The organism is Thioalkalivibrio sp. ALMg11 (assembly GCF_000377905.1).
Classification (GTDB): domain Bacteria; phylum Pseudomonadota; class Gammaproteobacteria; order Ectothiorhodospirales; family Ectothiorhodospiraceae; genus Thioalkalivibrio.
Genome location: NZ_KB898874.1, coordinates 1 through 115,343, shown reverse-complemented (window position 1 = coordinate 115,343; position 115,343 = coordinate 1). Strand labels below are relative to the sequence as shown.

105 protein-coding genes, 2 tRNA genes and 1 riboswitch (1 of these 108 running past the window's edge) are annotated in these 115,343 nt (G+C 66.1%); of the genes, 37 read left to right on the top strand and 70 right to left on the bottom strand.

Annotated features, from left to right (window positions below):
• The 5 genes from D578_RS0108075 to D578_RS0108055 form a co-directional block, all read right to left on the bottom strand.
• On the bottom strand, positions 1-801 hold the start of the coding sequence (locus tag D578_RS0108075; RefSeq protein WP_018949466.1) for a diguanylate cyclase domain-containing protein. Its footprint begins 1,464 nt before the window's first position; 801 of the gene's 2,265 nt are visible here — the first part of the coding sequence; it begins with the start codon at positions 799-801; its stop codon lies off the left edge, out of view.
• Positions 802-894: 93 nt separating this feature from the next.
• Positions 895-1,203 (bottom strand): GIY-YIG nuclease family protein, encoded by a 309-nt coding sequence (locus tag D578_RS0108070; RefSeq protein WP_018949465.1) that lies wholly within the window; start codon positions 1,201-1,203, stop codon positions 895-897.
• A gap of 19 nt (positions 1,204-1,222) precedes the next feature.
• Positions 1,223-1,309: transfer RNA gene (locus D578_RS0108065), tRNA-Leu, on the bottom strand.
• A 73-nt stretch (positions 1,310-1,382) separates the two neighbouring features.
• Positions 1,383-3,350: a M48 family metallopeptidase gene (locus D578_RS0108060; protein WP_018949464.1), complete on the bottom strand. Its 1,968-nt coding sequence runs from the start codon at positions 3,348-3,350 to the stop codon at positions 1,383-1,385.
• Positions 3,351-3,363: 13 nt separating this feature from the next.
• The gene (locus tag D578_RS0108055) at positions 3,364-3,954 is read right to left on the bottom strand and encodes a LemA family protein (RefSeq protein ID WP_018949463.1); all 591 of its coding nucleotides are present in this window, start codon (positions 3,952-3,954) and stop codon (positions 3,364-3,366) included.
• Between the two features lie 121 nt (positions 3,955-4,075).
• Between D578_RS0108055 and D578_RS0108050 the strand changes: the two genes are divergently transcribed.
• The 7 genes from D578_RS0108050 (at position 4,076) to D578_RS0108020 (ending at position 11,015) form a co-directional block, all read left to right on the top strand.
• Positions 4,076-4,915, top strand: coding sequence for a motility protein A (locus tag D578_RS0108050; RefSeq protein WP_018949462.1), 840 nt, complete (start codon positions 4,076-4,078; stop codon positions 4,913-4,915).
• Positions 4,916-4,919: 4 nt separating this feature from the next.
• Positions 4,920-5,732 carry an OmpA family protein gene (locus D578_RS0108045; RefSeq protein ID WP_018949461.1) on the top strand — a complete coding sequence of 271 codons (813 nt, stop codon included), beginning with the start codon at positions 4,920-4,922 and terminating at the stop codon, positions 5,730-5,732.
• A gap of 225 nt (positions 5,733-5,957) precedes the next feature.
• Positions 5,958-6,821 (top strand): alpha/beta hydrolase, encoded by an 864-nt coding sequence (locus D578_RS0108040; protein WP_018949460.1) that lies wholly within the window; start codon positions 5,958-5,960, stop codon positions 6,819-6,821.
• A complete protein-coding gene (locus D578_RS0108035; RefSeq protein WP_018949459.1) occupies positions 6,818-9,073 on the top strand; it encodes a bifunctional diguanylate cyclase/phosphodiesterase in 2,256 nt (751 codons plus the stop codon). The genes D578_RS0108040 and D578_RS0108035 overlap by 4 nt, the downstream gene beginning before the upstream one ends.
• Positions 9,074-9,283: 210 nt before the next feature.
• The gene (locus tag D578_RS0108030; RefSeq protein ID WP_026289254.1) at positions 9,284-10,201 is read left to right on the top strand and encodes an HPP family protein; all 918 of its coding nucleotides are present in this window, start codon (positions 9,284-9,286) and stop codon (positions 10,199-10,201) included.
• A 345-nt stretch (positions 10,202-10,546) separates the two neighbouring features.
• A tRNA-Arg gene (locus D578_RS0108025) sits at positions 10,547-10,623 on the top strand.
• Between the two features lie 65 nt (positions 10,624-10,688).
• Positions 10,689-11,015: a hypothetical protein gene (locus D578_RS0108020; RefSeq protein WP_018949457.1), complete on the top strand. Its 327-nt coding sequence runs from the start codon at positions 10,689-10,691 to the stop codon at positions 11,013-11,015.
• A 4-nt stretch (positions 11,016-11,019) separates the two neighbouring features.
• On the opposite strand, the gene D578_RS0108015 is transcribed toward D578_RS0108020, so the two are convergent.
• Positions 11,020-11,706: an arylesterase gene (locus tag D578_RS0108015; protein ID WP_018949456.1), complete on the bottom strand. Its 687-nt coding sequence runs from the start codon at positions 11,704-11,706 to the stop codon at positions 11,020-11,022.
• Between D578_RS0108015 and D578_RS0108010 the strand changes: the two genes are divergently transcribed.
• Positions 11,705-12,415, top strand: coding sequence for an ABC transporter ATP-binding protein (locus tag D578_RS0108010; protein ID WP_018949455.1), 711 nt, complete (start codon positions 11,705-11,707; stop codon positions 12,413-12,415). The genes D578_RS0108015 and D578_RS0108010 overlap by 2 nt on opposite strands.
• Complete coding sequence (locus tag D578_RS0108005; RefSeq protein WP_018949454.1) at positions 12,412-14,934, top strand: ABC transporter permease; 2,523 nt, start codon at positions 12,412-12,414, stop codon at positions 14,932-14,934. The genes D578_RS0108010 and D578_RS0108005 overlap by 4 nt, the downstream gene beginning before the upstream one ends.
• Positions 14,935-14,944: 10 nt before the next feature.
• Here the strand turns inward: D578_RS0108005 and D578_RS0108000 are convergent, their stop codons facing one another.
• Positions 14,945-15,823 (bottom strand): undecaprenyl-diphosphate phosphatase, encoded by an 879-nt coding sequence (locus D578_RS0108000; RefSeq protein ID WP_018949453.1) that lies wholly within the window; start codon positions 15,821-15,823, stop codon positions 14,945-14,947.
• Positions 15,824-15,919: 96 nt separating this feature from the next.
• A complete protein-coding gene (locus D578_RS0107995; RefSeq protein ID WP_026289253.1) occupies positions 15,920-17,227 on the bottom strand; it encodes a methyl-accepting chemotaxis protein in 1,308 nt (435 codons plus the stop codon).
• A gap of 199 nt (positions 17,228-17,426) precedes the next feature.
• Between D578_RS0107995 and D578_RS0107990 the strand changes: the two genes are divergently transcribed.
• A complete protein-coding gene (locus D578_RS0107990) occupies positions 17,427-17,864 on the top strand; it encodes an Rrf2 family transcriptional regulator (RefSeq protein WP_018949451.1) in 438 nt (145 codons plus the stop codon).
• Positions 17,865-17,880: 16 nt separating this feature from the next.
• Complete coding sequence (locus tag D578_RS0107985) at positions 17,881-19,578, top strand: ExeM/NucH family extracellular endonuclease (RefSeq protein ID WP_018949450.1); 1,698 nt, start codon at positions 17,881-17,883, stop codon at positions 19,576-19,578.
• Between the two features lie 34 nt (positions 19,579-19,612).
• Here the strand turns inward: D578_RS0107985 and D578_RS0107980 are convergent, their stop codons facing one another.
• The 4 genes from D578_RS0107980 to D578_RS0107965 all read right to left on the bottom strand — a co-directional run bounded on the left by D578_RS0107980 (position 19,613) and on the right by D578_RS0107965 (position 22,893).
• Positions 19,613-20,503, bottom strand: coding sequence for a mechanosensitive ion channel family protein (locus D578_RS0107980; protein WP_018949449.1), 891 nt, complete (start codon positions 20,501-20,503; stop codon positions 19,613-19,615).
• Positions 20,504-20,518: 15 nt separating this feature from the next.
• Entirely contained in the window at positions 20,519-21,328 is an 810-nt protein-coding gene (locus D578_RS0107975; RefSeq protein WP_018949448.1) for a hypothetical protein, read from the bottom strand.
• A 105-nt stretch (positions 21,329-21,433) separates the two neighbouring features.
• Entirely contained in the window at positions 21,434-22,522 is a 1,089-nt protein-coding gene (locus D578_RS0107970; RefSeq protein WP_018949447.1) for a PA0069 family radical SAM protein, read from the bottom strand.
• A complete protein-coding gene (locus D578_RS0107965) occupies positions 22,519-22,893 on the bottom strand; it encodes a DUF1992 domain-containing protein (protein ID WP_018949446.1) in 375 nt (124 codons plus the stop codon). The genes D578_RS0107970 and D578_RS0107965 overlap by 4 nt, the downstream gene beginning before the upstream one ends.
• 101 nt (positions 22,894-22,994) lie before the next feature.
• Between D578_RS0107965 and D578_RS0107960 the strand changes: the two genes are divergently transcribed.
• A complete protein-coding gene (locus tag D578_RS0107960) occupies positions 22,995-24,962 on the top strand; it encodes a bifunctional diguanylate cyclase/phosphodiesterase (RefSeq protein ID WP_018949445.1) in 1,968 nt (655 codons plus the stop codon).
• A gap of 12 nt (positions 24,963-24,974) precedes the next feature.
• Here D578_RS0107960 and D578_RS0107955 read toward each other — a convergent pair whose 3' ends face one another.
• The 6 genes from D578_RS0107955 to D578_RS0107930 all read right to left on the bottom strand — a co-directional run bounded on the left by D578_RS0107955 (position 24,975) and on the right by D578_RS0107930 (position 29,700).
• Positions 24,975-25,454 carry a hypothetical protein gene (locus tag D578_RS0107955; RefSeq protein WP_018949444.1) on the bottom strand — a complete coding sequence of 160 codons (480 nt, stop codon included), beginning with the start codon at positions 25,452-25,454 and terminating at the stop codon, positions 24,975-24,977.
• Between the two features lie 92 nt (positions 25,455-25,546).
• Entirely contained in the window at positions 25,547-26,578 is a 1,032-nt protein-coding gene (pyrC, locus tag D578_RS0107950; protein WP_018949443.1) for a dihydroorotase, read from the bottom strand.
• Positions 26,579-26,634: 56 nt separating this feature from the next.
• Positions 26,635-26,895, bottom strand: a complete 261-nt coding sequence (locus D578_RS0107945) for a DUF167 domain-containing protein (protein WP_026289252.1) — start codon at positions 26,893-26,895, stop codon at positions 26,635-26,637.
• A 6-nt stretch (positions 26,896-26,901) separates the two neighbouring features.
• Positions 26,902-27,648, bottom strand: a complete 747-nt coding sequence (locus D578_RS0107940; RefSeq protein ID WP_018949441.1) for a class I SAM-dependent methyltransferase — start codon at positions 27,646-27,648, stop codon at positions 26,902-26,904.
• 64 nt (positions 27,649-27,712) lie between these two features.
• Positions 27,713-28,750, bottom strand: coding sequence for a hypothetical protein (locus D578_RS0107935; RefSeq protein ID WP_026289251.1), 1,038 nt, complete (start codon positions 28,748-28,750; stop codon positions 27,713-27,715).
• A 116-nt stretch (positions 28,751-28,866) separates the two neighbouring features.
• Positions 28,867-29,700 carry an alpha/beta hydrolase gene (locus tag D578_RS0107930; RefSeq protein WP_018949439.1) on the bottom strand — a complete coding sequence of 278 codons (834 nt, stop codon included), beginning with the start codon at positions 29,698-29,700 and terminating at the stop codon, positions 28,867-28,869.
• A gap of 99 nt (positions 29,701-29,799) precedes the next feature.
• Here D578_RS0107930 and D578_RS0107925 point away from each other — a divergent pair, with 99 nt between their 5' ends.
• Positions 29,800-31,992, top strand: a complete 2,193-nt coding sequence (locus tag D578_RS0107925) for a bifunctional (p)ppGpp synthetase/guanosine-3',5'-bis(diphosphate) 3'-pyrophosphohydrolase (protein ID WP_018949438.1) — start codon at positions 29,800-29,802, stop codon at positions 31,990-31,992.
• A gap of 853 nt (positions 31,993-32,845) precedes the next feature.
• Positions 32,846-33,136, top strand: coding sequence for a GIY-YIG nuclease family protein (locus D578_RS0107920; protein WP_018949437.1), 291 nt, complete (start codon positions 32,846-32,848; stop codon positions 33,134-33,136).
• A 257-nt stretch (positions 33,137-33,393) separates the two neighbouring features.
• Here the strand turns inward: D578_RS0107920 and D578_RS0107915 are convergent, their stop codons facing one another.
• From D578_RS0107915 to D578_RS0107885, 7 genes are all read right to left on the bottom strand, one after another.
• The gene (locus D578_RS0107915; protein WP_018949436.1) at positions 33,394-33,777 is read right to left on the bottom strand and encodes a flagellar protein FliT; all 384 of its coding nucleotides are present in this window, start codon (positions 33,775-33,777) and stop codon (positions 33,394-33,396) included.
• A 41-nt stretch (positions 33,778-33,818) separates the two neighbouring features.
• Positions 33,819-34,232, bottom strand: a complete 414-nt coding sequence (gene fliS / locus D578_RS0107910; protein WP_018949435.1) for a flagellar export chaperone FliS — start codon at positions 34,230-34,232, stop codon at positions 33,819-33,821.
• Between the two features lie 39 nt (positions 34,233-34,271).
• Entirely contained in the window at positions 34,272-35,633 is a 1,362-nt protein-coding gene (gene fliD, locus D578_RS0107905) for a flagellar filament capping protein FliD (RefSeq protein WP_018949434.1), read from the bottom strand.
• 476 nt (positions 35,634-36,109) lie between these two features.
• Positions 36,110-36,535 carry a flagellar protein FlaG gene (locus D578_RS16255; protein ID WP_255349549.1) on the bottom strand — a complete coding sequence of 142 codons (426 nt, stop codon included), beginning with the start codon at positions 36,533-36,535 and terminating at the stop codon, positions 36,110-36,112.
• A gap of 76 nt (positions 36,536-36,611) precedes the next feature.
• A complete protein-coding gene (locus D578_RS0107895) occupies positions 36,612-37,826 on the bottom strand; it encodes a flagellin (RefSeq protein WP_018949432.1) in 1,215 nt (404 codons plus the stop codon).
• Positions 37,827-37,947: 121 nt separating this feature from the next.
• A complete protein-coding gene (locus D578_RS0107890) occupies positions 37,948-39,942 on the bottom strand; it encodes a 6-hydroxymethylpterin diphosphokinase MptE-like protein (protein WP_018949431.1) in 1,995 nt (664 codons plus the stop codon).
• Positions 39,943-40,002: 60 nt separating this feature from the next.
• Positions 40,003-40,629 (bottom strand): YIP1 family protein, encoded by a 627-nt coding sequence (locus D578_RS0107885; protein WP_018949430.1) that lies wholly within the window; start codon positions 40,627-40,629, stop codon positions 40,003-40,005.
• A 115-nt stretch (positions 40,630-40,744) separates the two neighbouring features.
• On the opposite strand from D578_RS0107885, the gene D578_RS0107880 reads away from it, so the two are divergent.
• Positions 40,745-40,954, top strand: a complete 210-nt coding sequence (locus tag D578_RS0107880) for a hypothetical protein (protein ID WP_018949429.1) — start codon at positions 40,745-40,747, stop codon at positions 40,952-40,954.
• Positions 40,955-40,965: 11 nt separating this feature from the next.
• On the opposite strand, the gene cobS is transcribed toward D578_RS0107880, so the two are convergent.
• From cobS to bluB, 8 genes are all read right to left on the bottom strand, one after another.
• Complete coding sequence (gene cobS, locus D578_RS0107875) at positions 40,966-41,739, bottom strand: adenosylcobinamide-GDP ribazoletransferase (protein WP_018949428.1); 774 nt, start codon at positions 41,737-41,739, stop codon at positions 40,966-40,968.
• Positions 41,740-41,959: 220 nt separating this feature from the next.
• Positions 41,960-42,526 carry a histidine phosphatase family protein gene (locus tag D578_RS0107870; protein WP_018949427.1) on the bottom strand — a complete coding sequence of 189 codons (567 nt, stop codon included), beginning with the start codon at positions 42,524-42,526 and terminating at the stop codon, positions 41,960-41,962.
• Positions 42,523-43,584, bottom strand: coding sequence for a nicotinate-nucleotide--dimethylbenzimidazole phosphoribosyltransferase (gene cobT, locus D578_RS0107865; protein ID WP_018949426.1), 1,062 nt, complete (start codon positions 43,582-43,584; stop codon positions 42,523-42,525). Before cobT ends, D578_RS0107870 begins: the two co-directional genes overlap by 4 nt.
• A 793-nt stretch (positions 43,585-44,377) precedes the next feature.
• Complete coding sequence (cobU, locus tag D578_RS0107860; RefSeq protein WP_018949425.1) at positions 44,378-44,899, bottom strand: bifunctional adenosylcobinamide kinase/adenosylcobinamide-phosphate guanylyltransferase; 522 nt, start codon at positions 44,897-44,899, stop codon at positions 44,378-44,380.
• Positions 44,896-46,380, bottom strand: coding sequence for a cobyric acid synthase (locus D578_RS0107855; RefSeq protein WP_018949424.1), 1,485 nt, complete (start codon positions 46,378-46,380; stop codon positions 44,896-44,898). Before D578_RS0107855 ends, cobU begins: the two co-directional genes overlap by 4 nt.
• Positions 46,380-47,390 carry a threonine-phosphate decarboxylase CobD gene (gene cobD, locus D578_RS0107850; protein WP_018949423.1) on the bottom strand — a complete coding sequence of 337 codons (1,011 nt, stop codon included), beginning with the start codon at positions 47,388-47,390 and terminating at the stop codon, positions 46,380-46,382. The genes D578_RS0107855 and cobD overlap by 1 nt, the downstream gene beginning before the upstream one ends.
• 10 nt (positions 47,391-47,400) lie before the next feature.
• Positions 47,401-48,303, bottom strand: a complete 903-nt coding sequence (gene cbiB, locus D578_RS0107845) for an adenosylcobinamide-phosphate synthase CbiB (RefSeq protein ID WP_018949422.1) — start codon at positions 48,301-48,303, stop codon at positions 47,401-47,403.
• Positions 48,300-49,073: a 5,6-dimethylbenzimidazole synthase gene (gene bluB, locus D578_RS0107840; protein WP_018949421.1), complete on the bottom strand. Its 774-nt coding sequence runs from the start codon at positions 49,071-49,073 to the stop codon at positions 48,300-48,302. Before bluB ends, cbiB begins: the two co-directional genes overlap by 4 nt.
• A gap of 93 nt (positions 49,074-49,166) precedes the next feature.
• Positions 49,167-49,430: riboswitch (cobalamin riboswitch) on the bottom strand.
• 227 nt (positions 49,431-49,657) lie between these two features.
• Between bluB and D578_RS0107835 the strand changes: the two genes are divergently transcribed.
• From D578_RS0107835 to D578_RS0107815, 5 genes are all read left to right on the top strand, one after another.
• Positions 49,658-50,494 carry a cobalamin-binding protein gene (locus D578_RS0107835; protein ID WP_026289249.1) on the top strand — a complete coding sequence of 279 codons (837 nt, stop codon included), beginning with the start codon at positions 49,658-49,660 and terminating at the stop codon, positions 50,492-50,494.
• 136 nt (positions 50,495-50,630) lie between these two features.
• Positions 50,631-51,602 (top strand): iron ABC transporter permease, encoded by a 972-nt coding sequence (locus D578_RS0107830; protein WP_018949419.1) that lies wholly within the window; start codon positions 50,631-50,633, stop codon positions 51,600-51,602.
• Positions 51,602-52,468 (top strand): ABC transporter ATP-binding protein, encoded by an 867-nt coding sequence (locus D578_RS0107825; protein ID WP_018949418.1) that lies wholly within the window; start codon positions 51,602-51,604, stop codon positions 52,466-52,468. Before D578_RS0107830 ends, D578_RS0107825 begins: the two co-directional genes overlap by 1 nt.
• Before the next feature lie 5 nt (positions 52,469-52,473).
• The gene (locus D578_RS0107820; protein ID WP_018949417.1) at positions 52,474-52,839 is read left to right on the top strand and encodes a hypothetical protein; all 366 of its coding nucleotides are present in this window, start codon (positions 52,474-52,476) and stop codon (positions 52,837-52,839) included.
• Positions 52,840-52,924: 85 nt separating this feature from the next.
• Positions 52,925-53,773 carry a pirin family protein gene (locus D578_RS0107815; RefSeq protein ID WP_018949416.1) on the top strand — a complete coding sequence of 283 codons (849 nt, stop codon included), beginning with the start codon at positions 52,925-52,927 and terminating at the stop codon, positions 53,771-53,773.
• A gap of 529 nt (positions 53,774-54,302) precedes the next feature.
• On the opposite strand, the gene glpK is transcribed toward D578_RS0107815, so the two are convergent.
• The 17 genes from glpK to rnhB form a co-directional block, all read right to left on the bottom strand.
• Positions 54,303-55,823: a glycerol kinase GlpK gene (gene glpK, locus D578_RS0107805; RefSeq protein WP_018949414.1), complete on the bottom strand. Its 1,521-nt coding sequence runs from the start codon at positions 55,821-55,823 to the stop codon at positions 54,303-54,305.
• Positions 55,824-55,845: 22 nt separating this feature from the next.
• Complete coding sequence (locus D578_RS0107800; RefSeq protein WP_018949413.1) at positions 55,846-56,241, bottom strand: VOC family protein; 396 nt, start codon at positions 56,239-56,241, stop codon at positions 55,846-55,848.
• Positions 56,238-56,738 (bottom strand): 2-C-methyl-D-erythritol 2,4-cyclodiphosphate synthase, encoded by a 501-nt coding sequence (gene ispF, locus D578_RS0107795; RefSeq protein ID WP_018949412.1) that lies wholly within the window; start codon positions 56,736-56,738, stop codon positions 56,238-56,240. Before ispF ends, D578_RS0107800 begins: the two co-directional genes overlap by 4 nt.
• A complete protein-coding gene (ispD, locus tag D578_RS0107790) occupies positions 56,735-57,481 on the bottom strand; it encodes a 2-C-methyl-D-erythritol 4-phosphate cytidylyltransferase (protein ID WP_018949411.1) in 747 nt (248 codons plus the stop codon). Before ispD ends, ispF begins: the two co-directional genes overlap by 4 nt.
• Complete coding sequence (gene ftsB, locus D578_RS0107785; protein ID WP_018949410.1) at positions 57,474-57,881, bottom strand: cell division protein FtsB; 408 nt, start codon at positions 57,879-57,881, stop codon at positions 57,474-57,476. The genes ispD and ftsB overlap by 8 nt, the downstream gene beginning before the upstream one ends.
• Before the next feature lie 190 nt (positions 57,882-58,071).
• Positions 58,072-59,349 carry a phosphopyruvate hydratase gene (gene eno / locus D578_RS0107780; protein WP_018949409.1) on the bottom strand — a complete coding sequence of 426 codons (1,278 nt, stop codon included), beginning with the start codon at positions 59,347-59,349 and terminating at the stop codon, positions 58,072-58,074.
• 67 nt (positions 59,350-59,416) lie between these two features.
• A complete protein-coding gene (gene kdsA, locus D578_RS0107775) occupies positions 59,417-60,259 on the bottom strand; it encodes a 3-deoxy-8-phosphooctulonate synthase (RefSeq protein WP_018949408.1) in 843 nt (280 codons plus the stop codon).
• A gap of 64 nt (positions 60,260-60,323) precedes the next feature.
• Positions 60,324-61,991, bottom strand: a complete 1,668-nt coding sequence (locus D578_RS0107770; RefSeq protein ID WP_018949407.1) for a CTP synthase — start codon at positions 61,989-61,991, stop codon at positions 60,324-60,326.
• A gap of 105 nt (positions 61,992-62,096) precedes the next feature.
• Entirely contained in the window at positions 62,097-63,773 is a 1,677-nt protein-coding gene (locus D578_RS0107765; protein WP_018949406.1) for a PP2C family protein-serine/threonine phosphatase, read from the bottom strand.
• Positions 63,773-64,579: a GGDEF domain-containing protein gene (locus tag D578_RS0107760; protein ID WP_018949405.1), complete on the bottom strand. Its 807-nt coding sequence runs from the start codon at positions 64,577-64,579 to the stop codon at positions 63,773-63,775. Before D578_RS0107760 ends, D578_RS0107765 begins: the two co-directional genes overlap by 1 nt.
• 59 nt (positions 64,580-64,638) lie before the next feature.
• Positions 64,639-65,031: a DUF1987 domain-containing protein gene (locus tag D578_RS0107755; protein ID WP_018949404.1), complete on the bottom strand. Its 393-nt coding sequence runs from the start codon at positions 65,029-65,031 to the stop codon at positions 64,639-64,641.
• On the bottom strand, positions 65,031-65,621 hold the full coding sequence (locus D578_RS0107750; protein ID WP_018949403.1) for a SiaB family protein kinase: 591 nt from the start codon (positions 65,619-65,621) through the stop codon (positions 65,031-65,033). Before D578_RS0107750 ends, D578_RS0107755 begins: the two co-directional genes overlap by 1 nt.
• Positions 65,614-66,339 carry an ABC transporter substrate-binding protein gene (locus D578_RS0107745; RefSeq protein WP_018949402.1) on the bottom strand — a complete coding sequence of 242 codons (726 nt, stop codon included), beginning with the start codon at positions 66,337-66,339 and terminating at the stop codon, positions 65,614-65,616. Before D578_RS0107745 ends, D578_RS0107750 begins: the two co-directional genes overlap by 8 nt.
• A gap of 98 nt (positions 66,340-66,437) precedes the next feature.
• Entirely contained in the window at positions 66,438-67,640 is a 1,203-nt protein-coding gene (tilS, locus tag D578_RS0107740) for a tRNA lysidine(34) synthetase TilS (RefSeq protein WP_026289248.1), read from the bottom strand.
• Positions 67,641-67,716: 76 nt separating this feature from the next.
• Complete coding sequence (locus D578_RS0107735) at positions 67,717-68,682, bottom strand: acetyl-CoA carboxylase carboxyltransferase subunit alpha (RefSeq protein ID WP_018145590.1); 966 nt, start codon at positions 68,680-68,682, stop codon at positions 67,717-67,719.
• A gap of 105 nt (positions 68,683-68,787) precedes the next feature.
• Positions 68,788-72,261 (bottom strand): DNA polymerase III subunit alpha, encoded by a 3,474-nt coding sequence (dnaE, locus tag D578_RS0107730; RefSeq protein WP_018949400.1) that lies wholly within the window; start codon positions 72,259-72,261, stop codon positions 68,788-68,790.
• Positions 72,258-72,866: a ribonuclease HII gene (gene rnhB, locus D578_RS0107725; RefSeq protein ID WP_018949399.1), complete on the bottom strand. Its 609-nt coding sequence runs from the start codon at positions 72,864-72,866 to the stop codon at positions 72,258-72,260. Before rnhB ends, dnaE begins: the two co-directional genes overlap by 4 nt.
• A 119-nt stretch (positions 72,867-72,985) precedes the next feature.
• On the opposite strand from rnhB, the gene D578_RS0107720 reads away from it, so the two are divergent.
• The 3 genes from D578_RS0107720 to lpxB all read left to right on the top strand — a co-directional run bounded on the left by D578_RS0107720 (position 72,986) and on the right by lpxB (position 76,615).
• Complete coding sequence (locus tag D578_RS0107720; RefSeq protein WP_018949398.1) at positions 72,986-73,993, top strand: Gfo/Idh/MocA family protein; 1,008 nt, start codon at positions 72,986-72,988, stop codon at positions 73,991-73,993.
• 317 nt (positions 73,994-74,310) lie between these two features.
• Positions 74,311-75,408, top strand: a complete 1,098-nt coding sequence (locus D578_RS0107715; RefSeq protein WP_018949397.1) for a DegT/DnrJ/EryC1/StrS aminotransferase family protein — start codon at positions 74,311-74,313, stop codon at positions 75,406-75,408.
• Between the two features lie 40 nt (positions 75,409-75,448).
• Positions 75,449-76,615: a lipid-A-disaccharide synthase gene (lpxB, locus tag D578_RS0107710; RefSeq protein WP_018949396.1), complete on the top strand. Its 1,167-nt coding sequence runs from the start codon at positions 75,449-75,451 to the stop codon at positions 76,613-76,615.
• Positions 76,616-76,682: 67 nt separating this feature from the next.
• On the opposite strand, the gene lpxA is transcribed toward lpxB, so the two are convergent.
• The 13 genes from lpxA to rpsB all read right to left on the bottom strand — a co-directional run bounded on the left by lpxA (position 76,683) and on the right by rpsB (position 89,293).
• On the bottom strand, positions 76,683-77,465 hold the full coding sequence (lpxA, locus tag D578_RS0107705; protein WP_018949395.1) for an acyl-ACP--UDP-N-acetylglucosamine O-acyltransferase: 783 nt from the start codon (positions 77,463-77,465) through the stop codon (positions 76,683-76,685).
• The gene (gene fabZ / locus D578_RS0107700) at positions 77,462-77,956 is read right to left on the bottom strand and encodes a 3-hydroxyacyl-ACP dehydratase FabZ (RefSeq protein ID WP_018949394.1); all 495 of its coding nucleotides are present in this window, start codon (positions 77,954-77,956) and stop codon (positions 77,462-77,464) included. Before fabZ ends, lpxA begins: the two co-directional genes overlap by 4 nt.
• A 112-nt stretch (positions 77,957-78,068) precedes the next feature.
• Positions 78,069-79,082, bottom strand: coding sequence for a UDP-3-O-(3-hydroxymyristoyl)glucosamine N-acyltransferase (gene lpxD, locus D578_RS0107695; RefSeq protein ID WP_026289247.1), 1,014 nt, complete (start codon positions 79,080-79,082; stop codon positions 78,069-78,071).
• Positions 79,060-79,563, bottom strand: coding sequence for an OmpH family outer membrane protein (locus D578_RS0107690; RefSeq protein WP_018949391.1), 504 nt, complete (start codon positions 79,561-79,563; stop codon positions 79,060-79,062). Before D578_RS0107690 ends, lpxD begins: the two co-directional genes overlap by 23 nt.
• A 44-nt stretch (positions 79,564-79,607) precedes the next feature.
• Positions 79,608-81,944, bottom strand: a complete 2,337-nt coding sequence (bamA, locus tag D578_RS0107685; protein WP_369772757.1) for an outer membrane protein assembly factor BamA — start codon at positions 81,942-81,944, stop codon at positions 79,608-79,610.
• Between the two features lie 73 nt (positions 81,945-82,017).
• Positions 82,018-83,379 carry an RIP metalloprotease RseP gene (rseP, locus tag D578_RS0107680; RefSeq protein ID WP_018949389.1) on the bottom strand — a complete coding sequence of 454 codons (1,362 nt, stop codon included), beginning with the start codon at positions 83,377-83,379 and terminating at the stop codon, positions 82,018-82,020.
• On the bottom strand, positions 83,376-84,578 hold the full coding sequence (gene ispC / locus D578_RS0107675; protein ID WP_018949388.1) for a 1-deoxy-D-xylulose-5-phosphate reductoisomerase: 1,203 nt from the start codon (positions 84,576-84,578) through the stop codon (positions 83,376-83,378). The genes rseP and ispC overlap by 4 nt, the downstream gene beginning before the upstream one ends.
• A gap of 21 nt (positions 84,579-84,599) precedes the next feature.
• On the bottom strand, positions 84,600-85,436 hold the full coding sequence (locus tag D578_RS0107670) for a phosphatidate cytidylyltransferase (protein ID WP_026289246.1): 837 nt from the start codon (positions 85,434-85,436) through the stop codon (positions 84,600-84,602).
• The gene (gene uppS, locus D578_RS0107665) at positions 85,429-86,181 is read right to left on the bottom strand and encodes a polyprenyl diphosphate synthase (RefSeq protein WP_018949386.1); all 753 of its coding nucleotides are present in this window, start codon (positions 86,179-86,181) and stop codon (positions 85,429-85,431) included. The genes D578_RS0107670 and uppS overlap by 8 nt, the downstream gene beginning before the upstream one ends.
• Positions 86,182-86,193: 12 nt before the next feature.
• On the bottom strand, positions 86,194-86,751 hold the full coding sequence (gene frr / locus D578_RS0107660) for a ribosome recycling factor (RefSeq protein ID WP_018949385.1): 558 nt from the start codon (positions 86,749-86,751) through the stop codon (positions 86,194-86,196).
• On the bottom strand, positions 86,744-87,481 hold the full coding sequence (gene pyrH / locus D578_RS0107655) for a UMP kinase (protein WP_018949384.1): 738 nt from the start codon (positions 87,479-87,481) through the stop codon (positions 86,744-86,746). Before pyrH ends, frr begins: the two co-directional genes overlap by 8 nt.
• A gap of 105 nt (positions 87,482-87,586) precedes the next feature.
• Entirely contained in the window at positions 87,587-88,456 is an 870-nt protein-coding gene (tsf, locus tag D578_RS0107645; protein ID WP_026289245.1) for a translation elongation factor Ts, read from the bottom strand.
• 60 nt (positions 88,457-88,516) lie between these two features.
• Positions 88,517-89,293: a 30S ribosomal protein S2 gene (gene rpsB / locus D578_RS0107640; protein ID WP_018949381.1), complete on the bottom strand. Its 777-nt coding sequence runs from the start codon at positions 89,291-89,293 to the stop codon at positions 88,517-88,519.
• Between the two features lie 244 nt (positions 89,294-89,537).
• Between rpsB and map the strand changes: the two genes are divergently transcribed.
• Positions 89,538-90,323, top strand: coding sequence for a type I methionyl aminopeptidase (gene map, locus D578_RS0107635; protein ID WP_018949380.1), 786 nt, complete (start codon positions 89,538-89,540; stop codon positions 90,321-90,323).
• A 58-nt stretch (positions 90,324-90,381) separates the two neighbouring features.
• Positions 90,382-93,057, top strand: a complete 2,676-nt coding sequence (gene glnD / locus D578_RS0107630) for a [protein-PII] uridylyltransferase (protein ID WP_018949379.1) — start codon at positions 90,382-90,384, stop codon at positions 93,055-93,057.
• An 11-nt stretch (positions 93,058-93,068) separates the two neighbouring features.
• Here glnD and D578_RS0107625 read toward each other — a convergent pair whose 3' ends face one another.
• On the bottom strand, positions 93,069-93,836 hold the full coding sequence (locus tag D578_RS0107625) for an OmpA family protein (protein WP_026289244.1): 768 nt from the start codon (positions 93,834-93,836) through the stop codon (positions 93,069-93,071).
• Positions 93,836-94,891, bottom strand: coding sequence for a hypothetical protein (locus D578_RS0107620; protein WP_018949377.1), 1,056 nt, complete (start codon positions 94,889-94,891; stop codon positions 93,836-93,838). Before D578_RS0107620 ends, D578_RS0107625 begins: the two co-directional genes overlap by 1 nt.
• Positions 94,892-95,282: 391 nt before the next feature.
• Between D578_RS0107620 and D578_RS0107615 the strand changes: the two genes are divergently transcribed.
• The 8 genes from D578_RS0107615 to hpnC all read left to right on the top strand — a co-directional run bounded on the left by D578_RS0107615 (position 95,283) and on the right by hpnC (position 104,722).
• Positions 95,283-96,143: a PhnD/SsuA/transferrin family substrate-binding protein gene (locus tag D578_RS0107615; RefSeq protein ID WP_026289243.1), complete on the top strand. Its 861-nt coding sequence runs from the start codon at positions 95,283-95,285 to the stop codon at positions 96,141-96,143.
• A gap of 458 nt (positions 96,144-96,601) precedes the next feature.
• Positions 96,602-99,394, top strand: coding sequence for an EAL domain-containing protein (locus tag D578_RS0107610; RefSeq protein WP_018949375.1), 2,793 nt, complete (start codon positions 96,602-96,604; stop codon positions 99,392-99,394).
• A 108-nt stretch (positions 99,395-99,502) separates the two neighbouring features.
• Positions 99,503-100,123 (top strand): NAD(P)H:quinone oxidoreductase, encoded by a 621-nt coding sequence (gene wrbA / locus D578_RS0107605; RefSeq protein WP_018949374.1) that lies wholly within the window; start codon positions 99,503-99,505, stop codon positions 100,121-100,123.
• Between the two features lie 132 nt (positions 100,124-100,255).
• Entirely contained in the window at positions 100,256-100,648 is a 393-nt protein-coding gene (locus tag D578_RS0107600; protein WP_018949373.1) for a DoxX family protein, read from the top strand.
• 82 nt (positions 100,649-100,730) lie between these two features.
• Entirely contained in the window at positions 100,731-102,065 is a 1,335-nt protein-coding gene (locus tag D578_RS0107595; protein WP_018949372.1) for a TRZ/ATZ family hydrolase, read from the top strand.
• 299 nt (positions 102,066-102,364) lie between these two features.
• Positions 102,365-103,123 (top strand): bifunctional 2-polyprenyl-6-hydroxyphenol methylase/3-demethylubiquinol 3-O-methyltransferase UbiG, encoded by a 759-nt coding sequence (ubiG, locus tag D578_RS0107590; protein WP_018949371.1) that lies wholly within the window; start codon positions 102,365-102,367, stop codon positions 103,121-103,123.
• On the top strand, positions 103,120-103,809 hold the full coding sequence (locus D578_RS0107585; protein WP_018949370.1) for an HAD hydrolase-like protein: 690 nt from the start codon (positions 103,120-103,122) through the stop codon (positions 103,807-103,809). The genes ubiG and D578_RS0107585 overlap by 4 nt, the downstream gene beginning before the upstream one ends.
• A gap of 49 nt (positions 103,810-103,858) precedes the next feature.
• A complete protein-coding gene (hpnC, locus tag D578_RS0107580; protein WP_018949369.1) occupies positions 103,859-104,722 on the top strand; it encodes a squalene synthase HpnC in 864 nt (287 codons plus the stop codon).
• A gap of 48 nt (positions 104,723-104,770) precedes the next feature.
• Here the strand turns inward: hpnC and D578_RS0107575 are convergent, their stop codons facing one another.
• Both D578_RS0107575 and hemN read right to left on the bottom strand, forming a co-directional pair.
• Positions 104,771-104,968 carry a DUF2283 domain-containing protein gene (locus D578_RS0107575; RefSeq protein ID WP_018145559.1) on the bottom strand — a complete coding sequence of 66 codons (198 nt, stop codon included), beginning with the start codon at positions 104,966-104,968 and terminating at the stop codon, positions 104,771-104,773.
• A gap of 301 nt (positions 104,969-105,269) precedes the next feature.
• Positions 105,270-106,658: an oxygen-independent coproporphyrinogen III oxidase gene (gene hemN, locus D578_RS0107570; protein WP_018949368.1), complete on the bottom strand. Its 1,389-nt coding sequence runs from the start codon at positions 106,656-106,658 to the stop codon at positions 105,270-105,272.
• Between the two features lie 178 nt (positions 106,659-106,836).
• On the opposite strand from hemN, the gene hpnD reads away from it, so the two are divergent.
• Genes hpnD through D578_RS0107555 form a run of 3 tightly spaced genes read left to right on the top strand, consistent with a single transcriptional unit; the run spans position 106,837 to position 109,833 of the window.
• Positions 106,837-107,697, top strand: coding sequence for a presqualene diphosphate synthase HpnD (gene hpnD, locus D578_RS0107565; protein WP_018949367.1), 861 nt, complete (start codon positions 106,837-106,839; stop codon positions 107,695-107,697).
• 4 nt (positions 107,698-107,701) lie between these two features.
• On the top strand, positions 107,702-109,048 hold the full coding sequence (gene hpnE / locus D578_RS0107560) for a hydroxysqualene dehydroxylase HpnE (RefSeq protein WP_018949366.1): 1,347 nt from the start codon (positions 107,702-107,704) through the stop codon (positions 109,046-109,048).
• Entirely contained in the window at positions 109,045-109,833 is a 789-nt protein-coding gene (locus D578_RS0107555) for an SDR family NAD(P)-dependent oxidoreductase (protein ID WP_018949365.1), read from the top strand. The genes hpnE and D578_RS0107555 overlap by 4 nt, the downstream gene beginning before the upstream one ends.
• Positions 109,834-109,845: 12 nt before the next feature.
• On the opposite strand, the gene D578_RS0107550 is transcribed toward D578_RS0107555, so the two are convergent.
• The 3 genes from D578_RS0107550 to D578_RS0107540 all read right to left on the bottom strand — a co-directional run bounded on the left by D578_RS0107550 (position 109,846) and on the right by D578_RS0107540 (position 114,375).
• The gene (locus tag D578_RS0107550) at positions 109,846-112,155 is read right to left on the bottom strand and encodes a YgiQ family radical SAM protein (RefSeq protein WP_018949364.1); all 2,310 of its coding nucleotides are present in this window, start codon (positions 112,153-112,155) and stop codon (positions 109,846-109,848) included.
• Between the two features lie 139 nt (positions 112,156-112,294).
• On the bottom strand, positions 112,295-112,693 hold the full coding sequence (locus D578_RS0107545; RefSeq protein ID WP_018145553.1) for a globin: 399 nt from the start codon (positions 112,691-112,693) through the stop codon (positions 112,295-112,297).
• Between the two features lie 119 nt (positions 112,694-112,812).
• Positions 112,813-114,375: a glutamate synthase-related protein gene (locus tag D578_RS0107540; RefSeq protein WP_018949363.1), complete on the bottom strand. Its 1,563-nt coding sequence runs from the start codon at positions 114,373-114,375 to the stop codon at positions 112,813-112,815.
• A gap of 118 nt (positions 114,376-114,493) precedes the next feature.
• On the opposite strand from D578_RS0107540, the gene pdxH reads away from it, so the two are divergent.
• Positions 114,494-115,138: a pyridoxamine 5'-phosphate oxidase gene (pdxH, locus tag D578_RS0107535; RefSeq protein WP_018949362.1), complete on the top strand. Its 645-nt coding sequence runs from the start codon at positions 114,494-114,496 to the stop codon at positions 115,136-115,138.
• Positions 115,139-115,343 lie beyond the last annotated feature (205 nt).

The window sequence follows — 115,343 nt, the reverse complement described above, 5'->3', positions numbered from 1 at the left end:
GCCCCCGGCAAAGGTCACGTCGAGCGCGAGCGGCGCGCTGGCCACGTCGATCTGTTCGGGGTTGTAGAAGACCTCACCGTCGGCGCCGGTCCCGTCGAGGCCGCGCAGTGCCAGTTGCAGGCTGGGCGGGCGCGGTGCGACGCCCGCCTTGCTAAGAATCGTGTCGAAATCCAGCGCAATACTCGACAGTGTCCACGGATTGGCGCGCGCCGGCGGATTTTCCGGATCGGTCAGGACCGGGGCGCGCACCAGAAGGCCCCGACCTCCCTGCGTCAGGGTCCAGGGCCCGGCGACGACCGTTTGCCGGCTTTCCAGCACCCGATAATAGGAGGCGCCCTGCTCCGGGTGTTTCGCCAGGTTGAGGCCGATCGCGCCCTCGTTGCCATCGCGCGGGTAGACCAGTTCAAGGATCTCGCCGCGGGCCAGGGTCAGAGAGCGAATCAGTTCAGGCTGGCTGCGATAAAGACGGTCCGCTGCCCGGTCGAAGTCGTCCTCGGTCAGGTCCGGGTGGACATAGGCATAGGCAGCAAGCCCGATCGTCGCATGGACCGTACCGTTCAGCACGCTTTCCAGTCGGGTCCGAAGGCTGCTTGCCTCCGAGGCCACGGCTTGCTGATAGCGGTCGGCCATCTGCTGTTTCCAGCCCTGGTCGATGGCCACGAACAGCAGGGCGAACAGCAACCCGGCGACCAGCGCCGCTATCACCGGACCGCTGATATGCGGTTCGGTGGTGCGGGCGTCGGCCGGCTGGGCCGCTTGCCCCGATTCGGATCCTTCCGTCGTGTCCGTGGACTGGGTCATACCGGGTCCTTTCAGGGACGCACAGAGCCCTACTATGCGCCTTTCCTGGGCCCGGCTGAAACGCGTTGCTCGGATGTGGCGCTGACCCTCGCCTCACGCCTTGTGGTCGAGCGTGCCCTCGGGCACGTCGTTTTCCCTCTTCCAGGTATCCGCGAGACGTCGCTTCTCGGCGGGTGACAGGCGTTTGATGCGTTGTTCCTCGCGCAGTGCCTCGCCGTGGCCGGGAAAGGCCTTCGCACTCAGAAGCTGTTCCGGCGGGTACATACGGGTGAAACGCGCCCCACGCCCTGCACGATGCGCGGCCAGACGCGCCTGCAGTCGCGGTGTGACCCCGGTATAGATCCGGGCACCGCGGCACTCCAGGAGATAGACGTACCAGGGTTGGGGGCTGGCCACGATCACACACCCGGGTAGAAATGATTGGTGGGGACGGCCGGAATCGAACCGGCACGGGCTTGCGCCCAGCGGATTTTAAGTCCGATGCGTCTACCAGTTCCGCCACGCCCCCGGAGCGGTCGCATCATACCGCGCGGCCCCGGTCCTCGCACCCGTGGTCGTCGCACCCACGGGAGGGGGGCGCTCTATTCCGCTTCGGCGGCGGGCATCTCCGCAACCGGTAGCGGCACGTGAAGGGAAGCGGCGATCGCCCGCAACAGTTCCACCTCCGCAACCACCGTCTGGCCCCCATGAGTGATCGTGGCAAGCATCGCCGTGACGAGGGTCTGCTTGTCCGCCGGGCGCAGGGCATCCAGCGCCTCCAGCGCCGTATCCAGCCCCTCGGCCCAAGCGGCCGCATCGGCCGTCCGCTCCAGAGCCGAGGCAATGCCCTCGTCGGTGGGATCTTCGATCGCCAGGGCCAGAACGCCCGCGCGCAGGGCCGCCCGGGCCTTCTCGGGGTCGTCCGGGTGCCCGTGATGCGCGAGCACGGCCAGCGTGTCCTGCGCGTGGGCAGCGTGGCGAGCCAGCCGGTCGCGTCCGCCCGCGCGGGCACGTTCGGGCTGCTCCAGGTCGCGCAACTGGCGCCGCAACAGACGGCCGGTCGCGTATTCGAACGCCGATACCCGGCCGTCGGCGCGGATCAGTTCGTCGATGAGGCCTTCCAGTTGCCGGCGTTCCTCGCGTGGGCGATGGCGCAATACCGGAAAGCTCATCTCCAGCAGCGGAATGCGCAGGTCCGGGCGCAGCTCGGGTTCGGCATCCAGCAGCGTGCGGACGTGGGACTCGCTCTCCGCCCCCCGCGCGGCGGCAATCCGCAGGAGCTGGTGATCGCGTACTTCCGGGTCGTTGCTGATCAACAGGTACAACAAGACATCAACGCCCCAGGCATCGGAATGCGCCGCGCGCTCCAACGGTCCCGGCATCGCCGCCACCAGCAGCCCCGCCCCGAGGATCTGTGACAGCCCTGGATCGCCGATATTTTCCATTAGCCGCTCCGGGTTCAGGAGCAGGCCACCCGGGCGTTCCGTCGAACCGCGTTCGCGTTCCTCCGCCTCGGCCTGGGCCTCCTTTTCGACGCGCCGCGCCTGCGCATCTTGTTGCATCTGCTCGCGGATGGTCTCCAGTTCCTCCGGCTTGAACCCCGGCTCGATCGCCTGTATGCGCTGGACCAGCGGCGGATGGGTCGAAAACATCTGACTGACGGCCCCGGAGGCGAACAGCATGTGCCCGACCTCCTCGGTGTCGGCCCCCAGCTCGGTATGGGCCGCGCCGATCTTCTTGAGCGCCCCGGAAATGCCCTCTGGCTGCCGGGTGAACTGCACAGCCGAGGCGTCCGCCAGGTATTCCCGCTGGCGCGAAACGGATGCGCGGATCCAGCGCCCGAAGAACAGCCCGATATAGCCCACCACGATCAGCGCCACGCCCGCGGCGACGATGCCCCCGGCGTTGCGGTTGTTGCGCGACAGACTCATTGCGAGCAGCACACGCTGCCCGATCAGCGCCATCACCAGGATCCCGAACAGCATGCCCATCAGGCGAATGTTCAGGCGCATGTCGCCGTTGAGCACGTGCCCGAACTCGTGCGCGACCACACCCTGCAGCTCGTGACGGTCCAGCTGTTCCAGGGCCCCGCGGGTCACGGCGATGGCCGCGTCGTCCGGTGAATAGCCCGCGGCAAAGGCGTTGATGCCGGCCTCCTGCTCGAGCACATAGACCTCGGGCACCGGGACGCCGGAGGCGATGGCAACCTCCTCCACCACGTTCATCAGGCGCCGGCGCAGCGGGTCACGGGTATCGCCATCCACCCGCGTCCCGCCGAGTTCGCGGGCCACGGCCCCGCCACCGTCGCGCAGGCCGAGGGTGCGATAGAGACTGCCCAGGCCGATCAAGCCGACCGTGAGCACGGTCGTCCAGACCATCACGCCGACATTGCTGGCAAGGAACTCACGGGTCAGCCAGGGTTCGCCCGCGGCGGCAGGTTCTGCCTGACCGAACACGACCAGCACGATGGCATTCATTACCAGCACGATGGCGAGTACCGCCAGACCGAACAGAAACAGCAGCCAGCGGGTCCGGCGCTGCGCCCGGTCCTGTTGCTCGAAAAAATTCATGACGCCTCGGGGATCAGGAGAAGTTCACTTGCACGGGCTCGCGCTTCTGCGGGTCCTCGATCTCCAGCAGCTGCCCCGGACGGAAGCCCAGGTTGTTGGCGATCAGGCTGTTGGGGAACATCTCGCGCAGGATGTTGTACTGCATCACCGCGTCGTTGAAGGCCTGGCGGGCGTAGGCCACCCGATTCTCGGTACTGGTCAGCTCTTCGGACAGCTGCATCATGTTCTCGTTGGCCTTCAGGTCGGGATAGCTCTCGGACAGCGCGAACATCCGCCCCAGGGCCCCGGAAAGTCCCTGTTCAGAACTCGACAGCTTGCGCACAGCCTCGGTGTTGGTCGGGTCACCACCGACCTCCTGCAGGCTCTGCTTCGCATTGTTGCGGGCCTCGATGACCGCCTCCAGGGTGTCGCGCTCATGACTCATGTAGCGTTCCGCGACCTTGACCAGGTTGGGGATCAGGTCATAGCGGCGGGTCAGCTGCACATCGATCTGGGCGAAGGCGTTCTTGTACCGGTTGCGCGAGGTCACCAGGCGGTTGTACGTCCACACCCCCCAGATCACCAACAGAACCAGGATCCCCAGTACCACCCAAGTCATATCCATCCGGCCACACTCCTTAACCATTAACGTGCCGAGTGTACGCCGGAATGCGGGTGGCACCACAAGGCAGACGCTGCCGACGACGCTGTTTTATGCTGGCGCCGGTCTTTTCCCGGAAGCGCACATGAATCTCTCCACCCTCCTCGGTATTTTGGGCAGCCTGCTGGTCTTCGGCAGCGTCATCGCGTTCTCCTCGCAGAATGCCGACGCCTTCCTGAACCTGCCGGGCCTGGGCATCGTGGTGGGCGGCACCATCGCGGCCACGCTGATGAGCTACCCCTTTCACGAGGTGATGCGCGTGTTTCGCGCGGGGGCCAACGCGATCCGCGAGGAGCGTTACGACGTCACCCAGGATCTCGAGGAGATCGTCCAGGTCTCGCGCTACTGGTTCTCCCAGAACCTGCGGCGCATCCAGGATCGCCTGGACCAGATCCGTAACCCGTTCCTGCGCACCGGCATCCAGCTGGTCATCGACGACACGCCGATGGACGATGTCTCCGACCTGCTGAACTGGCGCATGGCGCGCCTGCGCGCCCGCGAACAGGCCGATGCGCAGATGTTCCGGACCATGGCCACCTATGCCCCGGCCTTCGGCATGCTCGGCACCCTAATCGGCCTGATCAACCTGCTGCTGACCACCGAAAACGACGATTTCACCGTCATCGCAGTGAACCTGGGCATCGCACTGATCACCACGTTCTACGGGATCCTGCTGGCGAACCTGGTCTTCCGACCCATCGCCATCAAGCTGGAGCGCCGGACCGAGGAGCGCGTGGTCCTGATGACCATGGTGCTGGAGGGCATCATGCTGATGCGCAAGGGACGCTCGCCCGGCTACATCCGCGAGACCCTGCGCTCCTTCATGGAGAATCACAGCGACGAGATCCGCCAGGCGACCCCGAATGGCGAGGAAGAGCCCGGGGCGGACGAACGTGCCAGCGGTGAACCCACGGAGCGGCGCTGAGCCCATGCCCGGACCCACCTACTCCACCACCGACCGCGCCGCGCTGCAGGCGGAGATGGATGCCCACGCCGCCACGCGCCCGGAGCAGGCCTTTCTCGGGTCCTACCCGGGCGAACGCCAGCGCGACGACGAGCATGCCTGGATCCTCACCTATCTGGACGTACTGACCCTGGTCATCGTGGTGTTCGTCATCATGCTCACCTTCATGGACCCGCGCGACGACGACCCGCGGGCGGTCTCCGCCAGCCCGATCGCACTGGCCCACCCGGACCGCAGCACCCTGATTGAACCCCTGGTTCATTCCTCTCCGCTGGGTGGGCCCGCCCTGGACGAGGCGCCGGTCGGTGAGCGCTCCGGCCCGGAGGTGGTCGCCGACCAGCCACCGGGCCACGCGGCCGACCGATTACGCGCGCGCGCCCCCGAGGGCGTCCACGTCGTCGAGCAACCCGGGCGGCTGGAGCTGCGCATCCGTGACGACATCCTGTTCCGCACCGCCGAGGCGAAGCTGAGCTCGGATGGCGAGGCGCTGCTGCAGGATCTGCTCCCCATCCTGGAAGATCATCGCGGCACCATCACCGTGGAAGGCCATACGGACAACCTTCCCATCGCGACCGAGCGGTTCCCGTCGAACTGGGAGCTATCCTCGGTGCGCGCCAGCGGCGTCGTACGCTACCTGGTGACCCGCGAGCTGGATGCTGCCCAGCTCCGAGCGGTCGGGCTGGCCGACACCCGTCCGGTTGCCGACAACGCCAGCCCGGAAGGCCGCGCCGCCAACCGCCGCGTGTCACTGATGCTGGAAACCGATGCCGCGCCCTGATCCCGGCTGTCAGACACCGTGGGCACCGCTCGCGCAAACGGGCTCGACCGCCACGCCGAAGCAGGTCTTCCCCACTACGGCGAGCGGGCGATGCTTGATCCAGATCATCACGCGTTCGGCCGGCGCATGCCGTCCCGGCTGGATACTGCTACATTGAAACTAGGGGTTTTTCCGTAAGGGGTTTGCGTGTCGGCTCAGGGGGATACAAGGATGTCTGGATGGTTCTTGCGAAGCGCGGCGGCGATCACGACCGTGATCCTGCTGAGCCTGAACACGGTGGCAACTGGCAAGGAAGCATCCGTGATCCTGGAAATGCCAACCGGTGATTCGGCTGAAGCGGCGTACTGGGCCGGCGAACCGGACATGCCCGCGGTCCTGATCCAGCACGGTTTCCTGCAGACTCACCACTTCCCCACCGTGCGCCGCCTCGCCCTGGCGCTAGCCGACTCGGGATTCACTGTCCTGACCCCCACACTGACACTGGGGATCGATCGGCGCACGGCCAGCCTGCCGTGCGAGGCCGTGCATACCCACACCATGGAACAGACCCGGCAAGAGATCGCGCTCTGGGTTGACTGGCTGCACACGAGAACCGGCCAGGAACCCGTGGTGATCGGACACAGCGCCGGCAGCATCAACCTGCTGGCGTACCTCACGGATTCCGCGCGCCATACCGTCGCCCACGCCATCTTTATCAGCGTGACCTATTTTGGGCACGGCGAGGCCGCGTTTGACTCCCCCGAACATGCCGCCCGTGCCCACGCGGCCCTCGCGCGCGGCGATATCGGGCTGGCGGAATATGCCCTGGATTTCTGTCGCCAATACGTCACCACGCCCGCGGCGTATCTCTCCTACTACGACTGGGACAAGCAACGAACCGACCGGGCCTTCCAGTCGAGTAGCGCGCCTTCCACCCTGATCGCGGGCAGCGCCGATGCCCGGATCGACCTGGAATGGATCAAGACCTTGCGACGGCATGGGGTGGAGGTCCACATCGTGGACGGTGCCAACCACTTCTTCGATCAGTTTCACGAATTCGACCTGCTGGACGAGATCGAGCAGGTCCTCCAGGAAGACCTCACGCAATGATCCCCTGGCGCACCCCTTCAATCACACTCTACGCCCTGCTGCTGGCGGCGGTCGCCCTTGTCACCCTCGCCAGCTTCGGTCTGTACACCTGGCACAAGGTCGACCAGCTACGCGACGAGGTTTACGTAAGTGGCTACGAGGCCGCGCGGCAGGAGCTCGCCAACGCCCTGGGGCATGTCCGTAAGGATGCGGCATTGCAAGCATCCCGATTCGCACGCTGGGAGGAAGTGCGTCAGCAACTGGGCACCCCACACTACTATGGCTACTGGAAGAATCACCGCATGCACCAGGCCGGGATTCTGGCCGACAGGGTCCTGGACACCCAGATCTATGATCACCAGGGAGTGGCCCTTCCCGATTCCCCCACCGTCTCCTTGCCCGCGAGACTCGAACTGCCACCCCCCGCTCCCCGTGCGGTACAAGGCGACGCCGAACCACTCCTGCTGATCATCGAGCCGATTCCCGCGCCCGACGCGGCCGAGCCCCCCCGCGGCTACGTCGCGCTGCAGAGCCGGTTTCTCGACGCGCTTCGCGAGGGCCACGTCTACCACTATATCGACCCCGAATCGATCCGATTCGACCTCGGTGAGCAGGAAACCATCCTGGCGGGAGAGCTCCTGCGCCATGCGCAGTTCGACCTGCGACCCAACCCTCTTGCCGATCAGGTGGAGGCCCTTCTGTGGGGCGCTGTGATCAATCTTGGGGGCATCCTGGGTCTGATCACACTCATTCTGTTCGCCACGCTGGTCTATCTGATCGTGCGCCCCCTGCGCGCCATCGCCGGCCACATCGACCGGCTTCGCGAGAGCGCCGGGAGCCTTGTGCTGGAACGCGCCGGGGGGCTGCTGCCCATTGCGGAGACGGAAAAGATCCGCGCATCCCTGAATTCCTACCAGGCCAGGCTCCAGGACGTCCATTCCAGCCTGGAGGCGAAGAACCGCGAATTCTGGCGCATCGCGCACCACGATGCCCTGACCGGCGTGCGCAACCGCCGGGCCTTCGATGAATACTGGGACACCCTTCCGCGACTGGCCGCCCGCCACACCTATCCAGTGTGCTTTGCCCTGTTCGACATCAATCACTTCAAGGCCATCAACGACAGCTACGGCCATCAGACGGGCGACGCGGTCCTGCAGAGTGTGGCACGCAGCATCGACGAGGTAATGCGGGAGGGGGAACACCTGTTTCGCATCGGCGGCGACGAATTCGCCGCAATCCTCCTCGACTGTGACGAATCGGGCGCCCAGCGCCTGGGCGAGCGTTGCCAGGAGCGGATCCGGGCCACCGACTTCACCCAGTACGGGGTGCGGGAACCAATCAAGATCAGCATCGGCCTGGCTGTCGCGCCCGGCAACGATGCACCGGCCATGCTGGCCCTGCAGTGGCAGGCCGACGTTGCCATGTACAAGGCCAAGCGCCCCGGATCCTCGCCGGTCGTGCTGTTCACCCCGGAACTGGAGAAGGATACCCAGAGCCTTTATTCCAATTGGATCAACAACGCCGTGTACGAGGCCATCACCCGGGGAACCGGGATCCGAATGGCCTACCAGCCGGTCGTTGCGCTCAACGAGCATCATTCCTCGTATGTCGAGGCCCTGCTGCGTATCGAACACCAGGGCGAGATCATCGGACCCGCGGATATCTTCCCCGTCGTCGAGGCGCGCCATCTGGAGGTCGACCTGGACCGGGCCGTACTGACCCGCATCCTCGGGGATCTGCGGGCCTCCCTCATCCCGCCAGGGGTCGGTATCTCGATCAATCTGTCGGGCCCCACCATCGTGAATGCCGGGCTTACCCAGTGGCTGGAGGCCTTCGTCCCCTTCCTGCAGGATCGGCCAATCATCCTCGAGGTCACGGAGACCGCCCTGATCACCGAGATCGGGCTGGCGACGGAAAATCTCCAGCGACTACGTCAGCAAGGGTTCCTGGTCGCCCTCGACGATTTCGGCAGCGGCTACTCTTCCATCCGCTATCTGGCTTCCATGCCCGTGGATACCGTCAAGTTCGATATCAGCCTGATACGCAGCCTGGATGTCCCGGACCAGCACCACATCGTCGAGGGCCTGGTCCAGATGATCCGCGATGTGGGCTACACCACCGTGGCGGAAGGGATCGAGACCGCCGAACAACTCAGCCGGGTATGCGCCCTGAAGTTCGACTTCGCACAGGGCTACCATCTCGGGCACCCTGCCCCGGTTTCACAAGGCCTCCCGCCGGTCCTGCAGGCTCATGCAGGCATTTCCCGGATGTAATTGTTCGCGAGCCGGCCTCGCAGACGAAACTGGATCGCCGAGTCTCCGGGGAAACATGCGATTAGCGGTTCCCGGAGGCGGCCGGGCGCAGCCGCGTTACAGACCTGCCCCCTGACATCCCCCGCCTGTCCGTGTCAAAGCAATGCGATTTGACCCGGAGACGCCGGACGCAGAACCTGTACCCCGTTTTCAACTTACGAGGAGGCCCGCTTGCGCTCTGGACGCGGATCCCTGTTGGGCGACTGGCTCGATACCACCAACCACAAGGACAAGCTGATTGCCCTGATTGGCGGCGTGATTGGCCTCTACCTGTCGCTGGAGGTCGCGGCATCGGTCACCGACAACGGGATCAACGGGCTGATCCTCGCGTCTCTGGGCGCCACGGCCGTGCTGCTCTTCGCTGCGCCCCACGCGGCGATGTCGCAGCCCCGGAACGTGCTCGGTGGCCATGCCGTCGCCGCCATCGTGGGGGTGCTGGTGCGCGACGTCCTGCCCCACCCGTTGCTGGCTGCAGCGGTTGCCGTCGGGCTCGCAATCTGGCTGATGCACTACCTGCGGTGCCTGCATCCCCCCGGCGGCGCCACCGCGCTCTATGCGGTTCTGGGAGGTGAGTCGGTGCACACCCTGGGCCCCTGGTTTCTCCTGCATCCCGTGCTGTCCAGCGTGGGCGTCATGCTTGTTGTCGCGGTGATCATCAACTACCCGTTCCCCTGGCGGCGCTATCCGGCCAGCCTGACGCCGACGCCCGAAGCCCCAGAGCAAGGTCCCCTGGCTGCCCTGGAGCGGGCGGGCCTGGGCCAGGACGACCTCGAGCACGCCATGCGCGAAATGAACCTGTATCTCGACCTCACCGAAGACGACCTCGCACGCCTGTACCTATTAGCCCGGCGCCATCACCAGCACCCCGACCCCATCACGCCGGCCGCGATCCAGCCGGATAACTGTTTCAGCAATGGCGGGAGCGACGCCGACTGGGCTGTGCGGCGCGTGTTAAACATCGACGACGGGCAAGTGACCTACCGCAACCTCGCAGGCCCGGAAACCCCGCGCCAGGACCGCGTCACGCTGGCGGAATTCACCGCCTGGGCCCATCACCAGCTCGACCCGAAATCCGCCCCGGGCGACTGAAGCGTTTGGGGCTGCCCCTACTCGGCGCTTATACTCTCGCGCTAGGGAAACACTGATCAATGTACACGCTCGCGTTGGCACCCCAGGTTTTTCGAGACAAGGCGCGTCGTGCAGCGGGTAGTGGTTCTACCCGCAAGCGGCGCAACGCAGGATCGGGGAACCTGGGGTGCCAACCCCACAAACCATTCAATGCAGGGGCTCAGCCGCCCGTTGTTGACGAAAACGGGCGCGCGCACGGCGTTGCGGTTCCCCTTGTGCAGAATGACTGCACGGCAGTCACCGCGCCTTGTTCGCACGCAAAAGCGACTCGAGCGCGAGCGTGTACATTGATCAGTGTTTCCCTAGGTCTCCGTAGCTCAGCTGGATAGAGCAGCCCCCTCCTAAGGGGCAGGTCGCAGGTTCGAATCCTGCCGGGGACACCACATTCATGAGGCCGCTGCCGATCTTCGATCTGGCGCCGTGCCCGCATCGGTCGTAAGGTAGGCAGATGGCCATGCTGACGACCGAACAGTCCACCCGCATGATCGATCTCCTCGCCCCGCTGATCGGCATTCAGGGCGAGGTGGATGGTTGTATGGTTGAACTGGTCGAGGTCCTCGACGAGGGGCCTCGGGGTCTACCCGGGGTCGCCCTGATGACAATGGGGGCCGAGCGCAGCATCCAGGCCAATCAGTACGGCAATCCCCTCTGTCGCCATTCGGAAACCCGCACCCTCTCGTTGCTGTCCGAGGTTGAACGCGACCTGCACCCGGTCCTGCGACAGCTGCTTCCGGAATCCGTCGTGGCCGAGCTGCGGGAGTTGCTGACGGAGTGAGGCTCTACCCGGCTCCGTTGCATGGGCGCGATCGGGCTTCGGCCTCCTCCACCATGGGCTCCAGCCGCGGCCATATGGCGTCCAGCAGATGGGGTTGAGCGGCCTCGCTGGGGTGGATGCCGTCGTCCATCAACATGCCGTCTTCCAACAGGATGCCCTCGAGGAAGAACGGCTCGAACGCGAGCCCCCGGTCCTCGGCGAGGTCGGCGAATACGGCCTCGAAACGCTCGGTGTAGCGGCGGCCGTAGTTCGGCGGGATGCGTATGCCCAGCAACAGGGTTTCGGCGTCGACCGCCTCGATCGCATCCACCATTGCCTGCAGGTTTTCGCGCATGGCCTGCGGGGGCAGGCCGCGCAGGCCATCGTTGCCGCCCAGGGCCAGGATGACGACTTCGAACGCTGCGCGTTCCAGCACTTCGGGCAGGCGAGTCCGTCCCCCGGCCGTGGTATCTCCGCTGATGGATACGTTGACCACCTCCCAGTCCTTCTCTCGCTCCACCAGGCGTTCGCCCAGCAGGGCCGGCCAGCCGGCGGAATCCGGCATGCCGTACGCGGCACTAAGCGAGTCCCCGAATACCAGGAGCCGGAGCGGCTCGGCCGAACGATTTTCGGCCGGCAGGGAATTTGCAGCCGCAACAGGACTCCATAGCAACGCGATCAAGCCCATCACGACCAACGGAATACGCAACATGGATGCATCCTCGTCATTTGTACTGGAGGCCCGCGACCTCGAGCAGCGAATCAACGGACCCAGTGGGCCGCTGGATATCCTGCGCGGCATCTCGCTGGCGGTCCAGGCCGGCGAGACGGTGGCCATTCTCGGCGCCTCGGGCTCCGGCAAATCCACCCTTCTCGGACTGCTTGCAGGTCTGGACGCCCCGAGTGCGGGAGAAGTTCGGCTGCTCGGACAAACAATTAGTGAACTGGACGAGGATGGCCGGGCGGCCCTGCGCGCCGGCCGGGTCGGATTCGTGTTCCAGTCCTTCCAGCTCCTGCCGGCACTAACCGCGATGGAGAACACCCTGCTCCCGCTGGAACTCAACCCGGCCCATGCGAAAGAGAGTCAGGAGACCCTGAACAACTGGGCCTCACAGGCCCTGGAACGCGTGGGCCTGGACGAACGTTCCGCCCACTATCCCCATCAACTATCGGGTGGCGAGCAGCAACGCGTGGCGATTGCCCGCGCCATTGTGGATCACCCGGCGGTACTGTTTGCCGACGAACCCACAGGGAACCTCGACGGGCGCACCGGCCACCGCATCATCGAACTGCTGTTCAGCCTCGCCCGGGATCCCGACAGTGATGGCCCGGCCACGGCCCTGGTGCTGGTGACACACGACCCGGAACTGGCCGGGCAATGCGACCGCATCATCTCGATCCAGGACGGTGTGCTCGAATGATCGCGGCCCGGGGAACCAACCGCAGCCATCTGCGCGCCCTGCTGCGCGGCACCTGGCGTGAATGGCGCTCGGCTGAACTGCGCGTCCTCGCCGCCGCCCTGGTGGTCGCCGTCGCAGCCGTCGCGGCGGTGGGCTTCTTCACCGATCGGGTGGATCGCGGCATGGCCCAGCAAGCCACTGCACTGCTCGGTGGTGACCTGGCGGTTGTCAGCGACAATCCGCTGCCGGAAGGCTGGCCCGCCGAAGCGGCGAGCTACGGACTGGAAACGGCGCGTACGGCCTCCCTCCCCAGCGTCGTCTTTACTGCGGACGACGAGTCGCGACTGGCGGCGCTGCGCGCGGTCGAGGCGGGCTGGCCGCTGAAAGGCGCGGCCCGTATTCGTCCGGGTCGCGAGGGAGAAGAACAGGTCCGCGACCGCGGGCCGGAACCGGGTACCGCCTGGCTGGAGCCGGCGCTGATCGAGGCCCTGCGACTGGAGGTCGGGGACCGGGTGGAGGTCGGCGACCTCGATCTAGAGGTCGGCGCGATCATCACTCACGAACCGGATCGCGGCAGCAACCTGCTGGATATTGCGCCGCGACTGATGCTGTCCTTCGAGGACCTGGACGCCAGTGGCCTGATCGGCCCCGGGAGCCGCGTACGCCACGAGTTCTTTGCCGCTGGACCCAGCGCCGGAGTCGCGGAGTTCCGGGACTGGCTGGAGGATGACCTGGAATCCGGCCAGCGCCTGCTGGGCCTGGAGGACGCCAACCCGGAACTGCGCACCGCGATCGAACGTGCGGAACGCTTCCTCGGGCTGGCGTCTTTGATGGCCGTGCTGCTGGCCGGGGCGGCGATCGCCGTCGCGGCCCATCACTTCGCCCAGCGGCGTGCCGACCCGGCCGCCGTGATGCGCGCGCTGGGTGCCAGCGGACGCCAGGTCCTGCTCACCTATTTCGGCCGGGTCGTGCTGGTCGCTGTGCTGGCCAGTGGCGTTGGCCTCGCGATCGGCTTTGCGGCGCAGTTTGTCCTGGCGGCACTGCTGGGTGACTGGCTGGCCGGGGACCTGCCTCCGCCGGGCTCGCGCCCGGTCATTGCCGGCCTCGGGGTGGGGCTGATCACCGCGGTGGGCTTTGCCCTGCCCGCTTTGTTGCGCATCGGCCAGGTCTCGCCGTTGCGCGTCCTCCGGCGCGACCTGGGTCTGCCGCCCACCTCGGTCTGGCTGTCCGGAGCACTGGCACTGCTGGCGTTCGGCGGCCTGCTGTACTGGCAGGCCGCCGATCCCCAACTAGCCGCCTGGGTGCTGGTAGGCACGGCCGTTGCGATCGCGCTGCTGGCGGTATTCGGGATGGCGCTGGTGCTGGCGCTGCGGCCGCTGCGCAACCGCGGCGGCATGGCCCTGCGCTTCGGCCTGGCCAATCTATCTCGCCGCGGTGGCCTGAGTGCCGTGCAGTTGGTGGCCTTCAGCGTCGGCATCCTCGCGTTGCTGCTGCTCGCCATCGTCCGGGTGGATCTGCTGGAGGCCTGGGATGCCAGCATCCCCGAGGACGCCCCGAACCAGTTCTTCATCAACATCCAGCCGGGACAGGAACAGGCCTTTGCCGACCGCGTCGAAGCCGCCGGTCTCGAGCGCCCGCAACTGGACCCGATGATCCGCGGCCGGCTGATCGAGATCAACGACGAGCGCGTGAGCCCGGATGATTTCGACGATGATCGCGACCGCAGGCTGGTGGATCGCGAGTTCAACCTGTCCTATGCCGAGACGCCCCCGGAGCATAACCCCATCGTCGCGGGGTACTGGTTTGGCGAGGAGGGGCAAGATCCCGATGCCGGGTGGTCCGTGGAGGCCGGGCTGATGGAGCGGTTCGACCTGGCACTCGGGGACCACCTGACGTTCCGTGTCGGCGGTCAAGCCATTCGCAGCCCGATCACCAGTGTCCGCGAGGTGAACTGGGACAGCTTCCAGGTGAACTTCTTCGTGATTGGGCCGCCAGGGCTGCTCGACGAGCAACCCCGGACCTTCATCACCGCCATGCACGTACCCGAGGAGCAGCGCTCCGCCCAGAACCAGTGGTTGCGGGAATTTCCTGCGGTATCGGCGATTGACGTCAGCGCGATCCTCGCGCAGGTGCGCGACGTCATGGATCAGGCCACCCGGGCAGTGGAGTACGTCTTCCTGTTCACGCTGATCGCGGGCCTGACCGTGCTGTATGCGGCGGTGCAGGCGACGCGCGACGTACGCCGGCGCGAGACCGCGCTGCTGCGCACCCTGGGCGCACGCCGCGACCAAATCCGCAACGGCTTGCTGGCCGAGTTCGGGGCCCTGGGGCTACTGGCCGGGCTGCTGGCGTCCGTCATCGCGACGGCGGTCGGTGCCCTGCTCGCCTGGCAGGTCTTCGAGTTCGACTACAGCGTGAACCCGCTGACCTTCGTCTACGGGATTGGCGGCGGGACGCTGGGGATTGCCCTGGCGGGCTGGCTGGGCACCCGGCGGGTACTGGATCAGGCGCCCCTGGCGGTCCTGCGCGGGCCGGAATAAACCGGCCCCGTCATTTCCCGTACATGATGTCCACGTCGAGGAATCCGAACAGGACCAGCAGCGCCAGTGCCCAGAGGTAGAACGAGAAGACCTTCAGGTTCGCGCGGTACAAGAAAAACAGGACCATCTTCAACGAAACGATCCCGACCAGGGCGGAAACCACAAAGCCGACGGCGAGCGCGGTCCAGTTGAGGTCCCCGAGGCCGTCGCCGTTGAACACATCCAGCGACTGCACGGCGGTGGCGGCGAGGATCGTCGGGATCGCGAGGAAGAAGCTGTACTCCGCCGCCCAGCGCCGCTTGAGCCCGGTGAACAGGGCGAAGGTGATGGTCATACCGCTGCGCGAGAGCCCCGGGATCAACGCAAAGCCCTGGGCCACACCGATGATGGTGGCAATCTTCGGGCTCAGCTGGCGCAGCCCCAGCGGGCGCCGCTGCAGCCGGTCCGTCCACCACAGCAATACCCCGGTCAGGCTCAGCGTGCCCGCGATCAGTGTCGGGTGGGCGAACACCTGCTCGAAGCCCGCCTTCAAGGTGAAGCCAACCACCGCGGTCGCGAACACCGAAAGCACCACCAGCAGTGCCAGGCGCAGGAACAGCATCTCGCGCCCGGCCGACCCGCGGGCCGATGCCCACTGCACGCTTTCGCGGGCAATGCCGCCGGTGAGCCGCGTCAGACTCTTGCGGAAGACGAAGACGATCGAGACCAGGGTGCCCACATGCACCACCAGATCGAACAGGATCATCTCCGCGCTTTCGGGCCGCGGCAGCGGCTCGCCCTGGGCGATCAGCCAGTGCTGGGTCAGGACAAGGTGGGCGGTCGAGCTGACCGGCAGAAACATGAAAATGCCCTGAACGATCCCGAGCAGGGCGGCGACCCAGATTGTCATTGCAGGTACAACTCCGTGTTCCCAAGGCGGGCCGCAGTATACGGAAAACGCCAGGGAGACGCCGGGACCCCGGTCGCACGCCCAGGGAGGCGCGGATCAGACCCGGAACTGGGTGGTCAGCCCGCGCAGGCGCTCGATGCGTCCGACCAGGGCATCCGTCTCGCTGGCGGTCGCCTCGGCATTGCCCGCCGTGATCTGGGCTCCCTGGCTTACCTCCGTGAGCGTGCCATCCACCTCGCGCGCAACCTCCGCCTGTTGCGACACGGCCCCGGAGATTTCGTTGTTGAGATCACGGATCCGTTCCACCGCGGAACGGATCGCCTGCAACGCCTCGCCGGCACCGGCGGCTTCGTTTACCCCGGCTTCACCCCGTGCGCGGCTGTTCTCCATCGCGCTGGCAGCGGATCGAGCACCCGCCTGCAGGCGCTCGATCATGGTCTGGATCTCGGTGGTGGACTCCTGCGTGCGGGTGGCAAGGGTACGCACTTCGTCGGCGACCACGGCAAACCCCCGGCCCTGCTCCCCCGCTCGCGCGGCCTCGATGGCGGCATTCAGGGCCAGCAGATTGGTTTGCTCCGCAATTCCGCGAATCACATCGAGGACCGAGCCAATACTGTCTGACTCGGCCTGCAGGCGCACTACCTGCTCATTCGCGGTACCAATCTCGCGCGCCAGTTCGCGCATGGTGCGCACGGTCGCATCCACCACCCCGGACCCTGTGCGGGTCTCGCTCTCGGCCTGATCCGCGGCCTCCGAAGCCGTCCGTGCGTTGCGCGCAATCTCTTCCGCAGAGGCCGTCATCTGGTTCATCGCCGTGGCAACCTGCCCCAGCCGCGCCTGCTGTTGCTGCACTTCCTGGTTGGTCTCCTTCGCCACCCGATGCAGGGTGCCGACGGACTCCCCCAGTTCGCGTGCGTGCTCGACCATCTCCGAAACCATGGTCTGCAGCCGCTGGATAAAGGCATTGAACAGACGTGCCAGGCGGTCAATCCCGTCCGCACGGGGCGCCTCGATCCGTTGGCGGAGATCCCCCTCGCCCTCCGAGACGGCGCGGAACTGCTTCGCCAGCCCAGCCAGGCGCCGCCGGATCATGAACACGAACAGGAAATACACCACCACGACCACGCCGACCGCCACCCCCAGCATCATCGCGTTGACCTGCCAGGCGGCCAGGGTCAACAGGCGGTCGATTGCGGCGGCCACATCCGCCTCCAGCGTCGAGGTGGTCGCGTGCCCTTGCATCACGCCTGCCAGCGTGGCTTCCATCCCGCTCTTGAGCGTCGCGGTGTGCCAGAACACCGCCCCGGCCGCGATCAGGAAGAACACACCGACGATCCCACTCAGCGCGAGCGAGAAGCGCCCTGCCAGCGAGAGGCCGCTCAACCACCCGTTTCCCTGCCCCATTGAAGCCCCCTGTTGCGGTCGTGGTCCGATGGTTATGTCGTGTTAACGGCCCGTCCCGGCATTTCTGAAGGTGCATCCGGGTTCCCCCTTCACCTCGCCGCAACGGAACCACTTGTGACGGAGGTCCGGACCGATTAAGGTTCTTACGCATATACGTTCCCGCATATCCTTCCAAACCGCGAACCAACGAACCCTTCCTATGCAGCTCACCCGCTATACCGATTTCTCCCTTCGGGTCCTGATGTACCTCACCGTGCAGCCGCGCGACCAGCGCGTGACGGTCAGCGATATCTCCGAGCAGTTCACGATCCCGCGCAACCACCTGGTAAAGATCGTTCACCAGCTTGGCCAGAAGGGCTACATCATCACCCGGCGCGGCAAGGGAGGCGGGATCTCGCTCGCCTGCGAGCCGAACGAGATCAACGTAGGCAGTGTCATCCGCGACATGGAGCCGAACCTGAACGTGGTGGACTGCGAGAATCCGGTCTGCCCGATTCTCCCCGGTTGCCAGTTGCGTGGGGTCCTGAACGACGCGCGCGATGCCTTCCTGGACGTCCTCGACCGCTACACCGTCGCCGATGTCACCCAGGCGCCCGATTATCTGTACGAACTTCTGCACCCCAGCAAAAGCGCCTGATTCTTCCCATGTGGCCATGGATCGGCTGACCCGCACCCGCCACAACAACCCGGCCCCGTGCGTGCGCCGCACACTGCGGGGCGCTCTCGTTATTCTGCTATTCGCAGCCTCCCCGGTCGATGCCCGGGTGGCCTGTCCCCACCCAGGGGCCGAGGTCGCACCTCTCGCCGAACTCCGCGCCGGCGATGTCGCCGAGGGTGATGCCGTCATCGCGGAGGGCATCGTCACGGGTGTGTTCATGGGGCCCGATCAACTCGGCGGGTTCTATCTGCAGCAGGGCGTCGGGCCCGACTCGACGGGCCTGTTCGTGTATGCCCCGCGTCTGGAGCCGGTCGAGAAAGGCCTGCACGTGCAAGTGCACGGGGCCTTCACCCGCCACCACGGACGACCGCAGATCTCTCGGCTGGACCGCATCCAGGGCTGCGGGCACGGCGAACTTCCGGCACCGCTGGAAGTTCGCCTGCCTGACGACGCCAGCCGCCTCGGCGAGTACGCCGACCTCCGTGTTCGCTTTGCGCAGACGCTGACGGTGACCGCCAACCACGACCTCGCCCGCTATGGCAGCCTGACGCTCTCGGCCGGTGGGCGGCTCATCCACCCCGGCCAGACCGGGACCGCGGGAACAGCCCGGGACAAGGATCGCCGGATCGTCCTGGATGATGGCAGTTATCGCGCGGAACCCGACCCGATCCCCTATCGCGACGATCATGGCACGCGCCGGGCGGGCAGCACGGTGCAAGGCCTGACCGGGATCCTGACCCACGCCTTCGGCGACCATCGCATCCATCCCACCGCGTCGCTGGACTGGCTCGCCGGCGAGCGCCCCGATCCGCCCTCGACGCCGGGAGCGGACCACCTGCGCATCGCCACCGCCAATCTGGAGAACGACTTCGTGACGCTTGGCGAGCGCGGCGCACAAGACCGGGCGGAACGCGAGCGCCAGACGGCCAAGCTGGATGCCCTGCTGCAAACGCTGGACGCCGACCTGCTGGGCGCGGTTGAACTGGAAAACACCGAGGCGGCGCGCCAGCAGCTTGTCGAACGACTGAATGCAGCCCCATCGCCGCGCGGCGACTACTCGGCCATTAACCACCCTGGCCCGGGCGACGACGCGATCAAGGTGGCCCTGCTCTACCGGCCGGACCGATTGCAACTCGTTGGATCCGCAGCCGATCGCGATGCCGTGCACCATCGCCCGCCATTGCTGGGCTGGTTCCAGCAGCCCGGGAGTGACCAGCGTTTCGGGGCCGTGGTGGTGCACTTCAAGGCGAAGAGCGGTTGCCCCGACGCCGGGGATGTGGACCGCGGACAGGGCTGCTGGAACGAACGGCGCACGGCCCAGGCCGAACGGCTGGTGGAATGGATCCGCGAACAGCAACGCGATGGGTTTGCGGATGTTCCCGTACTGATCCTCGGCGACCTGAACGCCTACGCCGCCGAAGACCCGATGCGAACCCTGGCTGCGGCCGGAAAGCGGGACCTGGTGCATGACGATCCATCGTCCGCCCATACCTATGTCTTCCGCGCGCGGGCCGGACAGTTGGACTACTTGCTGGGTCCCGAGGCCTTGCGCGAGCGCGTTAGCGATGGAGCGACCTGGCCGGTCAACGCGGACGAACCCCGGTTCCTTGGCTTTGACGGTCGTGCGCCCGCCGAGGGACCCTGGCGCGCCTCGGACCACGACCCTGTCTGGACTGATCTGCGCCCGGATTGAGTGACGGTCCAGCCGCGCTCCGGCGGCCTTCCAGTCAGTCGCGCTCGGCCGACCCCGTTGGCGCGGCCGCTTCCGCCTCGGCCTCCGGCACGTTGTCGACGATGCGCACGGGTAACGGGCTGTCATTCAGGCCCCCCAGCGTGCGCTGCGGGAACGGGATATCGATCCCCGCCTCGTCCAGCGCCGCCTTGACGCCCTCGTGCATGGAATTGCGCAGATCCAGGAATTTCTCCCGCCGCGCCCACACCGAGAGCTGAATCTTCAGCGCGGAATCGCCGTATTCGAGGAAGATGAACAGTGGCTTGGGCTCTTCCAGGCAGACCGGATTACGCTCGGCCACGCCCATGAGCACGTCACGCAACTGCTTGAGATCGGTCCGGTAGCCCACCCCGATCTGCATATCCAGACGGCGGATGGGGAAGCGGCTGAGATTGGTGAGCTGTGTCTTCACCAGGGTCTCGTTGGGCACGCGCACCATCAGGTTGTCGAAGGTACGCAACTTGACCGACAGCGGGTCGATCGACAGGACCTCGCCCGTGGCATCCCCGACCTTGATCACATCCCCCACGGAGAATGGGCGCTCGCCAATCAGGAACAGCCCAGAGATCAGGTTGGAGGCCGAGGTCTGCGATGCAAAGCCAAGCGCCACCGTGAGGATGCCGGCGGCCCCCAGGAGCACCGTCAGGTCGAACCCCAGCTCGCGCAGGGCCGAGGCCAGGACCAGCAATACGATCAGGTAGAAACTGATGCGCCGGACCAGCATGACCTGCTGCGCGTCGAGCTTGTTTTCCAGCATGTGTGCCAGGCCACGTGACGCGAGGCGCGCCACCAGCAGGCCCACCAGCAGATATACCGCGGCACGAATGGCCGCGAGAAAGGCCTCGCTGGTCACAAAGGTCTGAGCGGTTTGCAGCCATTCGTTCATCGCGCAGGAAGCTCCCTACTGAAACAGGGCGGTGAACGCCCGGACCATCAAATGCCGCCCCCCGACCTGGCGGGGCTCGGCGATACGTTGAGCCCCGCTGGCCACGCCGGGTGGCCCGGAGTCGATCTTCATGTCCGCCATGTCGCGATCCTCCTCGCGCTCCATGCGCACCGCCGGGGTCCACAGGCGGTTGTGCTCGTCGGCGTATATCGGCAGACGCGGCACCGGCAGGTTTACGCGCTCCAGGAGCAGGGCATCCGGTGCCTTGTTCACGATGGTCAGGGGAGTGACGACGCGGTGCGGGCGCACGGGCACATCCGCCAGGTCCAGGCGGGCCTGGGTACGGGTGGCATAGCAGAGCTCCCCGTTCACGGTATTCGGGCCAAACCAGGTATCGGACGGCGTGTAGACCGGGAACTCCTGCACCATGGCCTCGCCCAGATGCAGCTGCACCCAGGCCGGGGAACTCAGATAAAGCGTGACCTGGCCCTGGGCCGGCACATAGAACGGATTCTGCGGCCGGCTGACCATCGGACGATCCGCCAGGGCCACCCGCAGCTCCGGCGCAGTATCCGCCGGGGAGCCGGCAAAACGCAGCAGATCCTTTGCGCCCGCGGGGAACGCGTCGCCGCACGGCACATCGATCGCCAGTGTGGCATCAGCGGGGTCGCGCGGGCGTTCCTGGACCATCTGCCATTCCTGCTCGCCGTGCAACAGCCAGAGGTCCAGGGGGCCGATGGACCAGCGTCCATGCTGCCCCGATGCCAGTGCCCGGCGCCCCCACCAGGCCGCATCGCCGGTACTCATGGTTGGATTCTGCGGCATCGTCCCCCCTGTCTTGATGTTGGCCTCACTGTAAACCAGAACGGCCCGCCCGAGGGAGAAGCATCCTCAGGGCGACGGCGTGAGTCGGACCGCATGGGCCGGGCGTCAGAACAGGTCGAGCTGCCCTTCGGAACGCGCTTTCTGCGGGCGCGCGGGCGGGACAAACTGGTTGCAGTCCAGCTCCACGAGACGGCCGGCCAGCCCCGCCCGGCGCCGCGCCAGCCGGAAGCGCTGCCGCAACAGCTCCGCATACGGCCCGGCCCCGCGCATACGGTGGCCGAAGGTCGAATCGTAGAGCTTGCCCCCATGCGCCTCGCGCAGGCGCTGCAGAACGTGGTCCGCCTTGAGCGGATGGTGAGTGCGCAACCAGTCCTCGAACAGCGGGGCCACTTCTCGCGGGAGCCGGAGCAGCACATAGCCGGCGGCCACCGCGCCAGCCGCCGCACCGGCATCCAGCAGGGCCTCCAGCTCCCCGTCGGTGAGCACGGGAATCAGCGGCGCCACCAACAGGCTCACGGGTACCCCGGCCGCAGTGAGCCTCTCCACGGTCTGCAAGCGGCGTTGCGGAGCCGCCGCGCGCGGCTCCAGATGTCGCGAGAGCCCGCGATCCAGGGTCGTCACCGAGACTGCGACCTGCACCAGGCCGCGTTCCGCCATCGAACCCAGCAGGTCCAGATCGCGCTCGACCAGCGCGGACTTGGTGACGATGGATACCGGGTGCCCGGTCTCGGCCAGCACCTCCAATAGCTCGCGGGTGATCCGCCATTCGCGTTCGATCGGCTGGTAGGCGTCGGTGTTGATGCCGAGGGCCAAAGGCGTCACCCGGTGGGACGGCCGCGCCAGTTCGCGCCGCAGGCACTCAGCCGCGCCGACCTTGGCAAACAGCCGGCTCTCGAAGTCGAGCCCCGGCGACAGCCCCACATAGGCATGCGCCGGCCGCGCAAAGCAGTACGAACAGCCGTGCTCGCAGCCACGATAGGGGTTCAGCGACAGCTCGAAGGGCACATCGGGCGACTGGTTCCAGGACAGGACGCTGCGCGGGTGCTCGACCGTCACCTCGGTGCGCAGGGGCGCCGGTACCTCGCCATCGCCGGCCCACCCGTCGTCGAAGGGCTCGTGCCGGGTCGGCTCGAAACGGGCATGGGGGTCGATGGTCGCGCCCCGGCCCTTGGTCGGTCCGTGGACCGGCTTCATTCGCTGGGGCCATCCATGCGCTCGCACAACTGCCGGAAATAGCCGGACTCCGAGAGCATGCCCCGACCCCCGCCGCTGCGGTTCAACCGGTCGAGCAACAGGCGCAGACGCTTGGCCGCCTGCTGGCGCGCCGCCTCGTCGTCCGCAGCCTGTAGCAACGCCTCCGCCGAGGCGATCTCGCCCCTCAGTCGCACGGCGTCGGGGACATAGCCGGCGTTCTTCATCACCCGGAAGGCCAGCCGCAGCTCTTGCGGCACCGCGCTGTCATCATCCAGTTCCAGGGGTCGACCCGCCCCCGGGAGGTCATCGAACTCCCCGCGGCGCGCCGCATCGGCCAGCCGGGCCTCGATCTGTAACTCGGTTAGCAGCATCCCGTAGTCCGTTGTTGATACGCCGGGCCGCGCTTGTTGAGCCCCCGGCCGATTTACCGTAACGTCCAGCCCTTCCACAAACCGTCCCCGTCTGGACCCCGATGGCACTCACCCCGCGAGACAATCCGTCGGCGTCCAGCGTACGCGCGCTTGCACCGGCCCGCGAGGCATTACAGGCCGATCCCCAGTTCGACACCTATCTGACGCGCCAGATCCCGGTACTGGTCGCGCTGTCCCTGATCCCCGGCCTCGGCTACATCCTGCTGGGTGCCCTGCACGGGGCATTCACAGCGGCCGCAGCCTGGTACAGCGTGATGTTTGCCGCATCGCTCTGGGGCCTGCAGCTGTACTGGCGTTATCACCGCTCACCCTTGTCGCCGGAGCAGCGGCTCCGCTGGCGGCTGCAGCTCACCCTCTTCCTGTATCTCTACCTGGCGCTGTGGACCGCGATCTTTCTGATCTTCGTGCGCCTGGACTCGCACAATCTCCACTACATCGCCATTTTTACGCAGATCGGCGCCACCACGGTGGTCGCGGCCCTGCTCTACCCGGCCCCCTGGGTTTTCCGGCCGCTAATCCCGGCCATGATGGTGCCGCTGGCCGGGTATTTCCTGCTAATCGGGGACTGGTATAGCTATGTCCTGGCGGCCTTCTCGGCAACCCTTGCCCTGGTCCTGTTTTACGCGGCCAACAGCAGCTTCGGGTTGCTGCGCAACAGCTTTCATCAGGCCTCCCACGATGCCCTGACCGGACTGAACAATCGCGCCGCCTTCATCGACCATCTCGAACAAAGCCTCGAGGTCCTGCAGCATCATGGACAGCACTCGTTCCTGCTGCTGATCGATCTGGACCATTTCAAGACGGTCAACGACCTGCTGGGACACGACATCGGCGACGAATTGCTGAAGTCCGTGACTTGCGACTTCGCCAACGCCCTGCCCCCGGGCCACCACCTCGCCCGCCTGGGCGGCGACGAGTTCGTCATCGTGGCCCCCGGGAAGGAAGACCGCCAGACTTGCGAGCGCGCCGCCCGGCGCCTGGCGCATTCGCTGCTCCAGGTGGTCAAGACGCCCTACATTATCCGCAACCATCACCTGCACGTGAGCGCCAGCATCGGGATCCGCCTGATCGAGCCAGCGCAGCCGGTCGACTCGCATCAACTCGTGCGCGAGGCCGATATCGCCATGTACGAAGTGAAGGACCGCGGGCGCGACGGCGTGGTGGTCTTCAGTGACGAGCTGTCGCGGGCGGTGGAGCGGCATCTGCAGATCGAGCGCTGCCTGCACTTTGCGTTGCACAATCGCGAGATCGAGGTCCTGTTCCAGCCCCAGGTCGACACGACCGGGCGGATCCGCAGCGCCGAGACCCTGATTCGCTGGCATAGCGCCGAGCTGGGCGCCGTGTCACCCGCAGAGTTCATCCCCATCGCCGAACAGACCGGCTATATCAGCGAACTGGGCGATGCGGTGATCGCGCGGGCCTTCCAGGCCTTGCGCGACTGGGATCGCGCCGGGTTCCCCCTGGAGCAGCTCGCGATCAACATCAGCCCGCGCCAACTGGTGCACCTGAACTTCGTCCATCGCATGCAGGAGCTGATCAACCGATATCTGGGTCGTGAACATGCCCACCGCATCACGCTCGAGATCACCGAGCACGTGGTGGCGGAGGATACCGACCGGGTTATCCACATCATGCAGGCCCTGCGGCAAATGGGCCTGCGCTTTTCGATGGACGACTTCGGGACTGGATTTTCTTCGCTCAGTTACCTGAAGCGTCTCCCGTTCGACGAACTCAAGATCGACCGGAGCTTCATCCGCCAGGTCGACCACGACACCGACGACCAGGCCATGGTGCGCACGATCTGCGACATCGCACGCCAATTCGGGCTGGCGGTGGTGGCCGAAGGGGTCGAGACCGAGGCCCAGTACCGCTGGCTGGCCACCCACGGTGACCTGCTCTTTCAGGGCTTCCTGTTCGCCCGGCCCATGGATGCCAATGCCTTTTTCGATCACTGCCGCGGCGCGCAGGCGCCGACGCCCAGCGTCACTCAGGCGCCGGCCGTCGGATAGGAAGCGCCAGGCTCAGACCCCGCCGGTCGCGGCCGGCAGCACCCAGAGCGTGAGCGACAGCAGGATCGCCGTCAGGCTGACCCCGATCAGCGGCAGCATCATCACCCCGGCCAGGGCCTCGCGCCGGAACAGGCGCATCGCCATGCCGCCAAGGGTCAGCGTCCAGCCCATCGCGACGAAGAACGCCAGCGCATTCAGCTCGGCACGCCACAGCAGGATCAGCGCCACCGGCAGCCCGAGATTGAGGATCACCACCCCCATCTCCTGACTGCCCGCAGCACGCCCGGCGGACAGCGCGTAGGCATACGCGGCCCAGACCATCAGCAAACCGAAGCCCAGGGCACCGGCGGCCGGCGAGCTGAGCGGCGCGCGCAGGATCGGCGCGCCAGCCGGCTCCAGCCCGATCCCAAGCGCGACGATCAGCAACGCCACCCCCAGGCTGATGGCCATCCAGAACAACAGCGTCCCGCGTTGCACATTGGGTTCGGTCATGTCTCCATCCTCGTCTTGTCCTGTACTCGTCTACCCTGCTGACCGCCGAGCCGTTACAGGGTTCGCCACACCGGCCGCTTCCCCAGGCTGGACTACGCCAGCTGCCAGACGATCGTCTCGCCCGCGCGCAGGGGCACACCCGGATCATGCCCGAACAGTACGGCCTCCGGTACGGTCCACGGGGACCGCTCCAGCGTCAGCGTGTCGGTATTGCGCGGCAGTTTGTAAAAATCGGGGCCAAAATGACTGGCAAAGCCCTCCAGCCGGTCCAGCGCATCCGCCGCGGCAAAGGCCTCCGCGTACAGCTCGATGGCCGCGTGCGCGGAATAGATCCCGGCACAGCCACACGCCGACTCCTTCGCGTGGCGTGGATGCGGAGCGCTGTCGGTCCCCAGGAAGAAGCGCGGGTGGCCACTGGTGGCCGCCTCGAGCAGCGCCTTGCGGTGGCGTTCGCGCTTCAGGATCGGCAGGCAGAAGTGATGCGGCCGCATGCCGCCGGCGAACAGCGCATTGCGGTTGTACAGCAGGTGCTGGGGCGTGATCGTGGAGGCCACGTTGTCCGGCCCGTCCTGGATGAACTGCACGGCCGACTCGGTGGTGATGTGTTCCAGCACGATTCGCAGTTCCGGGAAATCGCGGACCAGGGGCTCCAGGTGGCGCTCGATAAACACCGCTTCGCGATCGAAGATGTCCACGTCCGGGTCGGTCACCTCACCGTGGATCAGCAACGGCAGATCCACCCGCTGCATCGCCTCGAACACCGGATAGCAACGGCGGATATCGGTCACGCCACTGGCCGCATTGGTGGTGGCACCCGCCGGGTACAGCTTGACCCCGTGCACGATCCCGGAGGCCTTCGCCGCGTCGATCATGCCCGGCGTCGTGCCTTCGGTGAGGTACAACGTCATCAGGGGCTCAAAGTCCGCTTCCTCCGGCAGCGCCGCCAGGATGCGGTCGCGGTACTCGGCGGCGGCCTCGACCGTCGTCACCGGCGGCTTCAGGTTGGGCATGATGATCGCGCGGCGGAAGCGGCGCGCCGTATCCGGCAATACCGATGCGAGCACGTCGCCATCGCGCAGGTGCAGGTGCCAGTCATCGGGTCGAGTCAGGGTCAGGCGGTTCATCCGTAGTTCCCTTCGCAGGGGGCCCGTCCGGCACGGGCCCCGTCACAGTTAATGAGTCATGAGGATAACGCGCGGCGCAAGTCGGCCTCGGACCAGTCCTCGACCACCACGGTTTTGCTGCGCGAGGTCGCGCCGGCCACCACCTGCACGGCCGACTTCGAACACCCCAGTTCCGCGGCCAGCAAGGCCACCACGGCCTCGTTCGCACGGCCTTTCTCCGGCGGCGCCTGCACCTGGAGCTTGAGGGTGTCACCCATCCAGCCACCGACCGCGTTGCGCTTGCTGCCGGGCGCGACCTTGAGCTTCAACCGGCCCAAAAAAGCTCAGTCAGCCGGGCGCGTCGCCATGTAGGCGCTAAAGACGCCGAGCTGGACATGGCGCTGCACGTCCTCGAAACCGACCGAGCGCAGGGTCTCCTGGATTTCCTCCGGGGGCACGCACTGATCAATGGTGTCCCAGAAGTAGCGCATCAGCAGTCGCCCGTCCGGGTCGCGGGTGAGCACCTTGCCCACGAACGGTACGAAATCGCGGAAGTAGAACCGCGCCAGCTTGAACTGGAACTTCGTACGCGGACGCGAGACCTCGATGATCGTGCAACGCCCGCCCGGCTTGAGCACGCGGAAGTACTCGCTGAACAGTTCATGCAGGTCGCGCACATGGCGCAGCCCGTAGCCCATGTACAGACGATCGTACTGCTGCTCGCGCAAGGGCATCTGTTCGCCCAGGCTCTGGACGAACGTGGCATCCATCTTGGTTCGGGCCACATCCATCATGCCGCGGCTCGGGTCCACGCAGGTCAGGTGGTCGTCGCCCACCACCTTGCGGATCTCCTCCGCCACCGGGCCGGTGCCAGTGGCCACGTCCAGCACTTCCATACCGGCTTCCAGACCGGATTGTTTCAGGACAAACCGGCGATACGACTGCCCGGTGCCGAAAAAGCCGACCCGCAGGATACGGTCGTAATACGGGGCGGTCCGGTCGAACAGGTCGTCGACGTAGGCGCGTCGGCTGCCTTCATCCCCGTAATAGTCCTTCAGGACCGGGTGTGGCTTCTTGGTGGTTGGCTGCATTGCTTGTACTCCCCAGGCAAGGGACCGGCGGCCGCCGTGATTCGGCGGTCTGAACGGCCCGGCATCAATTCTTTATGGTGTCGCGAACGCCTCGCGTCAGACGCTCCGAATAAAGTCCCTCGATCTCCACCAGCAATTCTTCCCGGCAGATATCCCCGTGCAGCAACAGGCACGGCACATCGTGACCGAGGCGCGCGCGCAAATGACGTTCGGCGGCCGGTGCATCGGCGACATGGCGCAGGTACACCTTGAGCAGCGACAAGTCGCGCGGCTTCTCCACCCGAACCGGGTGATCCGTGGCGGCCTGTTCCAGCAGGACACCGATATTGCGCAGGCTTTCGTCGATCTGCGCCTCCAGATCCCCAACATGCCGGCTTTCATGGCCGACAATACTGGCGGTGCCCGAGATAAACAGTTCGGCCGATTCCGGTCCCGACTGCCACAGACTGGCGCGGGCGAACGAAGGGCTGCGTGGCCCGTACTGACGCGGGTAGCGATACGCACTGACCTGGCGCGGATTCTCGATACGCGCGGCCGCCTCGCGGGTGGCAATGAAATAGATCAGCAAGCCGTCGGAATGCGTGCCAATCGCCGTCGCCGCCGGCAGGAACTGTTCGTACTCCGGGAATGCCTCGAACACCCGCGCCCGCCCGCTACAGAAGCCACGGTAGCGCTCCTGGCCGGCGACCGGGTCATTGATCGCGGGAAGATAGTTCCACACCCGCACCAGGTGCTCGAAACCCAGCGAACGGCAGCCAGCCAGGATCTCGCGGTAAGCGCGCTCGGTCAGGGGATCCGGGTCGCCCGCGGCATCCAGCGGCTGAATCCAGCAACCGATCAGGCAATCCTTGTGGCGGAGGTAGCTCAGGGACCCATCCACCCCGGTCTCGCCCTCGGCACCGTCCGGCAGCGACCAGCACTCCCCCCAGCCCGACTCGACGCCCAGAGGCTCCAGCCCCACGCGGATCTCCAGACGCCCGGGCTTGCGTTCCACGCCGCTCACCCCGCCAAAGCGGATCACCACGGGTGCCGACGCGCATTCCGGGGGCTCGTCACCACAGTAGGTAACGGTCAGGGGGGATTTTGCGGCAGGTTCGCTCATTCCAGGCGCCAGGGAGATCCATTCCAGCCAAAACAACCGCGGAGTCTACCAATCTCCCACGATCGAAACACGGATTCTCCCAACGACCTGCCCTGCCCAGTCTCTTGATCCGTTCGTCATTGAGGGCTGTCGACCGACACGCCCGCATCGCGGAGGAACGCCCGCAGGCCCTCCGTGTAGTCGTCGCCCGTGGTCAGGAAGGCGTCGTTGTGCCCACCCTCCATCTCCAGCACCCACGCATCCGTAGCGGCGGCCCGCAGGCGTTTGGCATGCTCGAATGGCACGATCTCGTCTTCGGCACTATGGGCCAGCAGGATCGGCGAGGAGATCGCGCCCACCCGGCCCAGGGTGTCGTATTGGTGCCGCAGCAGCGCCCGCACCGGGAGCCAGGGATAATGCCGCGCCCCCAGATCTGCCGCGGAGGTAAAGGCGGATTCCAGGATCACCGCCCCCGGCTCCACGCCCGTTGCCAGTTCCGCCGCGACCGCCGCCCCCAGCGAACGGCCAAACAGCACGATCTCCTCTGGTGACACCGAACGGTCATCAGTCAGGTACTGCCAGGCGGCACGGGCATCCGCATAAGTACCGGCCTCGTCCGGGCGCCCTGCACTCCGGCCGTAGCCGCGGTAATCGATGATCAGCACGGCCAGTCCCAGCTCGTGGAACTGCCGTAGGGAATGCAACCGGTGGCCGATGTTTCCGGCATTGCCATGCAGGAAGAGCAACACGGGCGTGTCGCCCCCGGGCCCCGGCACGAACCAGCCATGAATCCGCACCCCATCCTCGGTGACCAGCTCGACATCCTCGTAGTCCAGCCCGATGCGCTCCGGCGTGCTGGTGATGGTGCTGGAAGGCATGTAGATCAGGCGGTCCTGGGTGATAAAGATCAACCCGGTAATCAGGACATAACCCAGCCCCGCGAATACCAGGATCTTGAACAAGTTGGCCATACCCCGATCCTGCCCCCCGTCCGTGCCGTTCGCAAGCCACTCGCCGGCCTTTACGCTCCCGTACAATAGGGGCCTCGCTCCGTTTCGACGATTGCCTTCATGCGCCATTCGCTGCTGACCAATACCGATCTGCAGGGGCTCGACCGCGACGCGTTACTGCGCCATTTCGCGGGCAGCCAGCCCCTGGACGACGCCACCGGCCTGCAGCTGGCCGAGGCACTGGATCGGGCGCTGGAGGCCGTCGATACCGCCGGTCTCGAATCGCATCCGCTGGACGTGGCGGAGATCCTGCGCCATCTCAACGTGGATCGGCAGACCCTGATCGCAACCCTGCTCGTGCCCGTTTATCTGGCGGATCTGCTCAAGCCGGCCGACCTCGAGCAGCGCTTCGGTGCCGCGGTGGCCCGGCTGACCACCAACGTTGCCGCGCTGGTCCGCCGCCGCTTCGAGGCCCCGGCCGGGCGTCCGGAACAGGCCGAACGCCTGCGCCGCATGCTGATGGCCATGGTGGACGACGTGCGTGCCGTGCTGATCAAGCTGGCGTTTCGCGTCCAGCATCTGCGCATGGTCGTCCGCGAGCCCGACGACGGCGCCCGCGTCCTCGCCCAGGAGACCCTCGACGTCATCGCGCCGCTGGCCAACCGTCTGGGGGTCGGCCAGCTCAAGTGGGAGATGGAAGACCTCGCCCTGCGCATCCTGGAACCGGAAACCTACCGCGACATCGCTGTTGGCCTGGAAGAAAACCGCACCGAAAGAGAAGCCTACGTCGAGGAGTTCGCCCGCACACTGAAGACGCGCCTGCAGGCGGACGGCATCGAGGCGCGGGTGTTCGGCCGGCCAAAGCACATCTACAGCATCTGGAAGAAGTTGCAGCGCAAGCGCATGGCCCTGTCCGAGCTGTACGACCTGCGTGCCACCCGCGTGATCGTCGACCAGCTGGCCACCTGCTACACCGTGCTCGGCATCGTGCACAACGACTGGCGCCACCTGCCCAGCGAGTTCGACGACTACATCGCCAACCCCAAGGACAACGGATACCAGTCGCTGCATACCGCCGTCCTCGGGCCCGAGGGCAAGGTCGTGGAGGTGCAGATCCGCACCCGCGAAATGGACGACTTCGCCGAACTCGGGGTCGCCGCGCATTGGCGCTACAAGGAAGGCGGGCGCGAGGATCAGGCCCTCAACCGCGCCATCAACAGCCTGCGGCTACTGCTTGAGGCCGCGGACAACTCCGACCAGAACCTGCTCGACGAGATCCAGAGCGAGCCGCTGCACCAGCGCGTATTCGTGCTCACCCCCCAGGGCGAGGTGCTGGACCTGTCCCAGGGTGCCACACCCCTGGATTTCGCCTACGCGGTGCATACCGAGGTTGGCCACCGCTGCCGCGGGGCCAAGGTCGACGGCCACATCGTCCCGCTCACCTACAAGCTGAAGTCCGGCGAGCGTGTGGAGATCCTGACCACCCGCGAAGGCGGGCCCAGCCGCGACTGGCTGAGCCCCGCGCTGGGATATCTCAATACCGCCCGCGCCCGCTCCAAGGTCCGCACCTGGTTCCGTCAGCAGCACCAGGACGAACATCTGGCGACCGGCAAGCACCTGTTCGATCGCGAATGCCAGCGCCTTGGCTGCGGCCAAAACCTCGACCGCCGCGCGCTGGCCGAGTCAATGAAGTATCAGACCTTCGACGAACTCCTGATTGCGCTGGGCGCGGGGGATGTCACCACCGCCCAGATCGCCGGACGCATCTCCCACCAGATGCGCGACGCCCGAACTGGCGAACAGCCGGCTGCCACCCCTGCGCCCCAGCGGCCGCGCCGCCACGAGGGCGACGCCAAACAGGACGACATCCGAATCCGGGGCGTCGGCGGGCTGCTGACCACTCGCGCCCAGTGCTGCAATCCGCAGACCGGGGATCCGATCATCGGCTTCATCACCCGCGGCGCCGGCGTCTCCGTGCACCGCAGCGACTGCGTAAACATCCTGCACATGCCGGAAGACAAGCGCGGCCGCCTGATCCCCGTCTCCTGGGGCGAAGAACCCGAACGCGAAGCCATCACCCTGGAGGTGGATGCCCACGACCGCCCCGGCCTGCTGGGCGAAGTCGGCAACGCCTTCTCCGAATGCGGCATCAACCTGCTGCGCGTGAATACCGAAACCAACCGCGAAGACCGCAGCGTCCGCATGGAACTGGAAGCCGAATTCAGCGACCTCGGCGAACTCAGCCACCTCTTCGACCGCCTCCAATCCCTCAGCAGCGTCCAAACCGTCCGCCGCCTACCCCCAAATCCCTGACCCCGTCTCCGTCGTCCCGACCCTCGCCTACCGACCCTGTCATCCCGGCCGCAACGCCCTCCTTCCCGTCCCCCGGCCGCACGCTGTAGCGCCGGCCGCGCACAACCCGCCCGCCATCCCGGCCGTAGCGCCACCCCTTCCCGTCATCCCGGCCGCGCCCCCCTTTACTGTCATCCCGGCCGTAGCGAAGCGAAGAGCCGGGATCTCCCACGCCGGACACGCCCCAACGCACGGGCACCCCACACCGCAGAGATCCCGGATAACCGCTCCGCGGTTTCCGGGATGACGCAATGTTGAGCGCGCGGGCCTTCGCACGTTCCGGCAACCCCGAACGCGTCGCCCAGGCGGCAACCAGTGACCGCCCCGCCACCTCGGCCCCAGCGTCCCCGTCATCCCGGCCGCAGCGAAGCGAAGAGCCGGGATCTCCCACGCCCGACCCGCCCCAACGCACGGGCACACCACACCGCAGAGATCCCGGATAACCGCTCCGCGGTTTCCGGGATGACGTCAGGGGTTAAGACGTACGCCTTTGCGCTTGTCACCAACGCCAGGCTCGTCGTCCTGACCACGGCGCCACCCCTTCCCGTCATCCCGGCCGCGCCCCCCTTTACTGTCATCCCGGCCGTAGCGAAGCGGAGAGCCGGGATCTCCCACGCCGGAGACGCCCCAACGCTCGGGCACGCCACACCGAAGAGATCCCGGATAACCGCTCCGCAGTTTCCGGGATGACGAGTAGGAGTCAGAGGGATGTCTTGCGCGTTCGGCAACTCAAAAGCTTCCGAAACACGGTAACCGAGCGACCACCGCCACACCCATGGCAAACTCAACACCTGGCCTCGCAAGGACGCGAACCATGGAAAAGCACCCGGCGGTCTACATCCTGACCAACAGGCGAGAAGGCACCCTGTACACCGGCGTCACCAGCAACCTCCCCAGCCGCATCGCCCAGCACCGCGACGACCTCGTGCCCGGCTTTACCCGCCGCTACAAGCTCCACCGCCTCGTCTGGTTCGAGCAACACGACTCCATGGACGAAGCCATCCGCCGCGAAAAGCAGATCAAACGCTGGCGACGCTCGTGGAAGATCGATCTTATCGAGACAGAAAACCCCACCTGGCGAGACCTCTACGACGTTCTCTTCTAGCCGATTCGCGCAGGGGCAGGCTGGAAAACAGCGGCGCACCCGTGTTCGCCATCCTGATCACGGCGCCCGCCCAACCCGTCATCCCGGCCGTAGCGCAGCGGAGAGCCGGGATCTGCAACGTCGGATATCGCCCAACGGTCGGGTGGGCCTGGCCGCGGAGATCCCGGATAACCGCGTTGCGGTTTCCGGGATGACGGGAGGGGTGGTGTTCGGGCTTTGGGGGGAATCGAAAAGCGCCGACCGGTTACAAAGCCCCGTCAGTCGACCGAGTGGCCCGGCCCGGCCTGCATGGAATGCCGGCGGGTCGTCTCGTAGGCGTTGGTGCCCTTGCGGCCGGACTTCAGCTCGCGGATCTGCTGTGCGACCTCAGCCCGTCGTTGCGACAGGTCCTGTACGGAGGTCTCGTAGAAGCGCGCCAAGTCCTCCAGGGCCGCGCGCAGGGCCGCCCCGGAGTCATCACGCAGCGGCACCGGATCGGCCCCGAAGGCTCGTTCCACCAGGGACTTCGCCTGTCGGTCCAGCTCCTGCAGTTCTTCCCAGTCTTCCTCCCCCACGGCTCGCACCATGTGGGCTCGAATCGCCTCCACCGAATCCTCCAGTGTGGCCGCCATCTCCCGCATATCGATGCCGTTCATGATCATCGGGTGCCTTTGGACTTGGCGAGAGAGACCATCAAGGAATTTCAGCTCGCGCGGGCGGCGCGCTGTTCAGACGGGATCTCGTCCCACCCAGCCTTGATTTGGCGCAGCAGCCCTGTAACCTCGTCCAGTGCCGCCGGATCGTTTTTCGCGTTCGCCTCCAGCAGGCGGCGAGACATGTATTCGTACAGTACATCCAGCCGCCCCGCGAGTTCGGGATTCTTGTCGTGGTCCAGTAGCGCCCGCAGGGACTCGACGATGTCGATCGCCTTGCCGATCTTTTCGCCCTTCAGGCCCACGTTACCCTGCTGCACCGCACCCTTGGCCACGGCAATCCGCTCCAGCGCGCCCTCGAAGAGCATCTGGATCAGCCGGTACGGGTCCGCCACCTGGGCCTCGGCCAGCGCGCCCGACTGACGGTACTGGTTCACAGCTCGATTCATGCCCGGTCCGTACATACGTTCTTCTCCGTTACCTGTTCGCCCAATACGGGGCGACTATCGACGAGAATTGTTCTGGGCCAGCGGCATGTTCGCCAATTGTCCCATGAGAAAATCACTGGTCCCCTGCAACTGTGCAACGGTGCTGTCCATGCGTCCGAACTGGCGTACCAGCCGCGATTCCAATTGCTCCAGGCGCACATTCAGATCCACGCGCTGTTGACTAAGCCGCTCCAGATCGTTCTGCAGGCCTTCGGTGCGCACGCCAATCAGACCATCGGGGCCGGTGAAGCTGCTGGTCACACTCTCCATGCGCTCGCCGATCTCCCGGACCACCGCCGTGACGTTGTCGAAACCGTCGTTCTCCAGAGCTTGGTTGAACCGGTCACTGTCGAAACCGAGCGTACCGTCGCGGTTCGACACCACCCCCAGCGATGCGAGGGTACGCGCATTCACATCCGGGATTTGCGCCGGCTCCACCAGGGCGTTCCCCAACCGGCTCCGGATGCCGCGCACCGTGCTGTCACCGGTTAGCACCGAGGCCTGCTGCTCCTCGGCGTTGTAGGCCGTCAGGTTGCTTGTCTGCCCGATCAAGCCATTGTAGGCCTCGACAAAGCCCTCGAGCGCACGCTGCAACGCACCCTGATCCTCGCTGACCGAGACCGTCACCGGGGAGTCGGAAGTGCCCCGAAGCTCGATCGACAGCCCCTCGACCGTGTCCTCTAGGGTATTCGTCGTGCTGGTTACCGTCAGGCCGTTGATCACCGCCTCGGCATCCTGTGCAGCCCGGGTCTGCACAAGGTTGGCTCCATCCAGACGTGCAAGCCCGCTACCCGCGGGATCCTCAGTCGCAGTGACGTTAATGGTATTGGCCTCACCGGTCGTGTTCGCCGTCAGCACCAGGCGCGCACCATCCCCGTCATTCACGATCGAGGCCGTGACGCCGCCCTCCGCGTCGTTGATCGCATTACGCACGTCGCGCAGCGTGTCACCTTCCTGGACGTTGACCGTGAACGCATCGCCATCGCCCACCTGAATTGCGAGCTGCCCAGCTCCCACCGCGGCGTCCGGATCCGCGAAGTCACCCGGGGCGGAGGCTAGGGCTTGCGCCTGCGCAAGCTGTTTTACCTCCAGCGAGAAATTCCCGTTCGCGGCCGTGCCATCCGCGGTAACCCGGGCCACATCGCGATTGGAGACCGACGCATTCTGCGACAACTCGAACTCGGAAAGCTGCGAGAGCGTTCCCTTGACCTGATCAATGGCACTCGTCAAGTTCCCGTAGGCAGAGATCTGCGCTTCAAGCCGCTGTTCCCGCTGGTTGAAACGGGTCTCTTTGGGCACCCGTTCGGCATTCACCAGATCGTTGACGATTTGGTTAAGATCCAGACCGGAGCCGATCCCCAGTGAACTAATGGCCATGATGACTTTGCTCCTCGGCGTTCGACGTCTCGAACCGTTTGCACGTGCGTTATATCCCTTTACGACAGACTAGCCGAAATCTTGAGTCCACCACAGAAAATACCGCTCAAAACCGCCCTTCAGTCCCGACCCTCCGCGGCCCAGGCTGACCCCGTCCTTGCACGCGCAGCGAAGCGATCTCCAACACCTGACACCAATCCGGAAATCCTTCGGAACACCATCATCCCGAAAACTGCGCAGCAGGAATACGGATCTCCAACGTAACTGGTGCCCCTTTCGCATGCGCACTTCCAGCAGCGGGAGATCCCGGCTCTCGGCTTCGCTGCGGTCGGGATTACGTGAACAGCGGGGCTGTGGCCGATATGGTTTGAAGCTCCCACTTCGGTGGCGTTCCCACAACGAAAAAAAAGCCGGACCCATTCCCGGATCCGGCTCAATGAAACATACCGCGTTGAGGTGCAGTCTCGATAGAGCCCTCAGGCCTTGTCCGCCAGCCCCGTCCCGCCGAGCTCCTGCTCGGTCTGGAACTGTTCCACCAGGGCCAGCACGGCCTCCGGCGGGATCTGACGGATCACCTGTTCGCGTTCTCCGTCCATCACCGTAATCACCGTGCGGCCGCTGCTTTCGTCCACGCTGAACTCCAGCGCCCGCTTGGTGGATTGCAGGTAGGAATTGATCGACTCGACCACCTGATTCACCTCGGCCATGTCCATGGCCTCGATCGCCGGTCCGGTGGCACCAGGAGCCGTTGATTCCGAACTACTGTCCGAACGAACTACGGCCTCGGGCCGTCCCTCGCCACGAACAAGACCCGCGCCGGGACCGGGCGCCTTCGCCCCCTCGCCCCCGCGCGGGTTCACTGCAACCAGCGGTGATGTGATACTGCCGATTCCATCACTCATATCGCTGTCCTCTTCAGAAGAGGTGGATGGCAACCTCGCCATCCACCTTCAACCACAGAAGCCCGAGTGATCGAGCTTACTGCAGCAGGGCCAGCACGTTCTGCGGAACGGCGTTGGCCTGCGAAAGCACCGAGGTACCCGCCTGCTGCAGGATCTGCGCCCGCGTCAGTTCCGCCGTCTCGGCCGCAAAATCCGCGTCCTGAATCCGCGAACGCGCCGCCGACAGGTTTTCCGACGAAATCTCCAGGTTGGCGATGGTGTTCTCGAACCGCACCTGGACCGCGCCCAGCTCGGCCCGCAGGCTACTGATCTGCGTCAGCGCCCCATCCATGGTGGAAATCGTCTGGAAGGCCTCTTCGCGGGTGCTGACACCCACTTCCGTCAGGTTCACCTGCGTACTGTCGGCAGCGTCAGCAAACAAGGTCACACCACCGCCAATGTCATCACCATCCGCGTCTTCAATTGTCCCGCCGGAGACATTGAACTCGGCGTCGAACGCGCCGTTGATCACGATCCCGGTGTTGCCGTCATTATCCACCCGGAGGGCCGCGGTCAAGCGCGCGTCGGAGACCTCCTGGTCATCGGAACCTGCGCTCTGGATTGCGCTGTTGATCTCGCGCACCGCGTCCTCGAGCGACGTGACTCCGGAGAGATCCACGTCGATTTGCGCCGTCGCGGCACTGGCTACGTTGATGGTGATATCGCCCCCAGAAGCAGCAAATTGAATGCCGTCGTTAATCTGCGTTTGAGTAAGCGAGCCCGAGGACATCTGCTCGGCAGCCCCCAGTTCGGACGAGAGGGCGTTCACGCCACTCACTGCGATCATCTGGCCCTGGTTCGCACCCACCTGGAAAAACAGGTCATCCAAACTGCCGTCCAGCACCCGCTGACCATTGAATTCGGTCTCGTTGGCCACACGACCGACTTCCGCAATCAACTGCTGCACCTCGTCATTCAGCGCCTGACGGTCGGACGGGGAGTTCGAATCGTTCGCTGCCTGCACCGACAGCTCGCGCGCGCGCTGCAACGCATCGCCGATCGTCCCCAGGGCACCCTCGGCCGTCTGGGAGAAAGAGATCCCGTCGTTCGCATTGCGAACCGCCTGATTCAGACCGCGAATCTGGGTGGTAAAGCGCTCGGAGATCGCCAGCCCCGCCGCGTCATCCTTCGCACTGTTGATCCGCAAACCCGTCGACAGCCGCTCCAGCGACGTCTGCAGGGCACCCTGGGAGTTATTCAGATTGCGCTGGGCATTCAGCGACAAGATGTTGGTGTTAATTACCTGGGACATGGTCATTCTCCTGAGCTATGCTGACGCCACCCTTCGGGCGGCTCTTTCGGCGGTACTCGTCCGCTCTCAGGGCCTTTAACGACCGTCCGCACGCTTCCTTTAGTCCTGCACTAGAATTTTTTCACCGATTGTCCGGTTTCGCTTCTGCCGACCCTGGGTCGCAATGCTCGCGCATGTACTGTTCCGCAATCTCCGGCCATTCGAGCGAAGCCGCCAGTTCAAGCAGACGCGCCCGTCCCTCCCGGTACAGGTCGGCCTGCGCTGCACCCGGCGCGCGCAGCATCAGTTGATACCAGCGCAACAGGACGTGCCCCATGAGACTGGCAAACACCTCGAGGCGACGGTCTTCCGGATCCCTCCGCGCAACGGGACCTGAGACCTCCCACCAGTACCGGTCCAGGGCCCCCACGAAGCGGGTCCAGTCGAGCGTGTCCGGAAATTCCTGCAACGGCTCGCACAACCGAACGAGCAATTCGCGCGGGCAGGTGGCGAACGGCCGAGGGGGCACATCGCTACCGAACGCTGCATGGATCTCAGCCAAGCGTTCGGCCACCCCGGTCACGGGTGGCGGCTCGATTTTTTCCGGATAGTCCGGTATTGCCCCCTCGATCAGGGCCCCGTGCGAGAGATTCCGTACCGGGATGTCGCAGCCGACAATTGCCCGTTCTGCCGATTGTCGCGCGTTGTTCAGATACGGCGTGCTCACCCAAGTGCGCTCGGATGCCGGATGGTTGGTCTTCACCAAAGGCGCCCCAGTATCTTCACCAGAAGCTCGGAAGTGGTGGTGAGTTCCCGAAGCATGGCTGCGATCCTCCTGCGGAAAGGCCAGGTCCAGCCCCACGAGATAAACTTCCGCCGCACCGAAACGCAGTGCCGCTGCAAGCGCCAGGTTGCCGGAGGTCGGGCCAGTGTGCTGCCACGAACAAGGAAACGATGCGACATTCGGTGTCGCCGAATCGGCGAAAAGCAGCGGCTTGCTGAAGCGAATGAGTAGATCCGGCGCCGCGTTGATCGAGGCAATTAATGGGACATCAGGATCCAGAGCCATTCGATCAAGCGAGGCATCCGAATATTCATAGTCCAGGCCACACTGAAAGTCCGGACGAATACCCGCGGCACGCAATGCCGAAACCGCGGATACCGCGCAAATGATCACCATCCGGCCGCGGTACCGCTTGAGCCATTCGATGGCATCGTCCAGCGATGGCCCGGCCCCTATCACCGTCACCGGGACCTCGCCAAGGCCCTGGCCGTCATCGCTCCAGACCGCCCGTCCATCCTGCAGATTCCGCACGGCGGAATCCATGCCGCGTAACTGACGATCCATCGGCAGATAGGTGTTTTTGCGGAAGTGCAGGCGTGCACGATCGGCAAACAAGGGGAATTCCAGAGCGTCGTAGCCCCGGAGCATTCGCACCCATACCTGGCTCGACACTGGGAAGGCCCCCGATACGGTCCCCAGAACCCGGTCCGTATCGGCCTCGCCCACGAACAGGTACAGGTGGCCCAGGCGTTCGTGCAGCGCGGCATAGTCGAGGAACAGGCAGGACAGCGCGAATCGTTCCGGATCGGGCTCCAGTAGCACCAGATCCTGTACCCGAGCCCGCGTCAGGTAATACTCGATGTGCAGGCCGGTGTTTAGGCCAAGAAAGAACACGAGCGGGGAGAACACCCGAGCCTTGTCCGACGCTGGTAGTGCAAAGCGTGTCTGCGCGCCCGTCTCCGAAATTTCCGGAACCAGCCCCTCCAGCTGGTCCACCCAGTCCTGCACGATCCGCTGATGTTGCGTCTCGATTGTTGCCGATATCCGGGTGCTGGTAAGTTGGTATTCCCACCAGCCGCCATGGTTGACCTCACCCAACTGGCTCGCAAACTCCGCCAGCTTTCCCGGCGGATGCAGCAACGTACCCGCCGTCTTGTCAGTCACCGCCATTAGCGCCGCGTCCGGCTCCACCTGAAAGCGGCCGATCCCAACGCGGGAAACGTATTGGGCCAGTTCGGGAAACTTCTTTTCCAGAAACGCCACGTTCCGCCGATGCTGCCGCTTGAGGATTTGCGCGCGCTTGTGCGGCTTGGCCGCCCGTAACTCCCTAACGATCTTGGGCTCCACTGCCATAAAACACGTCCCGTTTTTCGTGGCCCCGATTGTACGTCACCAAACGCGGACGGAGCCGTCTCAGATCAGCCAGGTGGTCCCTATACGGTGCTCGGGCGTGGCGCCGGGGATCATGTCCATCAGGAGCCAGCCGAAGATCAGGGTGATGAAGGCGCCGCAGAAGATCGTGGCCACGAACAGGCCGATGCGGTTACCGCGACGCAGGCCGATGATCTCGCGCAGGGACCAGTAGATCAGCCAGAGGGAGTAAAGGACCAGCAGCAACGCGATGCCGTTGCCCCAGGGCCAGGGGAACGCCGCGACCACCTTGCCGACCCAGGCAGGCAGCAGCCCTACGGAAACCGCCAGCATCGCCCGGTCCGGGTGCGAGTAGCCCTGGAACAGATCGGTCAGGTAGTGCGCGGACCAGGCCATCCCCAGCACCCCGATGCTCATCGCCAGCACGCTGTAGACGCCGAAACCCCAGGCGCCCGGCATCGCCTCCGGCGGCAGGCCGGTCGGAATTACCTGGTAAAGCCACTGACTGGCGATCACGCTCACCAGCAGCACCGGCAATGCCAGGCCCAGGAACGTCTGCCACCACGGCGGGGCCGGCTCGATTGCTTGCGCATCGCGCACCGCCCCTAGCGGGTTCACGAGCGCGCGCAGGGTCAGGCGGGCCGGATCGAATCTCACGGGAACGGTCATGACCAAAGTATGTGGCAATTACGTGACCATTCGATGACAGGTTTTGCTAACTTCGGATATGCATCATCTGACCCTGAACGCGGGAGGCTCTACATCGGCTCGATTGACGATTCGTTTGCCGGACGACAAGTACGAACGGCTGAAGGCGTTGGCCCGCGAACGCGGGACCACCGTGAACCGCCTTGTCGACGAAATGGCCACGCTGATGATTGCGGAGCACGATGCGGAGACCCGTTTCCGGGTGCGCGCCCAGCGTGGTCAGGGTCGGGAACAGGAAGGTCTGGCGCTGCTGGACAAGGCGACGGGGAACACCTCGCCTCATTGAGCGGCAGCTCCCTAATGCAGGGCGAGCACTAGCGCCATGACGGTAATCGCCATCACTTCCACCAGTTCCAGGGCGGCGCCGGCGGTATCGCCGGTGAAACCGCCGAGCCAGCGGCGCAGGAAGGTGGCGATGGCGAATACCAACGCCAGCGCAACGGCGAGGCCCAGGATCAGGCCCCAAACGCCGGTGACCAGCGCCAGTAGCAGCATCAGCACGCCGGTGGCCACCAGCACCATCTGGGCGGGGCTTCGTGGCAGGTGTGCGGCCATCTCGGCGCCTAGCCCGTGCTCCCTTACATAGGGCACCAGCAGGAACAGCCCGGTGAGCGCCGCGCGCCCCAGCACGATGGCGACCAGCAACGCGATCCAGGCACCCGTCTCCACCACGGTTACGACGGCTGCGAACTTGATCAGCAGCACCAGGATCAGCGCTGCCACTGCCATCGGGCCACTGGTCGGGTCCTTCATGATGGCCTGGGCGCGTTCCGGGTCCTGATGGCTGCCGACCCAGGCATCCACCGTGTCCGCCAGCCCGTCCAGGTGCAGCGCGCCGGTCAGGCCAACCCATAACGCGAGCACCAGTGCCGCGACCAGTAGCGTCGGCGCGCCGGGTATGGCCGCCAGCGCAATACCGACCAGTACCACGACCAGGCCCAGGATCAGACCGACCAGCGGATAAGCCAGCACCGAACGCCCCAGGTCGGCCGGCTGCGGGTCGAGCGCGGGAGTCGGCAGGCGGGTGAGGAACTGGAGGGCCAGCCAGAAGGGTGTCAACACGACGCTCATGTGGGTGCCTGGCCGGATTGTGGCGGGAGGTATTCGCGGCCAGGGCCGCTCCCACAGGGGGCTAGGCCACCGAGGGTTCTCGGCATTCCTGTGGGAGCGGCCTTGGCCGCGAAGCCCCTGCCCGCGCCAGACTTTGGCAGGGGCTTCGCGTGCAAGCACGCTCCCACAAAAGCCCTCACAAGGGCGCCCACAGGGCCTTGGCCCACCAAGGGCAGGAGATTCATGGATAGGGCTGCCATGGTTCGACAATATGCAGGGAGGCGAGCGGGACGTCGATGCCGAGGAGCTTCTCCAGCGGCCAGCCCTCCTGCAGGGCCCGGAGCAGGCGGATGACGCCGCCATGGGCGATTACGAGCACCCGGTCGCCTTCGTCGGGCGCCAGGTCGTTCCAGCCGGCGACAACGCGCTCGCGAAAAGCCTGGAGCGACTCGCCGTTGGGGGGTGGGTGATTCACCGGGTCCTGCCAAAAACGGCCCAGTGCATCGGCATCCGTCTCCATCAGCGCCGCCGCCGTGCGGCCTTCCCAGTCGCCGAAGTCGAGTTCGGCCAGGCGTTCGTCGACGGCGAGGGGTACCCCCGCCTCCTCGGCAAACACCTGTGCCGGGGCGCGACAACGTGTCAACGGCGAGCAGACGATGCGATCCCAGGCAGCGTCTCGACCCATCGCCGCGCGCATAGCGCCCCAACCGGCCTCGGTCAGCGGGACATCGCTGCCCCGGCCGCAGAACCCCTGGCCGGTGGTCTCGCCGTGGCGCAACAGGCCGATGCGGGTGGGGCCGGCGCTCACGCATCCTCTCCGCTGACGCCCGCCTCGGCGAAGGTGGCCATGCCGGAGTGCAGCTCGCAGGCCACGCGTAGCAGGGGCACGGCCGTGGCCGCCCCGCTCCCCTCGCCCAGGCGCATGCCGAGATCAAGCAGGGGCTCGGCCTCCAGCGCCGCCAGCAGGCGCTGATGGCCCGGCTCCGCCGAGGTATGTGCGTAGAAGAACCAGTCCGCCGTGCCCGGACACAGGCGCTCGGCCACCAGCGCCGCCGAGGTGCTGATGAAGCCGTCCACCAGCACCGGCAGGCCGATCTGCGCGGCCGCGATATACGCCCCGGCCAGCCCCGCGATCTCGAAGCCGCCCAGGCAGCGCAAGCTGCCCAGCGCGTCGCCCCGCACCTCGCCGTGGGTTTGCAGGGCCTGTTCGATTACCTCAGCCTTGTGCCGCACCCCATTCGCGTCCAGCCCCGTGCCGGGGCCGGCCAGATCGACAGGCGGCAGATCCAGCAGGGAGCAGGCGAGCGCGGCGGCGGCGGTCGTGTTGCCGATCCCCATCTCGCCGCCGACGAACAGCTGGGCCCCGCTGCGCCGGGCGCGTTCCGCGCACTGGCGCCCGGCGTTCAGGGCGCGTTCCAGCTGCGCTGGCGTCATGGCCGGCTCGCGTGCGAGGTTCGCGGTGCCGGGGCCCAGGTTCAGTTGCTGCACACCGCTGACGGCGGGCGGCTCGGCGACCGTGCCCAGGTTGATCACCTCGATGGAGGCGCCCAGGTGCCGCGCCAGCACGGAGATCGCCGCCCCGCCCGTGGCGAAGTTCGCGACCATTTGGGCGGTCACGGCCTGCGGAAAGCGAGAGATGCCCTCGGCCACCACGCCGTGATCGCCGGCGAACACCGCGATGTGCACCTTCTCCAGGCTGGGCTTTTCCACGCCCTGCATGCCAGCCAGGCGCTCGGCAATCGCCTCCAGTTGCCCGAGTGAACCCGGAGGCTTGGTCAGCTGGGCCTGCCGCTCGGCGGCCGCTTTGCGCGCCTCGGCGTTGAGGGGCGCCGGCGGCACCTGCAGCCAGTCACAGTCTTCAGTCACTTGTTCGTCCTCGTTTGTCTCTCGTGCACGCTCTGCCACTTTCCTTCATCCCGGCCCATGACTCCTCGCCATCCCGACCGGCTACTTCCCGTCATCCCGGCCGCAGCGAAGCGGAGAGCCGGGATCTCCCACGCCGGGGATACCCCGACGTCTGCGCCATCCTCCAACGACGGAGATCCCGGATAACCGCTACGCGGTTTCCGGGATGACGACATTGGGGGGAACATCCGAACGTCTGGACCAGGAATCCTGGCCGCCCGCCCACATGACATCCCGGCCCATTACTCCTCGCGCTCCCGGCCGCCCACTGTCCGTCATCCCGGCCGCAGCGGAGCGGAGAGCCGGGATCTCCCACGCCGGGGATACCCCCCGACGTCCGTGCCACCTTCCAACGATGGAGATCCCGGATAACTGCTTCGCAGTTTCCGGGATGACGACGTTTGGGGGGGCATCCGAGCGTCTGGACCAGGGCTCCTACCCGCCACCCCAACTGTCATCCCGGTCCATGACTTCTCACGATCCCGGCCCCCACTTCCGGCCATCCCGGACGCCCACTGCCCGTCATCCCGGCCGCAGCGGAGCGGAGAGCCGGGATCTCCCCACGCCGGGGATACCCCCTGACGTCTGTGCCACCTTCCAACGACGGAGATCTCGGATAACCGCTTCGCGGTTTCCGGGATGACGAGGGTTGGGTGGCCGGGATGACGGTTGGGGCCGGAGTGCGGCGGTGATGACCGCCTGGCGGCGTGCTTGGATATGTGCCTGGAGGGCTGAATGCTTGTATGCCCGCCTGTCACAGGGGGTCCCCCTTCAGGACGTGCGGGAGGCCGGCGACGGTGAGGACGACGCGGTCCATCGTTGGGGCCAGGCGCTGGTGGAGCCAGCCGGCCTCGTCGGCGAAGCGGCGGGATAGCGCGTCCATCGGCGTAATGCCCATGCCGGTCTCGTTGGAGACGAACACGAGTGTGCCCGGCAGGCGGGGCACAGTCTCGATCAGGGCCTCGCGTTCGCGCTCGATCAGGGCGTCGTCCTCGGTGCACAGGAGTTGGGTCAGCCACAGGGTCAGGCAGTCAACCAGCAGGCACTGGTCGGGCCCGGCGGCCTGCTCCAGTGCCGCGGCCAGACCCGTGTCCACCTCGATCAAGCCCCAGCCCCCGGGCCGGTCGGCGCGGTGGCGCTCGATCCGGCGCGCCATCTCGGCGTCGTCCGCGCGCGCCGTCGCCACGTAGGTCACGGGCAGGCCGCTGGCCTCGGCCAGTTGTTCCGCCAGCCGGCTCTTGCCCGAGCGTACCCCACCCAGTACCAGTGTCTTCATGCGACCGGCCCCTCCCGCTCGGTTTCCAGCAGCCCCAGAATCCGGTCCATATCGAGATGTTGCTCGAGGGTGTCGGCGAGGCGTTCCAGGCCGCGTTCACGCGCGGTGGCCAGGTCTTCCCCGGTCTCCATCCCGCTGCGCATTCCCGCCCAGTGCAGCAGGGCCTCGGCGGCGTCCGATATATCGAACACCCCGTGGACATAAGTACCAGCCACCGCGTCATCCTCACTACGCGCACCATCCGGACCGTGCTCCAGCTGCAGCAGTGGCCGCTCCAGGCCCGGCCCGGTCGTCACGCCCGCATGGATCTCGTAGCCCTCTACACGGGCCTCCCGATCCAGCACGCGGTCTCCGCGAACCCGCTCCAGGTGCTTCTCGGGCGCGAGCCGGGTTTCGAACTCCAGCCAGCCCAGCCCCGGCGTAGTGCCCAGCTGGCCCTCGACGCCATCGGGATCGTGCACGGCGTGGCCCAGCATCTGGAACCCGCCGCAGATCCCCAGCACCTTGCCGCCATAGCGCACGTGGCGCTGCAACGCGGCTTCCCAGCCCTGCTCGCGCAGCCAGGCGAGATCGGCGCGCACGGACTTCGAGCCCGGCAGGATGACCAGATCGGCGGGCTGCAACGCCTCGCCCGGTCCGACAAAGCGCAGATCCACCGCAGGGTGCAGGCGCAGCGGATCGAAATCCGTGTGGTTGGACATACGCGGCAACGCCGGCACGACGACTTTCAGCGCATCTGCGGCCTTCTCCGGCATCGCCTCGCGCGGCAGGGCATCCTCGGCATCCAGATAAAGCCCGTGCAGGTACGGAATCACGCCGAGTACCGGCTTGCCGGTCTCCTGTTCCAGCCAGTCCAGCCCGGGTTGCAGCAAGCCGACATCCCCGCGAAAACGATTGATCACGAAACCCTGTACCCGCGCGCGCTCCGTCTCGCTCAACAGGGCCAGCGTACCCACCAGATGCGCGAACACCCCGCCCCGGTCGATATCCGCCACCAGGATCACCGGGCAATCCACCGCCTCGGCAAAACCCATGTTGGCGATATCGCCCGCGCGCAGGTTGATCTCCGCCGGCGATCCGGCGCCCTCCACCAGCACATGGGCGTACTGCGCCGTCAGCCGCCGATGCGACGCCAGCACCGCCTCGCGCGCTACCGGCTTGTAGTCGTGGTAGGCCCGGGCATCCAGCTCCGCCGCCGGCCGGCCGTGGATGATGACCTGCGCCCCCTGGTCCGAGCTAGGTTTGAGCAGCACGGGGTTCATGTCCGTGTGCGGCTCCAGGCCACAGGCCGCGGCCTGCAGGGCCTGGGCACGCCCGATCTCGCCACCGTCGGCCGTGACGGCGCTGTTCAGCGCCATGTTCTGCGGCTTGAACGGCACCACGGACAATCCGCGCCGGTACAGCACCCGCGCCAGACCCGCCACCAGCACGCTCTTGCCGGCATCCGAGGTCGTGCCCTGCACCATCAGCGACGTGCCCATCAGGATGATGCCCCCAGCGCCTGCTCCAGGCACTTCCATTCGTGCTCTTGCCCCGGCAGGCCAAAACGCAGGCTGCCCGGTTGATCAAATCGTCGGACCAGGATGCCCTGCGCGCCCAGGCGGTCCTGCCAGCCCGCGGGATCGGCCACGCGGCACCACTGGAACAACGCGGTTCCGCCGGCGGGTTCCAGTCCGCGGGCGCGCAGCAAGTTTTCAAGGCGCTGTCCTCGGGCCCGCAGCATGCGCCGCGTCTCCGCCTGCCAGGCCAGGTCCGCCAGGGCCCGAGCCGCGATCCAGCGCGACGGCCCGGACAGGCTCCACGGCCCCAGCCGGGCGGCCAGCCGCGCCCGCAGTTCCTCGCCCGCAATGACAAACCCCACGCGCGCTCCGGCCAGCCCGAAGAACTTGCCCAGCGAGCGCAGCACCACCAGGCCCTCGCGCGGCGCGTCCTTCGCCAGGCTTGCCTCGGGTGTAACGTCCATGAACGCCTCGTCCACGATCAGCCAGCCGCCGCGGGCGGCCAGGGTCGCGTGCCACGCCAGCAGGTCCGCCCGGTCGAACCGCTGCCCGGTCGGGTTGTTGGGGTTGACCAGCACCAGCACATCGAGGCCGGGCAATGCGGCCTCGATCGAATCCCCATCCAGCGGGACGACGTCGTGCCCGGCCTCGCGCCAGGCGCGGGCATGCTCGTTGTAGCTGGGCTCGAGGATACCCACGCGCGCCGTGCCTTCCCGTAGCGCCGGCAGCAACTGGATCGCAGCCTGGGAGCCGGCCACTGGCAACAGCGCCCCGGTCCCGTAATAGTTGGCGGCCGCCGCCTCCAGGCCGTCATCCGGTTCCGGCAGGCGCGCCCAGACCGCTGGCGGGACCTCGCCCGCGGGATAGCCATGCGGGTTGATGCCCGTAGAGAGATCCAGCCAGTCGGCCTCGGGGATGCCGTAGCGCACCGCCGCCTGGCGGATCCCACCCCCGTGCACCTGGATCAGCGCTTTCGGGGCCGGCGTCTGCATCGATTGAGCTTCAGAACAGGACAACGACAATCACCCCGACCACAATGAACGCCATCCAGATCGCCAGCGCACGATCCACCAGGGCGATGGCCTGGCGAATGCCTGCCGCGTTGGGCATGCGGCCCATCCCCAGACGCGGGCGCCACTCGCGCTGCCCGCCATAGGGTGCCGGACCACCCAGCACCACGCCCAGTGCCCCAGCGCCTGCAGCCATCACCGGCCCGGCGTTCGGGCTCTTCCAGCCTGCGGCCTGCTCGCGCCAGCACTGCAGCGCGTCCCGGCCGCGTCCCGCCAGTACGTAGGCCAGCGCCGTCAGACGGGCCGGGATCAGGTTCATGGCATCGTCCAGGCGCGCGGCGGCCCAGCCAAACGAGCGAAAACGGTCATTGCGATAGCCCCACATCGCGTCCAGCGTGTTCACCAGGCGATAGGCCACCACGCCCGGCGCGCCGGCCACCAGGAACCAGAAGATCGTGGCGAACAGCGCGTCGTTGCCGTTCTCCAGCACCGACTCGATGGTCGCGCCACTCACCCCGCGGTCGTCCAGGGCCGCCGTGTCGCGACTGACCAGCATGCCGACACCGGTTCGGGCCCCAGCCAGGTCGTCCTTTTCCAGGGCCTCCGCCACCACCTCCGCATGCTCGTCCAGGCTGCGCCAGCCGATCGCTAGCGTCAGGATCACCAGCGTCAGCAGCCAGCCCCATGCCAGCGAGGCGCCCAGGGCAGCCAGTCCCACCCAGGGCAGGACCAGCACCGCGAGCAGTAGCGCTCCGCGAACCCGACTGGGGGCATGCCACCGGCCTTCGACCCAACCTGCGAGCCGGCCGAATCCTGCCAGCGGATGGAATCGCCGCGGGTCGCCAAACAGTCGGTCGAGGATCAGGGCGCCGATCAGGATCAGAAAGCTGCTCATGCCTTGCCGCGTCCGGATGGTTCACTCGGACGTTCGCCGGATTCCCGGGCGTCCGTGGACGCAGCCAGCTCGCACGGCGCGCCCCAGCGATCCTGGAACACTAGGTCTTCCAGGGGGCGGCGGGTGTCCCAGCCCGCCGTTTCCAGCATCGGCCGGTCATAGAAGCGCTCGACATGCCCGAGGCACAGCACGGCAATGGGGTACCCGCCCTCGGGCATCTCCAGCCGGTTGGCCAGCCAGTCCGGATCAAACAGCGAGACCCAGCCCATGCCCAGGCCCTCGGCGCGGGCCGCCAGCCACAGGTTCTGGATCGCACAGGCGGCGGAACAAAGATCCATCTCGGGGAGGGTCCGCCGGCCGAGCACGTAGCGCTCGCGGCCATCGGTCAGCGCCACGACCAGCAACTCGCCCGCCTCGCGGATGCCCTCCAGCTTCAGGCGATGCACCTCCGCTGCGCGCTCGCCACAGGCCTGTGCGGTGCGAGCCTGTTCCTCCGCCGCGTGGGCATGCAGCGCCTCACGCTCGGCCGGGTCGGTAATGCGCAGGAAGCGCCAGGGCTGCATGTACCCGACGCTCGGCGCGCGATGCGCCGCTTCGAGCAGGCGCCGCAGCACCGCCGGATCGACCGGGTCCGGTCGAAAGTGGCGCATATCGCGGCGTTCCGCGATCACCCGGTAGACGGCCGCCAGCTCATCTTCGGCAAAGCCCGAAGCAGCCGCATCCGCATCGGATCGGGAAGGATTCTCGTTGGCGGGCAAATCGGACTGCATTGGCTTACCGTCAGGGCGACGCGACGCGGATGCAGGAGAATCGGGGCATGGTCACGACAGATCCATGCCTACCGACCCTCGCCCACCGCGCGGTCGCAGAAAGTTCGTCCAGGCCGGTCTCCGGGCTCGCGAGGCCCCGGCAATCCGGGGCGGCAAGTCGCCTTCCCGGGCCGCGTGCGGCCCAGTGGCTTTCGACTTGCCGAGGTCCAAGGTGCCTGCAGAAGCACCCCTCGAACCCACTCGCCTACCGTTGCGGGGGCAGCGTCGGCATGAAGCTGGGGGGATCCCGCACCTGCACCGACTTCCCGTTTAACCCGTGCGACCAAACGCCCGGGCACCTGGCACCTGGCAGCGAAGCGTGAATCATACGCGGCAAGCCCACTGCCGACCAATTGACGCTCCGGGGCGCCTCTGGCTTGCTGCTATGATGCCGTGCTTGTCCTGCGCCTCGTCCCGGCTCCTCATCCGGTTCGAAAGCGCTCGAACAACCAACCCAAAGTGACTGTACAAAAATGCTATTTCGGATTCCCAGAACTCTACTGATCGCCTGCCTGCTGGGCCTGATCCCGACCCCGCTGCTCGCGCTGGCCGACTCGATTACGGTCACCGACGACGATGACCGCGAGGTCCGCCTGGAGCAGCCCGCCGAACGCATCGTCAGCCTGGCGCCGCACATCACCGAGGTGCTGTTTGCCGTGGGTGCGGGGGACCTCATCGTGGGCGCGACGCAGTACAGCGATTATCCGCCCGAGGCGGATTCCATCCCGCGGATTGGCGGCTACAGCCGGATCGACCTGGAACGGGTGCTGGAAAAGGACCCCGACCTGGTGATCGCCTGGCAGAGCGGCAACTCGGCGTCCCAGGTCGAACGCCTGCGCGAACTGGGACTGCCGGTGTATGTATCGGAACCGCGCAGCTTCGAAGGTGTGGCCTCGAGCATGCGGCGCATGGCCACGCTGGCCGGCACGCATGACCAGGGCGAGGCTGCGGCACAGGACTTCCTCAACAGGATGGACGAGCTGCGCGCCACGTACGGCGACCGGGACCCGATTCGCGTGTTTTATCAGGTGTGGGAGCAACCGTTGATGACGGTCAATGACGAGCACCTGATCGCCGAGGCCATCGCCGTGTGTGGCGGCGTCAACGTGTTTGGCGATCTGGACCGCCTGGTGCCGCGCATCGGGCGCGAAGCCGTACTGGACGCCGACCCCGAGGTCATCATCGGCGGTGGCATGGGCGAGGACCGCCCCGACTGGGTGGTCGCCTGGGGCCAATGGGAGGACATGACCGCGGTCCGGCGCGACAACCTGTTCTTCATCCCGCCCTCGCTGCTGCAACGCCATACCGGACGCATCGCCGAAGGCACTGCCCTGATGTGCGAAGAGCTCGAACGCGCCCGCACGCGGCGGCCTGCCCCGTAAACATGACGGATCACCTCGCAGTGTCACGGAGCGGCCGATGCAAGACGCCGATAATGAAGCGTTGCACGCAGGCTGAAGGCGGCTCTTCCGTATCGGCTACGCGCCGCTTCGCCCGCCAGGAGCGGAGGGCCACGGCTTGACGCGTTCGTTCCTCCTGGCCCTGGGCGTTTTGTTGCCCGCGTCTGTGCTGTCCGTCCTGGTGGCACTGGCCTACGGCAGCGTGCAGATTCCGTTCCCTGACCTGCTGAGTGTCTTCTTCGGCGAGGCCTCGCGACTGCACAGCACCCTGGTACTGGAGCTGCGCCTGCCGCGCGCGCTGGCCGCGTTCGCCGCCGGCGGGCTGCTGGGCCTGGCCGGAGCGCTGATGCAGGTCCTGCTGCGCAACCCACTGGCCGATCCCTACGTGCTGGGGCTCTCTGGCGGCGCCTCGGTGGGCGCCTTGCTGGCGATGCTGGCGGGGCTGTCCATGTTTTCGGTCTCGGCCGCGGCCTTCGTCGGGGCCCTGCTGTCCACCATTCTGGTGTTCGGCCTGGCCCACGGCACGGGTAGCTGGACCCCGACCCGCCTGCTGCTGACCGGTGTCGTGGTCGCCGCCGGCTGGGGCGCAATGATCAGTTTCATCCTCGCGGTCAGCCCCACCGCGGAGCTCCCGGGCATGCTGTACTGGCTGATGGGCGACGTCTCCCATGCCCGCAACCCCTATCCCGCCTGGGGCGTACTCGTCGTCGTGGCCCTGCTCGCCTTGCCCTTTGGGCGCACCCTGAACGTCCTCGCGCGCGGGCCGATGCAGGCCGCGGCCCTCGGAGTGGCCGTGCGCCCGGTGGAATGGACGATCTACGTCGTGGCTGCCCTGATCACCGCGACTGCCGTCACCCAGGTTGGCGCGGTCGGCTTTGTCGGGCTGATCGTGCCGCACATGCTGCGTCTGATCTTTGGGAACGACCAGCGCGTGATCCTGCCGGCCTCGGCCCTGGGCGGGGGCATCCTGCTCACCCTGGCCGACACCCTGGCCCGCACCATCATCGCCCCTGAGCAGTTGCCGGTGGGCGTGATCACCGCGATGCTGGGTGTCCCGGTGTTCCTGTTCCTGCTGTACCGGAGCCGCTGATGCCGAATATGCCTCCCCCTACCCCCGCGGCGACCCAGCCACACGACACACCGGGCCTGGGCGCACGCAGCGTCCACCAGGAGCCAGGGGCCAAGACCCTGCTCGCTACGCATGACCTCGTGATCGATATCCCCGCGCGGCCACCCGGTTCGCCGCTCGATCTGACCGTCGATCCGGGGCAGTGCTGGGGCATCCTGGGCCCCAATGGCGCCGGCAAGAGCACGCTCCTGCAGAGCCTCGCCGGCCTGCGGGCCGCGCGTGCCGGAACCATCGAGGTCAAGGGACAATCCATCGCGACCCTCGCCCGCGCGGAACTGGCCCGGCGTCTGGGCCTGGTCTTCCAGACCCACCACGACGGCTTTCCCGCCACGGTGCTGGAGACCGCCCTGATCGGACGCCACCCGTATCTGCGGCCCTGGGATATCGAGTCCTCCGAGGACTACGCCCGCGCTCGGGCGGCACTCGCGGCGATGGATCTCGCCGATCTGGAGGACCGCATGGTCGACACGCTGTCGGGCGGGGAACGCCAGCGCCTGGCGATCGCCACCGTGCTGACCCAGGACCCCAGCCTGCTCCTGCTGGACGAACCGACCAGCCAGCTGGACCTGCATCACCAGGTCGCCGTCCTCAACCGCGTTCAGGCCATCGTCGGTCTGGACAATCGGGCCGCGGTGCTGGTCCTGCACGACGTCAACCTCGCGGCACGCTACTGCGATCACTTGCTGCTGCTATTCCCCGACGGGCAGGCGTGCTGGGGCCCCACGGCCACCATGCTGGTACCGAGCGCACTGGAACGCCTGTACAACCAACGCCTGAGCGTGGGCGAGGTGGACGGCCTGCCCGTCTTCCTGCCGCGCAACGAGTGATCCCCATGGAATTCTTCCGCACCCTTGAGGCCGACGTGGATGCCGAGGGCCTGCAGCGGGTCCTGACCGTCCCCGCGCTACCCGACGCCAGCGACGCCATCGACACGCTGATCCACGATGGGGGCGCCGATGCCGGCGTCGTCTACTGCCTCTGGGGCGAGTTTCGCGTCCACCGGGAAGCCATCAACGGTGGCGTGCGCTTTTCGCTGCCGGAATGCCCCAATGGTCTCGCCTGGACGCTGACCACGGGTCATCCGCCCGACCCGAAAGCCGTCGTCCTGCACCTGACCATCAGTCGCCAGGAGCACGACCCGGATTTCGTCGAGAGCCTCGAGGCGTTTGCCGATTCCTGGCAGGTCCCGGCCGCCTGACAGAAGGCTCCATGAAGGGAAACCATGCAATTTTCTTTTCGTTTCATGGTCGGTATGGTGCAGATCTGTTGCGAAGGAGAACGCCATGAACCCGACACCGCCGGACAGCGTGAAGACCTCTCATCCCACCCAGGACGGGGCCGGGGTGAAGATCCGGCGCATCCATGATTTTAGTGGCGGGCTCGACCCCTTCCTGATGCTGGACGAACTGAAGGCCAGTGCGCGCGAGGACTACATCGGCGGTTTCCCTTCCCACCCGCATCGTGGCTTCGAGACGCTGACCTACCTGGTCCACGGCGGGCTCACCCACGAGGATTCCATGGGCAACCAAGGGCGAGTGGAGGCCGGCGAGGCCCAGTGGATGAGTGCCGGACGTGGCGTGATCCATTCCGAGATGCCGCTTTTGGACGCGGACGGCCTGCACGGCTTCCAGCTTTGGGTGAATCTGCCCGCCCGGCGCAAGATGGATCCGCCGCGCTACCGCGACGTTCGCGCCGACGCGATGCGCCACCTGCCGGAGGACGACGACTCGCTGCGTTTCAAGGCCATTGCCGGTTCCTGGCAAACCAGCGCCGGCGATACCGAAGGCCCGCTGGAGCAGATCGGCGAAGCCGCCGGGATGGCCGACCTGTACTTGCCGGCCGGCTATCGCCTGTCACTCGCGGTGCAGCTGGAAGATCGGGTCCTGGCCTACGTGTTCGACGGCGAGCTGACCGGCCTGGGTACGGGCCAGTTGGGCATCTGGCGCGGTCATACCCAGATCCATCTAATCGCGAGGCAGGATGCGCGGGTGCTGCTGTTCAAGGGCCGCCCCCTCGGCGAGCCGATCGCCCACTACGGCCCGTTCGTGATGAACACCAGCGAAGAGCTGGAACAGGCCATCAGCGACTACCAGTCCGGCCGGCTCGCCGCCGAACCGGCCAGCATGGACTGAGCCACCAGCCAGCCCCTCATCCTGCGCGTTCCTCGCGCACCCCTCTTACGTAATCTCGGGATCCGCGTAGCGGTTATCCGGGATCTCCAGCGTGGAACGAGCCCCATACCACTGCCTGACTCCCGCGCCGGAGATCCCGGCTCTCCGCTTCGCTACGGACGGGATGACGCCGAGGGGGCACCCGACCGCGGCGACCTGCACTACGCGCGACCTACCTCCGTTACGTCATCCCGGAAACCGCGCAGCGGTTATCCGGGATCTCCAGCGTGGAACGAATCCCAGGCCGCTGCCTTGGACCCGCGCCGGAGATCCCGGCTCTTCGCTCCGCTACGGCCGGGATGACGGGGCCTTGGGCGCTCGGACAACCGGGGCGAATCGGATTTTGGCAGGGGCTTCGCGGGCAAGCCCGCTCCCACAAGCCAGCGGACAGTCGCGATATTGAGGGCAGGACCCTCACCGTTTGTGGGAGCGGGCCTGCCCGCGAAGCCCCTGCCCGTGCTGGCCAGGGCACCAAGGCCAGATCCACCCGCTACTGCATCGAATCCGCGTCGTCCTCGCGCGCCCAGCCCATGGTGCGTTGCACGGCCTTTTTCCAGCCCCGGTAGTAGCGCTCCCGGGTGGCGACGTCCATCTGTGGCTCGAATACCCGGTCCAGCCGGCTTTTTTGCGCCAACTCGTCACGGGTCCAGAAGCCGACGGCCAGTCCGGACAGATAGGCCGCCCCCAGCGCGGTCGACTCGGTCACTACCGGGCGCTCGACCCGGACCCCGAGCATGTCGGCCTGGAACTGCATCATGACGTTGTTGGCCACCGCCCCGCCATCGACACGTAACGCCTTCAGCGCGATACCGGAATCCTGTTCCATCGCATCGATCACGTCCTTGGTCTGGTAGGCGACCGACTCCAGCGTGGCGCGGGTGATGTGCTCCTTGCGCGTACCCCGGGTCAGCCCGAAGATCGCCCCGCGCGCATACATATCCCAGTACGGCGCGCCGAGACCGGCGAAGGCCGGCACTACGTAGACCCCGCCGGCGTCCTCGACTTTGCCGGCGTAGTACTCGGAGTCCTCGGCCGAATCGATCAGGTGGAGTTCGTCCCGCAACCACTGGATCGCGGCACCGGCGATGAAGATCGAGCCCTCCAACGCGTATTCCACCTGCCCGTCCAGCGACCAGGCGATGGTCGTCAGCAGGCCGGACCGGGATTCCACCGGAGTATCGCCCGTGTTCATCAGGAGAAAGCAGCCGGTCCCGTAGGTGTTCTTCGCCATGCCGCGCTCGAAGCAGGCCTGACCGAACAGGGCCGCGTGCTGATCGCCCGCCACCCCGGCAATCGGAACCTCCGCCCCGCCGAACATCTCGGCGCCGGTGACACCCAGCACACCACTGGAATCACGGACCTCGGGCAGCATCGCTCGCGGGATATCGAACAGGCCCAGGAGCTCGGCATCCCAGTCCAGGGAATGAATGTTGAACAGCTGGGTGCGCGCGGCGTTGGTCACGTCCGTCACATGCCGCTCGCCCCGGGTCAGGTTCCAGATCAGCCAGCTGTCGATGGTGCCGAAGGCGAGTTCGCCGCGCTCTGCGCGTTCCCGCGCCCCGTCGACATGATCGAGGAGCCAGCGCAGTTTGCTGGCGGAGAAGTAGGCATCCACGACCAGGCCGGTCCGCTCGCGGATCACGGCCGCGTGGCCCTGCGCCTTCAGTTCGTCGCAGAACGCGGCGGTACGCCGATCCTGCCAGACGATCGCATTGGCAATCGGCTGACCCGTCGCGCGATCCCAGACCACCGTGGTTTCGCGCTGATTGGTGATGCCGATGGCCGCGAGCTCGGACGGCTTGATGCCGCGCGTCTCCAGCACCTCGCGCGCCACACCGATCTGGGTGCCCCAGATCTCCATCGCGTCGTGTTCCACCCAGCCCGGCTGGGGGTAGAACTGGGCAAAGTCCTTCTGGGCAACCCCGACGATCCCGCCCGCCCGGTCGAACAGGATAGCCCGGCAACTGGTGGTGCCCTGATCCAGGGCCAGGATGTAGGGTGGGTCGCTCATGGCTGGGGCCCCGGTTCCGGGTTCAGGCGCCATCCTCGATCAGCTCGATGGCATTGCCGTCGGGGTCGCGCACGAATGCGGCCGGCCGCCCCGAACGGCTGCGTTCTACGGGAATCCCGGCTCCTTCCAGACGCGCCGCCAGTGCCTCGAGGCCGCGGACGCGCAACGCCAGGTGGCGGTCCTGGCCGCAGCGCACGCCGCGTTCGGTCGGGTCGGGGTTCGGCACCTGTAACAGATGCAGCGCCTGTCCACTGCCGAGGTCGTACCACAGACCGGGGAAGCCAAGATCCGGGCGTTCCAGCGGCGCCAGGCCGAGGTGATCCCCGTAAAAGGCTGCCGCCACCTGCGTATCCGCGATCACCAGGCTGGCGTGATGCAGACGCAGGATGCCGGGTTTGGCATCGCGTTCGTTCGTCATACCCGCATCATCCCCGAGGCCGGTTCGAGCAACACAATGGCCTGTGCGGCCACCCCTTCCTTGCGCCCGGTGAAACCCAGGTGTTCGGTGGTCGTGGCCTTCACGTTGACCGCGGCAACATTCAGGGCCGTATCGGCTGCAAGGTTTTCCCGCATGGCTGATACATGCGGCGCGAGCTTCGGCGCCTGCGCGATCACCGTGGAGTCGATGTTCACCGGCCGCCAGCCGGCCTCGGCGACCCGCCTGAGAGTCTCGCGCAGCAGCAAGCGGCTGTCGGCCCCGCGAAACGCCGGATCGGTATCCGGAAAGTGCTGGCCGATATCCCCCAGCGCAGCGGCCCCCAGCAGGGCGTCGCAGACCGCGTGGATCAGCACGTCCCCGTCCGAGTGGGCCACGAATCCGCGTTCGAACGGGATCCGCACGCCGCCGAGCACCAGGTGGTCCCCTTCGCCGAAGGCGTGGACATCGAAGCCCTGGCCAATGCGAAAGCCACTCATGCGCGAAACCCGCCTTCCAGGCGACCCTGCTGCATCAGATACAAGCGAGCCAGCTCGAGGTCTTCGGTGCGGGTGATCTTGATGTTCATCGCGGAGCCTTCGATCAGTCGGGGTGATTGGCCAAGGAACTCCATGGCGCTGGCCTCGTCCGTCACCGGATGACCCACGGCGCGCGCCCGGGCATTGGCAGCGCGCAGCATACCGAGACGAAACATCTGGGGGGTCAGCGCCCGCCAGACGCGTTCGCGATCCAGCGTGCGCTCGATCCTTCCGGCGCCGTCACTCCACTTGATGGTATCGGTGCTGGGGCTTGCCAGCAGCCCACCGACCGGGTCGTCGCGCAGCTCGCGCAGCAGCCGGTCCACATCCGCCAGCGGCAGACAGGGACGCGCCGCGTCATGCACCAGCACCCAGTCATCCTCGTGCGCGCGTTCGGCGAGGAAGTCGAGCCCGTTCTGGACGGAATCCGCGCGTTCCGCCCCGCCGGCCGCACGGAACAGCCGCCCGCCGGCCAGTGGCAGATCCAGGGCATCCGGATCCACATCCGGCCCGAGCACAAGAACCACCCCGCGAATCCGCGGGTGCTCCAGGAAGATCGACAGGGTGTGCGACAGGATCGTGTGCGATCCGAGTGTCAGGTACTGCTTGGGACGATCCGATCCCATGCGCCGACCGATTCCGGCCGCCGGGATCAGCGCCCAGAAGGCCGGCTCCCGCGCCGGCGCGTGCTCCGCATCAACCATCAAAGGGATCCTCGGGCGGCAGCGTGTCGGTGGCCGGCTCGGCATCCTGCGGCACCTGCGAGTCCGGGCCCGGCGAGGTGTCTCCGGCCGGCCCGGGTAGTGGCTCGACTTCCAGTGTCGCGGGCTCGTCCTCGCCCACCACGAAGAAGAAGATCTCGTCTTCGCGGATCATCCCCAGATCGCGACGCGCCCGCTCCTCGACCGCCTCGGTACCGCCGCGCAAGTCGCGCACCTCGGCCTCCAGGGCCTGGTTGCGTTGTTCCAGCTCGGCATTCGCGGCTTGCTGTTGCTCGACCTGCTCGCGCAGATCGCGCACATCGCGCCAACTCCCCTCGCCCAGCCACAGAGACCATTGCAGGGCCAACAGCACGAGGGCCAGACCGATCAACAGGCCGCGCATCACCCGCACTCCGTATGGTTGAACAGAAAAAACCCTCGCCCGCGCACCGCGACTGACGCGGCAACGTGGAGACGAGGGCTTTCGCAAGTGGCCGGCATGCCCGGCATTCTACGAGCCCCTGACGGCCGGAGACAGGAACCGCGCCGCAGGCTGAGGACTGCGTGGTGACCAAGGCCGTCCCCGGTCCCGATCAGCGCCCGAAGGTGAACGCCGACATGCCCGGATAGGTCGCGCGCGAACCCAGGTGTTCCTCGATCCGGATCAGCTGGTTGTACTTGGCGACCCGATCGGAACGCGACAGCGAACCGGTCTTGATCTGGCCGGCGCGCGTGGCCACCGCCAGATCCGCGATGGTCACGTCTTCGGTCTCGCCCGAACGATGGGAAATCACCGCGGTGTAATTGGCCTTGCGCGCCAATTCGATGGCTTCCAGCGTCTCGGTCACGGTGCCGATCTGGTTGAGTTTGATCAGGATGGAATTCGCTACACCCTTGTCGATGCCTTCCTGCAGGATCTGGGTGTTGGTAACAAACAAATCGTCGCCCACCAGCTGCACGCGATTGCCCAGGCGCTCGGTCAGCGTCTTCCAGCCGTCCCAGTCATCCTCGGCCATGCCGTCCTCGATGGTCAGGATCGGGTACTGATCCACCCAGTGGGCGAGATAGTCGGAGAACTCGTCGGCGGAGAAGGCCTTGCCTTCGGAATCGAGGTGATAGCGGCCATCACGGTAGAACTCGGAGCTGGCGCAGTCCAGGCCGATCCAGATGTCCTCGCCCGCCTTGAAGCCGGCGTTGTGAACCGCCTCCAGGATCACCTCGATCGCGGCGGAGTTGGACGGAAGGTCCGGCGCAAAACCGCCCTCGTCGCCCACCGCCGTCGCCAGCCCGCGCTTGGACAGCACCTTCTTCAGCGCGTGAAAGACCTCGGCGCCGTAGCGCACGGCCTCGCGTACGGAGTCCGCGCCCACCGGCAGGATCATGAATTCCTGCATGTCCACGCTGTTATCGGCGTGGGCGCCACCATTGATGATGTTCATCATCGGTACCGGCAGCAGCGTGGCGTCGTCGCCCCCCAGGGTCTCGAACAGCGGCTGTTCGCGATCCGCGGCCAGGGCGTGCGAAGTGGCCATGGAGACCGCCAGCAGTGCATTGGCGCCCAGGCGTGCCTTGTTGTCGGTCCCGTCCAGTTCCAGCATGCGGCGATCGACCGCAGTCTGATCCAGCTCCATCCCACGCAGGGCGTCGCGGATCTCCCCGTTCACGTGGCTGACGGCCTTCAGCACGCCCTTGCCGCCGTAACGCTTTTCGTCATCGCGCAGTTCCAGGGCCTCGCGGGCCCCCGTGGAGGCACCGGAGGGTACCGCCGCACGCCCCATGGCACCGGAATCCAGGACAACATCGGCCTCGACCGTCGGGTTGCCCCGAGAGTCGATGATCTCGCGGGCGTGAATCTCCGCAATCTTGGACATGCTCTCTCCTTGAAAAATACTCGCCCGGACGGGCTCGCCCGGGACGTTTTATCGATTCTTTGGGTCGTTAACCGAGACCGTACTCCGCCTCCGCAAACGGCTGCGCCTTGGTCGCGGCATCCAGCGCCTGGAGTGTCTTCAACAGCTCGGCCATCTTCGGCAGCGGCCAGGCATTGGGGCCGTCGGACAGGGCCTTCTCGGGGTCCGGATGGGTCTCCATGAACAGGCCGGATACGCCAGCGGCCACCGCCGCCCGTGCCAGCACCGGCACGAACTCGCGCTGCCCGCCGGAGCAGGCGCCCTGCCCGCCCGGCTGCTGCACCGAATGGGTCGCGTCGAAGACCACGGGGCAGCCGGTCTGACGCATCTGGGCCAGGCCGCGCATATCGGAGATCAGGGTGTTGTAGCCGAACGAGACCCCACGCTCGCAAACCATGATCTGATCGTTGCCGACCTCGCGGGCCTTGTCCACGACATTGCCCATGTCCCAGGGTGCGAGGAACTGGCCCTTCTTGATGTTCACCGGACGCCCCTGACGCGCAACGTTCTGGATGAAGTTGGTCTGCCGACAGAGGAAGGCCGGGGTCTGCAGCACATCAACAACACTGGCGACTTCGTCCAGCGCCGTGTCTTCGTGGACATCCGTCAGGATCGGCACGCCGATTTCCGACTTCACTTTGTCCAGGATGCGCAGGCCCTCTTCCATGCCCAGCCCGCGGAAGCTCTTCGTCGACGACCGGTTGGCCTTGTCAAACGAGGACTTGTAGATGAACGGGATGCCAAGATCGTCCGCCATTGTCTTCAGCGCGCCGGCCGTCTCCAGGGCCATGGCCTCGGATTCGATGACGCAGGGGCCGGCAATCAGAAAAAAGGGCCGATCAAGGCCAACTTCAAAACCGCAAAGCTGCATGCTCTGTCCTGTCTGGCGGCCGCCACCCTCCGGGTTGTGACCGCAAAAAACGTGAACCGGCGCTCTATTCCGTCAACGCCGTGGTGGTTTCTGGTTCGCGGGCATCCTGGTAATCCCGGGCGGCACACACGAAAGCGGTGAACAGCGGGTGGCCATCCCTCGGGGTCGAGGTGAATTCCGGGTGGAACTGGCAGCCCACAAACCACGGATGGTCGGCCAGTTCCACGGCCTCTACCAGTTCGCCGGATTCCGAAACCCCGGAGAGCCGAAGTCCTGCGGCCTCCAGGCGTTCGCGATAGGCGTTGTTGAATTCGAAGCGATGGCGATGGCGTTCTTCCACCTCTTCGCGACCATAGGCCTCGGCAATCCGCGACCCTGGGGCCAGGCGCGCGCTCTGGGCGCCCAGACGCATGGTGCCGCCAAGGTCGCTGTCGGCATCGCGCCGCTCGATGCAGCCTTCCTTGTCCTGCCATTCGGTAATAAGCGCGATCACAGGATGCGGGGTATTGGGGGCGAACTCGGTGCTGTGCGCACCCTCCAGCCCCACCACATCCCGCGCAAACTCGATGACCGCCACCTGCATACCCAGGCAAATTCCGAGATAGGGCACATCGTTATCACGAGCGTAGCGCACCGCGGCAATCTTGCCCTCCACGCCGCGCTCGCCGAAGCCGCCAGGAACGAGGATGGCATCCAGCCCCTCGAGTTCGCGAGCGGCCTCGTTCTCGGCCCCTTCGAGTTTTTCGGAATCGAGATAACGAATCCGGACCCGGGTCCCCGCCTGGATGCCCGCGTGGGTCAGGGCCTCGTTCACCGACTTGTACGACTCGGTCAGATCGACGTACTTGCCGATCATGCCGACCGTCACCTCGGACTCCGGGAACTCCATGGCATTAACCACGTGCTTCCAGTCCGACAGATCGGCCTGCGGGACCTCGATATGCAGCTTGCGCAACACGATCTCGTCGAGCTTTTGCGAATGCAGCCACAGCGGGATCTTGTAGATGTTGTCCACATCCACCGCAGAGATGACCGCCTTCTCCTCGACGTTGGTGAACAGCGCGATCTTGCGCCGCTCGCCCTCGGGGATCGCCTGGGTGGAACGGCACAGCAGGATATCCGGCTGGATGCCGATGGAGCGCAGCTCCTTGACCGAGTGCTGGGTCGGCTTGGTCTTGATCTCGCCGGCGGCCTCGATATACGGCACCAGCGTCAGATGCATGAACAGGGCGTTGTCGTGCCCCAGCTCCACACCCATCTGACGGATCGCCTCGAGGAACGGCAGGGATTCGATGTCACCGACCGTACCGCCGATCTCGATCAGGGCGATGTCGGCGTCGCCGGCCCCCTCGTGGATCGAGCGCTTGATCTCGTCGGTGATGTGCGGGATGACCTGCACCGTCCCGCCGAGATAATCCCCGCGACGCTCCTTGCGGATCACGCTCTCGTAGATCTGCCCGGCGGTGAAATTGTTGCGCCGCGAGGTGCGAATGCGTACGAAGCGTTCGTAGTGCCCGAGATCCAGGTCCGTTTCGGCGCCGTCATCGGTGACGAACACCTCGCCATGCTGAAACGGGCTCATGGTGCCCGGATCCACGTTGATGTACGGATCCAGCTTGAGCAGCGTCACCTTGAGGCCGCGCGCCTCCAGGATCGCCCCCAGCGAGGCGGATGCAATACCTTTGCCCAGAGACGAGACCACGCCTCCGGTAATGAAAACAAAACGCGTCATGCGGGAAACCTGGCTGGGGGCTGACAAGCACCCTGCCCCGGTTCGCACACGCAATCCGGGGCAGGCGGAAAACCCCTGAGAGAGTACCAGAGCACCCGCCCCCGCTCAATCGGAAGGTGGGGGCAGCGCCTCGTTTCCGGCCTTGGATGACAACGGCCGGAAGGCCACCAGGGTCATATCGTCGCGCCGCGGCTCGCCGTCGCGATAATCCTCCAGCACCCGGACCACGGCATCGATCTTGGCCGACAGATCGCGCCCACTCTTGTCGCCCAGGACCTGGCGCAACCGACGCCGGCCAAACAATCGCGGCGGCTCCCCGCCGACATGATCGTGCGCACCATCGGTGATCAGGAAGAATTCCGTGCCTGGCTCCACGTCGACCTCGTGGTCCACTGGCTGGGCCGGTTCCAGGCTGCGGTACCCAAGGCCACCGCGTACGCCCCGGATCTCCTCGACCTCGCCGCCGCGGTCGATCATCAACGGCAGCCCGACACCGGCAAAGGCCAACTTGCGATCCTCCGGCCGGTAGACACACACCGCCGCCTCGAGCCCGTCGTCGGAGTCCGAGTCATAGCCATCCTGGCGCAGCCGTGAGCGCACCAGCCGGTCCATCTCGCGCAGGATAGCCGAGGGCTCCAGCAAGCGGTGTTCGTGCAGAATGCGATCCAGCGCCGAGGCCACCACCAAGGTGATGAAGGCGCCGGGCACGCCGTGCCCCGTGCAGTCCGCCACCACGAGGATACTGTGTCCGTCGATGGCCTCGACCCAGAAGTAGTCGCCACCCACCAGGTGCAAGGGCTCCCAGTAGATCTGCACCTCGTCCATGTGACCATCGAGGGCGTGCTTGTCCGGCAGCATTGCGGTCTGGATGCGGCGGGCATAGCGGATACTCTCCACCACCAGGCGATTGCTGCGCTCCAGCTCACGGTTGGCCTCGTCCACCTTGGCCAGTGCCCGTTCCGTCTCGGCTTTCTCGGCTTCCAACTGCCGGGTGCGTTCCTCGACGCGCCGCTCGAGGCCCGCATTCAGGGCCTTGAGCTCGCCCCGGGCTCCGTCACGCGCATCCAGCCCCTCCTGAAAGGCGCGCAGCAGACGATCCAGCGAGCGCCCCAGCGCGCCCAGCTCATCGTTTTCGTGGTGCCCCAGGCGCGGTATCGGCCAGTGCGCGGGCTGTTCCGGGTCTGTCTCCGCCACCGCCCGCGAGATCTTCAACATCGGGCGGAGCATCAGCAGATAGAACAGTACAACCACCACCAGAGAGACGATCACCGCCTGGGTCACACTAGTCACGACGCCGGTCTGCAGCCGGTTGACGAAGGCCCGCCCCAGCACGCCGGGGTCCAGTTCCACGCGCAGGACGCCCACGCCCTGGATATTTCCGCGGGTATCGGGATGGCGCAGCTCGCGCTCATGGGTTTGCAGATCGCCGAAGAGCCAGTGCGCCCATTCGCCACCGGCCTGGGTGCGCTCCTGGGTATCTTCCGCAAGGGTGTTGCCAAAGTCGTCGAGGATCTCGACCCGCCGGATCTCGTCGAATACCAGCAGGCCCTGGACCAGGGAATCGGCTTGAGCGGCGCTCAACTGGAAGGCCGCCTCGGCGGCGGGTGGCTCCACCAGGCGTTGCAGACGGTCGATCTGTTCGCTGGTCTCGGCGCGGTAGGCATGCCAGTCCGAGGCAATGACATAGGCGCTGCTTAGAAGGCTCAGCGCCAACGCCGCGAGCAGCGTGGCGACGGCCAGCTTGGCGACAAGGCTACGATTTCGGCGGGTGCCGCCCGCCATCACCCGTGTTCGCCGTGCGTTTGCACGATGACACGGTTGCGGCCCTCGTTCTTGGCGCGATAGAGCAGGTCATCGGCCATGGCCACCAGCTCGCCCGCGTCCGGCCACGGGTTCGTAGTGATGACCAAGCCAATGGAAACCGCCAGCGCGAGCGGTTCGTCCTTCCAGTGCAGCGATGCATTCTCCACCGACGAGCGAATGCGCTCGGCCAGTGCGAGTGCGGCCTCGGGGTCCAGATCCGCCGCCACTACCAGGAATTCTTCCCCACCCATGCGCCCGGCGTACTGCTCCGCACCCAGCTCGCCCCGCAGAATCTCGGCAAAGCTCTCGAGGGCGAAATCGCCAGCGGCATGGCCGTGGGTGTCGTTCAGCGTCTTGAAGTCATCGAGATCCAGCATCATCACGGTGAGCGAACGCGATTCTTCGCCCACGCTCTCCGCCATGCCCTCCACACAGTCGATCACGCGGCGGCGCGAGAACAGCCCGGTAAGGGCGTCTTCCAGCGCCAGGCGCTCCAGCTCGGCCGTCAGGCGCTCGCGCTCGCGCACCTCGTCGGACAGCGCATTGTTGAGCTGTGCGAGGTGCTCCGCCTGCTCGCGCAACTGGCGGTTGGCATCCTGCAGATCCGCCTGCATGCGGTCGCTCATGCGCATCATGCGACGCTGCGCCCGGTAACTCTCGGAATAGGCCTTGGCGAGCACCTTCACGCCATCGCCTACTGCATCCAGCGCCTCGAGCATCTGCTCGGAGCGCAGCATGATGGACTTTTCCTGCTCGAACAGGGAGAAGTCCGCGAGCCCCTCCATTTCCTGGCCCTCCCGTGGCCGGGTCGAAGGATCCACCGGGTCATCTTGGGAGGGGGCCGTCATGCCAGCGGACACATTCGGAAGTCAGCGTGTTCGAAATCCTCGGAGAAGTCCTCGCCAAACTCCTGCATGGTTTCGTCGTCATCGTGGTAACACCAGTTGATCCGTACCTTCAGACCCGACTCGGCGCCGTCTTCCAGGATCTGGAACATGTTCATCAAGGCCTTAGCGGTCGAGCTGTTGAAATAGATCATTTCCACGGTGAACTCCACCTCGCCGCTGGCCCGGTCCTCGACCGCCTGGCGCAACCCCTGGGTCAGCGGACCGTAGAAATTCGCCGCGTCTTCCGGATATGACTCGCCGGACAGCCGGTACTGCCCCGCCGCGAAGTCGAAAACGACGGTCGGGGTCCGGTCGGTTGCCTCGTGTTCAATGGTCTCGACGAATGCCATCAGATATAGGCCTTCAGGACAAAATAGGATTGCGCATCGGAGAGATGCTGAAAGTCGAACTGGATTGGCTCGCTCGCCCGGCGTGCGATCTCGATCAGGCCAATGCTGCCACCCTTGCTGCCTTCGTCTGGCGGCTCGCGCAGCTTTTCCTTGTAGAAGCGCCGTAACTCATCGCTGTCCATGCCCGCGAGCTCGCGCAGGCGCACGGCCAGGGTGTCGGCATCCTTGCGCCCGATCACGTTGCCGCAAATTACGAAGAAGCGGCCGTTTTCCGACCCGACGGTAATCATCCCGGAGCTCAGCTCGACGGGGGGTTCCGCGTCGTGCTCGATACGCTCCGCCGAATAGCGAATCACGTTCTGCACCTGCTCCACGAATACCGAGAAGACGCGGTTCACGGTCTTCGTATCGGTGGACTCGAGTCGGATTTTCTGCCGCAACGCATCCCCCAGGGCCTTCAGAATGCCCTCGGAAATGTAGCCAGTGAACGAAAAGATGATCCCGCGCCGCGTCATGTTGCGCTGAAAGCCCAGCACCTCCTCGGCGATCAGGACCGACGATTCCGACCGGGCCTCGGCTGCGTCATTCATTCCGCTCTCCATTGCTGTCAAGGACATCCTGCACGATGGCCGCGTAGCGTCCGTCCGCGCGCATCGCATCCAGTTCCTCCTGCATGCGATCCAGAGGAGCCCGCTCGGTATCCGGGTGGCAGGCCAGGGACATCACGGTATCGTTGAACGCAAACAGGGACCGGAGCTCCCCGATGCCCTCCTGGCGGGCATACCAGGGGGCCAGATGTTCGCCGCTGACCCACACATCGATGCGGCTGGCAGCAAGCTTTCGCGCGTTCAGCCGGTCATTCGGCGCAGTATCCACGGGGATGCCCTGGGCCTCCACATAGAGCGCCACGGCATCGTCCCGATAGCCCCCGACACGGTAGAGATCCAGATCTTCCAGCGACTCCGCGTTCACCTCGGCGTCTGCCAGCACGAACGCATGCCACTGGTTTTCCACCAGAGGACCGACCCAGGTGAACAGATCTTCGCGCTCGGAGGTGCGGGTGGTTGAAAAGACGCAGGTACCCGGGTCCGACTGGGCCTCGGCGTAGGCCCGACTCCACGGCAGCAGGCGGATCTCGGCGTCCACCTGCGCGACATCCAGCAGGGCATCCATCACCCGGATGGAGATCCCGTCCAGCTCGCCGGATTCAGTCTCGAAATTGAACGGGGGGTAGCTCTCGGTCGTGAGCGTCAGCGAGTCCGCGACCAGGGGCGCGGCAACCAGTATCCCGGCCGCCAGCACCCCCATGCCCGTACATCGTCCGCATTGTGCCGCGAAACCTGTCACCTGCTGCTCACCCACCCCCCTGAACACACCCCAAGAATTGTCCGATTTGCACAGGCGCGTCAACTCTGGGGGTCAACCAACCCGGGCCAGAGCACCGCCACAATCGCCCCATCTAGCTGACGCAACAGCGGAACCCGGTTGCGTTTCCAGGGGGCGATACCGCGCTCCTGCATCAGCTTCTTCAGGGATCGGCGTCCGACGGGTGTGGATACCACCTCGCCCCCGCGGCGATAGCAAACGGTAAGCTCGGCCTCGCGATCGACGCCGAGCCTCGGCAGCATCTCCCGGGTCAATCGGCGCCCGTCTACCAAAATCAATTCCGACTGATCGGCCGGCCAGGGCTGTTCTGGCGGTGGACCCGCACCCACCCTCTCCTCCTCCGGCCCGGCATGCAGTTGATCGCGATAGCGCCGCATCCAGCCGCCATCCCATTCCACAACGGGGGACGCCTCGGGGTTGTCCACCAGGGCCTGGCGCAGGAATTCGCCCAGGCGTTCGTGGCCCGGCGGACGGAGCCCCTGCTCGCGCAGCCAGTGCCGCAGCAGGCCACGCTGGTTATCCGCGTCGAGCCCGCGCAAACCCTGAAGGTCCAGGCTGCCGGTCAGCGGATCCCGCACTTCTTCCAGCAGCTCACCGAAATGCTGATGGAGCTGGCCGACCGCCTCCTGCTGCCAGGCGGCGGCGCGCGCCAGCCCGGCCGCTCCATCGAATCGCTCCCGCAACAAGGGCAGCACCGACTGGCGCAGGAAATTGCGATCGAATCGGGTGTCGCGATTGCTCGGGTCGTCATACCAGTCGAGGCCTTCCTGCTCCGCATAGGCGACCAGGGCCGCGCGTGACAGGCCCAGCAACGGCCGGCCCAGCCAGGTCTCGCCCTCGCGGCGCAGCGGGCGCATGGCCTGAAGGCCTTCGGGTCCGCTGCCGCGCAGGGCGGCCAACAGAAATGTTTCGGCCTGATCGTCCGCATGCTGCGCGGCAAGGATGATGCCCGTCTCGCCCAGCCCTTCGCGCAGCATCGCGTAGCGTGCCTCGCGCGCCGCGGCCTCCACGCCGAAGCCACCGGTGTCGAGAGAATCGAGGGTACGGAGCCGGAACGGGCAGTTCAGTGCCTGGGCGAATGCGCGGCAGTGCTCGACCTGCTCACCGGAGTCCGGACGCAGGCGGTGATCCACGTGCATGGCTTCGAGATTGCGGATACCCAAACGCACCGCGGCGTGCAGCAAGACGGTCGAGTCGAGACCGCCGCTGAAGGCGATGCGCAGCTGACGATAGCCGGGATGCGTCTCGAGGAAGTCTCGCAGCGCCGCGGCTACAGGATCGAGCGCCCCGGCACCGCGATCAGGAAGCGGCTTCCTGGAAGGCACCGTAATCCATCAGCCGACGATAGCGCCGCTCCAGGCGCTTGCCCGGGTCCAGCCCTTCCAGGCCGTCCAGGGTTTCCAGCAGCGCGGCGCGAAGACTGGAGGACATAGTGTCGGGGTCCCGGTGGGCACCGCCCAGGGGTTCCGGCACGATGCGGTCCACCAGCCCCAGCTCGCGCAGGCGTTCCGACGTGATCCCCAGGGCCTCCGCGGCCTCCGAGGCCTTTTCGGCGCTCTTCCAGAGGATGGAGGCACAGCCCTCCGGCGAAATCACCGAGTAGGTCGAGTACTGCAGCATCAGGGTGGCGTCGCCCACCCCGATAGCGAGGGCCCCACCGGAGCCGCCCTCGCCGATCACCGTGGCGATGATCGGCGTGTCGAGGCGTGCCATCACCCGCAGGTTGCGCGCGATGGCCTCGCTCTGGCCACGCTCTTCCGCCCCGACCCCCGGGTAGGCACCCGGCGTGTCGATGAAGGTGAGCACGGGCATGCGAAAGCGCTCGGCCATCTCCATCAGGCGCAGGGCCTTGCGATAACCCTCCGGTCGCGGCATGCCGAAGTTGCGATAGACCTTGTCGCGTGTCTGGCGCCCCTTCTGATGGCCGATCAGCATCACCGGCCGACCGTCCAGGCGTGCCACGCCGCCCACGATGGCCGGGTCGTCACCAAACGCCCGGTCGCCGTGCAGTTCCTCGAACTCGTCGAACAGGTCGGGAATGTAGTCAAGGGTGTAGGGTCGCCGCGGATGCCGCGACATCTGCGAGACCTGCCACGGGGTCAGCTTGGCGAAGATGCTCTCGGTCAACGACCGGCACTTGCCTTCCAGGCGCTGGATCTCTTCCTGGATGTTGACCTCGGCATCGTCGCCGACATAGCGCAGATCACGGATCTTCGCTTCCAGTTCGGCAATGGGCTGTTCGAAGTCGAGAAAGTCCGGATTCATGCAGGGTCCCGAAGACTTGGTTGTGGATACCGACGAAGGACGCGAATTGTAACCAATTGCGGCGATCCCCGCTCCAATGCAGGTGCGGCGACGCCTTGTTTCCATCTACCGGCCGTAGAGAACCTCGGCCTCGCAACCCGGCCCCAGCGACTGCTGAATGCCACGCAACAGCCGCTCGTCCGGACGGATGGTCCACCCTTCCGGCAGGCTGATATCCGCCTCCAGGCCGTCGCGGCGATAACACAGGTGCACGCGGCAAGGCCCTTCGCGATGCGGTTCCATCAGCCCGCGCAGATGGGCCACCTGCTCGGGCACCACCCCCTCCAGGCACAGATGCAGCGCGCGGGCCCACTGGACCCGCGCTTCGTCCAGGCTGTAGACGGTACGGGCCCGCATGCGGATCCCACCGGCATAGTCGTCGAGCGTGACCGTACCCTCCGCGACCAGCAAGGCGTCCGGCTCCAGGCGGTCCTTGTAGGTGGTGAAGTCGTCGTTGAACAGCACCACCTCGGCCCGCCCGCTGCGATCGTCCAGGGTGACGATGCCCATGCGTCCGCTCTGCGTGTTGCGCACCCGCACCCCGACAATCAGACCGGCGATGCGCACGGTTTCCTGCTTGCCGCGCCACTTTTGGCCCTGGGGTTCGTCCGGGCGATCCTCCAGCTTGGCCTCCAGCGCCTGCAGCGTGGTCCCCGTCAGGCGCAGCAGCTCGGCGCGGTAGCGCTCCACCGGGTGACCGGTCAGATAAAGCCCCAGGGTGTTCTTCTCGCCGCGCAGACGATCATCGTCCTCCATCTCGGCCAGGGTCGCGCTATCCGGGATCACGGCCGCAGCCGGATCCCCGAACAGGTCCACCACACCCAGGTTGGCATTGCGCTCGCTCTGTTCGGCTGCCGCGACCGCCATCGGGATGTCGTTCAGCAGCGTCGCACGGTTAGCGCCGATCCGATCCATCGCGCCGGCGCGCACCAGCGTCTCCAGCACACGCTTGTTCAGCTTGCCGAGATCCACACGCTGGCATAGGTCCACCAGCCCGTGAAATTCGCCGCCCTCGCCGCGCGCCTTGAGCAGGGTGTCGATGGCCGACTCCCCAACGCCCTTGATTGCGCCCAGGCCGTAGACCACGGTCTGCGCGTCGTGGCAGGTAAAGCGGTAGTCCGACTGATTGACGTCCGGCGGCAGCACCTCCAGGCCCATGATCCGGCATTCCTCGATCAGCCCCACGACCTTGTCGGTGTTGTCCATGTCCGCGGACAGCACCGCAGCCATGAACGGCGCCGGATAATGCGCCTTGAGCCAGGCGGTCTGGTACGCAACCAGGGCATACGCGGCGGAGTGCGACTTGTTGAAGCCGTAACCCGCGAACTTCTCCATCAGATCGAAGATGTAGGTCGCAACCCCTTCATCCACCCCGCGCCCCAGTGCCCCCTCGAGGAAGATCTCGCGCTGCTTGGCCATCTCCTCGGGCTTTTTCTTGCCCATCGCGCGGCGCAACAGATCCGCACCGCCCAGGGTGTAATTGCCCAGCACCTGGGCAATCTGCATGACCTGCTCCTGATACAGGATCACGCCGTAGGTGGGCTGCAGAATGGGCTCCAGGTCCGGATGCGGGTATTCCACCTGGGCGCGGCCATGCTTGCGGTCGATGAAGTCGTCCACCATGCCCGACTGCAGCGGGCCCGGGCGGTAGAGCGCCACCAGCGCGATGATCTCCTCGAAGCTGTCCGGCTGCAGGCGGCGGATCAGGTCCTTCATGCCACCGGATTCCAGCTGGAACACGGCGGTGGTCTGGTAGTCCTTCAACAGCCGGAAGGTCTCGGGGTCATCCAGCGGGATGGCATCGAGATCGACCTGTACCGCGGCATCCATCTTGCGGACGTTTTCCACCGCCCAGTCGATGATGGTAAGCGTGCGCAGACCCAGGAAGTCGAACTTCACCAGTCCGACCGCCTCGACGTCGTCCTTGTCAAAGTGGGTCACCAGCGAGCCGCCGTCGTCTTCGCAGTACAACGGCGAGAAGTCGGTCAGCGCGGACGGCGCGATTACCACCCCGCCGGCATGCTTGCCCGCGTTCCGGGTGAGGCCCTCGAGCTTCTGCGCGAGATCGATGATCGCGCGCACCTCCTCGTCTTCGTCGTATTGCGTCTTGAGGTCTGCGCTCTCGGTCAGGGCCTTTTGCAGGGTCATGCCCAGCTCGAACGGGATCAACTTCGCGATGCGGTCGACGAAACCGTAGCCATGGCCCAGCACGCGCCCGACATCCCGCACCACCGCCTTGGCGGCCATGGTGCCGTGGGTGATGATCTGCGAGACCTTGTCGCGCCCGTAGCGCTCGGCGACGTAGTCGATGACGTCGTCGCGGCGCTCCATGCAGAAGTCGACATCGAAGTCAGGCATGGAGACACGTTCAGGATTGAGAAATCGCTCGAACAGAAGATCGTAACGCAATGGATCCAGGTCGGTAATACCCAGCGCATAAGCCACCAGCGACCCCGCACCAGAGCCACGGCCCGGCCCCACGGGGATGCCATTGTCCTTGGCCCACTGGATGAAGTCCGCCACGATCAGGAAGTACCCGGGGAAACCCATCTGGCAGATCACGTCCAGCTCGCGCTGCAAGCGCGCCTCGTAATCCGCCGCCGGCGCGAAGCAGAAGCGCTCCAGGCGACCCGCCAATCCCTGCGCCGAGGTCTCGCGCAGGTGGTCTTCCACCGTATAGCCCTCGGGGACCGGAAAGTCCGGCAGGACCGACTCGCCCAGGGTCAGGCTCACCGAACAGCGCCGGGCGATCGCCACACTATTGGCCAGGGCCTCGGGAATGTCCGCGAACCGCTCCGCCATCTCCTCGGGTGTACGCAGGTACTGCGCCTCCGAGTAGCGGCGCGGGCGTCGCGGGTCGTCCAGGGTCACGCCGTCATGGATACAGACACGTGCCTCGTGGGCCTCGAAGTCCTCGGGCCGCAGGAAGCGAACATCGTTAGTGGCCACCACCGGCAGATCGAAGGCCTCGGCCGCGGCCAGCGCCTGTTCGATCCAGGCCTCTTCGCCCGGGCGATCGCTGCGCACGAGTTCCAGATAGAAGCGGCCCGGGAACCGCTGCATCCACGGCGCCAGATCCTCGGCCAGCAATGCCCGGGCGGCCCCGGATCCGTTCACGAACAGCCCGTCGATCCCACCCGAGAGCGCAATGAGGCCCTCGGCGGCCGCATCCAGCCAGGCGCAGTCCACCCGCGGAATGCCCTTCTCCTGTCCCTCCTGCCAGGCGCGCGAGATCAGCCGGGTCAGATTGCGGTAGCCCGGGTCGTTCTGCGCCAGCAGGGTCATGCGCGCAAGGCTGCCGTCGGCGCGGGCATCGCGCACCAGAACGTCCGCACCGATGATTGGCTGCACACCCTTTGCGATCGCCGCACGGTAGAACTTCACCAGCCCGAACAGGTTGCAGTGATCGGTCACCGCGACGGCCGGCATCCCGCCCTCGGCCACCGCGTTCACCAGCGGCTTGAGGCGGACCAGCCCGTCGATCAGGGAATACTCCGAATGCACCCGCAGGTGCACGAAACCGGGGTGGCCTTCGCTCATGCCCCAATCTCCTGTTCACGCGCCGCCAGCGCACGGGCTACCGGGCCGAAACTACGGCGGTGTTGCGGGCACGGCCCCAACCGTTCCAGGGCATCGCGATGCGCCACCGTGGGGTAGCCGGAATGGCGGTCGAAGCCGTAATCGGGGTATTCGTGATGCAGGTCTCGCAACCAGCCGTCGCGGGCCACTTTGGCGACGATGGAGGCGGCACTGATCGCGGGCACCGAGCCATCCCCACCGACAATCGCCTCGGCACTCCAGGGGCCCTGCGGTGTAAAGCGCCCGTCCACCAGCAGATGTGCCGGCGCGACTGTGAGCCCGGCCGCCGCGCGCTGCATGGCGAGCAGGGTCGCATGATGGATATTCAGTTCATCGATCTCCGCCGCCTCGGCCCGGCCCAGCGACCATGCCAGCGCGTCGGCGCGGATCTGCACGTCCAGCGTCTCGCGGCGTTTCGCACTGAGCTTCTTGGAATCGGTCAGGCCGGGGCAAGTGTAGCCCTCCGGCAGGATGACGGCCGCCGCCACCACCGGCCCGGCCAGCGGCCCGCGCCCCACTTCGTCCACGCCGGCGACGTAGCGCTGCGCTGCCTCTAAATCGGACATGGAGTCTCCACCACGGTGAACTGCGGGCAATCGCCCGAACGCGAACATGCGCCGCGCCGGGGATCCGTTACAATAGCGCCGAAAATCCTAGCACACCCCCTCCGGATCCGAGCCTACTCATGTCCCAATCTCCGTTACGCTGCGCCGCTATCGGCGTGGGCCATCTTGGCAAATGGCATGCCGCCAAATACGCCGCGCTGCCGGACACCGAACTGGTTGCCGTGGTCGATGCCGATTCCGAAACCGCCGGCCGCATCGCAGCGGAACACGGCTGCCGCGCGGAGACCGATCATCGCGCCCTCATCGGGCAGGTCGATGCGGTCTCTATCGCCGCGCCGACCACCCTGCACTACGACATCGCCCGGGATTTCCTCGAGGCCGGTTGTCACGTCCTGGTCGAGAAGCCGATTACCGCCACCCTGGAGCAGGCCGAGGCGCTGAACCGGATCGCCGAGGAGCAGGGCGTAGTCCTCCAGGTCGGGCACCTAGAACGCTTCAATGCCGCACTGCGCCGACTGACCGAGACCCCGTTGCACCCGCGGTTTATCGAGTCGCACCGCCTGGCGCCCTATAAGCCGCGCGCCACCGACGTGTCGGTCGTGCTCGACCTGATGATCCACGACATCGACATCATCCTGTCGCTGGTGGATGCCCCGCTGACCGACATTCGCGCCTCCGGCGCCCGCGTGCTGACCGGCGACATCGACATTGCCAATGCCCGGCTGGAATTTGCCAACGGCTGCGTGGCCAACGTCACCTCCAGCCGCATCAGCACCAAGTCCGAGCGCCGCATGCGCATCTTCCAGTCGCATGCCTACGCCTCGGTGGACTTCCAGAACCGCATCCTGTCGCTGAACCACATCGGCGAGCCCGACCCGGAGACCGGGGCCCCCGCGATCCACCGCGAGGAAAGCGTGTTCGACGAGGCCGACGCCCTGCTGGCCGAGATCCAGGCCTTCGTCGCCGCAGTGCGCGGTCAGGGACCGGTCGTGGTCAGTGGCCGCGACGGCCAGCGTGCCCTGGAGACGGCCAGCCGCATCACCGATCTGGTCTACGAAAACCTGAACATCATGAGCCGGGCCGACGGCCCGCACAGCCACCTCGACGTCAAGGGAAACACTGATTAATGTACGCACTCCCGCTCGAGTCGCTTTTGCGTGCGAACAAGGCGCGGTGACTGCCGTGCAGTCATTCTGCACAAGGGAGCCGCAACGCCGTTCCCGCGCCCGTTTTCATCAACAACGGGCGGCCGAGCCCCTGCATTCAATGGCTTGTTGGGTTGGCGCCCCAGGTTCCCCGATCCTGCGTTGCGCCCCGAATCCATCAAAAACGGGCGGGTAGAACCACTACCCGCCGCACGACGCGCCTTGCCTCGGAAAACCTGGGGTGCCAACGCGAGTGCGTACATTAATCAGTGTTTCCCTAACCCCACAGGAGTCAAGCCGTGATCCCGATGGTCGACCTGCAGCGCCAGTACCAGACCCTGCGCCCCGAAATCGATGCCGCGCTACAGGACGTGCTGGCCGGTGCGCGCTTTATCCTGGGCCCCAACGTGCAGACCCTGGAGCAGGAGCTCGCCAAGTACCTGGGCGTGGAACACGCAATCACCTGTGCCTCCGGCACGGATGCCCTGCACCTGGCGCTGGCCGCGGCGGGCATCGGACCGGGCGACGAGGTCATCACCACCCCGTTTACCTTCATCGCCACGGCCGAGGCGATCCGCTATGTCGGGGCCGATCCGGTATTCGTGGACATCGACCCGCGCACCTTCAACATCGACCCGGACCAGGTCGAGGCGGCGATCACCGAGCGCACCCGCGCGATCCTGCCGGTCCACCTGTTCGGCCAGCCGGCCGACATGCCGCGGCTTCAGGCCATCGCCGAGAAACACAAGGTGATGATCGTCGAGGACTGCGCGCAGTCCTTTGGCGCGACCGTCGATGGCGTGCAGACCGGCGCCGCCACCGCCTTTGGCTGTTTTTCGTTCTTCCCCAGCAAAAACCTCGGGGCCTTTGGCGACGGTGGTCTGGTGACCACCAACTGCCCGTCCGCCGCCGACACCCTGCGCCGGCTGCGCAACCATGGCTCCAGCGTGCGCTACTACCACGACGAGATCGGCTACAACAGCCGCCTGGACGAGATGCAGGCCGCGATCCTGCGCGTCAAGCTGCCGCATATCGACACCTACAACGCCGAACGCCGTCGGGTTGCTGCGCGCTATCGGGATGGCCTGGCCGGGCTGCCAGTCGAGGTGCCGTTCGAGGACGGCATCGGGGTGCACGTCTACCACCAGTACACCCTGCTCAGCGACCACCGCGACGCGATCATGGAGGCCCTGAAGGCCGCCGAGGTGGCCTGCGCGATCTACTATCCGGTGCCCCTGCACCAGCAAAAGGCCTTCGCCGACCTCCCGAACCGCCCGGAGACGCTGCCCGTCACCGAGTCCGTAGCGGAACGCTGCCTGTCCCTTCCGGTGTTCCCGGAACTCGAGGATGCAACCATCGACATGATCTGCGGGAAGATCCGCGACGCCCTCGCGTGACGCCGCGCCGGATCGCGTCCACAGGGGGCTCCCACCGGTCATGACGCAGCATGTCGTGATCTGCGCCGGCGAGAGTTCCGGTGACGCACTTGCGGCGGGGCTGGTGCACGAACTCGCGGCCGCGGAGCCCGGTCTCCGTTACACGGGAATGGGCGGGACGCAAATGCGCGCCGCCGGAGTCGATACGCTCATCGACGTCTCCGAACTGGCCGTTGTGGGCCTGGTCGACGTGCTGGTCAACTACCCCCGCCTGCGCCGCCTGTTCCGGCGCATGTGCCAGCACCTGGAGACCCATCGCCCGGACCTGCTGGTCCTGGTTGACTACGTGGAGTTCAACCTGCGCCTGGCCGCCCATGCCCGCCGTCTCGGCATCCGTGTGCTGTTCTATGTCAGCCCGCAGTTGTGGGCATGGCGTTCGGGCCGGATCAAGCGGATCCAGCACAACGTGGACGCGATGGCGGTGCTGTTCCCGTTCGAGACGGACATCTACGAGAAGGCCGGGGTCCCGGTCCGCTATGTCGGCAACCCCCTCGTTGATCGGGTGCAGCCGCCCGAACGGCCGATTCGTGAACAGCTCGGCCACGCCCCCGATACGCGCCTGGTCGGGCTTCTTCCTGGCAGCCGCAACGGCGAACTGAAGCGCCACTGGCCCATGCTCGTGGACACCGCCCGGCGCCTCCACGCATCTCACCCGGACATCCAGTTCGTGGCCTCCATGGCGCCGGGGGTCACCACCGACCACCTGGCGGCCCTCGCCGCGTGTGACGATCTCCCCGTACATTTCGTGGGCGGCGATGCGGCCACCCACTCCCTGATGGCGGGAGCCGATCTATTGCTGATCGCATCGGGCACGGCAACCCTGGAGGCAGGCCTGCTCAGGGCGCCCATGCTCGTCTTCTACCGCATGGGCGCCCTGAGCCACGCGGTCTTCTCGCGTCTTGTGCGGGTCGAGAACATCGCCTTGGTCAACATCGTGGGCGGTGAGCGCCTGGTGCCCGAGTACCTGCAACATGATGCCACCGCCGAGCGCCTGGCCCGCGATGCCGCGGATCTGCTCGACCGGCCCGCGGCCCTGGAAGAAATGCGCGATCGCCTGACGCAGGTGCGCGAACGCCTGGGTGATGGCGGAGCCGACCGCCGCGTGGCCGAAATGGCGCGCGAACTCCTGCACCACGGCCAACTAAGCGACGGGGCGAAGACGATTTAAGGACTACGGTTCGTTTGGGGGCCAAGCGATTGGACAGCACGCAGGGTCCTGTCCCGGGGAGACCGAGTCAGTGCGGACGACCGCCGCGCAGGATACCGCGGCGACTGCCGCGCACGAATGCGATCAGGTTGCGCACCTCGGGCACCTCGGTCTCCTCGAACATGGCGTCCAGATGGGTCTCGCGCCCTGCGCGGCCTCGCATCCCCTGGATAAAAACCCGGTGGAGCGCCTGGATGGCGTCATTGGAGAAACCGTTGCGCTTGAGGCCAACCTTGTTGATCCCGATCAGCCGCGCATAGTTGCCGCTCGCCAGGCAATACGGCGGGAGGTCACGGTTCAGCGCCGCGCCCATGCTGGTGAAGGCGTAGGTGCCCACGCGACAAAACTGATGCACCAGGGTAAAACCGCCCAGCGTTGCGTGATCCTGGATCTCCACGTGCCCTGCAAGCGAGGTGGCATTGGAGAAGATGATGCCGTTCCCGATGGTGCAATCGTGCGCAATGTGGACGTACGCCATGATCAGGTTGTCGTGGCCAATTACGGTCTCGCCCAGCCCCTTCTCGGTTCCCCGGTGCAGCGTCACCGACTCCCGAATCACATTGCGATCACCGATCACCAGCCGCGTGGGTTCACCCCGATAGCTGGTGTCCTGGGGCTCCTCCCCGATCGAGGAGAACTGAAAGATTCGGTTTTCCCGCCCGATTTCGGTCGGTCCGTTGATCACCACGTGCGGGCCGACCCAGGTATCCGCGCCGATCTTCACATTGGCACCGATGACCGAGAACGGCCCGATCGTCACCGAGCTGTCGATCTCGGCGCTGGGGTGGACGTCCGCCCGCGGATCGATCACGCCGGGATTTCCTGACCGGAACACATAAGCTGCGCAGTCGCGCACACGTCCTCGCCCACCTTCGCGACCGCGTCGAAGCGCCAGATACCCCGCACCGTACGTTTCAGATCCACTCGCAGGTGGAGTTGATCGCCGGGTACCACCTGGCGCCGGAAGCGCGCCTCGTCGATCCCGACAAACAGGTACAGCTGCTGCTTGTCCTGATTCTCGTTACGCGCCTCTTCGGTTTTGAACGCAAGTAGGCCGGTGGCCTGTGCCAGGGCCTCGAGGATCAGGACCCCAGGCATCACCGGCTTGATCGGGAAGTGCCCCTGGAAATACGGTTCGTTGATGCTGACGTTCTTGATCCCCGTCAGATAGCTCCCTGCCTCCCACTCCAGTACCCGATCCACCATCAGGAACGGGTAACGATGCGGCAGGTAGCGCATGATCTCCTGGACATTAAAGTCATCCACGCCGGTGTCCTTTCTCTTGATCTTGTTATGCCGCATCCGGACCGCTGCGCGGGACGTGCAATACGACGTTCGACTCGGCCTCTCCACACGGGGCAAGGCCAGTTACTCCCAGGGCAGATCGAGCGCCCCTCGACCGCCCCTCGATCGCCTAACGCGCCAGACGGCGCAGTCGGGCCAGCATGCGATTCCACAACCGGGCCTCTTGATGCGGGACTCCCGAAGCGTAGTGACCAGGCCGCGTAATGGACCGCGTGACCAGGGTCATCGCGTGAATGGTGACGTGATCCGCGATGGACAGGTGGCCCAGGATCCCGACGCCACCTCCGACTGCACAATGCGCGCCGATCCGGGCACTGCCCGCGATCCCCACACAGCCGGCAATGGCCGTATGGTCGCCAATCTCGACGTTATGGGCAACATGAACCAGGTTGTCGATCTTCACACCCCTCCCGATTCGCGTCGCGCGCAACGCGCCGCGATCGATGGTGGTGTTCGCTCCGATTTCCACATCCGAGCCGATCACGACATGGCCCAGCTGTTCGATCTTCTCCCAGCCGTGTTCGCCCGCGGGGGCGAATCCGAAGCCATCGGCCCCGATCACGCAACCACTGTGCAGGATGCACCGCTCCCCCACCTCGACCCCTTCGAGCAGGGTCACCCGGGGGTGCAGGAAGGTATCGGCCCCCACCGTCACCCCCTCGCCCATCACGCAGTGTGCCTCCACGACGGCCTGGGGCCCCACCGTAGCCCCCGCCCCGATTACCGCCCCTGGTCCCACGAATGCGTCGGGAGCCACCGAGGCCCCGGGATCCACAACCGCACCCGGATGGATCCCCGGAGCACGCGCACGTCGTGGCGCGCCGAGGTACTGGCTCGCGCGGGCATAGCCGAGATAGACATCATCCAGATGGATCAGGGTTCGGGTAGATGTCGATTTCAGCCTCGCAGCCTCCGGCACCAGGATCACAGCCGCTGCGCTTGCCGTGAGCGCCTCGGCGTGCCGCACGACATCGGTAACAAAACTCAGATCATCAGGACCAGCGGTCGCCAGCGGGCTCAGCCCAGCGATGCAGCGATCGCCCTCTCCCTCGAGCCGCCCGCCTAGCGTTTCCGCCAGTTCGCGGGCTGAAAACCCGCCGTCAGTCTCGCTGCATTGTGGCAAGGATGTCGTCCGTGATGTCGATCCGGTCGCTGGCATACAGCACGTTGCGCTCGGTCAGGATCAGATCAATGTCGCGTTCCCGGGCGAGATCGACGATCGCATCGTTGATCCGTCGCTGCAGTTTGGCCAGCTCCTCGTTGCGGCGTACGTTCAGGTCTTCGCTGAAGCTCTCCTGCGCCCGCCGGAATTCGCGCGAACGTTGCGAGAACTCCCGCTCCAGGTCCGCCCGTTCCGATGGGTTCATCAGGTCCCCATCACGTTCCAGCCGGTCACGCAGCCGCTGCAGCTCCTCGCGCTCCGCCACCAGCTCCGAATCCCGCGGCGAGAACTCGCGCTCCAGTTCGCGCATGGCCTCTTCGGCCTGCGGCGAATCCTCGAGGATACGATTCATCGTCACGAATGCCACATTCTGTGCCCCGGCGACAGCGGGCACCGCCAGCCATCCGCTGGCGACGAGAATCACCGCGGCGAACCAGGCCATCCCGGATCTCATGACGCCTCCCGATGCGCTTGCATCGATCATCCTCAGAAACTGGCCCCCAGCAGGAACTGGAAGCGCTGCAAGTCGTCACCCGGCTGATCGTTAAACGGTTCCGCAACGCTGAAGCTCAGCGGACCGACCGGTGAGAACCATGTGATCGCAACACCCGCCGACGCCCGCAGTTCGCTCGTGTCGAAATCCGACACGTCGTGAAACACGTTCCCTGCGTCGACAAAGGTACTCATCCGAACCGCATCGTTGTCAGCAGCGAAGGGCATCGGGAAGAACAACTCCGCGGAGGCCGTCGTGCGGAACCGGCCACCATACGGGTCGTCATTCGAATCCCGCGTTGCAACCCGGTCACCATCCCGAATCCGCCGCCGATCGCCCAGCTGGTTGTCCTCGTAGCCACGCACAGAGCGAATACCACCGGCAAACAACCGTTCGTAGAACGGAACGTCATCCCCTCCGTAGCCATCCGCGTAGGCCAGTCCGGCGGAAAGGCTGAAGGAGTAGCGATCCGACAGCCGGAAGAGCTCCTGCCCCGAATAGGTGAGCTTGTAGAACTCGCGGTCACTACCCGGAACCGTCACTTCGAGCCCGATCCGATGACGACGGCCTTCCGACGCGAAGGTCGTGCTGTCCCGCGTATCGTGAACGTAGCTGGTCTCGAGCTTGTACAGGTTCGCCGTGTCACCGAACTCGTCAAGCTCGTCGATGATTTCGTCCGGCGTCCCGACCCGGCCCCGTGATGCGTCGACCGTCTGGATCTCGATGTTCTCGTAGCCCGGCCGCACCTGAATCCGGTCGAACTCCGACAGCGGAATCCCGTAGGTCACGTCAAAGCCATAGCGGTTGGATGAATACCGCGAGACGTTGGCCTCCTCGGCGTCGATCTTGCGATAGAACACGGAGAACCCGCGGCTTGCCCCGGACGGGGTGAAGTGCGGATTGGTCACGCTCATCCGGAACAACTGGTTGACCTTGCTGGTGCTCACCTCGGTGGAGAAGCGATTGCCGGTCCCGAGGAAGTTGTCCTGCGTCAGGCTCGCGGTCAGCAGCAGCCCCTGGTTCTGCGAGAACCCGGCACCCAGGGACAGGGCCCCGGACTGCTGCTCGGTCACGGTGATATTCAGGTCCACTTCGTCATCGGTCCCGGCGACCCGCTCGGTCTCCACGTTCACGCTCTGGACGAACGGCAGCCGCTGGACACGCACCCGCGAACGTTCGACCAGTGCCCCGTTGTACCAGGCGCTCTCCATCTGACGCATCTCGCGGCGATACACCCGTTCCTCGGTGTTCTGGTTGCCGGTGATGCGGATGTTGCGTACGTAGACGCGCGGACCGGGGTCGACAAAGAACGTGATCGCGACTTCGCGGTTGTCCTCGTCCACATCGGGGACCGGATTCACGTTGGCGAACGCGAAACCCTCCCGGGTCAGACGTTCGCTGATCCGCTCGGCGGACTCGGTCACCTGACTGCGCGAGAACGGCCCGTCGATGTCCACGTCAATCAGGCTTTCCAGTTCCTCACGCGGGATCACGAACTCCCCGGCGAGATCCACACCGGTCACCGTGTAGCGATCCCCCTCGTCGACGTTGATCGTGATGAACAGATCCCGGCGATCCGGCGTCAGCGTCACCTGAGTGGAGTCGATATCGAACTCCAGGAAACCCTGATCCAGATAATGGGAACGCAGCTGTTCCAGGTCCCCGGAGAGCTTCTCGCGCGAGTAGTTGTCGCGACGGCTGAAGAAGGCCCACCAGCGCGGAACGCCGGACTCGAAGCCGCGGGTCAGCGAACGCGTGCTGTAGGTCTCGTTGCCCACCACATTGACCTGGCGGATCTTCGCCACGGGGCCTTCCGCGATATCGATCTCCACGTCCACCCGATTGCGCGGCAGGTCGACGATCTCGACGTCGATCTGCACGTTGTAGCGCCCACGCGCGAAGTACTGCTGACGCAACTCGCTTTCGATCCGGTCCAGCATGGTCCGGTTGAACACCCGCCCGGAGCGCAGGCCAGCGGAATCGAGCGCCTCGCGCAGGCCCTCGTCGGGGATATCCCGGTTACCGGAAAAATTAATCTCGTTGATCGCCGGCCGTTCAGAGACGATCACGACCAGGACATCCCCACGCCGCGCGATCTCCACATCGTCGAAGAAGCCGGTCTGGAACAGCTCGCGGATCACCTCCGGACTACGATTGTCGTCGAAGGTATCGCCGACCTGCACGGGCAGATAACTGAGCGCGGTACCGGCGGTGATCCGTTCCAGCCCCTCGATCTCGATATCCTCGATCTCGTAGGCCTGGCCCCAGGCTGTCCCCGCCAGGCCCAGCAAACCGACCAGGGCCATTCCTCTCAAGCTGTTTCGCGCCATGCTCTCCGCCAAAAAATAGGCCGTTCGGTGGGCTGATCGAGGCACCCGGGGTGCCCCTCCTGAGTGCCTTCGCCTAACCGAACAGTCGTGTCAAATCATTGTACAGGGCCAGTGTCATCAGCCCCGCGATCGCCAGCAGACCCACCTGCTGGCCGATTATCTGGGTCCGCTCCGACACCGGGCTGCCCTTCACCGCCTCGGCGGCGTAGTACAGCAAATGGCCGCCATCCAGCATCGGGATCGGCAGCAGATTGATGATCCCGAGCGACACGCTCACCAGCCCGAGAAATCCCAGGAACGCCGAAATCCCGATCAAGGCCGAGACCCCCGCAAACTCGGCTATGGTAACCGGTCCGCTAATATTTTTAACCGACGCATCACCGGTGATCATTCGCCACAGGATGCCCAGTGTCAGGACCGTCACATCCCACGTCCGCTCCGCCCCCGAGACAAACGCCGATCCCGGACCCTGCCGCACGAGTACGGCCATGTCCCGTGCCGCCGGTTGATCCGTATCCACGCCCGCGCCGATACGGCCGATGGCCACCCCGTCGTGATCCGTCGCCTCCGGCGTCATCCGTAGTTCCAGGGTGCGCCCGCCTCGCTCCACAGTGACCCGCAAGTCCGCTTCCGGATGCGCGCGCACAACCTCGACCCAGCGATTCCAGTCCGCGACCGGCTCGCCGTCCACTGCCAGCACGCGATCCCCAACCTCCAGTCCTGCCGCCGCCGCGGGGCTCCCGGCCTCGACGGCACCGATACGCGGTTCCAGCATCGGCCGATAGGGCTGCAACCCCAGCTTGTCGAGGAACTGCCCCTCCGCCAGCAGCGCCTGGCGATCGCTCAGGTCCACCTCCCGCTCGACCTCTCGACCGTCCGTGCCCCGCAGCAGCAGGGTCACCGCCTCGCCACGCACCGCATGATCCAGCAGCCGCAGGTTGGCCTGTTCCCAGTCCGCCACCTCACGATCCCCCACCCGCAGGATCTCCTGTCCGCGCTCGAGGCCTGCCTCGGCGGCAGGTGTGTCCGGCGCCACCTCGCCCAGAATGGGCTTGATCCCGCCCACACCCACCATGAACATCACGGCGTATACCAGGATCGCGAGCAGGAAGTTCGCCGCCGGCCCGGCCGACACCACGAACGTACGGGCCCCAAGGCCTTTCTGGTTGAAGGCCCGCGTGACCTCCTCCTGCGCCACCGGACCCTCGCGCTCGTCGAGCATCTTCACGTAGCCACCCAGCGGCAACGCGGCAATCACGAATTCCGTTCGGTCACGCCCGAAGTAGCGCTTGAAGATCGGCCGGCCGAAACCCACCGAGAACCGCAGCACCTTCACCCCCATCAAACGGGCGGCGAGGTAATGCCCGTACTCGTGCACGGTGACCAGTACGCCAATGGCCACCGCAAACGCCAGCAGGCTCGTCAGGAATGTCATGACACGGCTTGTCGCAGGTTCGCGACATACTCGCTCGCGACCTCGCGAGCTCGTCGGTCCGCGCCCAGGACCCGCTCCAGCGAATCGGCCGTCTCGGCCTCGATCGCCTCCAGGGTCGTGGCAATCACTGCCGGGATCTCGCTGAAGGCCAGACGCTCTCCCAGGAAGGCATCCACCGCCACTTCATTGGCCGCGTTGAGAACCGCGGTGGCTGTCCCTCCACGTTCCAGTGCGGCGTAGGCGAGCCCGAGCGCCGGGAAACGTGCTGCTTCCGGCTCGGAGAACTCCAGCTTGCCCATCGTGAGCAGATCCAGCGGTTCGACGCCCGACTCCATACGCTCGGGCCAGGCCAGCGCATGGGCGATCGGTGTGCGCATGTCGGGGTTGCCGAGTTGCGCGAGCACCGACCCGTCATCGTAGGCCACCATCGAATGCACGATGCTCTGCGGGTGCAGCACGACCTGAATCGTCGAGGGCACCACGGCAAAAAGCCAGCAGGCCTCGATCACCTCGAGGCCCTTGTTCATCATGGTCGCCGAATCCACCGAGATTTTGCGCCCCATGTCCCAATTGGGGTGGGCGCAGGCCTCGTCCGGGGTAATGCCCGCAAAGCTGTCCAGCGGGCGATCTCGAAACGGCCCGCCCGAAGCGGTGAGCCAGATCCGGCGCGCCCCGTGCGGTGTCACCGGCTCCGCGCAGACATAGCCATTGGGCAGACACTGAAAGATCGCATTGTGCTCGGAGTCGATCGGCAGCAGACAGGCACCGGAGCGCCGCACGGCATCCATCAGCAAGGCCCCGGACATCACCAGCGCCTCCTTGTTGGCCAGCAACACCCGCTTGCCCGCCTCGGCCGCGGCCAGTGTAGGCAACAGACCGGCCGCGCCCACGATCGCCGCCATCACTGCGTCGACGCGGGGCTCGCGGGCCACCTCCGCCAGTGCCTCGGCCCCCGCTCGCACCTCGGTACGCGAGCCGGCCGCCGCCAGCGCCGCACGCAGTGTATCCGCAGCATCGGGGTCGACCATCACGGCCACCTCCGGCTGGTGCGCCAGACACTGTTCACGCATCCGCTCTACATTGCGATGAGCCGTGAGGGCATAGACGGGGAAGCGTTCCGGCTGACGCGCCACCACATCGAGCGTGCTGAGCCCGATGCTGCCGGTCGATCCGAGAATAGTGATCTGCGTCGTCTTCATGGATACCTGCGTCCGTTCGCGCTATGCGGCCACCGGCGGGGCCGGAATCAGCGCCAGCCACAACAATCCGGCCAGGAAGACCGGGGCCGCCGCGACCATGCTGTCGAACCGGTCCAGAATACCCCCATGGCCCGGCAGCAAGGAACCACTGTCCTTCTCGCCAGCCTCTCGCTTCAGGATGCTCTCGAACAGGTCGCCCACAACCGAGACCAGCCCGATCAGCACCGACAGCAGCAAGAACACCATCGCGTCCATCGGCTCGAGACCCCAGACGGCCGCCACCACGATCGCGAAGGCCAGCACCGTCAGCAGACCACCAAGCAAGCCCTCGCGTGTCTTCCCGGGACTGATATGCGGCGCCAGCGGGTTGCGCCCGAACGCCTTCCCGGCGAAATACGCCCCGGTGTCGGCCAGGCCGACCAGCACCACGAGATAGACCACCAGCAAAGGCGCCAGGGCATGCAACCAGACCAGGCCCATTCCCGCCGGCACCAACGTCATGATCGCGGCCACCGCAAACAGGGCACGACGGGATGCGGGCGCGTCCGTCTCGCGCTCGCGATAAAACGGCAACAGCAACAGGATAATCAGCCACCACAGCAACACCAGACCCAGGATCAGGTAGTGCAACCCCGCAACCGGCGCCAGACCGAGCGCAAGCACGGGAACGACCACGGCAGCCACCAGCGCGCCGCGTGCCACCGGGCCGTCGAGCCCGGCCAGTCCGGCCCACTCCCAGGCCGCCAACCCGAGAACCAGCGCCACCAGCGCCAGCACCGCCCAGTTCGGGCCCCAGGCCACCAGGGCCAGCGCCGGCAAGCCAAGCGCCGAGGCGGTCAGAATCCGTTGCTTAAGCACTCGGCACCTCGCCCCGCGGGCTTGCCTCAGCGGCTGCGGTCACGCAGCCGAAACGCCGCTGGCGACTCGCATACCACGCCAGCCCCTGTTGAAGCTCATTGGCGGTGATATCCGGCCAGAAGGTCTCGATGAAAAGCAGCTCGGCATACGCCGCCTGCCACAAAAGGAAATTGCTGATGCGGCGTTCGCCGCCCGTACGGATCAGCAGATCCACGTCGGGCATCCCGGCGGTGCTCAGATAATCGGAGAAAGAAGTCTCGGGATTCGGCCCTTCATCGCCGGCGGCCACCCAGCGGCGTGCCGCCTGCAGGATGTCCCAGCGACCACCGTATCCCAGTGCCACGACGACCCGCATACGTTCGTTGCCAGCAGAGGCCTGCTCGGCTTCCGCCATGCGCGCCTGCAGATCCTGCGGGAAGCTTGCACGATCGCCAATAAAGGTCAGCGCGATACCGCGCTCGATAAGTTCCGGGAGTTCCGCCTCGATGGCGGACACAAACAGATCGAACAGCGCCTCGACCTCGTCGCGCGGCCGGCCCCAATTCTCGCTGCTAAAGGCGAACAGGGTCAGGGTACCCACGCCTTGTTCGGCGAAAAACCGCACGGCCTGGCGCGTCGCCTCCAGCCCCGCGCGATGGCCTTCGGAACGACTCAGACCTCGAGCTTCGGCCCAACGCCCGTTGCCATCCATGACGATGGCCACATGCGCAGGGAGTGCCTCGCTGGGTGAAGTGGTAACCGGCATCGCCCGCGCCGGTCAGACTTCCATCAACTCGGCTTCCTTGTCCGTCAGCATCGCGTCGACCTTCGCGATGTGGTCGTCGGTCAGCTTCTGGATCTGTTCCTGCGCCTTGTGCTCGTCGTCTTCGGACATCTCCTTGTCCTTGACCAGCTGCTTGAAGGCGTTGTTGGCATCCCGCCGGATATTGCGCACGGCCACCCGCGCGTGCTCGGCTTCGGCCCGGACGACCTTGACCAGATCACGGCGACGTTCTTCGGTCAGCGCCGGTAGCGGCACGCGGATCGTCGTCCCCATGCTCGCCGGATTGAGCCCCAGATCCGAAGTCATGATCGCCTTCTCGATCTTGCCGACCATGTCCTTCTCGTAGGGGACCACGGATAGCGTGCGCGCGTCCTCGGCATTGATGTTCGCGACCTGGTTGATCGGCACATCCATGCCGTAGTACTCCACGTGCACATGTTCGAGCAGCGTGGGGTGCGCACGGCCGGTGCGGATCTTCGATAGCTCGTTGCGCAGCGCTTCCAGGCTCTTGTCCATGCGTTCGCGCGCATCTTTCAGGGTGGCGTCACTCATTACGGGCTCCCTCGACCAAGGTGCCGACCGCCTCGCCCATCACGAGCCGTTGCAGGTCGCCCTTGGCAAACATGTTCATTACACGGATCGGCAGGCCATTGTCTCGGCACATCACCAGGGCCGTGGTATCCATCACGCCCAGACGCTGTTCCAGCGCATCGTCAAACGTCAGCCGCTCGTAGCGTCGGGCATCCTTGGTGGTCATCGGATCGGCATCGTAGACCCCGTCGACCTTGGTCGCCTTGATCATGATATCGGCGTTGATCTCGATCGCCCGCAGGCTGGCCGCCGAATCGGTGGTGAAAAACGGATTGCCGGTTCCGGCCGCGAACACCACGATGCGCCCCTTTTCCAGGTGCCGTACCGCACGCCGGCGGATGTAGTCCTCGCACACCTGGTTGATGCGTATCGCCGACATCACCCGCGAAAAGCGCCCGGCGCGCTCGATCGCGTCCTGCAGCGCCAACGCGTTGATAACCGTTGCCAGCATGCCCATGTGGTCACCGGTCACCCGGTCCATGCCGCCTTGTGCCAGACCCGCACCGCGGAAGATGTTGCCGCCACCGATCACGATGCCCAGCTCGACCCCCATGCGGGAGAGCTCCGAGACCTCTTCGGCCACCTGCGCCAGGACATCCGGGTCAACCCCGTAGGATTGCTGACCCATCAGGGCCTCCCCACTCAACTTCAGAAGGATGCGCCGGAACGCGGGCTGGCTGTCCTGACTCATGGGGTTCCTTATCTCGGGCTCGGTTGTTCTCGCTTGCCAGTTTGTTTCTGGCCCTATTATCCGGAAGCGGCCGCATCAAGCGGCCGCCCCCGGGTTCCTGCTGGATCAGGCGCCGCGCGCCTGAGCCATTACCTCTTCGGCAAAGTTCTCGGTCTTCTTCTCGATCCCCTCGCCCACCTCGAAGCGGATGAAGCCGGATACCGAAGCACCCTTGCTTTCCAGCAACTGGGCGACCGTCTGATCGGGATCCTTCACGAACGGCTGGCCCACCAGGGTGATTTCGCCCAGATACTTGCGGATACGCCCTTCGATCATCTTCTCGATGATGTTCTCCGGCTTGCCCGATTCCTCGGCCTGGGCCTTGAAGATCGCACGTTCCTTGTCGAGCATCTCGGTCGGCACCTGGCTCTCGTCGATGCACACCGGATGGCTCGCCGCAATATGCATCGCGATGTCCTTGGCCAGCTGCTCGTCACCGCCGTTCAGACCAATCAGCACGCCAATACGGGCACCATGCTGATAGAAACCCAGCGCACCTTCTGCGGTCATCCGTTCGAAACGGCGGACCTGGACGTTCTCGCCGACCTTGGCGATCAGCTGAGTACGCTGCTCTTCCAGGGTCTGGCCATCGACCGTCTCGGTCATCAGGCTTTCCACGGAATCGACGGCGGTGTTCAGCGCCACATTCGCGCAGGCACCGGTGAAGGTACGGAAATTGTCGTCATTACCGACGAAGTCCGTCTCGCAGTTGATCTCGACGATCACCGCGCGCGAACCCTCGCAGGCAATCTCGACGCGACCTTCGGCCGCGACACGATCCGCCTTCTTGTCGGCCTTGGCCATGCCGGACTTGCGCATTGCCTCGACAGCCGCTTCCAGATCGCCTCCAGTTTCGGTCAGGGCCTTCTTGCATTCCATCATGCCGGCGCCGGTGCGCTCGCGCAGTTCTTTTACTTGTGCAGCAGTAATCTGCATCGTTGCTTGCTCCTGAATCATGCTCGAACCGGCCGCCAGCATGGCGACCGGTCCCTGTTATCAAGCGGGGTTGGCGGGCGACGCGGTGTCGGGAGCGTCGGTGGTGGCCGCGGCCGGCTCGGCAACCGCTTCTTCGCCCATGCCTCCCGTGGTCACCGCACCCTTGGCCTCGATGATGGTGTCGGCGATCGCAGCCACATACAGCTGGATTGCACGCATCGCGTCATCGTTGCCCGGGATCACGTAGTCCACGCCTTGCGGGGAATGGTTGGAATCCACCACAGCGACGACCGGGATGCCACGCTTCTTTGCCTCGGCCACCGCAATCTTCTCGTAGCCAACGTCGATCACGAACATCGCGTCGGGCATGCGGTTCATGTCCTTGATACCGCCCAGGCTGCGATCCAGCTTGTCCTTTTCGCGGCGACGGCTCAGGGCTTCGCGCTTGTTCAGGACCTGGAAGCTGCCATCGGCGTCCATCGTCTCGAGGTCCTTGAGGCGCTTGATCGACTGCTTGACCGTGTTGAAGTTGGTCAGCATGCCGCCCAGCCAGCGATGGCTCACATACGGCATGCCGCAGCGGTTTGCCTCTTCGCCCACCACGTCGCGTGCCGAGCGCTTGGTGCCGACAAACATGATCTGGCCGCCGTCGGCGGCGATCTTGCCGAGGAAGTTCAACGCATCGTTGAACATCGGCAGGGACTTCTCGAGGTTGATGATATGAATCTTGTTGCGTTCCCCGAAGATGTACGGGGCCATCTTGGGATGCCAGTAACGCGTCTGGTGGCCGAAGTGCACACCGGCCTCCAGCATCTGTCGCATAGTCACGAGGGACATGAGTTTTCTCCTGTAACGGGTTGAGCCTCCACGCATCCCGATCTGAAACCCGAACCGAATACTCTTCGAGAGCGGGCACCCGACAGACCGTGCCGATGCGTGTGTGGATTAAGGTTTCGAAAGCTGCCCCGCAAAAGGCGGCTTCCGGCCCCGCCGAATTGCCAGCGAGGCGCGCGCTTTATAGCATAGGACGCTTACCCGAACCAAACGCCGAGCCCCTCTGGGCGCCGCGGCGGGAGCCCTCATGTCCGTTTCCATCAAGACCCCCGAAGAAATCGAACACATGCGCGTCGCCGGCCGCCTGGCCGCCGAAGTCCTCGAAATGATCGAGCCCCACGTGCAAGCTGGCGTGACCACCGGGGAGCTGGACCGGATCTGTCACGACTACATCGTCAACACCCAGGACGCAATTCCCGCCCCGCTCAATTACCGCGGTTTCCCGAGGTCGATCTGCACCTCGGTGAATCACCAGGTCTGTCACGGCATTCCGGGGGATCGCAAGCTGAAGAACGGCGACATCCTCAATATCGATATCACCGTGATCAAGGAAGGCTTCCATGGCGACACCAGCCGGATGTTCGTGATCGGCAAGGCGGGCATCCAGGCCCAGCGGGTGATCGACGTGGCGCGCACCAGCATGTATCTCGGCATCCAGCAGGTTCGCCCGGGCGCAACCCTGGGCGATATCGGCCACGCGATCCAGGAATACGCCGAGGCGCAGCGCTGCTCGGTGGTGCGCGAGTTCTGCGGCCACGGGATCGGTCGCGGCTTCCACGAGGATCCGCAGGTCCTGCACTATGGCAAGCCCGGCACCGGCATGACGCTGAAGGAAGGCATGTGCTTCACCATCGAGCCGATGATCAATGCCGGACGCCGCCATACGCGCATCCTGGCGGACGGCTGGACCGCCGTGACCAAGGATCACAGTCCGTCGGCGCAGTGGGAACACACCATCGTGGTCACCGCGGATGGCTACGAGATCCTGACCCTGCGCAAGGACGAAACCCCACCGCAGGAGATCGCCGCCTGATCGAAGGCCATCACGTCCGTTCCCCGCCGATTCGAACTGCCCATTCCACGGAGCCCCAATGAATCCTGCGGGAAGCACCCCCGGCGAACTCGATACCCCGGCCTTCACCCCGGACTGGGGCGAGGACTACCAGCGCCTCAGCCGCAACCCGGGGAACATCGCGCTGTTCCGGGACCGGCGCCGCGCCATCCTGGAGCAGCAATACCAGGGTTTCCGCGACGGCATGCCGATCGCCGATCTGATCCATGGCCACGCCCGGCGCATCGACGAACTGCTCAAGCTGATCTGGGCCCAGAAGGGCCTCGCGGATGACGATCAGCTGTGCCTGATCGCGGTCGGCGGCTACGGCCGCGGCGAGCTGCACCCGGCCTCGGATATCGACATCCAGATCATCCTCGAGGGCGAGCATGACCGTGCCTGCTTCGACCGGATCAGCAACTTCGTCACCTTCCTCTGGGACATCGGCATCGAGGTCGGGCACAGCGTGCGCAGTATCGACGACTGCACCCGCGAGGCGCGCGACGACATCACCGTCGCGACCAACCTGATCGAAGCCCGTTACCTGGCCGGCCATCTCAGCCTGTTCAACGACTTCCGCGGCGCCATCGAGCCCGACCGCATCTGGGACTCACGCAGTTTCTACGCCGCCAAGCTGGCCGAACAACAGGCCCGCCACCGCCGCTTCGGCGAGACCGCTTACCGCCTGGAGCCGAACGTCAAGGAAGGCCCTGGCGGCCTGCGGGACATCCAGATGATCGGCTGGGTCACCAAGCGTCACTACGGCGCCGAACGCATCGAGGAGCTGGTGTCACTGGGGTTCCTGCGCGAGGGCGAGTTCCGCGAGATGATGGAGGGTCAGAACTTCCTCTGGCGCGTACGCTTTGCCCTGCACATGCTCGCCGGCCGCCGCGAGGACCGGCTGCTGTTCGACCTGCAGCGCCAGCTCGCCAACACCTTCGGCTTCGTCGACCAGAACCACAACCGGGCGGTCGAGCAGTTCATGCAGCGTTACTTCCGCACCATCAACGATCTGGAGCGCCTCAACGAACTGCTACTGCAACACTTCAACGAAGCCATCCTCGACGATCCGGAAGCCCTGCAGGACCCCGTGCGCATCCACCAACGCTTTCAGGTCCGTGGTGGCTACCTCGAGGCCGCCCATGACCAGGTCTTCATGATCTATCCACCGGCATTGCTGGAGGTCTTTCGCCTGCTCCAGGAACACCCGGAAATCCAGGGCATTCGCGCGTCCACCATCCGCCTGATCCGGGCGCATCGCCACCTGATCGACGGTCACTTTCGCCGCAATCCGCTGTGCCGCGAGCTGTTCATGGATATCTTGCGCGCCCCGCGCGGCATCACCAGCCAGCTGCGCCGCATGAACCGCTACGGCGTGCTGGGCAACTACCTGCCGGCCTTCGGGCGCATCATCGGACGCATGCAGTACGACCTGTTCCATGCCTACACGGTGGACGAACACACCCTGAACGTGATCCGCAACGCGCGCCGCCTGGCGCTGCCCGAGTTCGCTCACGAACAGCCACTGGCTCACCAGCTCCACTCCGAACTGGAGCGGCCCGAACGCCTGGTGCTGGCCGCCCTGTTTCATGACATCGCCAAGGGCCGCGGGGGCGATCACTCCGAGCTGGGGGCGCACGACGCCCTGCACTTCTGCCAGCATCACGGCCTCTCGGACGTGGATGGCGGCCTGGTCGCCTGGCTGGTGCGTTCCCACCTGCTGATGTCGCTGACCGCCCAGCGCAAGGACATCTCCGACCCCGAGGTCGTCATGGGCTTCGCCCGCGAGGTGGTCACCCGCGAACGCCTGGACTTTCTCTATCTGCTGACCATTGCCGACATCCGCGGAACCAATCCGGAGCTGTGGAACAGCTGGAAGGACTCCCTGCTCCAAACCCTTTATCACGCCACCCGCAACGTCCTGGACCGGGGCCTGGACACCCCGCCGGACATGGACGAACAGATCCGGCAAACCCGCACCGAGGCGCTCGCGTTAATCGAACAACAAGGCTTCGATACCGATCAGGCCCGGAATCTGTGGGACGAACTGGACGACGAATACTTCCTGCGCCATTCCGCCGACGAGATCGCCTGGCACGGCCGGGCCCTGCTCCCACTGTCCCCGGACGCCCTTCCCCTGATCCTGGTGCGCCCGAAGACCTCGCGCGGCAGCACGGAGATCTTCGTCTACGCCAACGACCATCCGCAGATTTTCGCGCGCATCACCAGCGCGCTGACCCAGTTGGGACTGGACATCGTGGACGCACGGATCATCACGACCGCAGGCGGCCGCACCCTGGATACCTTTCTGGTTCTCGAAAGCGGCGGTGGCCAGACCGTGGATGCAGGCTATCGCTCCGAGGAGATCCGCCAGAGCCTCGAACGTGAACTCGGACGCGAAGGGACCATCCCCAATCCGGCGTCACGGCAACTGCCGCGACGCCTCAAGCACTTCGACGTGGATACGCAGATCGAATTCGAACCCGCCGCGGGCGGCCAGGCAACGCGTATGCGACTGCGAGCCCTGGATCGGCCAGGCCTGCTGTCGACCATCGGTCATGTCCTTGCCGAGCAGGGAATCGACGTGCGTACCGCGCGCATCGCCACGGCCGGGGAACAGGTCGAGGACAGTTTCCTCCTCAGCCAACCCGGCCACGCGGCGCTCGATGCCGAGCACCAGGCCCGCCTGCGCAAGGCCCTGCTCGGCACCATCTGACAGCAATCGGATCAGCGGACACGCGCCTCCAGAGGCCGGGGCTCTGGCTCGTCCGATGGCGTCCCTGCGCCCAGCAGGCGCGCCTCGAAATCGGTCAGGACACTGAACTCGACCCGGCGGGATGCCCGGCGATCCTCCTCGCCGCGCTCGTCCAGCACCCGGCGTGAAGAGGACAGCCCCACGGCCGCGACCCGCGAGCGGAACCAGTCCGCCTCCTGCAGGGGCTCCAACTGATAGGCATATTCCAGCACCGCGCGCGTGCGCCGCTGACTGAGGTCCATATTTCCGAAATAGGCCTCCAGCGCATCGTCGCTGCCGGCCCACTCGCTGGAGGTGTGGCCCTCGATCCGCACCTCCCGAATCACCCCGGCGAACGGGCGCAGCTGTTCCGCGTAACGCGGCATAAAGTCCTCGAGAATAGCCTCGAAACGCGGCCGGATACGGGCCGAACTGCGCTCGAACAGGACCTCCGGCTCGCGAAAGCGCAGGGTCAGGCTGTCGCGGTCCAGTTCCGCATTCCAGCGCGGCAGGTCCTCGCGAAATTCCTCCTCCAGCACCGAGTAGATGGCCGCGCGCAGTGCCGCCGCCTCGTTGCGCACCTCGGTATGCGCGGCACTCTCGCGCTCCACCTGCACCATGTGCAGCAGCGCGAGGAACAGGAAGATCATCATCAGCGCGGCCATCAGGTCCGCCACTGCCAGCCAGTGCGAGCCCTGGTCGGCCTCGTTTCCGACGGCCACGCCTTGCCGCCGACGGCGCCTCGCCAACCAGGAAAACATCAGTTACGCCCGCCCGCGAAGCCGATGGCGGCGGAGCGTTCCCCACCCCAGCGCGTCTCCGCCGCGAGCCCCGCCTGGACGGCATTCTCGATGCTCTCGAGCATCGCCTCCAGCCGTGCGTCCATCGCCGGGAAGGCCTCGGTGGCACGATCCCGCAGGGCCGCGATGCTCCCCAGCAAGGCCTCCAGTTCCACCGTCTCGCGACGCAGGCTGGAGAGCGTCGATTCCTGATCCTCCACGTGACGGGTGATCTGCAGGGCCTGCCCGGTCATGCGTTCCAGGGTCTGTTCGGTCTGTTCCACCCCGGCCCGGGCCTGGTCGAAGGCCCGATGCAGGGTGTCCATCTGCTCGCGATACTGATCCTGCCACTCCACCAGGCGGGCGACCGAGTCGTCCAGACGACGGAAGTTCTCGCCGAACTGTTCACCCAGGCGATCGTTGAAATCGTGGATCACCCGCTCCAGGGCCTCTACCAGGTGCCCGCTGCTCATCTCCGTGATGCGCTCGGCCATGCCATCGAGGGCGCCGGTCAATTCGCGGTGCTGTTGCTCCAGCCGGGCATCCAGGCGCTGATCGAGGGCCCGCACCGCCTCCACTACGGCCAGCGAGGCATCCCGTTGTTGTGCCGCCAGGTGCGCGCTATCCAATGGTGCATCCAACGCACCCTCCGCAACCGGTTCGGGGGATGCCGCCGGTGCAGGTGCCATCACCTGCACCATCCGCAACACCGCCGCCAGCAAGATGCCCACGATACTGGTCACGAAGGCCAGCTTGAGCCCCTCCAGCAGGGCCGGGATACTGGCCTCCACCCTTCCGGCGTCAAAATCCAGCAGTCCAATGGCGACCCCGAGGAAGGTGCCGAGGATGCCCAGGGTGGTCAGCAGCGCGGGCGCCGCCCCCTGCAAGGCCTCGGCGCGGCGCAAGGCCGTCGCCATCAAGGCCGCCAGGAACAGCCCAAACAGCAACAGCGCGAACAGGCCAATCACCGTTAATGGGCTGAGCCCCTGCAACGTGGCCAGCAGCGCCTCGGCGACCCGATCGAAAATTCCGGTCATGTCCTTCCTCCGTACCGCGGCGCCTGTAGCGCCCGCGCGGTCGTGCGATTCGTAAGGACCGGATGCATGCAAAAACAACGCCAGACCCGCCAAAGACAGGCGGAACACCGCTGTCACGCGCAACAGCACCGGACGCACGCGCATGACAAAGACGGATTCCCGACACCTGAGTGCCGAACGGCAACCGCAACAAAGGCTCAATCGTCCATTATTTGACGACCCTGAACGGGACGAAATAGCGCGCCTGACCCGTCATACCTAGTGAAGCCCAATAGACGGTGGCTCCATGTCCACGACGGTCATGCCTGCTGCAAACGCGTCATGCAAGCCCATCGGCCAGCCCCGGCGGCGACCGGCACTCGTCTGGCTGGCATTCGCCATCCTGCTCTGGATTGGGAGCGCCCCGGCTCAGGCACAAGCCCCACTCACCTTCGGGATTCAGCCATTTGCCAGCCCGCCAGCGCTGTTCAAACGCTACGCACCCCTGCGCGACTGGCTCGGAACCGAGTTCGGCCAGCCGGTACGGCTCGAATCCGCGCGCGACCTGCCGACGCTCCTCGCTCGCAGCCGAGAGGGCCGCTACGACCTGATCCTCGTGGCACCGCATGTCGTGCCACTGCTGACGGGAAACGGGCCCTACCGCTTACTGGCACGCAGCGAGGAAGAGCTGGCCATGGTCCTCCTGGTTCGGCCCGGGGGTGTCATCGATACGCTTGCCGGCCTCGCAGGCCGATCCCTCGCAGTCCCGTACAAGGAAAGCCACGCGGCAACCCTCGCACGCAGCCTGACTGACTCCCGGGACTGGCCCGACCTACCCGGCCCGCCCAGGTACCTGCACTATCATCACAACAACGCGGCAGTGGTCGCATTCCAGCGCGGAATCGCCGATGCCCTGGTCATGATCATCGAGGGCAACGTATTGCCGGCACGCCCGGATGCGGGGGAACACCACGAACGGCACCTGTCACTGGGCGACGGAAGCCTGGTACGTATCCTCGCCCAATCCGAACGGTTCCCGGGACTTACCCTCCTGGTACACAAACGGCTGGATGGCCATACGCCTCGGCTGCACCATCATCTGACCACTCTGCAGGAGAGCCCGTCCGGCACAGCACTCCTGAGGCATATCCGGCACCGCGGATTCATCGAGGCACATGCCGCCGAGTACGAGCCATTTCAGGGTGCCCTGGAGGACCTGGAAACCAAATTCGATCTCCAGCCCCCCATCCCGGCCGAGAAGTCGACCCCGTAAGTCCAGCCAGTAGCACCGATCACGCCCGCCGCGGTGACTGCCGTGCAGTCATTCTGCACAAGGGAGCCGCAACGCCGTGCGCGCGCAAAAGTGGCCGAGCCCCTGCATTCAATGGTTTGTGGGGTTGGTGCCCCAGGTTCCCCGATCCTGCGTTGCGCCCCTTGCCGGTAGAACCACTACCGGCTGCGGACCGCGCCTTGTCTCGGAAAACCTGGGGCACCAACGCGAACGTGTACATTAATCATGTGTTTCCCTAGCCTTCCCCGAAATTCAAAGCGGAACAGACATCCGCCGTCCAGTACCGTTAAAATAATCAGGATCACATCAATTACCGCACCACGCGGTGACTCTGGCGCGCACGCAACCCGGATTCCGTCGATGCCCCTTCCCGGCCCGGCTCCAACCAGCTCTGGCCCAATCTCCGCCTGCATCGCCCCACAGGCGCCGGCGCCCCGCGCATGCGTCTGAATTTCGCCTGGCAGATCATCATCGGCACCGTCGCGATCCAGGTCGCGATGGTCGCAGCGCTGATGTTCAGCGGCATCTCCCAGGTGCAGCAGAACCAGTCGCAGATGCTGGAACGCTTTGCCGAGCAACAGGGCCGTCTGCTCTCCAGCGCGTTGACCCCCGGGCTCGCCTATGCGGATCCGGCGATGCTGCAGGACCTGCTCGAGCTCGTCGCGGACGACTCCCATGTCCTCTACGCCGTGGTGCTCGACGCCCAGGACCAGCCGATGGCGTCGGTTGGCATCTCACCGGACAGCATCCCGGAACGCGCGGACGGCACTCGCACCACGCCCGGGCAGATCGAAATCCTTCGCGACATTAATCTGGCCGGGCAACCGCTTGGGATCCTGGCGGTGGGCTATTCCACCGATGCCATCGACGCCCTATCCGCCACCCTCCTGCAGCGCAACGTCCTGCTGGCGCTAGGCGTGCTCGTGTTGTCCATGCTGGCCGCGGTGGTCTTCAGCCTGGTTATTACTCGCCGCCTGCGCCTGCTGAACCAGGGCGGCAAGGCGTTGCAGAGCGGCCGCCTGGACCACCGCATCCCGGTGCGGTCGCACGACGAGTTCGGCGACCTCGCACGCACCTTCAACGATGTCGCCGCCCACCTGGGGTCCACCCAAACAACCCTGGAACAGCAGAACCAACAACTGAACCGCTCAGTCGCCCGCCTGGAGTCCATGCTCGGCGGCGCCAACGCGATCTTGTGGGAGGCTGATCCGCGCACCCACGAATGGGAGTTCGTGTCCGGCGACACCCGCCGTCTGCTGGGCTTCCCAGCCCACAACCTGGGCCGGGGCGAGCTGCGCGCCCGGCATATCCACCCGGCCGACCTGCCGCGCGTGCAGAACGCCGCCCGCGAGAGCCGGACCAGCCCGCGCACGGTGGACTACCGCTTCGCCCATCGCGACGGCCAGTGGATCTGGCTGCGAGACATCCTCTCCTGGGCCCGTGACGCGGACGGCCGGGAGAGCCTGCGCGGCCTGACCCTGGATATCACCACCCACCGACGCACCACCGATGCACTGGCGGAAAGCGAGAACCGCTACCGCGACGTGGTGGACCACATCTCCGAGGTCATCTTCCGTACCGATGCCGAAGGCCACTGGACCCTGCTGAACCCAGCCTGGGAGGCCCTCACGGGGTTCAGCGTGGAAGAGACACTCGGCCGCCCGCTGTGCGACTTTGTAGCCCCCGAGGACCACGACGACGCCCATAGCTTCTGCGCAACCCTCCTCGAGGGCAGCTCCCATTCCCAATCCGAGGAGATCCGTCTGCGCACCCGCGACGGCGACATCCGCTGGGTCAGCATCTATGCCAGTGCCCGCTTCGATGACCACGACCAGGTGACGGCGACCTTCGGCACGATGACCGACATCTCCGATCGCAAGGAGGCCGAGGACGAGATCCGGCGCCTCGCCTTCTTCGACGGCCTGACCCATCTGCCCAATCGGACCCTGCTGCACGACCGGCTGGGTCAGAGTCTCGCCAATACCGAACGCAGCCACTTGCACGGCGCACTGCTGTTCATCGATCTCGACAATTTCAAGGACATCAACGATACCCTCGGCCATGCGGTCGGCGACGACCTGCTGCGTCAGGTGGCCAAGCGCATGCTGGACTCCGTGCGCGAGGCAGACACCCTCGCCCGCCTCGGTGGCGACGAATTCGTCATCATCCTCAACGATCTGCACCCGGACCCGGCACGCGCGGCCACCCAGGCCGAGGCCGTGGGTCGCAAGCTCATCGAGATCTTGCGCGACCCGTTTGACCTCGCCGGACACAAGCGTCACGTGACGCCCAGTATCGGCGCCACGCTGTTCAGCGGGCGCAGCCTCGGCGTGGAGGAGATCCTCAAGCAGGCGGACCTCGCCATGTACCGGGCCAAGAACGCCGGGCGCAACACCGTGCGTTTCTACGACCCCGAGCTGCACCGCGCCGTCGAGGCCCGATTCGAGCTGGAGAGCGAGCTTCGTCACGCCCTGGATCAGGATGCCTTCAGCGTGCACTACCAGCCACAGGTAGACACGTCGGGTGCGGTCATCGGGGCCGAAATCCTGCTGCGCTGGAAGCATGCCACCCGCGGAATGATCTCGCCCGCCGAGTTCATTCCCGTGGCCGAACAGACCGGTCTGATCGTCCCGATTGGTCGCAAGGTTCTGCGCGCGGCCTGTGAACAGCTGGCCGACTGGAAGCACCAGCCCGCCTTTCGGGACCTCACCCTGTCGGTCAACGTCAGCGCGCGCCAATTCCAGCACAAGTACTTCGTGCGCGATCTGGCCGAGACGCTAGAGGCCACCGGCGCCCCGGGGCACCGCCTGAAGCTCGAGCTGACCGAGAGCATGCTGCTGGAAAACGTGGAGACCGTCATTGCCCACATCGAGGAACTGCGGACCTTCGGCATCGAGTTCTCCCTGGACGACTTCGGGACCGGCTACTCCTCTCTCGCCTACCTCAAGCGACTGCCCCTCGCTCAGCTGAAGATCGATCAGTCCTTCGTACGCGATGTCCTGGACGACCCCAACGACGCCGCGATCGCCCAGATGGTGGTCAACCTGGCCCACACCCTCGACCTGGACGTCATCGCCGAAGGTGTGGAGAACGACCAGCAGCGTGCCTTCCTGTTCGGCCTCGGCTGCCGCCACTTTCAGGGCTACCTGTACGGCCATCCCGACACACTGGCCGAACTTGAGGCCCAGGTACTGCGCCAGGCCGGCAACGAAAAACCCGCAGCCCACCGTTAACCATTCGCATTCTCCGAATCGTTGGAGCCGTTTTTCGCCATTTTCATTCGTATAAACCGGATCTAAGGTACCGGGTAGTCCAACCTAGCCAACCGGAGGCGACTCGCCATGGGCACCAAGATCCTGATCCTGTACTACTCCACCTGGGGCCACATCGAGCAGATGGCCGAAGCCGTGGCCCGCGGCGCCCGCGAGGTCCCGGATACCGAAGTCACCATCAAGCGCGTCCCCGAACTGATGCCCGACGACGTGGCCCGCAATGCCGGCGCCAAGCTCGACCAGGCCGCCCCCATCGCCAAACCGGAAGAACTCGCGGACTACGACGCGATCATCATCGGCACCCCAACCCGCTTCGGCCGGATGGCCGCGCAGATGGCCAACTTCCTCGATCAGACCGGTGCCCTGTGGTTCGGCGACAAGCTGGTCGGCAAGGTCGGGAGTGTGTTCGGCTCCACCGCCTCGCAGCACGGCGGCCAGGAGACCACCCTGATCTCGACCATCGTGAACCTGCTGCACTACGGCATGACCGTAGTTGGTCTACCCTACACCGAGAAGCGCATGCTCGATCTCAACGAGGTCTGCGGCGGCACACCCTACGGTGCCACCACGCTGGCCGGCGGCGACGGCTCGCGCCAGCCGAGCGAGAGCGAGCTGGGCATGGCCGCCTCTCAGGGGCGTCACGTCGCCGAGGTCGCTCGGGCCCAGCGCCTGGGGCGCGACGCCGGCTGACCGGAGCAGCGCATTCCCGCGGGGGCAGGCACCCTAGTCGGGGCGATTGCAACCTGCGAACCCGGGCGGGCACAGGGCTCGGCCACAGCGACCGCGGACTGCCATCCGCAGCACGACAAGGAGAGACTGGAAATGGACAACACCCTGGACGACAGTGGCAAGCTCGTACTCCGCCTGGCCCTCGGGATTATGATCCTGCTGCACGGCATCGCCAAGCTGACCGGCGGGATCAGCGGCATCGAAGGCATGGTTACCAACGCCGGACTCCCGGCGATCATCGCCTATGGCGTCTACATCGGCGAGATCCTCGCCCCGATCCTCGTAATCATCGGCCTGTATTCGCGCATCGGCGCGGTGATCATCGCCATCAACATGGTCTTTGCCATCGCGCTCGTCCACACCCACGAGGTCTTCCTGCTCACCGCGACCGGCGGCTGGGCACTCGAACTGCAGGGCATGTTCCTGTTCGCGGCCATCGCCCTGGCGCTGACCGGCCCGGGCCGCCTGGCGATTAATCGCTGGTAGTCCCGGCCGTTTCCCGGGGCGGCGCAATGCCGCCCCTTTCGGGTACCATGCGCGACCCTGGCCCCCGCGCAGATAGTCCGCCATGAACAACGCCCAGACGCTGATCCTCGGCGCCCCGCAGATCCTCCCGGTCATTCCCCGCGATACCATCCTGCGGGATCACGCCCTGGTGATACGCGACGGCGTAATCGAAGCCATCGAGCCGCAAGCCACCGCTCGCGCAAATCACCCCGACGCCGAGTACCGTGAACACCCCGGACAGATCCTGATCCCGGGCCTGGTAAATGCCCATACCCACTCCGGCATGAGCCTCCTGCGTGGCATCGGCAGCGACCGCCCGCTGATGGAATGGCTCAAGGGCTACATCTGGCCCGCCGAGGGCAAGCTACTCTCCCCCGAATTCGTACGCGCAGGCACCCGCCTCTCCATTGCCGAGATGCTGCGCGGCGGCACCACCTGCTTCAGTGACATGTACCTGTTCGTGGACGATGCGGCCCGGGTGGTCGAAGAGACCGGCATCCGCGCCTCGCTGGGCCTCACCGTGTTCGACTTCCCCACGCCCTGGGCAAGCACGGCAGACGAATACTTCCAGCGCGGCGCAGATGTCGTCGCGAACTGGGGGCACCATGAGCGGATCGCCTTCAATGTCGCCCCGCACGCGCCGTACACCGTGGGGGATACAAGCCTGGAGCGCGTGGCGGCCCGTGCCCGCGAGCTGGGCGTCCCGATCCACATGCATGTCCACGAGACGGCCAGCGAGGTCGCCGACGCCCTGCGCGACCATGGAGAACGCCCCCTGGCCCGCCTCGCACGCCTTGGCATGCTGGACCAGCCCTTCATCGCGGTGCACATGACCCAGGTCGACGATACCGACCTGGACCTGTTGCGCGAACGCCCGGTCTCCATCGCCCACTGCCCGGAATCCAATCTGAAACTGGCCTCCGGCTTCTGCCCGGTCACCCGACTGCAGGCCGCGGGCATCAACGTCGCCCTCGGGACCGACAGCACCGCCTCCAACAACGATCTCGACATGATCGGCGAGATGCGCACCGCCGCACTGCTGGCCAAGGGCGTCAGTGGCGATGCCGCCGCCCTGCCCGCTACCGCCGCCCTGGAGATGGCGACCCTCGGGAGCGCTCGCGCCCTGGGCCTGGAGGACCGAATCGGCTCCCTGGAGCCCGGCAAGCAGGCCGACGTGGTCGCCGTGGATCTGCAGGCGCTGGAACTGCAACCGGCCCACGACCCCAGTGCCCAGATCGTTTATGCCGCGACCCGCGATGCCGTGCGTGATGTCTATGTAGCCGGACGACCGTTGCTACGCGACCGCGAACTGCTTACGCTGAACCTGCAGGATCTCCACGCCGAAGCCGAATACTGGCGCATCCGGGTGCTGGAAACCCAGCAGCCCACTGCCTGAGGGAAACACTGATTAATGTACACGCTCGCGTTGGTACCCCAGGTTTTCCGAGACAAGGCGCGGTGCGCAGCCGGTAGTGGTTCTACCGGCAAGGGCCGCAACGCAGGATCGGGGAACCTGGGGTGCCAACCCCACAATCCATTGAAAGACGGGGCTCGGCCGCTTTTGCGCGCGCACGGCGTTGCGGCTCCCTTGTGCAGAATGACTGCACGGCAGTCGCCGCGCCTTGTTCGCACGCAAAAGCGACTCGAGCGCGAGCGTGTACATTAATCAGTGTTTCCCTGAGCGAGATAGACGCCATGAGCCCCGAATCCCACTCCCAGACCCATTCCCAGGCCCCTTCGCACGCGAACGTCGATAGCGCCGAGATCCACAAGTTCACCCATCGGGCCCGCGAGTGGTGGGACCCGAACGGCCCCTTCGCCACGTTGCACGCGATCAACCCGTTGCGCCTGGAGTGGATCGACGGCCAGGCCGACCTGGCCGGAAAGAAGGTGCTGGATGTAGGCTGCGGCGCCGGCATCCTCTCCGAGGCGATGGCGGTTCGTGGCGCGCAGGTCACGGCGCTGGACGCCGGCGCCGAACACCTGGAGGTGGCGCGCGAACACGCGGTTGAGGCAGGGCTTGAGATCCACTACCTGCACACCACCGCCGAGGCCCACGCGGAACACCACGCTGGTGACTATGACATCGTCACCTGCCTGGAGATGCTCGAACACGTGCCCGATCCGGACGCCGTGATCGACGCCCTGGCAACGCTCGCGCGCCCCGGCGGCTGGCTGTTCCTGTCCACCATCAACCGCACCCCGCGCGCCTTCGCCGAGGCCATCGTGGGGGCGGAATACCTACTGCACATGCTGCCTGCCGGCACCCATGAGTACGGGCGTTTCATCCGTCCGTCCGAACTGGGCACCGCCCTGCGCCGCCACGGGTTCGAGGTCACCGCGATGACCGGCCTGACCTATTCGCCTCTGAGCGGCCGTTATCGCCTGGTCGCCCGCACCGACGTGAACTACCTGATGGCCGCCCGGCGGGGCGAAGCCGGCAGCGACGAATGACACGCGAACTGGGATCGGTCCTGTTCGACCTCGATGGGACCCTGCTGGACACCGCCCCCGACATGCACGCGGCCCTGGTCACCCTGATGGCCGAACAGGACCGTGCGCCGCTGGCGTTCGACATCGTGCGCAATCATGTCTCCCACGGCTCCCGGGCCCTGGTCGATCTCGCCTTCCCGGACGCCGACCCCGCCTTCGCGGAGCACCTCAAGAAGCGCTACCTGGAGATCTACGCCCGCGACCTGTGCCGGGCCACCGCCCTGTTTCCCGGACTCGCGGAGCTGCTGGATGCCTGCGAGGCGCGCGGCTGGTCCTTCGGCGTGGTCACCAACAAGCCGGGCTGGCTGACCGACCCGTTGCTGGAGGCTCTCGGTCTGCATTCGCGCATGGCGGCCGTCGTCAGCGGCGATACCCTGCCCCAGCGCAAGCCCGCCCCCGAACCCATGTGGCTGGCCGCCCGACAGACCGGCCTGCCGCCGGAACGCCACTGCTACTGGGGCGATGCGGAACGCGACATCGCAGCCGGACGGGCCGCCGGCATGTCCACCCTGATCGCCAACTGGGGCTACATCGACCCGGACCAGAACCCGGATCAGTGGGGTGCCGACGCCGCCCTGGAACAGCCGGACGACTTCTGGACCTGGTACGCCAACGGCCCCGCCACGGAGCCCGGACTTGCGAGCTGAATCCGCACCCCTTCACAGCCCGCACTCTGGCAAGCGAGCCTGAGCCCCCATGTCGAACGATATCCGTGCGGCCTACCGGCACTGTCGCCAGCGCGCCAAGGCGCATTACGAAAACTTCCCCGTCGCCTCCTGGCTGCTGCCTAGCCGGCTGCGCGGCCCGGTGGCAGCGATCTACTGCTTCGCCCGCGATGCCGACGACCTCGCCGACGAGGACCCGCGCCCGATCGCCGAGCGCCACCAGGCGCTGCTGGCGATGCAGGAACGCGTGCAGATCCTGGAAGACCCCGCCGCCGAGCACGAACCCGAATGGATTGCCCTGGCCGACGCCCGCGCCCGCTTCGACCTCCCGGCCGCGCCGTTCTCCGACCTGATCGACGCCTTCCTGCAGGACCTGGAACAGACCCGCTACGCGACATTTGGCGAGGTGATGGACTACTGCCGGCGCTCGGCCAACCCGGTCGGTCGGCTCATGCTGCACCTGAACGGCAACCCGACCGACGAGATGCTGGGCTACTCGGACGCCATCTGCTCGGCGCTGCAGCTGATCAACTTCTACCAGGACCTGCAGCAGGACCTGCGGGAGAACAACCGCATCTACCTGCCGCAGGAAGAGATGGACCAGTACGGCGTGACCGAAGCGATGCTGGCCGCCGGGCAGACCACCTTCCAGCTACGCAACCTGATGCAGTTTCAATACGCCCGCGCCGACCGTCTGCTGCGCGCCGGGGCGCCGCTGGGCGGCCTGCTGCGCGGACGCATGGGGCTGGAGATCCGGGCGATCATCAACGGCGGGGCACGCATCCTCTGGCGTCTGCGCCAGCAGGACGACGTCTTTGCCCGACCGCGCCTGCGCACCCGCGACGCCTGGATCATCCTGAGCCACAGCCTTCGGCCGCGCCGCCGAAGACCGTAGGGATCGAGCCGCCGAGAACCCCTGGTTAAGCTGAGGGCTTAAAAGGCATCAAGCGGCAATGCCCTCGACCGTAAGGTGCTGGAGGTCAGTTCGTTCGCTTGCGTGCTCAAAGGTAATGGCGCAAACACCACCACTGGCATCGACATCCAGGGTAGTGTTCTCGTCAAGCGAGCGGGTTTCGGCCACGCTATCGCCTCGGAATTCGATATAAAGCGTATCCGTATCCCCGAAGTACTGGAGTTTCATGGCTGGAACCCTCGATCGAAAAAGGCGTTGTGAACGGTTTCTCCATCCGGCAGCAGAACAACGCGAAGGTAGCGTCCTTCAGCCTCCTCGACACGAGCCCATCTGCGGATACGCCCATCGCCTTGGACTTCTTCGCACAACGGTTGGTCGATTGCACTACTGATCCAGTGATCCCGGATCATTCGCCGATCCGGCCTCTCGCGTACAGTCTCGAAGTAACGTGTCGTCTTCACCGGAACGTCCCTGTTACCGGTTGCTATTGTTCAAAGCTTCCGCCGAGAACGGATCGCCGTCAAGCCGCTCACACTACCTTGCTGTAGCGCTGCGCGCTCTCCGTCTTCAGGTAGGCGTCGAAGGCCATGGCGACGTTGCGCAGCAGCAACCGCCCGCGCGGCAGGATTTCCAGGCGCCCCGCGCCGATGCGTACCAGTCCATCGGCCTCCATGCCCTGCAGCCGCTCCAGTGCATCCCCAAAGACCTCGTCGAACACGATCCCGTGGCGCGCCTCGATCGCGGCGAAATCGATGCGCGAGTGGCACATGAGTTCGGTAATCACGTCCCGGCGCAGCCGATCGTCGGCACTCAGTTCGAGTCCGCGAAAGACCGGCAGGCGCCCGGCATCCAGCCGCGCGTAATAGGCATCCAGTTCGCGCAGGTTCTGGCTGTAGGTGGCTCCCACCTTGCCGATGGCCGTCGGCCCCAGTGCCACCAGGTCGTACTCCGCCCGTGTGGAGTAGCCCTGGAAATTGCGCTGCAGCGTCCCGGCGCGCTGGGCCGTGGCCAGTTCGTCGTCCGGCAGGGCGAAGTGATCCATCCCGATGTAGACATAGCCGGCATCGGTCAGGCGAGCGATGGTGGTCTCGAGGATCGCCAGCTTCTCCGCGGCGTCCGGCAGGTCGGCCTCGCGAATCTGGCGCTGGGTCTTGAACATCTGCGGCAGGTGCGCGTAGTTGTAGATCGCGAGGCGCTCCGGGCGCAGCTCCAGTGCGCGCTCCAGGGTGGCGGTATAGGTCTCCACCGTCTGCAGCGGGAGGCCGTAGATCAGGTCCAGGTTGGTGGATTCGAAGCCGTTGGCCCGCGCCTGCTCCACCGCCCGCGCGGTCACCTCGAACGGCTGGATGCGGTTCACCGCCCGCTGCACGTTCGGGTCGAAATCCTGCACCCCGAGACTGATCCGGTTGAAACCCAGCTCACCCAGCAGCGGGATGGTCCCGGGCCGCACCGCGCGCGGGTCAATCTCGATGGAGAACTCGCGCGCATCACTTTCGTCCAGGCGGAAGTTCCTCCCCAACGTCGCCATCACCAGGCGCAGGTCTTCATCGCCAAGATAGGTCGGCGTGCCGCCCCCGAAGTGCAGCTGCCCGACGGTGCGTTCCCGATCGAACAACTCGCCCTGCAACTCGGCCTCGCGTTCCAGATACTGCAGGTAGCGCTGGGCGCGCTGGTAATTCCCGGTGATGACCTTGTTGCAGGCGCAGTAGAAGCAGACCGTGTCGCAGAACGGGACATGCACGTACAGCGACAGGGGGCGCGCCGGATCGGCCCCGTTGGTCGCCTGGGCCGCCTCGGCGTAAGCCCGGTCGTCGAAGCCCTCGTGAAACTGCGGTGCGGTCGGATACGACGTATACCGCGGCCCGCTCACGTCGTAGCGGCGCAGGATTTCGGGATCAAACACCAGGCGTTGTTCCATTGGGAGCTCCACAGCCGTGCGCCGCGCACTCGCGACCTTGGTTCGACAGACTACGACCGCACCCCGGGCCCGGGCTTGATACAGGTCAATAATCGGCCTTCAGGGCGCCCTCTCCCGCCCCCTGTGCTGCCTGTGCTAGCCTTCTCCTCCCTGTTCGACACCCGCCACGCGAGAGCGCATGTCCCCCGACGAGTATTGCGAGGAGAAGGCCGCGCAAAGCGGCTCCAGCTTCTACTACGCGTTCCGCTTTCTGGAACCGGATCGCCGTCGCGCCATCACGGCGCTGTACGCCTTCTGCCGGGAAGTCGACGACATCGTCGACGAGGTGAGCGAGGAAAGCATTGCGCGCACCAAGCTCGACTGGTGGCGCCAGGAGGTCGAACGCCTGTTCACGGGCGAACCACGCCACCCCATCACCCAGGCCCTGCAGCCCCACATCGCCGCCTTTGATCTCGGTCGGGAGTATTTCGACGAGATCATCGACGGCATGCAGATGGACCTGGATTACGACAGCTACCCGGACTTCACCACGCTGTCGCTGTACTGCTATCGCGCGGCCAGCGTCGTGGGCATCCTGTCCGCCCACATCTTCGGCTACAGCGACCGGCGCACCCTCAAGTACGCCCATGACCTCGGCATGGCACTACAGCTCACCAACATCCTGCGCGACGTCCACGAGGACGCCATGCGCGGCCGCGTGTATATCCCCATGGACGAGCTCGGTAAGCACGGGGTCAAGCCGGAGGAGTTCCAGGTCAACATCACCGACGACCGCCATCGCGCCCTGTTCGCGGAGCAGGCGGAACGGGCGCAACGCTACTACGACCGCGCCGAGGAGCACCTCCCGGACGCCGACCGCTACGCCCAGCGCCCCGGCCTGATCATGGCGGCCATCTACCGCACCCTGCTCGACGAGATCACCGACGACGGCTATCGCGTACTGGAACACCGCGTGCGCCTGACCCCGATCCGCAAGCTTTGGATCGCGTGGCGCACCGCCCGCCGCCTGAAGCGCGAACAACGCCACCGCGCGTCCTGATCCCATGACCTCCGGCTCACCCCACGCGCCCGTCGTCGTGGTCGGCGCGGGCTGGGCCGGCCTGACCGCCGCACTGACCCTTGCGCGTGCCGGGCAACCGGTGCACCTGATCGAGGCCGGCAAGATCCCCGGGGGCCGTGCCCGCAGCCTCAACCTGGACGGCACCCCGCTCGACAACGGCCAGCACATCCTGGTCGGAGCCTGCCAGCAGACCCTGCAACAGATCCGTTCGGTCGGGATCGACCCCGAACAGGCGTTTCATGCCCTGCCCTTTGGACTGCGCATGTTCGAACCGACTGGCCGGCCGCAGGACCCGGCGTTCGTGCTCGAACCGCGTTCGCCCCGGTTGCCCGCCCTGGCCGCCGCCCTTTACCGGGCGCTCCCGAAGCACACTCTGAGTACCCGGCTGCGCGCCCTGACCGGTGCCGCCGCCATGTTGCACAGCCCCCTGCGCGACGATCTCCCGGTCCTCGACTGGCTACGCCAGCGCCATCAACCCGACGCCCTCATTCGCAGCCTGTGGGACCCGTTGTGCCTGGCGGTCATGAACACCCCGACCCGAATAGCCTCGGCCCGGATCTTCCAGAACGTCCTGCGCCTGGCTCTCAACCATGGCCCGGAGGCCGCACGCCTTCTCGTGCCCGCACGGCCACTGGGCGAGCTGTTCCCGGAACCTGCGGTAAAAGAACTCCGGAAACGTGGAGCACGGGTGGATCTCGGCCGCCGCATTACCGCAATCGAGCACAACGCGACCCGCGAATCCGCCCCCTACCACCTGTGCGACCGTCAGGGCGTGACGAGCCCGGCGCGCGGCGTGGTCCTGGCGACCCCTCCCGCCGCCGCCGCTTCCCTGCTACCGCAGGAAACGGGCTGGGATGCCACGCACCAGGGCCTGAATGCCATGGGCGCCCGCAGCATCTGCACGATCTACCTGCGCTATGCGCGGCGCCTTGATGAGCTCCCGCCACTCCAGGGGCTGCTGGACCAGCACGGCCAATGGCTGATCGCGCGGCATGTCGCCGGGGCACCACACTGGCTGGCCGTAGTGATCTCCGCGGCCGACGACCTCGAGCCGTTGACGGCGGATGCGCGATGGCGCACCGTCGCCCGCTCCCTGACCCAAACCTTCCCCGATCTGGGCGAACCCGAGACCGGCCACAGCGTGTGTGAACGCCGCGCGACGCTGGACGCGCAAGCCGGCCTGGATCCACGCCGACCGCCGGGCCGTACGCCCTGGCCGGGGTGTTATCTGGCAGGGGATTACCTCACGTCTGCACTGCCGTCTACGCTCGAAGCGGCCGTACAATCTGGACTAGAATCGGCGCACCTGTACCTGGAGGATCACCCTTGACCGATCTCGATATTCCCCGCCTGCTCGCCTACCGCCCCGAACCCGGCGCCTTCGATCAGCGCGTGATCCTGGTCACCGGCGCCGCCGACGGCATCGGCCGCGCGGTTGCCGAGGCCTGTGCCGCGGCCGGCGCGATCGTGGTGCTGCTGGACAAGGACCTGAAGGGCCTGGAGGCGGTCTATGACCGGATCGAGCAGGCCGGTTACCCGCAGCCGGCGATCTACCCGCTGAATCTCGAAGGGGCGACGGTCAAGGACTATGGCGACCTGGCGGAGAACATCCGCGACTCCCTCGGCCGCCTGGACGGGCTGGTACTGAACGCGGGCTGGGCCGGCGCGCTGATGCCGATGAAGAACTACGACCCGGAACTGTGGTTCAAGGTCATCAACAGCAACCTGCACGGCCCGTTCTTCCTGACCCAGGCCGTCCTGCCGCTGCTGGAGGCCAGCCCCACCGGGAGCCTGGTAGTGTCCACCCAGAACGCCCGAAAGGCCTTCTGGGGCGCCTTCGGCATGGCCAAGGCGGCCCAGGACGGCCTGATCGACATCCTGTCTCACGAGCATCGCAACGAACCGCGCTTCCTGCACGTGAACGGTATCGACACCGGCCCCGTGCGCACCCGCTTCCGCGCCGGCCATTATCCCGGGGAAAACGCCGACCTGCTGCCCGCGCCCGAGGCCGTGGTCGGTCCCTACCTGTACTTCCTGGACCCCGGCGACCGCACCACCTCCGGTCTTAACATCAGTCTGGAAGGCCAGGTCCCGGTACCCGACGCGGCGTCCTGACACGCATGGGCGTCAGGCGCGCGGCCGTTTTCCGGCCGGGCGCCCTTTACGCACCTTCCCACCACCCGTGCGCGGCTTGCCGCCCTTGGGCGTGGCCGAACGCGCCCCGGCCTTGCCCGCTGCTACTGGCTTGCCGCCGGGGCGTGCTGCGGCCTCGACGCCGTTGTGCTGCGTCTGGAAGGTCTGGCCGCGCTTTTTCAGCGCCTTGCCGCCACGGGTGATCCGCCCGCCGGTGGACGGTCGTGCCGCTCCCTGCCCCGTCCCAGCCGGCTGCCAGGTCGGCACCAGCTGATGCTTGCCATTGCCGATCAGGTCCGCACGCCCCATGCGTTGCAGGGCATCGCGCAGTAGCGGCCAGTTGTTCGGATCGTGATAACGCAGGAACGCCTTGTGCAGACGCCGCGCGCGCGACCCGCGAGGCACCGGGACGCGTTCGCTGGTCTTGCGTCGGATGCCGCGCAGCGGGTCGCGCCCGGAATGCCACATGGCGGTCGCCAGGGCCATGGGACTGGGCAGAAATGCCTGCACCTGATCCGCGCGAAAGTCGTTTCGCTTGAGCCAAAGCGCCAGCTGCAGCATGTCCTGGTCGGTCGTGCCGGGATGCGCAGCAATGAAATACGGGATCAGGTACTGCTCCTTCCCGGCCGCCTTCGAGTACTTCTCGAACATGGCCTTGAACCGGTCATAGGTCCCCATTCCCGGCTTCATCATGCGGGAAAGTGGCCCTGTTTCCGTATGTTCCGGCGCAATCTTCAAGTAGCCACCCACGTGGTGGGTCACCAGTTCCTTCACGTATTCCGGTGACTCGATCGCCAGGTCGTAGCGCAGTCCCGAGGCGATCAGGATCTTCTTGATGCCCGGTAGCGCCCGCGCCTTTCGGTACAGACGGATGAGCGGGGCGTGGTCGGTATCCAGATTGCTGCAGATGCCCGGGTACACGCAGGACAGCCGCCGGCAGCTCTGCTCGATCTTCGGGTCCTTGCAGGCCAACCGGTACATGTTGGCGGTCGGCCCGCCCAGATCCGAGATCACGCCGGTGAACCCGTCCACCTTGTCGCGGATCTCCTCGATCTCGCGCAGCACGCTGTCCTCGGAACGGCTCTGGATGATCCGTCCTTCGTGCTCGGTGATGGAACAGAACGTACAACCACCAAAGCAGCCGCGCATGATGTTCACCGAGAAGCGGATCATCTCCCACGCCGGGATGCGCGCATCCCCGTAGGACGGATGCGGAGCCCGCGCATACGGCAGGTCGAACACCGCGTCCATCTCGGGTGTCGACAGCGGGATCGGCGGCGGATTGAGCCAGACCTCCTTGTCCCCATGGCGCTGCACAATCGCGCGGGCGTTGCCCGGGTTAGTCTCCAGGTGCAATACCCGCGAGGCATGCGCATAGAGCACTGAGTCGCCCTTCACCTGCTCGAAGGCCGGAATACGGATCACCGTTTGGTCGCGCGGGGTGCCGCGCGGGATATCCCGGTGAAACCGCACGACCTTCGCACCCGCCTCCGCTTCTGCCGCCTGGGCATCCTGTGCCTCGGCATCGGCGCAAGTCTCGGGCGAGACCATGGCGTAGGGGTCGGGGTTGGCATCCACCGGCCCGGGAGTATCGACCTCGCTGGAATCCAGCTCCACATAGCCGGCCGGCACCGCGTCACGCAACAAGGCCGTCCCGCGCAGGTCCGTGATCTCGCGCGGGTGCTCGCCCGCAGCGACGCGATGCGCCAGTTCCACCAGGGCGCGCTCGGCGTTGCCGAACAGCAGGATGTCGGCCCGCGAATCCAGCAATACGGAACGGCGCAGCTTGTCCTGCCAGTAGTCGTAGTGCGCGATACGCCGCAGGCTGGCCTCGATCCCGCCGGCAACGACCGGCACATCCTTGTAGGCCTCGCGGGCGCGCTGGGCGTACACGATCACCGCGCGGTCGGGGCGCTTGCCGTGCACGTCGCCCGGGGTATAGGCATCGTTGGAGCGGATCTTCCGCTCCGCGGTGTAGTGGTTGACCATCGAGTCCATGTTCCCGGCGGTCACGCCGAAGAACAGGTTGGGCCGCCCCAGGGCCCGGAACGGCTCGGCCGAGGTCCAGTCCGGCTGCGCCAGAATCCCCACGCGAAACCCCTGCGCCTCCAGCAACCGGCCGATGATCGCCATGCCGAAGCTCGGGTGGTCCACATAGGCATCGCCGGTCACCAGCACGATGTCGCAGCTGTCCCAGCCGAGATCGTCCATTTCCTCGCGCGTGGTTGGCAGAAACGGCGCCGTGCCAAAGCGCTTGGCCCAGTAGGGCTTGCGGGCGAACAGGGAATCGGGTGCTGCGGACATGACCAGGCTTCTTCCGGCAGGCGCCGGCAACAGGAAATGCGCGCATTACACGCCCGGGGCGCCCGGAGATCAACAGGGCACGCCCGCGGGCGGGACTTCGTAGTGGGTGACCGGGCCGCAGGAAACGGCCCGGCTCGCGTCAGTAGCGCTCGATAAACAGATCGATCGCCGGACTCAGCGCGCCGCGCCAGCGCTGCGCAAGCGACTCGTCCCAGCGCGGATCCACCTCGCGGGCGGTCTCCACCATGCAGTTCAGCCACACCCCGTACAGCTCCGGCGCCACCGGCACGCGCCCATGGCGACTATGCACCTCGGCCATCTTTTCCATGGTCGGCGCCACGAAGCTCTCGCCCTCGGCATAGCTGATCGCGGTGGAGATCGCCTGGCCCAGGGCCCGCTTCTGCTGCGACCAGTTGGTGGTCGTGAACGCCTGCGCCACCCGCTCGTCGGCGGCGAGAAAGCGTTCGTAGAAGCGATCCACGAAGTTGCCGGCCCGCCGACAACGCCCGTAGCTCTGGTGAACGTCGGAGTAGCTCATCAAAACCCCCATTCCCGAAAAAGCGCGATTCTACCGGGATTGTTCCGAGCGGGGCTAATCCAGATCACCCCCGGGAGCACAGGAACACATCGGTGTTTCCCGGCTCCAGAGGATGGCCATCAACGTCCCTCGAGAACCCCTGCGTACTGGATACCGGCGAGACGTGCGAGATCGCGATCGAACGTGGTCAGATCATTCGGCCCGAAGTCCTCCAGACTTGCGTGCCCACAGGCCCGCGCCAGTACTTTCATCAACTCGGTGGAACCATTCAGGAAGCGCTCCAGCCGCTCGCTCCCCTCCTGCGGGTCCAGCCGGCTGCGCAGTTTCGGATCCTGGGTCGCCACACCACTGGGACACTGATTGGTATGGCACATCCGGGCACTCACGCAGCCCACGGCCTGGATCGCCGAATTGGCTAGTGCAATACCATCCGCACCGAGGGCCAGGGCCTTCACGAAGTCCGCGGGCGTGCGCAGACCACCGGTGACCAGCAAAGTCACCCGTCCGGTGGCCCCGTTGGCATCCAGGAAGCGCCGCGCCCGGGCCAGCGCCGGGATGGTGGGCACACTGATGTGATCGCGCAGCAGGGCCGGCGCGGCGCCCGTGCCGCCGCCTCGGCCATCCAGGATCAGGTAGTCGGCGCCGGCCTCCAGGGCAAAGGCCAGGTCCGCCTCGATGTGGTTGGCCGACAGCTTGAAGCCGACCGGCACGCCACCGGTCTTCTCGCGCACCGCGTCGGCAAACCGGCGGAAATCGGCCGGGCTCTGCAGATCGGCATGGGCAGCGGGTGAATGGGCATCCTGCCCCGCCTCAATCCCGCGTACCTGCGCAATCTCGTCACTCACCTTGCGGCCCGGCAGGACACCCCCCATCCCGGTCTTCGCGGCCTGCCCGGCCTTGAAGTGAAAGGCCTGGATCTTCTCCAGCACCGCATCGGAGTAACCAAACTGCGCCGGCCCCAGCTCGAACAGGTAGCGGGAATTCTCTGCCTGTTCGGCATCCAGCATGCCGCCCTCGCCCGAGCAGATACCGGTCCCGGCCCGCTCCGCCCCGCGCGCCAGGGCGATCTTCGCCTCGCGCGAAAGCGCACCAAAGCTCATGTCCGACACCAGCAGGGGGATCTTCAGCTCCAGCGGGCGCTTCGTATCGGGCCCGATCACCAGCGAGGTGCCCACGTCGGCATCTTCGTCGAGCGGGCGTGTGGCCAGTTGCGCCGCCAGGAGCTGCAGCCCGTCCCAGGCGGGCAGCCGATCGCGTGGCACGCCCATGGCCACCGTTGTGCCATGGCGTCCCACCCCCTCCAGCCCGTCGCGGGCCAAGGCGTGGATCCACTCGACATGCGGCTCGACCTCACTGTTACGGGGGCTCGGGGCCTGATCTCCCTGATCCGATGCCTCGGAATCCCCTTCCGCCGCGCTCGCGGGCTGACCCACCGCGTCCTCATCGAACTGCGCATGCGTCCCGTCGCAGTACGGCAGGTTGCCGGACTGCTTGCACTGACACAGGTACGCCTCGCCGTCTTCTTCCGCGGTAAACAACAGGGGCTCGATCCCTGTGCCCTCGTGCGAGCCGTCGCAGAACGGCTGATCCTTCGAGCGCCCGCAGCGGCAAAAGGCATACTCCTCGCCCTTTTTCAGTTCTACTCCCCGGGGTTCCACTGCGGCGATAATCGATTCAGCCATCGGATGCTCCTTGCGTTCGGTTTGATCGTCCACAACTGTGACAGCCAAAGTCGCACAAATTTCCGATTCCCCGCCGGCGCCGTATGATGACGTCGTCACATCCAGCCCAGGGGGCCCCATGAGCACCGCCGACCACCGCCATACCCGCCGCGATTACACCCGTGCCGAACTGCGCCGCCGCGACCTCCACGAGAATCCGCTGAGCCTGCTCAATGACTGGCTGGAGGCCGCCCGCGAGGCCGGAAACGCGGACCCCACCGCCATGATCCTGGCCACCGCCGACGCCGACGGCCAGCCCTCCGCCCGCACCGTCCTGCTCAAGCACGTCGATCCCGAGGGCCTGGCCTGGTACACCGACTCGCGCAGCCGCAAGGGTCAGGACCTGAACGAAAACCCGCACGCCGCCCTATTGTTCTACTGGCCCGAGACCGAGCGCCAGATCCGGGTCGAAGGCCCGGTCACCGCCCTCCCGGGCGAACTGGCCGATACCTACTTCCACCAGCGCCCGCGCGGCAGCCAGATTGCCGCGGCCGCGTCGACCCAAAGCCACCCGGTCGCCGGCCGCGACGAACTCGAGCAGCGTGTGCGTTCGCTGGAGCAGCAATACCCGGAGGGCGACATTCCGCGCGACCCCGCCTGGATCGGCTATCGCCTGCAGCCCGAACTGTTCGAATTCTGGCAGGGCCGCCCCAATCGGCTGCACGACCGGTTCCAATACCACCGCGTGGGCAGCGAGTGGGAGATCACCCGCCTGATGCCCTAAGGGAGACGCTACCGCTCGGCCAACCGAATCTGCTAGGATTCGCTCCGTCGTAGCGGCTCGACCCCGCGCGGCAAGCAGATTCGGAGCCACGGCGCAAAGCCCCTCCGTGCCGGTCTCGAAAACCGTTGTACTCTCGCGAGTACCGAGGGTTCGAATCCCTCCCTCTCCGCCAAATACAAGGACTTACGGGCGACACACGAGGATC

Coding starts and splice junctions, on each gene's coding strand:
- fabZ (WP_018949394.1), bottom strand. CDS start 77,956: ATGCGGCATAACAAGATCAAGAGAAAGGACACCGGCGTGGATGACTTT.
- D578_RS0107750 (WP_018949403.1), bottom strand. CDS start 65,621: ATGAATGACGCAGCCGAGGCCCGGTCGGAATCGTCGGTCCTGATCGCC.
- pdxH (WP_018949362.1), top strand. CDS start 114,494: ATGAGCACCGCCGACCACCGCCATACCCGCCGCGATTACACCCGTGCC.
- D578_RS0107825 (WP_018949418.1), top strand. CDS start 51,602: ATGCCGAATATGCCTCCCCCTACCCCCGCGGCGACCCAGCCACACGAC.
- hpnD (WP_018949367.1), top strand. CDS start 106,837: ATGTCCCCCGACGAGTATTGCGAGGAGAAGGCCGCGCAAAGCGGCTCC.
- D578_RS0108050 (WP_018949462.1), top strand. CDS start 4,076: ATGAATCTCTCCACCCTCCTCGGTATTTTGGGCAGCCTGCTGGTCTTC.
- D578_RS0107735 (WP_018145590.1), bottom strand. CDS start 68,682: ATGAATCCGGACTTTCTCGACTTCGAACAGCCCATTGCCGAACTGGAA.
- fliS (WP_018949435.1), bottom strand. CDS start 34,232: ATGTACGGACCGGGCATGAATCGAGCTGTGAACCAGTACCGTCAGTCG.
- D578_RS0107800 (WP_018949413.1), bottom strand. CDS start 56,241: ATGACGAACGAACGCGATGCCAAACCCGGCATCCTGCGTCTGCATCAC.
- D578_RS0107585 (WP_018949370.1), top strand. CDS start 103,120: ATGACACGCGAACTGGGATCGGTCCTGTTCGACCTCGATGGGACCCTG.
- D578_RS0107820 (WP_018949417.1), top strand. CDS start 52,474: ATGGAATTCTTCCGCACCCTTGAGGCCGACGTGGATGCCGAGGGCCTG.
- D578_RS0108010 (WP_018949455.1), top strand. CDS start 11,705: ATGGATGCATCCTCGTCATTTGTACTGGAGGCCCGCGACCTCGAGCAG.
- D578_RS0107610 (WP_018949375.1), top strand. CDS start 96,602: ATGCGTCTGAATTTCGCCTGGCAGATCATCATCGGCACCGTCGCGATC.
- D578_RS0107600 (WP_018949373.1), top strand. CDS start 100,256: ATGGACAACACCCTGGACGACAGTGGCAAGCTCGTACTCCGCCTGGCC.
- D578_RS0108000 (WP_018949453.1), bottom strand. CDS start 15,823: ATGACAATCTGGGTCGCCGCCCTGCTCGGGATCGTTCAGGGCATTTTC.
- D578_RS0108060 (WP_018949464.1), bottom strand. CDS start 3,350: ATGAATTTTTTCGAGCAACAGGACCGGGCGCAGCGCCGGACCCGCTGG.
- D578_RS0107765 (WP_018949406.1), bottom strand. CDS start 63,773: ATGGCGGGCGGCACCCGCCGAAATCGTAGCCTTGTCGCCAAGCTGGCC.
- D578_RS0107625 (WP_026289244.1), bottom strand. CDS start 93,836: ATGTTTTCCTGGTTGGCGAGGCGCCGTCGGCGGCAAGGCGTGGCCGTC.
- kdsA (WP_018949408.1), bottom strand. CDS start 60,259: ATGCAGCTTTGCGGTTTTGAAGTTGGCCTTGATCGGCCCTTTTTTCTG.
- D578_RS16255 (WP_255349549.1), bottom strand. CDS start 36,535: ATGAGTGATGGAATCGGCAGTATCACATCACCGCTGGTTGCAGTGAAC.
- D578_RS0108020 (WP_018949457.1), top strand. CDS start 10,689: ATGGCCATGCTGACGACCGAACAGTCCACCCGCATGATCGATCTCCTC.
- cobD (WP_018949423.1), bottom strand. CDS start 47,390: ATGCAGACGCCGGCCCCGAAAGCGCTGATCCAGGTGCACGGGGGTGGG.
- dnaE (WP_018949400.1), bottom strand. CDS start 72,261: ATGAGCGAAGGCCACCCCGGTTTCGTGCACCTGCGGGTGCATTCGGAG.
- map (WP_018949380.1), top strand. CDS start 89,538: ATGTCCGTTTCCATCAAGACCCCCGAAGAAATCGAACACATGCGCGTC.
- bluB (WP_018949421.1), bottom strand. CDS start 49,073: ATGCAGTCCGATTTGCCCGCCAACGAGAATCCTTCCCGATCCGATGCG.
- ispC (WP_018949388.1), bottom strand. CDS start 84,578: ATGAAGACGACGCAGATCACTATTCTCGGATCGACCGGCAGCATCGGG.
- D578_RS0107975 (WP_018949448.1), bottom strand. CDS start 21,328: ATGCCGCAGAATCCAACCATGAGTACCGGCGATGCGGCCTGGTGGGGG.
- D578_RS0107995 (WP_026289253.1), bottom strand. CDS start 17,227: ATGGGGCAGGGAAACGGGTGGTTGAGCGGCCTCTCGCTGGCAGGGCGC.
- bamA (WP_369772757.1), bottom strand. CDS start 81,944: ATGGCGCGAAACAGCTTGAGAGGAATGGCCCTGGTCGGTTTGCTGGGC.
- D578_RS0107960 (WP_018949445.1), top strand. CDS start 22,995: ATGGCACTCACCCCGCGAGACAATCCGTCGGCGTCCAGCGTACGCGCG.
- D578_RS0107720 (WP_018949398.1), top strand. CDS start 72,986: ATGTCCCAATCTCCGTTACGCTGCGCCGCTATCGGCGTGGGCCATCTT.
- D578_RS0107550 (WP_018949364.1), bottom strand. CDS start 112,155: ATGTCCGCAGCACCCGATTCCCTGTTCGCCCGCAAGCCCTACTGGGCC.
- hpnC (WP_018949369.1), top strand. CDS start 103,859: ATGTCGAACGATATCCGTGCGGCCTACCGGCACTGTCGCCAGCGCGCC.
- D578_RS0107595 (WP_018949372.1), top strand. CDS start 100,731: ATGAACAACGCCCAGACGCTGATCCTCGGCGCCCCGCAGATCCTCCCG.
- fliD (WP_018949434.1), bottom strand. CDS start 35,633: ATGGCCATTAGTTCACTGGGGATCGGCTCCGGTCTGGATCTTAACCAA.
- D578_RS0107940 (WP_018949441.1), bottom strand. CDS start 27,648: ATGCAGCCAACCACCAAGAAGCCACACCCGGTCCTGAAGGACTATTAC.
- uppS (WP_018949386.1), bottom strand. CDS start 86,181: ATGCCGGTTACCACTTCACCCAGCGAGGCACTCCCTGCGCATGTGGCC.
- D578_RS0108045 (WP_018949461.1), top strand. CDS start 4,920: ATGCCCGGACCCACCTACTCCACCACCGACCGCGCCGCGCTGCAGGCG.
- D578_RS0107985 (WP_018949450.1), top strand. CDS start 17,881: ATGGATCGGCTGACCCGCACCCGCCACAACAACCCGGCCCCGTGCGTG.
- pyrH (WP_018949384.1), bottom strand. CDS start 87,481: ATGAGTCAGGACAGCCAGCCCGCGTTCCGGCGCATCCTTCTGAAGTTG.
- ispF (WP_018949412.1), bottom strand. CDS start 56,738: ATGAGTGGCTTTCGCATTGGCCAGGGCTTCGATGTCCACGCCTTCGGC.
- D578_RS0107855 (WP_018949424.1), bottom strand. CDS start 46,380: ATGGGCACGTCGCTGATGGTGCAGGGCACGACCTCGGATGCCGGCAAG.
- ftsB (WP_018949410.1), bottom strand. CDS start 57,881: ATGCGCGGCCTGTTGATCGGTCTGGCCCTCGTGCTGTTGGCCCTGCAA.
- rpsB (WP_018949381.1), bottom strand. CDS start 89,293: ATGTCCCTCGTGACTATGCGACAGATGCTGGAGGCCGGTGTGCACTTC.
- D578_RS0108015 (WP_018949456.1), bottom strand. CDS start 11,706: ATGTTGCGTATTCCGTTGGTCGTGATGGGCTTGATCGCGTTGCTATGG.
- D578_RS0107890 (WP_018949431.1), bottom strand. CDS start 39,942: ATGGCAGTGGAGCCCAAGATCGTTAGGGAGTTACGGGCGGCCAAGCCG.
- rnhB (WP_018949399.1), bottom strand. CDS start 72,866: ATGTCCGATTTAGAGGCAGCGCAGCGCTACGTCGCCGGCGTGGACGAA.
- D578_RS0107990 (WP_018949451.1), top strand. CDS start 17,427: ATGCAGCTCACCCGCTATACCGATTTCTCCCTTCGGGTCCTGATGTAC.
- glpK (WP_018949414.1), bottom strand. CDS start 55,823: ATGAGCGACCCACCCTACATCCTGGCCCTGGATCAGGGCACCACCAGT.
- lpxB (WP_018949396.1), top strand. CDS start 75,449: ATGACGCAGCATGTCGTGATCTGCGCCGGCGAGAGTTCCGGTGACGCA.
- hpnE (WP_018949366.1), top strand. CDS start 107,702: ATGACCTCCGGCTCACCCCACGCGCCCGTCGTCGTGGTCGGCGCGGGC.
- ubiG (WP_018949371.1), top strand. CDS start 102,365: ATGAGCCCCGAATCCCACTCCCAGACCCATTCCCAGGCCCCTTCGCAC.
- D578_RS0107575 (WP_018145559.1), bottom strand. CDS start 104,968: ATGAAACTCCAGTACTTCGGGGATACGGATACGCTTTATATCGAATTC.
- ispD (WP_018949411.1), bottom strand. CDS start 57,481: ATGGTTGATGCGGAGCACGCGCCGGCGCGGGAGCCGGCCTTCTGGGCG.
- D578_RS0107970 (WP_018949447.1), bottom strand. CDS start 22,522: ATGAAGCCGGTCCACGGACCGACCAAGGGCCGGGGCGCGACCATCGAC.
- rseP (WP_018949389.1), bottom strand. CDS start 83,379: ATGACATTCCTGACGAGCCTGCTGGCGTTTGCGGTGGCCATTGGCGTA.
- D578_RS0107955 (WP_018949444.1), bottom strand. CDS start 25,454: ATGACCGAACCCAATGTGCAACGCGGGACGCTGTTGTTCTGGATGGCC.
- cobS (WP_018949428.1), bottom strand. CDS start 41,739: ATGAGCGTCGTGTTGACACCCTTCTGGCTGGCCCTCCAGTTCCTCACC.
- D578_RS0107760 (WP_018949405.1), bottom strand. CDS start 64,579: ATGGAGGGGCTCGCGGACTTCTCCCTGTTCGAGCAGGAAAAGTCCATC.
- D578_RS0107935 (WP_026289251.1), bottom strand. CDS start 28,750: ATGAGCGAACCTGCCGCAAAATCCCCCCTGACCGTTACCTACTGTGGT.
- D578_RS0107885 (WP_018949430.1), bottom strand. CDS start 40,629: ATGACCGTTCCCGTGAGATTCGATCCGGCCCGCCTGACCCTGCGCGCG.
- D578_RS0107920 (WP_018949437.1), top strand. CDS start 32,846: ATGGAAAAGCACCCGGCGGTCTACATCCTGACCAACAGGCGAGAAGGC.
- D578_RS0108005 (WP_018949454.1), top strand. CDS start 12,412: ATGATCGCGGCCCGGGGAACCAACCGCAGCCATCTGCGCGCCCTGCTG.
- D578_RS0107770 (WP_018949407.1), bottom strand. CDS start 61,991: ATGACGCGTTTTGTTTTCATTACCGGAGGCGTGGTCTCGTCTCTGGGC.
- D578_RS0108035 (WP_018949459.1), top strand. CDS start 6,818: ATGATCCCCTGGCGCACCCCTTCAATCACACTCTACGCCCTGCTGCTG.
- D578_RS0107690 (WP_018949391.1), bottom strand. CDS start 79,563: ATGGCCTGGTTCGCCGCGGTGATTCTCGTCGCCAGCGGATGGCTGGCG.
- pyrC (WP_018949443.1), bottom strand. CDS start 26,578: ATGAACCGCCTGACCCTGACTCGACCCGATGACTGGCACCTGCACCTG.
- cbiB (WP_018949422.1), bottom strand. CDS start 48,303: ATGAGCAGCTTTCTGATCCTGATCGGCGCCCTGATCCTCGACCGACTG.
- D578_RS0107925 (WP_018949438.1), top strand. CDS start 29,800: ATGCGCCATTCGCTGCTGACCAATACCGATCTGCAGGGGCTCGACCGC.
- glnD (WP_018949379.1), top strand. CDS start 90,382: ATGAATCCTGCGGGAAGCACCCCCGGCGAACTCGATACCCCGGCCTTC.
- D578_RS0107965 (WP_018949446.1), bottom strand. CDS start 22,893: ATGCTGCTAACCGAGTTACAGATCGAGGCCCGGCTGGCCGATGCGGCG.
- D578_RS0107930 (WP_018949439.1), bottom strand. CDS start 29,700: ATGGCCAACTTGTTCAAGATCCTGGTATTCGCGGGGCTGGGTTATGTC.
- cobU (WP_018949425.1), bottom strand. CDS start 44,899: ATGAAGACACTGGTACTGGGTGGGGTACGCTCGGGCAAGAGCCGGCTG.
- D578_RS0107915 (WP_018949436.1), bottom strand. CDS start 33,777: ATGATCATGAACGGCATCGATATGCGGGAGATGGCGGCCACACTGGAG.
- eno (WP_018949409.1), bottom strand. CDS start 59,349: ATGTCCAAGATTGCGGAGATTCACGCCCGCGAGATCATCGACTCTCGG.
- D578_RS0107620 (WP_018949377.1), bottom strand. CDS start 94,891: ATGACCGGAATTTTCGATCGGGTCGCCGAGGCGCTGCTGGCCACGTTG.
- D578_RS0107815 (WP_018949416.1), top strand. CDS start 52,925: ATGAACCCGACACCGCCGGACAGCGTGAAGACCTCTCATCCCACCCAG.
- D578_RS0108055 (WP_018949463.1), bottom strand. CDS start 3,954: ATGGATATGACTTGGGTGGTACTGGGGATCCTGGTTCTGTTGGTGATC.
- wrbA (WP_018949374.1), top strand. CDS start 99,503: ATGGGCACCAAGATCCTGATCCTGTACTACTCCACCTGGGGCCACATC.
- frr (WP_018949385.1), bottom strand. CDS start 86,751: ATGAGTGACGCCACCCTGAAAGATGCGCGCGAACGCATGGACAAGAGC.
- D578_RS0107545 (WP_018145553.1), bottom strand. CDS start 112,693: ATGAGCTACTCCGACGTTCACCAGAGCTACGGGCGTTGTCGGCGGGCC.
- D578_RS0107745 (WP_018949402.1), bottom strand. CDS start 66,339: ATGGGGGTGCTGGCGGCCGGGATACTGGTTGCCGCGCCCCTGGTCGCG.
- tsf (WP_026289245.1), bottom strand. CDS start 88,456: ATGCAGATTACTGCTGCACAAGTAAAAGAACTGCGCGAGCGCACCGGC.
- hemN (WP_018949368.1), bottom strand. CDS start 106,658: ATGGAACAACGCCTGGTGTTTGATCCCGAAATCCTGCGCCGCTACGAC.
- D578_RS0107540 (WP_018949363.1), bottom strand. CDS start 114,375: ATGGCTGAATCGATTATCGCCGCAGTGGAACCCCGGGGAGTAGAACTG.
- D578_RS0107895 (WP_018949432.1), bottom strand. CDS start 37,826: ATGTCCCAGGTAATTAACACCAACATCTTGTCGCTGAATGCCCAGCGC.
- D578_RS0107755 (WP_018949404.1), bottom strand. CDS start 65,031: ATGGCATTCGTCGAGACCATTGAACACGAGGCAACCGACCGGACCCCG.
- D578_RS0107980 (WP_018949449.1), bottom strand. CDS start 20,503: ATGAACGAATGGCTGCAAACCGCTCAGACCTTTGTGACCAGCGAGGCC.